We start from the raw sequence: 115,343 nt of genomic DNA, 5'->3' as shown, positions 1-115,343 counted from the left end.
CGAGAAATCGCCCGTGTCCTGACCACCGCCACCGAAACCGCCACGGCTTTGCCAGCCTGGTGGTCCCTGGAACGGTTGGCCGTGCTGACCATAGCGGCGCAGATCATCGTATTCGGCGCGCTTGTCGGCGCTTTTCAGCGCTTCATAGGCTTCCGAGGCGTCCTTGAACTTGGCCTCGGCGTCCTTTTCCTTGCTGACGTCGGGGTGGTATTTGCGCGCCAGCTTGCGATAGGCGGCCTTGATCGCCTTATCGTCTGCGGTCGGCTCCACACCGAGAATCTTGTAATAGTCTTTGAAGTCCATCGCGGGAATCACCATCCGTTATCAAATCGCGCCACGGGCCACAGCATGCGCTTGTTTGCAGCCGTTGGTTTGACCGATCTCAAATTTGTGACCGGGCGGCGCGGCAGAAGTTTATCGGCAGCCGGCGGGGCTTCTTGCGAGCACGCCCGCCGCTGTCCGGTTGATGCAGGGTAGTTTGGGGGGAATGCCCCATCTTTCAAGGCATTGTTTGCGAAGAATTAGCAGATAACCGGCCTTCGATTCTGGCGCGCACTGGCATACACTGCGCGGCCGTTTTTTAACCGGAACCTGAAAGTCATGAACAACGCATCTCCAGCCCGTGCCGTGGGTATCGATTTTGGCACGTCCAACTCCACCGTCGGCTGGCTGCGCCCCGGCGTGGAAACGCTGATCGCGCTGGAGGACGACAAGATCACCCTGCCGTCGGTGGTCTTCTTCAATATCGAAGAACGTCGCCCGGTGTACGGCCGGCTGGCGTTGCACGAGTACCTGGAAGGCTACGAAGGCCGCCTGATGCGCTCGCTCAAGAGCCTGCTGGGTTCCAAGCTGATCAAGCACGACACCAGCGTTCTGGGCACGGCCATGCCGTTCAAGGACCTGCTCGGGCTGTTCATTGGCCAGCTCAAGAGCCGTGCCGAAACCGCCGCCGGTCGGGAATTCGAAGAAGTGGTGCTGGGACGCCCGGTGTTCTTCGTCGATGACGACCCGATGGCCGACAAGGAAGCCGAAGACACCCTGGTCGACGTGGCGCGCAAGATCGGCTTCAAGGAAGTCTCGTTCCAGTTCGAACCGATTGCCGCGGCATTCGACTACGAGTCGACCATCGAGAAAGAAGAGCTGGTACTGATCGTCGACATCGGCGGGGGTACGTCCGACTTCTCCCTGGTGCGCCTGTCGCCAGAGCGGCGTGCTGTGGATAACCGCCAGGACGACATCCTCGCCACCGGCGGCGTGCACATCGGCGGGACCGACTTCGACAAACAACTCTCGCTGGCCGGCCTGATGCCACTGTTCGGCTACGGCAGCCGGATGAAGAGCGGCGCCTACATGCCCACCAGCCACCACATGAACCTGGCGACCTGGCACACGATCAACTCGGTGTACTCGCAGAAATCGCAACTGGCCCTGGGCAGCATGCGCTACGACATCGAGGACACCGGCGGCATCGATCGCCTGTTCAAACTGATCGAACAGCGCGCCGGCCACTGGCTGGCGATGGAAGTGGAAGAAACCAAGATCCAACTGACCCACGCCGACAAGCGCCACGTGCCGCTGGACCGCATTGAAGCGGGCCTGAGCGTGGACTTGAGCCGTGCGCTGTTCGAGTCGGCCATCGACAACCTGCTGGAGCGCGTACGCAACAGCGTCACCCAATTGCTGACAGACGCCGATGTCCGGGTCGATCAGGTCGACACGGTGTTCTTCACCGGCGGCTCGAGCGGTATCCCGGCGCTGCGCAACAGCGTCTCGGCGATGCTGCCGAAGGCGCGGCATGTGGAAGGGAACATCTTTGGCAGTATCGGTAGTGGTCTGGCGATCGAGGCTGCGAAACGCTACGGGTCTATGGACTGATCCGAAATCTGCGGTGCGCTCTTCGCGAGCAAGCCCGCTCCCACAGGTCATGCACAGTCCTTGTGGGAGCGGGCTTGCTCGCGAAGGGGCCAGCTCAGACAACAAAGATCCAGCAGATCAAACCATCCCCACCTGCTTCAACTCACTCTTCAGATACGCGTAGTAAATCGGCCCCGCCACCACCCCCGGCAGGCCGAACGCGGCCTCGAACACCAGCATCGCCAACAGCAACTCCCAGGACTTGGCACTGATCTGCCCGCCGACGATGCGCGCGTTGAGGAAGTATTCGAGCTTGTGGATAACAATCAGGTAACCCAGCGCCGCGACGGCGACCCAGATCGACAGCGACAGACCGACGATAGTGATCAGGGTGTTGGACATCAGGTTGCCGATCACCGGCAGCAAGCCGAGCAGGAACGTCAGTACGATCAAGGTTTTGGTCAGCGGCAGTTTGATGCCGAACATCGGCAGGATCACCGCCAGGAAAATACCGGTGAAAATGGTGTTGAGCAGGGAAATCTTGATCTGGGCGAACACGATGTTGCGAAACGCCTGGACCAGCAGGTGCAGACGATCAAACAGCGCCGCCGCCAGCGGTTTGCGCTTGGTCAGATCCGGTACACGCTGCAACGCAATGATCGCGCCCAGCACCATGCCGATCAGCAAGGTCACGAACATGTGTGCCGCATCCTTGCCCACCAGTTGCAATTCGCTCAGGTGCTTGCTTACCCACTCGCCAATGGCCACACGGAACTCGGCGGCACTGGCCGGCAAATAGGCGTCGATAAACGGCGGCAGTTGTCCGCGTGCGCGGTCGACCACCCCCATGAATTTGTCGAGGGAGGCGCCGGGGTTTTCCGCTTCGTGCAACAGGAAGCTGAATGCACCGGCAAAGATCAGCGACAGTACGCTGACAATCAGCGTCCCCAGCAATGCCACCGCCAGCCAGCGCGCACGCCGGCCTTCGATCAGCCGTTGCAGTTGCGGGGTGAGCATGTTGACCAGCTCGAACACCAGCAACCCGGCGAGCAGGCTCGGCAGCAACCGCAGCGGCAGGACCAGCAGCAGCCCGCCAAAAATGATGACCCAGCTGATGACCAGCAAAACTTGACGCTGAGAAAACGTTGGCATACAGCCTCAAAAACGAACGGCGTAAAAAGGATTGGCAGTCTGCCAGCGATCCGATGCGAGCACTAGGGATTGTGTGGCTCGACCTTAGTGGGGTGGCAGCTCGAGTGCGAGCCCCATCGCGGATCGTCGTACACATATCTGAAAATCGCCACCAATCAAATGTGGGAGCGGGCTTGCTCGCGAAGGCGTCGTGTCAGTCAACTTCAATGCTGTTTGAGGCACCGCTTTCGCGAGCAAGCCCGCTCCCACACTCGACTGAGTTGATCCCTGTGAATTATTTTTTCTTCAGGCAATCGCTCATGAACGCCTTGCGCTCATCACCCTTGAGGGCTTTGGTGGCGGCGTCGGCGTTGCAGGTTTTCATTTTCTCTTGCTGCGGCGTCAAGGCCTTGCCGGCATCGTTTGCCGCCGGTGCGGCCTTCAGGCAGGTACTCATGAAGGCTTTGCGCTCGTCGCCCTTGAGGCTTTTGGCCGTGGCGTCGGCATTGCAGGTAGTCATCTTTTCCTGTTGGGCTGTGGCGGCGAAACCCTGGGAGCAGAGCAGCAAACCGATCATCAACAACGGGACACGCAACATCTTCATGGAGTTCTCTCCTTGCTGCCACACCGAGGGGGGCGGCCTCGTACTGGAGTGTAGACAACCCCTGTTACACCTTCCTGCTCTCCAGATGGCTGCGCCGATACTGCTCCGGCGTACACCCGGCCTGGCGCTGGAACATCGCGATAAACGCCGAGCCGGTGCTGTAGCCCATGTCGAAAGCTATTTCCTGAATGCTGCGCTGGCTGTCCAGCGCTTCGATCGCCGCCAGAAAACGCAGGCGCTGGCGCCACTCACCGAAGCTCATGCCTAGCTCCCGCACGAACTGCCGCGCCAGGGTGCGTTCGCTGACATGGATGCGTGCGGCCCATACCGCCAGCGGCCGGTTATCCCCAGGCTCGGCCTGCAATGCTTCCAGAATCCCCAGCAATCCCGGGCTGCTGGCGTAGGGCAGATAGCACTCGTGCACCGGGGCCTGTTGCAGTTGATCCACCAATACCTGAGCCAGACGCTGGTCCGCATCGCGCTCGGGAATTTGCACGTCCCGGGCGGCGAAGTCCTTGAGGATCGCCTTGAGGATGTCGCTGATGGCCAGGGTACAGGCTCGCGACGGCAGTTCGGCGCACACCTTGGGCGCCAGGCACACGGCGCGGTAGTTGACCGGTTGATGGCTATAGAAACTGTGCTCGATCTGTGGCGGTACCCACACTGCGTATTGCGGCGGCGACATGAAGCGGCTGCCCTCGACGTCCATGTGCAGTACGCCGTGGGCTGCATATTCCAGCGTCCCCCAGGGATGCCGATGGGGGGCGGCGTATTCGTGGGCGTCAAAATCGGCGTAGCGGAAGTACACCGCCGACGGCAGTTCGCTGAAATCCAGCAGGTCGATGTGTTTACTGCTCATGCTGTCCGTCATCAAGGGCGAGTTGTCCGGATCGAAGTATAGGCTTGCATCCAGACAAGCGGATAATTGCTCTTCATTAACGTTCTGGTTTTTCCCGATGCAATACGCTTACCCCCTGCTGGCCATTTTCATCTGGGCCGGCAACACAGTGATCACCAAAATGTCGGCCGGGGCGATCTTCCCCGCCGAGATCGGTTTCTACCGCTGGCTGCTGGCCGGGTTGCTGTTCACGCCCTTCATGCTCAAACCGGTGCTCGCCCATTGGCCCCTGATCCGCCCGAAACTGGGCAAGATCTTTGTCCTCGGTGTTCTCGGCATGGCGGTCTATCAAAGCCTGGCGTACTTCGCCGCGAGCCTGACCTCGGCCACCAACATGGGCATCATCCTGTCGCTGATGCCGCTGATGTCGCTCGCCATGGCGATCATCAGCCTCGGCCAGCGCCTGACCATGGGGGCCCTGGCCGGAGCGGTGCTGTCGTTCGCCGGTGTCCTGGTGGTGGTGTCGTCCGGCAGCCTGGGCACATTGCTCGAACACGGAGTCAACCTGGGCGACGCGATGATGCTGATCGCCACCCTGGCCTATGCGGTCTACAGCACCCTGTTGAAAAAATGGCAGCTGAAACTGCCGCCGCTGGTGCTCTTGTATCTGCAGGTGCTGGTGGCCGTAGTAGTGCTGTTTCCGCTGTTCCTCGCCTCACCGAAAGTCGGCCCGACCCTGCAGAATATTCCACTGGTGCTGTACGCCTGCCTGCTGGCTTCGATGGTCGCGCCGTTGGCGTGGATGCAGGCGGTGGTACGTTTGGGTCCGAGCCGGACCACGCAGTTTTTCAATTTGCTGCCGTTGATTACCGCATTGATTGCAGCGGTGGTGCTGCATGAACAACTGGCGATGTACCACTTGGTGGGTGGGGTGTTGACGCTGGGCGGGGTGATTGTTTCCGAGCGTTGGACCACCGTGCTTGGTCGCAAGATAAGCGTTGCCTGATCCGGCGCTTTCGCGGGCAAGCCCGCTCCCACAGGGGATTGCATTCCATTGTGGGAGCGTGGCTTGGTCCGGGCGGCGTTCCGACGATGAACGATAACGCGGTCTAAAGCCCCGTCGCGCTTAGTCGCGCCGCATGTTCGACAAACAAACGGATCGGCTCTGCCCCCTTGCCCACCAGCCCCAGCGACTGATTGACGATATCGAAGTGATCCAGCGGATACTCATCGCCAATCACCGTGCCCAGGTGCGAGCTGTAGCGCCCGACCATGCCGTCGCAATGCCCGGCTTCACGGACGAAGGTTTTGGCGAATAACCGGCAACTGCGGTTGGTACCGTCCAGCAGATTGCGCCCACGATCGGTGATGCCCGGCTGCAAAGTGCCGGACCAGGAGTAATAGCGCACGCCGTTGACCTCTTCCGGCCCGTGACCGCCCCAGGTTTCAGGCAAGCCCTGTGGATAACGCTGGTTGAACAGCGCGACGCCAGCGGTGGTAAGGGCGTGATGGGAGGCATGGATATCCACCGGCAACTTCGGCCCGTGGTAACCGGTATCCAGCCACCCCATCAACATGTTGACCATTCGCAGCAAAAAGCACAGCAGATGACCACGCAGGCTGTCATGGGGATAGTGTTGATGCAGGTAATCGGCGAGCTCCGAACCGTGGTTCGGCCCCGCCACCGAGGTCACCGATGCCACCAGGTCCGGGCGTTTGGCCGCGGCGTAACGGGCGGTCAGCGAGCCCTGGCTATGGCCGATCAGGTTGACCTTGTCGGCCCCGGTTTCCCGCAGGATTTCGTCGATACGTGCCAGCAATTGCTCGCCGCGTACTTCGTTCGAATTAAGCGGCGAGACCTGCACGGCGAACACCACGGCCCCACCATGGCGCAGCGCCTCGACGATCCCGAACCAGTACGGATAAAGCACCAACCGGATGAACCCGAGCATTCCCGGGACCAGCACCAGCGGGTAACGCGGGGCAGAACCTTGCGACATGGGTGGACTTCCTTGTGGTCGGGTGGTGACGCAAGGCGGTAGACAAGACATCCGCCAAGCTACGCCTGCGAAGATGACAACTCGACGACAAGTCTATGTCATCCGCCCTACTTCAACCCTGCCACGCCCGCCACGATCAGGCCGACCGAGACCAGTTTGATCACGCTCAGGCTTTCCCCCAGCAGCGCGAACCCGAGAAACACCGTGCCCAGCGAACCGATGGCGGTCCAGATCGGGTACGCGATGCTCACAGGTAGCTCGCGCATGGCCAGGGTCAGGAAGTAGATCCCGCCCACAGCAGCTAACACCGTGATCAGCGAAGGCCAGAGCCGGGTGAAGCCCTCGGCGTACTTCATGCCCATGGCGAAGGTGACTTCGAACCCAGCGGCGACCAGCAGAAAAAGCCAGGCCATCTAGAACTCCCCGGCCAGCGCCAACAAGCGCTGCTCAGCCTCGGCGGCAGAGATTTCAAAACTGCGCTCGGCGGACTCCTCGCCCTCGGCAGCGACCACTGTGACATCGGTGATGCCGATGAATCCGAGCACCGTGCGCAGCAGCGTATCGGCATGGTTCATGGCTTCCAGCTCGCCGCCCGGACCAAAACCGAAGCCGCCACGGCTGGTGATGATCAGGGCTTTTTTGCCTTGCACCAACGGTTGGTACTGGGCCACGCCATTGTCCAGGGTGTGATCGAAGGTCACTCCCACCCGCACGATCTGATCGATCCAGGCCTTCAAGCCACTGGGAACGCTGAAATTGTGCATCGGTGTGGAAATCACCAGCACATCATGGCCAAGCAGTTCGCCGACCAGTTCATCGCTGAACGCCAGATCGGCCTGCATCGACAGCGGCCGAGCAGCGGGCTCGGGGTAAAACGCGGCGGCCACGAATGCCTCGTTGACCGGCGGGATCAGCGCCCGACCGACTTCGCGCCGGGTCAGTTGCGAGTATGGATGACGGGCTTGCCAGGCCGACAGAAACACTTCGGCCAAACGCCGGGAGTGCGAACGATCGCCACGGGGGCTGGCATGGACAGCAAGAATTTTACTCATCTGAATCTCCTCAGGGACTAAACTAAAACGGCTTGTGGCTTGCAGCTTGAAGCTCGCGGTTGCGCCCATTCAAATGAGTAAAAATCAGCCAAGATGAATCTATTTCATCTGTGGAGTGTTCAATGTTCGCCTCATTGCCCTTGACCGCCCTGCGCGCCTTCGAATCCGCCTCACGCCTGTTGAGTTTCAAGGCCGCCGCCGAAGAACTGTCTGTCACCCCGACGGCGGTGTCCCATCAGATCCGCTCCCTGGAAAGCTGGCTCGGCGTGCCGCTGTTCGAACGCCTGCCACGCCAGGTGCGCCTGACCGAGTGCGGCGAACGGCTGTTCCAGAGCCTGCACGGAGCATTCCTCGAAGTGGCGCAAAGTGTCGATACCCTGCGCCCGCAACGCAGCGGCGCCAACCTGACGGTCTCCACCACCGCGGCCTTCGCCGCGCTGTGGCTGGTGCCTCGACTGGGACGCTTCTACGCCCGGCACCCGAACATCAACGTTCGCCTCGACACCCACTGCGAAGTCATCGATTTGCATCAGGACGCCAGTGTCGATCTGGTACTGCGCTACAGCCTCGACGATTACCCCAACCTGTACGGCCAGTGCCTGTTCGATGAGTCCTTCGGTGTCTACGGTTCGCCCGAACAAGTGGCGCTGGCGATCAATCGTGCCCCGACGCTGATCAGCGTGCGTTGGCACAACTCGAAACTCTATGCCCACGGCTGGGAGGCCTGGTGCGCGCAATCGGGCGAAACCTGGCTGAGCGGTCGGCCAGCGGTGCGCGAATACGACGAAGAGCATTACGCCTTGTAAGCGGCCATTGCCGGGCAGGGTCTGGTGCTGGCGAGCAATATTCTGGTGTCGGAAAGCGTGGCCAGTGGATTACTGGCGCCTTATCGCGGGGACGTTCAGGTGGATGGCGCCGGATACAGTGCGCTGTGTGTTCCGGGACGCGAACGCCATCCACCGGTGCGGGCGTTTTTTGCCTGGCTGCAGGAGGAAGCAGCGTTGTCGGGACTTTTACCAAGATCGCAAACAAAGTAACAACGCAACTCCCTGCAGGAGTTGCCGCAGGCTGCGATCTTTGCTTTTACATGACCCGACAACTAACGCCACCCCCCCCAAAAAAAAAAAAAAAAAAAAACATACAACAACAAACAAGCCTGATGACAAACAAACCGCCATAACACTTTTTAATGCAAGCAACCAAAACTCAACCAACAAAGTTACAAACCCTCACTAGACTTGCAAACTCAATTCTTTATATTCGACCCACAGACAAGAATGTCCGATCACCAAAAATAAAGGACTTATTATGCACTTCGAACAACGCCTTGAGTTCATTGACTCATTACCCAGGCTACCCATCATCACCCCGAGAGTGGCAGCTTTTTCCTCGAACTCCGTCACACAGACACCTCCCCCAGAGCATGATATTGACAAACCCACAGCAAGTGTAATGCCGGATAACATCAATGCCTTTCTTCCGGGCGCCACAGAAGAAAACATTAGTGACGTCAACCTTTGCAAGTTGGTCATGCAGAATGCCGCCACCAAAATGTACCCAGAAGATTCGCAACTCTTTGAATGGTACAAATACTATGTCAACGGCCTGAGCCATCTTGGCTGGGTCACCCAGGGCCGGGACATCGAAGGGACCACCATCAGCAGAACCGGGTTGACCATGAATCAGGTTGCCGTAGAAATGGCCGCACGATTGATAGGAGCTAATGCAGCTGCCGTATTGGCAAAAGTTGCGGAGCAGGCAGTGGGCCATATACAAAAGAACTCCGACATCATCCGGGTTTATGAACACAACAAGAAACTCGGAACACAGGCCAAGTTCGATATTTCGCCGGTCTGGATTGATAACTACAAACAACCGAACATGATCCTCAACTGCATCTCTCTGGACGCTCGGGAAAGCTCGCGAGGCATCCTGTTCTGGAAATCCACCACCCAATCCACCACCTTAAAAACCGGTGCTGTGCGCTCTTACCTGGATACAAAGGTATTTTCCGGATTACGTGAAACTCTGTATGGCAAGTACTCCGAGAATGGCAAGAAATACATCATTGACTTGCCAGATCTTGATTGAGTCCATTCGTTGGATCGGCGAGATATCGCCTATCCAACCCCCAACCGCCAATAAAAAGCAACCCAATCATGAACGAAGAACTAGTTGATATTCATCTTGTCAGCGGAAACATCACAGTTTTCTGCGGGCCGCATACCCAACAGTTCAAAAGCGACGTTTTGAACTCCAGCTTGTATGTCGAACTTCTAGCTGCAAGAGCAAGCAACGACCGCGATATATCCTGGACAACTTATTCGAACACCCTGACGAAATTAGGATGGGTCATTAACAGTCGAGTCCCCGAGCGTTCTGAATTTAATAAATCAAGCCTGCTGGGGCTTGTAACAGAAAGCATCGACAGTTACTTGCCAGCCTATGACCATCAAGCCCTCGTCGACGCTTTTTCAAAACTGACGGCGCTTCCAGCTGACTCTTTGGCAGTTGAAACGCTCATCAATAAACTGAAGGTAAACGCCGCAGTCACGGATGATCAGAAAATCACATCGTTGACGAACACGGCGGTTCCTACCGCAATGCTGTTGACGATAGTCAGGCAGGACGAGGCCATCCTGACCCTGCAAATCGCCTTCACGACAACCGTCGGGATCGCAATCGATCTGCTCGATCAGCCCGTATTGAAAGCAACCAAGAGTACAAAAAACAACATACGGCTACTGCGCTGCTCGTTGGATAAAACCCGGTACGAGCAAATCAGAGACACCGTCATTACAAAACTCGGAAGCAAAATCAAAACCGAGTTGCTTCACGTAGAAGTACCGAGCGCTTGAAGCGAAAGTCCAACCGCACGTTGATGCCCAGGCACTGCGAACTCCGCCAGTGCCTGGGCATTTTTTACCGAGCCCCGTCAGTCTTTGACCGTTTTCGGCGCCTTGCCCGACTTCATCTGCTCCAGCAACGGCGCGCATTGATTCGGCTCACCACCACTTGGTGCCACCAGCGCCAGCAACCCTGCCGCCGGTGCGGCGATCACGCCCAGCGCCACCATCCCGGCGCCGCGCAGCATCAACGGCACGGCCTTGACCCCGGCATCGGGCTTGATGAACTTGCCGCGCACATACAGCGGCGAACGCAATGAAATCAGGCGCCAGCCCTTGGATTCCGGGGTGATGGTCAGGTCCAGTTGTTCCGTCGCCATGTTAGCGGTGCCGTCGATGTAGACGACGGCGTTCTCAGTGTCGAATACAAACAGCCGGGTGGTTGCCAGGCCGGACTGGATACCGAAGTCGGCGGCCGCGCAGTTGATCTTCACTTCCTTGTCGCCAAAGATCTTGCCAACCACGTAGTTGCCGACGTTCAGACCCGCCAACTCCATCAATTCGCGACTGATGGCACCATCGTTGATCAGCATTTTCAGATCGCCATTGGCGCTGCCCAGCAGCCTGGCCACCGAATTGCCGCGCCCGCTGATATCAGCGTCGCCATTGAGCTCGCCAAAACTGGTTTTCATCGGCTCAAAGCCGGGGAACAACTGTTTGAGCTTGAATCCCCGCGCCGTGAGCCTGGCGTGGCCTTCCAGGGGATCGGTGTGGCCGTTCAGGCGAATCTGTGCGTCCAGCTTGCCGCCGGCCACGCCGAAGCGCAGCGGTTCGAGGCTGAGCACACCATCGGTGAGCACCAGATGGGTATAGAGGTCGTTGAATGGCAGTTTTTCGCTGTGCACGATGCGCTTGCCGGTGAACTCGACATCGGCGTCCATATCGCGCCAGCGGTCTGTCTTGAACTCTTCGACCGGCAGCACTTTGTCCGCCGGTTGTTTGCTGTCACCGCCACGGGCCTTCTGTTTGGCGTTGGAATCGGCGCCGATCAGCGGCGCCAGGTCAGCGAACAGCAATTGATTGGACAACAGCGAGCCGCTGAGTTTTGGCCGTGGCTGGCTGGCCACATAGGTCAGACTGCCGTGGATGTCACTCTCGCCGATCTTGCCGTTGAATGCTTCATAGCGGAACACCGCGCCACCCGGCTCGTGCAACTTGGCGATCAGATGGCCGTCGGTGGCATAGGGTGGCGTATCCGGCAGGATCACGCCGGTCAGTGGGTAGAGGTTGCCCAGGCTGGTGCCGGCCAGTTTCAGGCGCAGGTCCAGGGCGCCGAGATTCAGCGGATCGGTCAGGGTGCCGGCCAGTTCGACGCTGGAATCGGCGATCTTCACCTGTGCCTGCAGCGGAAACGGGCGTGCTGCATCCTGCAACGCCAACAGCCCGCCAATCTTGCCCTGCCCCGCGAGTTTCTGGCCGTGGTACTGGCCGTTGACCTTGAGGGCGAACGCATAATCCTGGGGCGACGAGCCCTTTTCCTGCACGGCTTTCGCCGCTTTGTCTCCGACGATATCGCTGAACGGAATCGGCTTGCCCAACGGATCGATCAGCACGTCGAGCTGCGTCTTCAGGCTCTGGTCGTCGAGGGTGACGTGGCCCTTGTCGAAACCGATCGCACCGATATCCACCACCCAACTGGAGGGCTCGGCGTTCGGGTCTTTGGGGTCGAATTTGAACGTCCAGTTGGCGCGTCCGTCAGCCAGGCGTTGCAGCTGCGCATTCGGCTCGGCGAGGTCGATACGCGGGATCACCACCCGCCGCGCCAGCAAAGCCAGGGGTGAAATGCGTAACTCGACACGCTTGAGAGTGGCCATCTGCGGTTGCTTCGACCAGTCGGGGTTGCCCAGGCTGAGGTCCTCGGCCACCACATGGGGCCACGGCACCCAGGCGCGCCAGCCGCTTTCATCGGGCTCGGTCTGCCAGACCACCGACAGATTGCCGTTGATGGCAAAAGCGCGGTGCAGTTCTTCGGAAACCTTGGCATTGAGCGGCGGTTTGATCCGGTTCCAGTCGAAGAACACGATGATCAGCACCAGCAACGCCAACAAGGTAAGGAAGGTAGAAAGGGTCCAGACAAACGTCTTTTGGGTGCGCGTCATTGCACAGGGCTCCTGATACGACTGAGCGCCCCGACTGCGACGCACAGGTGAAACGGTGGGCCGGAAGCGGCTCGCCATGAAGTCTACGACTGATAAAGACCCGGCAGGTTTAATCGATAGACCGATTTCGCCGAATTCAGCCAGTCCAATACTGACCAATCAGTCATTCAGCGTTACCGACCCCGCACCTTTACACGTCACGAGTGGGTCGAAAATACCCAAACCAGTGCCAGATAACTCGCCGGAAACGCCCGACCTAGAGCCTCCCCAGCAAACAATCAATTCCGTTGATTATTACCATTGCGTTTATGAACTTTTATATCGACTTATCGAGAGTAGCATTGCCCTCGTACCCACTTTTTCGCACCCCCGAGGAGCACAACAATCATGAAACGCCAATTACTGCTTAGCCTTTCACTCTCGATGCTGGCCAGCACTGCTTTTGCCCTGCCAGCAGCTGACCAGGCCACTCCACAAGTGAAACAAGACCACTCGGTGTTCAGCCAGACCGTCGCCGCCGATGGCTCCGACCGCACGCCACAAGGCCAGACCCTTGCCGAAGGCGGTAATGATCGCCTGAAAGAAAAAGGCCTGATCACTCAGGATGGCTCGGACCGTACTCCACAAGGCCAGACCCTGGCTGCCGATGGTTCCGATCGCACCCCACAAGGCCAGACCCTCGCCGCTGACGGTTCGGATCGCACCCCACAAGGTCAAACCCTCGCTGCCGACGGCTCGGATCGCACCCCACAAGGTCAAACCCTCGCTGCCGACGGTTCGGATCGCACCCCACAAGGTCAAACCCTCGCTGCCGACGGTTCGGATCGCACTCCACAAGGTCAAACCCTCGCTGAAGGCGGTGGTGACCGAGTGATCGAACGCAACAGCACTCTGAGCTAAGCCCCATGGCCGCCCAGAAAAAAAGCCCAATCCCCGGATTGGGCTTTTGACTTTTCAGCACTGCGCTTTATAGATGCCGCACTTCCCCGCTTGATCCCTCACAGTCGTTCGACGCCGGCAAAGCCGATTTGCTAGAGTGCGCCGCGTCCTTGTCCAGAAAACGCCCTTGCGATGCTGCCCCGCGCCGAACAGAAACAACAGACCCGTAATGCCCTGATGGACGCTGCCCGGCGCCTCATGGATGGTGGCCGAGGATTCGGCAGCCTGAGCCTGCGTGAAGTCGCGAAAACCGCCGGCATCGTACCGACCGGTTTCTACCGCCATTTTGCCGATATGGATGAACTGGGCCTGGTGCTGGTCAGCGAAGTCGGCCAGACCTTCCGCGAAACCATTCGCCTGGTACGGCACAACGAATTCGTGATGGGGGGCATCATCGATGCCTCGGTGCGGATCTTTCTCGACGTGGTCAGTGCCAACCGCTCACAGTTCCTGTTTCTCGCCCGCGAGCAATACGGCGGTTCGCTGCCGGTGCGCCAGGCCATTGGCCGTCTGCGCGAAGGCATCAGTTCGGACCTGGCGGCGGATTTGTCACTGATGCCGAAACTGCAGCATCTGGACATCGCCGACCTGAGCGTCATGGCGGATCTGATCGTCAAAAGCGTGTTCGCCACCCTGCCGGACATCATCGATCCGCCCGCCGAGGCCTTGCCTGAGCACCTGACGCCCCAGGCCAAGATTACTCAGCAACTGCGCTTCATCTTTATCGGTCTCAAGCACTGGCAAGGGCTCGGCAGTACCGAGTAATGCCATCATCTACAGACTGCCCCTGAACCTTGTGGGAGCGAGCCTGCTCGCGATGGCGTCGACACATTCAACATCCATGTAACAGGCACACCGCTATCGCGAGCAGGCTCGCTCCCACAAAAATCAATTCCGCCTTAAATTGGTGCGCAGAAAAAAATCAGCGCACCAACTTCAACCAAAAAACTCACTCAATCGATAACCTTCCTACGCCTCCGTCAGCCATTTCCTACGCATCATGTCGATTGGCAAGCCCCTTGCTCTAGCCTGAGCATCGTCCATTGCTGGAAGCCTTCCGATGCTGGTGATTCATCGCAGAATCGACCCTCAACCCGTCTGGGCCGCTGAACTGCACCTGACGTTCGAAGCCCGCAGCAAAAGCCGTTTGCGCTGTTTCAGTGCCGAGGGCGAAGACGTCGGGTTGTTTTTGGAGCGCGGCCAACCGCCCCTGCATGACGGCGAATGCCTGCAAGCCGAAGACGGGCGAATCGTGCGTGTCTGCGCCCGCCCCGAACAACTGCTACACGTCACCTGCGCCAATGCCTTCGAACTGACCCGCGCGGCCTATCACTTGGGCAACCGCCATGTCGCCTTGCAAGTCGGCGACGGCTGGTTGCGCCTGCTCGACGATTACGTGCTCAAGGCCATGCTCGAACAACTCGGTGCCATTGCCTCGAACATCGAAGCGCCATTCCAGCCGGAACATGGCGCCTACGGCGGTGGCCATCATCATTCGCGCCACGGTGATGAAGACTTCAACTACGCGCCGAAACTGCACCAGTTCGGCGTACGCCCATGAACCCGGCCTGGGCGCTGCTGCGCCTGGCCAGTCCGCAATTGCCGATTGGCGGCTACAGCTACTCCCAAGGGCTGGAAATGGCTGTGGATAACGGCCGGGTAAACGACCCCGACAGTGCGCGTCGCTGGATCGGCGATCAGTTGCTGTTGAATCTGGCACGCTTCGAAGCACCCTTGCTGCTCGCCCATTGCGTGGCCGCCAGCGAGGACAACTGGGGCCAATTGTTGCAACGCTGCGAGGAACACCGCGCCAGTCGCGAAACTCGCGAGCTGCATCAGGAAAGCCGGCAGATGGGCTACTCGTTGCAGCAGTTGCTCAACGGCTTGCCGGAACTCGACACACCCGCCCGTGCCTTCCTCGAACAATGCTGCGAGCCACATCTGGCCCTGGGTTGGGCCCTGGCCGCGCGCGCCTGGCAGATCAGCCCGCAGGATGCATTGGCTGCGTGGCTATGGAGCTGGCTGGAAAACCAGTTGGCGGTGCTGATGAAGACCTTGCCACTGGGCCAGCAAGCCGCCCAACGCCTGACCAGCGAACTGTTGCCGCTGCTTCAACAGGCTCAACAGAACGCCACCCGAATCGATCCCGATCACTACGGCAGCGCCGCTTTCGGCCTGTCCCTGGCGTGTATGGCGCATGAGCGCCAGTACAGCCGTCTGTTCCGTTCCTAGGGCCTGTCATTTTGGAGAATCACATGAACACACAACCCCTGCGCGTCGGCATTGGCGGCCCGGTCGGCTCCGGCAAAACCGCCCTGACCCTGGCCCTGTGCCTGGCCCTGCGCGAGCGCTATAACCTGGCCGTGGTGACCAACGACATCTACACCCGCGAAGACGCCGACTTTCTGGTGCGCAACGAAGCCCTGGCGCCGGAACGCATCATCGGCGTGGAAACCGGCGGCTGCCCGCACACGGCCATCCGCGAAGACGCCTCGATCAACCTTGAAGCCGTGGATCAACTCAATCGCCGTTTTCCGGGGCTGGACCTGATTCTCGTGGAGTCCGGTGGCGACAACCTCTCCGCGACCTTCAGCCCGGAACTGTCCGACCTGACGATCTACGTGATCGACGTTTCGGCCGGCGACAAGCTGCCACGCAAGGGTGGGCCGGGGATCTGCAAATCCGACCTGCTGGTGATCAACAAGATCGACCTGGCGCCGCTGGTCGGTGCCTCGCTGGAGATGATGAACAGCGACACCCAGCGCATGCGCAACGGCAAGCCATTTGTCTTCAGCAACCAGAAAACCGGCCAGGGTCTGGAACAGATCATCGCCTTCATCGAACGCCAGGGCTTGCTGACCGCGGCCTGATCACCCCTTCAACAAGGAAGCTTTCCATGACACTGAAACGCATTCTGGGCGCCCTGGCCCTGCTGCTGACGCCAGCCCTTGCCCTCGCCCATCCGGGGCACGGCGACAATGGCTTGATCGCCGGTATCAGCCATCCGCTTGGCGGTCTCGATCACCTGCTGGCGATGCTCGCGGTCGGCCTGTGGGCTGCACAACAACACGGTACTGCGCGCTGGGCGCTGCCGTGTACCTTCGTTGGCACCATGCTGATTGGCGGGATGCTGGGTTTTGAAGGGTTGAACCTGCCTGCACTGGAGAGCGGGATTGCCGCTTCCGTTTTGGCCTTGGGGCTGGCGGTGGCGCTGGCTGTGCGTCCACCGTTGGTGATGGCGGTAGGTGCGACAGCCTTGTTTGCGCTGTTTCATGGTGTGGCGCATGGGCTGGAACTGCCGGACATGTCGAGTCCATGGACCTATGCCGCAGGCTTTGTCGCAGCGACGGCGGTGTTGCATGCGGCGGGTTATGCGCTGGTGCGGACCTTGCCGCTGGCGGCAGCACCGCTGGTTCGACTGGCGGGCGCGGCTTCGGCGGCGACCGGGGTGTGGTTGCTGGCGGGTTGATTCTCTAGCGCCTTCCACGGCCTCTTCGCGAGCAAGCCCGCTCCCACATTTGATCTTTGTTGTTCACAAGTACTGTGTTCACAGCAAATCCATTGTGGGAGCGGGCTTGCTCGCGAAGGCGGCCTGACAGACACAGCCTCTCTCAAGTCAGCCTCTCTGCTAACATGTCGCGCAATCGCCCTTGCCGTGACGACGCCAGCCAATGCCACCTGTTTCCCGCTCCGCCTCCCAGCCTGAATTGACCGCCCTGTTCGCCTCGGTGCAGCAGCATTTCCTGAACGTCATCGTGCCGCTCTGGCTAGGTCCTGGCTGGAATGCCGACATGGCGTTGCCTTATGAGGCGCTGGATGCCGGACACCACCCGCTGCCACCGCAACGCTACCGGGCCATGGCCTGTGCGCGGCAGTTGTATCTGTTTGCCAGCCTGATCGGTCAGGTGCCGGGCGCCGAAGAGCGTGCCGCCGCTTTGTTCCGCTCGTTGCAGCGGCACTTCCACGATGCAGAGCACGGCGGCTGGTTCTACAGCGTCGATGCACATGGTGCGCCGCTGGATCAGCGCAAGGACCTCTATACCCACGCGTTCATCCTGTTCGCCTGCGCCCATTACTGGGACAAGGTCCGCGAGCCGCTGGTCGAGTCGGTACTCAACGCCTCGCTGGAAGTGATCGCGCAGCGTTTCGCCACGGACGACGGTCTGTATGAAGCCACGCTCGACCGCGACTGGGCATCGCTGGGCAGCGGCCCCTTGCAAAACCCGCTGATGCACCTGGCCGAAGCATTCCTCGCCACCCTGTCGGTGCGTGAAGACCTCGACGTGCAACAAGCACTCACCGAGTTATGCACAGCCATGCACGCGCGCTTCATCGATCCGCAGCACGGCGTGTTGATGGAAAAGCCGCTGGGGTCTGTGGATAACTGGTTTGAACCGGGGCATCAGTTCGAGTGGTATTTCCTGCTGGAATCCTCGGCGCTGCTGCGCACTTCAACCCTGCATGCCGATCTGGAAAGGGCCTTCGCCTTTACCGAGCAATTGGGCGTCGATCAACAGACCGGTGCGGTACGGGCCATGCTCGATCTCGAACCAGGTGGCGGCGTCCGGGATGGCACACAGCGTATCTGGGCCCAGGCCGAGTACCTGCGCGCCCTGACGCTGCGACCCGATAGCGAGTCGGATGTTCTGCGCCAGTTGCAGGCGTTGCAGCAGCGCTCGCTACATACCGGCGGCTGGTATGAGTGTCGTGACGCCCACGGTGAAGTCAGCCGCCGCGATATGCCGTCGACCACGCCTTATCACCTGGCGACCTGTTATCGCGGGCTGGCGGAATATCTCGGCTGAGTGTTTGGTTGCTTTCGCGAGCAGGCTCGCTCCCACAGTTGATCGCATTTCAATGTGGGAGCGAGCCTGCTCGCGAATGACCTCAAAGAGGTCACCTGACTGTCACTCAATCCACTTGCGGTCCCCGGTAAAGCTGATGGTCAGCCATCGTGCGGCATCCGGCTCGCCAAGCTTCGCGGAAATTTCCTCGCGCAAACTGTCCAGTTGCCCCACACCGTCCAGCCAGTAATCCTTCGGCAATACGATGTGGATCTCGATAAAACACGCCCTGCCGTGCTTCTGCACGTAGGAAATGTAGTCGTCGAAACCATGCTCGACCTTCGCCACCTCCATCACCTGACGCACCTTGTCGTCCAGCTGATCCGGGACGATCCCCAACACATCGCGCAAGGCCGGTCCGAGGATTTTGAGCGCCGGGGGGAGCATGCCCAAGGCCAGCAGAATCAGGATCATCGGGTCGACATACACCGCCCACTTGTCGTAACCCTGAGTCTTGAGCAGCAGCGCGATGAGGAAACTCACCAGCAAACCCGCCGACAGCATCGCGTCCACCAGCCAACTGATGTTGTCGAACTGGATCAGCGATGAGTTGAGCGTGCGGTTGCGGTGGCGGACGTAGAAAAAATAAATGAGCTCGACGACGGTAAACACTGCCGCATAGACGATCACCAGTCCGAGCTCGACCTCGCGGCCACCATTGATGATGCCGAACACGCCGTTGAGAAAGGCGTAAATGGCGACCAGAAAAATGAAGCTACCCTCGATGACCAGCACCATGGGTTCCAGGTGCCAGGAACCGAACTGGAAGCGCTGGTTGCTTTCCTTGGCGATCAGCCGGGCGGTGATCAGCATCAGGACCTTGATGAAGGCCGCGATCAACGAAAAGAAGCCATCGAACAGGATGGATTGAGCGCCCGACACAAAACCGGTGATGATCCCGGCGAATGTCACGGCGAGCATCAGGAAGGTCGATTGTTTGAGCAGCGCCTGCTCGCCTCGATTACTCACTGGATCTCCTCTAAGACCTCTAGACCGCCGGGTGCGGCGGCGTTAGTAGGTGAGGAGTCTAGCCGATCTACAGCGGTGGCCGAACTGGCCTCATCGCGGGCAAGCCCGCACCCACAGGTTCAGCGCGATTCCTGTGGGAGCGGGCTTGCCCGCGATGAACGATGACTCGGTATTAAGCCTTGCCACCGCTTCGATCAATCGCAAACCCGGCCCAGGTCTGGCTCACTGGCATCAGCTCCAGGCTGTTGATGTTGATGTGCGCAGGCGCATTGAGCACCCAGAAAATAGTGTCGGCGATGTCCTGCGGCTGGATCGGCTCGGCGCCGGCGTAGGTGGCGTTGTAGCGCTCCTGGTCACCGGCAAAACGCACCAGCGAGAACTCGCTTTCGCACAGGCCCGGCTCGATGTTGCTGACCCGTACGCCTGTACCCTGCAGATCGCAGCGCAGGTTCAGGGAGAACTGTTTGACGAACGCCTTGGTCGCGCCATACACATGGCTGCCCGGGTACGGGTAGTTGCCGGCGATGGACCCCAGATTGACGATGCCGGCGCCACGACCGTGGGCAATCAGGCGTGGCAACAGCAGACGGGTGCTGTACATCAGGCCTTTGACGTTGGTGTCGACCATGGTGTCCCAATCGTCCAGGTCGCACTTGGGTGCCGGATCGACGCCCAGGGCCAGCCCGGCGTTGTTGATCAACCCACGCAGCTTGGCAAAGGACGGCGGCAGATTGGCAATCGCTTCCTCCATGGCCTTGCGATCACGCACATCGAGCACCAGGCCATGGACTTCGGTCTGCTTCGACAGCTCGGCGCACAGTGCATTGAGGCGCTCTTCACGACGACCTGTCAGCACCAATTTCCAGCCAGCGTCGGCAAAACGACGGGCACAGGCTTCACCAAAACCGGAGGTCGCGCCGGTAATAAACAGGGTGTTGGACATCGTGTTCTCCTTGCTTCGGCTGATCGCCAGCCATTGGAATGGTAAATCAGCAGGCAGAATGCCCGGCCTTGCCCATAGCGGCAACCGCACTTTCTGTACAAAAAACGATCAACCCTCGCAATCCCTTGGCCAGCCTGGCTTGCAGCCATGTGCGCGCACGTTATCCACAGGCCGGTCCACAGTCTTTGGGGGCAAGTGGAAAAGCTGCAAGCCGCTGTCCACAAGGCTTTGCGCGGTTTTTTGAAACTTTTTTGCTTGACCCTCAATAGCCCGCCGTGTAGCCCCTGGGGATTTTCATGACTGACGGGTCAAACCAGCGATGGCGCCAAGCCAGTAACCACGGCCTTCAGCCGGGTCTTTCCAGAGTTTAATCACAGACTTATCCACAGGCTTGTCCACGCTGATTCCACCCACTTTCATCTCGAACAAAAAGGTTGACAAAGCGCTCTTCAAGTTGCGCAAAAACACTTGATCAAAAACTGAACACGCCTCTGCAGGCCACGGTTTAAAAGGCCTGCAGCCAGCTACTCCCACGTTATTCACAGCCGGTTCCACAGCAAACGGGGACAAGTCAAAACCGTGACAAAACAACTATTTGCAGCGGCTTTATGTCGCGCTTCGGGAGCTCTTGAATATTGTTTTCCACAATTTCCCGGAGGCACGCCAAAAACCCTGTGGGAGCGAGCTTGCTCGCGATAGCGGTTTGTCAGTCAACATCAATATTGGCTGATAGATTGCTATCGCGAGCAAGCTCGCTCCCACAGGGTTTAGTGGTGTTTGGGAGATGTAAAAAAGCCCCGGCGATTGCGCGCCGGGGCTTGTGCATAACCCACTGAAACTCAGTGCCCGCCGAGATAAGCGTTACGCACATCCTCGTTGACCAGCAGCTCCTTGCCAGTGCCGGTCATGCGGATTTCGCCGTTGACCATCACGTACGCCCGGTCCGACAACCGCAGGGCGTGGTTGGCGTTCTGTTCCACCAGGAAGATGGTCATGCCGGTCTTGGCCAGTTCTCGCAGGGTCGCGAAGATCTGTTTCACCACGATCGGCGCCAGGCCCAGGCTCGGCTCATCCAGCAGCAACAACTTGGGCCGGCTCATCAGGGCGCGGGCGATGGCAAGCATCTGCTGCTCGCCACCGGACATGGTCATCGCCCGCTGGGTACGCCGCTCTTCGAGCCGCGGGAACAGCTCGAACATGCGTTGCATGTCTTCCTTGGCGTACTTGTCACCGATAGGGATGGTGCCCATCAGCAGGTTTTCCTCGACTGTCATGTCGGGGAACACCCGCCGCCCTTCCGGCGATTGCGCGATGCCGTTGGAGGCGATGTAGTGGGACGACTTGTGGGTAATGTCCACGCCCTGATAAAGGATCTGCCCATCGGCGGCCCGTGGCTGGCCGAAGATCGACATCAGCAGGGTTGACTTGCCGGCGCCGTTGGAGCCGATCAGGCTGACGGTCTCCCCTTCGTTGATGTGCAGCGAAACGCCTTTAAGGGCCTGGATCGGGCCGTAGAACACGTCCAGGTCCTTGAGTTCGAGGATGGGTTTGCTCATACCACCTCCTCTTCGTCGGCGCCCAGGTACGCGGCAATCACTTTCGGATCGTTGCGGATGTCATCGGGACCACCCTCGGCGATGACGACGCCGTGGTCCAGCACCACAATGTGGTCGGAAATGCTCATTACCATGCCCATGTCGTGTTCGATCAGCACCACGGTCAGATCGTGCTCATCGCGCAGCAGCCGGATCATCGCGCTCAGCGCTTCGGTTTCCTGAGGGTTGAGGCCGGCGGCCGGTTCGTCGAGGCAGATGATCTGCGGACGGGTGCACATGGCGCGGGCGATTTCCAGGCGGCGTTGCTGGCCGTAGGACAGTTCACCGGCCAGGCGGTTGGCGCAGTCCACCAGATCCACTACTTCCAGCCAGTAGAAGGCATGGTCCAGCGCATCGCTTTCAGCCTTGCGATAGCCCTTGGTGTTGAGGATGCCGGCCAGCATGTTGCGGTTGACCCACATGTGCTGGGCCACCAGCAGGTTTTCCAGCACCGACATTTCCTTGAACAGGCGAATGTTCTGGAACGTCCGCGCCAGGCCGGCACGGTTCACCAGGTGGGTGCCGCCGAACATCTTGTAGCGCAGCCGGGTGATGAAGCTTTTTGGCGAAACGAAATCGGTCGGCTTGAACGATTCGCCCAGCAACTTGATGACGTTGGTCTGTTTCCCGCGCACGTTCAGTTCGATCTTGCCGCCGGAGGCCTTGTAGAACCCGGTCAGGCAGTTGAACACCGTGGTCTTGCCGGCGCCGTTGGGGCCGATCAGGGCGAAGATCGAGTTGCGCTTGACCTTCAGGCTCACATCATTCAACGCCTTGATGCCGCCGAAGTGCATCATCAGCTTCTCTACGGAGAGTACGACTTCGCTCATGGCGCTACTCCTTTGCGCGGGGTCACACCGGTACGGCTGATCCGAATCAGGCCGCGCGGTCGCCAGATCATCATCAACACCATCAGGATGCCGAACAGCAGCACGCGGTACTCGGCGAAGCCACGCAGCAGTTCCGGGGCGACGGTCAGCACGAAGGCTGCAATCACTACGCCTATGGTCGAACCCATGCCGCCCAGTACCACGATGGCGAGGATCAACGCCGATTCGAAGAAGGTGAACGAGGTCGGGTTGACGAAGCCCTGGTAGGTGGCGAAGAACACCCCGGCCAGACCGGCCGTCGAGGCACCGATGGTGAATGCCGAGAGCTTGACCAATACGTGGTTCAGACCCATGGAGCGACAGGCGATTTCGTCTTCACGCAGGGCTTCCCAGGCGCGGCCGACCGGCATGCGGGTCAGGCGATGCTTGATGTACAGCACAGCCAGCACCACCAGGAACAGCACCGCGTAGATGAAGTAGTACTTCACGTCGGGGTTGTAGGCGATGCCGAAGAACTCATGGAACGGCACACCGCCGTCCTTGGCTCGCTTGCCGAACTCCAGGCCGAAGAAAGTCGGCAGCGGTGCCGGCATGCCGTTCGGGCCGCCAGTGAGCGACAACCAGTTGTTGAGGACCAGGCGGATGATTTCACCGAAGCCCAGGGTCACGATCGCCAGGTAGTCGCCGTGCAGGCGCAGCACCGGGAAACCGAGGATGCAACCGGCCAGGCCGGCGATGATCGCCGCCAGCGGCAACACCGTCCAGAAGCCCAGCCCGAGGTATTGGTAGCCGAGTGCCAGGCCGTAGGCGCCGATGGCGTAGAACGCCACGTAACCGAGGTCGAGCAGGCCGGCCAGGCCAACCACGATGTTCAGCCCCAGCCCCAGCAGTACGTAGATCAGCCCGAGGATAACCACGCCCAGCAGGTAGGAGTTGGAGAAAAACGGCAGCGCCACTGCAATCAAGATGACCAGCGGGATGATCCAGCGCAGCCGCGACTTGTAGTCAGGCGCCAGCACATGCACCCCGGAGCCTGTCGTTTCAAAGCCTTCGAGGATTTTCAGGCCCTGGGCTGTCTGCAGGAACATGCTCAGGGCAAAACGTCCGGCCATGACGATCGCCACAATCCACGCCACCCGGGTGGTTTCCAGGTTGAAGCCATAGCCATCGAGAACGACACCGACAATCGGCCCGAACACAATCAGGGCAATGAGGCCGGCAAGAATCGCGTCAACCAGGCTTTTTTTGATATCGATTGTTTTATGAGTGGTTGAAGACATCGCTTACACCTTCGACACAAGAGGACGGCCGAGCAGGCCTTGAGGCCGAAAGACCAGAACGAGGACCAACAGCGAGAAGCTGAAAACGTCTTTGTAGTCCGAGTTCACCAGACCGGAAAACAGCGACTCGGAAATCCCGAGAATGATCCCGCCGAGCATCGCGCCAGGCAGTGAGCCAATCCCGCCGAGCACCGCGGCGGTGAACGCCTTGATCCCGATGATGAAGCCGGCATAGAAGTCGAATGTGCCGTAGTTCATGGTGATCAGCACGCCGGCCAGGGCCGCCATCGCTGCACCGATGATGAACACGTAGGAAATCACCCGATCGGTGTTGATCCCCAGGATCGAAGCCATCTTGCGGTCTTGCTGGGTTGCACGGCACATGCGGCCGAGCTTGGTGTATTTGATGATGTAGGTCAGCGCGGCCATCCCGACAAACGCGGCGACCAGAATGAAGACCTTGGTGTAGGTCAACTGAACGAAACCGGTACCGATATCAACGCGCCAGGCACCCGACAGCAAAGTCGGAACGCCTTGTTGCTTCGCGCCTTGGGAGATCTGTGCGTAGTTTTGCAGGATCAGCGAGATACCGATCGCACTGATCAGCGGTGCGAGTCGAGTGGAGTTGCGCAGGGGTTTGTAGGCGACACGCTCGATGACCCAGCCATACACCGCCGTGACGACGATGGTGAAGATCAGCGTGCCAAGCATCAGCAGCGGAAAGGATTCGATACCGAAGTAAGCCAGCAGAGCCAGACTGATTGCCGCGAGGTAAGCGGAAATCATATAAACCTCGCCGTGGGCGAAGTTGATCATGCCGATGATGCCATAGACCATTGTGTAGCCGATGGCGATCAGGCCATAGACCGACCCGAGGGTCAGGCCGTTGACCAGTTGCTGCAGGAAAATACCATCCATAACGCAATCTCACGCAATGAGAACCTGCACATGTGGCTGTGCGGTTCTTCTAAGGAAAATACAGATATACGTCGGAGCAATGACAACCAGGATCAACCCGGCCACCACCGCCCCTGTAGGAGCGAGCCTGCTCGCGAAGAACCTGAGGACAACGCGTTGAACCAGCAAGCACGCGTTATCGTTGACATTTTTCGCGAGCGTGCTCGCTCCTACAGGGAATCAGTGGGGTTCAGGTGATCGAGTCAGCCCTTACTTCTGTTTTTCCAGCTGGTGGTATTTGCCGTCCTTGTCCCACTGGTAAACCACGTAGTCGGAGACTTTCAGGTCGCCCTTGCTGTCCCAGGTCTTCTCGCCCATGACGGTCTTGACCGGGTTCTTCTTCAGCCATGCGGCCGCTTCTTCACCCTTGTTGGACTTGGCGCCGTTGAAGGCTGCTGCCAGGGCCTGGACCGAAGCGTAGGCGTACAGGGTGTAGCCTTCAGGCTCGGTACCGGCCTTGCGGAAGGCGTCTACCACGGTCTTGCTGTCTGGCAGCAGGCGTGGGTCGGCGCCGAAGGTCATCAGTACGCCGTCAACGAATTGCGGACCGCCAGCGGTGGTCACCAGTTCGTCGGTCACGATGCCGTCGTCGGACATGAACTTGACGTCCTTCAGGCCTTGTTCACGCAGTTGACGCACCAGAGGACCGGCTTCCGGGTGCAGGCCACCGAAGTAGACGACGTCAGCGCCAGCGCCGCGGATCTTGGTCACGATGGTGCTGAAGTCTTTCTCGCCACGAGTCAGGCCTTCATACAGCACAGGCTTCACACCACGCTTCTCAAGCTGAGCCTTGGTGGCATCCGCCAGGCCCTGACCGTAGGTGTCCTTGTCGTGCAGCACGACCACTTTCTTGCCCTTGAGCACGTCGACGATGTAGTCGCCGGCCACGATGCCTTGCTGGTCGTCACGCCCGCACATACGGAACATGGCGCTCAGGCCGCGCTCGGTCACAGCCGGGTTGGTGGAACCAGGAGTGATTGCGATGATGCCTGCTTCGTCGTAGATCTCGGAGGCCGGGATGGTCGACGAGGAGCAGAAGTGACCGACCACGCCGGCGACTTTCTGATTGGTCAGGTCCTTGGCGACCGTCACAGCCTGTTTCGGTTCGCAGGCGTCATCACCCTTGACCAGTACGATTTTTTCCCCGTTGACCCCGCCCGACGCGTTGACCGCATCGGCCGCCGCTTGTGCACCCTTCATGTACTGTTCGCCAAATGCCGCGTTGGCGCCTGTCATTGGTCCCGCTACGCCGATCTTGATGTCAGCCTGAGCAAACGCAGAAACACCCAGCGCAGTTGCCACTGCGAGGGCCAGAAAGCCTTTCTTGTAAAACGTCTGGGACATGAGGTGGTGCTCCATGGTTTTTTTTAATTGGCACTGCGACTTCACTGAATGCTCAGAGCAAGGGCCGTGCCATCGGTTTTTTATTCTGAAAAAAGTCGCTGCTTTCTTGTTATTTCGACTGTTTCGATCCCATTTTCATTGGGCGTGCAACCGTCTAAACCGCGGAAGGTAAAACCATTATTTTTTTGAGGCGCAACCCGCCCGCGCCATCATTGCAACCGCGGCTTTAAACGACGTGCAACCAGCCTGTAACAACGTGCGTCACCGAAGTGCACACTGCTGGTGCGAGACTGCTACAACCCGCACCACTACAGGCTAGCTGCAGATCGAAAAAGCGCCGCTTGCGCCCTGCAAAAATCAACATTCAGATCACGATCCGCAGGCACTGGCCTGCGTGATACAGCGAGAACCCCGCCTCGTACAGACAGCTGCGCAACCCCACCCCGGCCAATGGCTGCATGGGCGCGAAAGGAATCGGTAGCGCTTGAGGATTTCCGTTACACAGGTAATCGGCAAAGGCCTTGCCGACCACCGTTCCCGTGGTCACGCCCCGACCGTTGTAACCGGTGACTGCCACCAAACCGGGCGCTGGCTCGAACAGGCGCATCAGATGATCGGGGGTGAAGGCGATGCGGCCGGTCCAGGTGCACTCCCATTCCACCGGTTTGAGGTACGGGAAATAGTGCTGCTGCACGCGGTCGGCCCAGGCCTTGAGGAACCAGGTCGGCTTCTGATTGCCATTGCCCAGGCTGCCAAGCAACAGGCGACCGTCTTTATCCCGGCGGATGCTGCTGAGCACCTGTCGGGTGTCCCAGGAACCCTGGCCACCGGGCAGAATTTGCCGGGCGGCTTCTTCGGTCAGCGGCACCGAGGCCACCTGATAGTAATAACCGGGGAAGAAATTGCGCCGCAGTTCCGTCCAGTCGCCTTCGGTGTAGGCATTGGAGGCAATCACCACCTTCTCGGCCATCACCGAACCCTGGGCGGTTTGCACCGACCAGCGCTGGCCTTGGCGTTCGAGGCGGGTGACCGGGGAATGATCGAACAATTGCCCGCCCAGGCCGATGGCCGCCTTGGCCAGCCCCGTGGTGTAAGCCATCGGGTTGAGCGTGCCGGCGCGGCGATCGAGCAATGCCGCGGCGATCTTTTTCGTGCCGGTGGCTTGCTCGCAGGCCTGACCGGTGAGCAGCTCTACCGGCGCACCGCGACGTTTCCATTGTTCTTCACGACTGCGCAAGTCGGCTTCGCCACGGGCGTTGTGCGCCATGTGCAGCGTGCCTTCGCGGCGCAACTGGCAATCGATGTTGTATTTGTCCACAAGGCTGAACACCAGGGATGGCGCCGCGCCCAGCATACGGTTGAGCTGGCTGCCGACCTCAGTGCCGAACCCGGCTTCGATCTCGTCCGGGGGAATCCACATCCCGGCATTGACCAGCCCGACGTTGCGCCCCGAGCCACCATGGCCGGCACGATGGGCCTCCAGCACACAAACGGTCTTGCCTTGCTCCAGCAGATGCACCGCCGCCGACAAACCGGTAAACCCGGCGCCGATGACACAGACATCCACCGTGACCTCACCCTTGAGGGCCGAATTGTCCGGCCTCTGTGGCGTCAGTTTTTCCCACAGACACTCTTCGCGTAACGGCATTGCCAGACTCCAACAGAAACCTAACAAACACATTCATTCAATGTGGGAGCGGGCTTGCTCGCGAAAGCGTCGGCACATCCAGCATCAATGTGACTGATAAACCGCTTTCGCGAGCAAGCCCGCTCCCACAGGGGATCACTGTCCGACCCAAGAATCAGTCAAACGTAATACCCTGCGCCAACGGCAACTCCAGCGAATAGTTCACGGTGTTGGTCTGGCGGCGCATGTAGCCGCGCCATGCATCGGAGCCGGACTCACGACCGCCGCCGGTTTCTTTTTCGCCACCAAACGCGCCACCGATTTCCGCACCGCTCGGGCCGATGTTGACGTTGGCGATGCCGCAATCGCTGCCCACCGCCGACATGAACTGCTCGGCTTCACGCACATCGGTGGTGAAGATGCACGAGGACAGGCCTTGTGGCACGGCGTTGTTCAGGCGCAGCGCTTCCTGGAAGTCGGTGTAGCCGACCACGTACAGGATCGGGGCGAAGGTTTCGTGGCAGACCACATCGCTCTGCTCCGGCATTTCGACGATGGCTGGCGACACGTAGTAAGCGTTCGGGAACTGGTCTTCCAGCTGACGCTTGCCGCCGAAGACCTTGCCGCCTTCGCTCAACGCCTGCTCCAGCGCATCCTGCATGTTGTCGAAGCTTTGCTTGTCGATCAGCGGGCCGACCAGGTTGCCTTCCAGCGGATGGCCGATACGTACTTTCGAGTACGCGGCTTTCAGGCGGGTGACGATTTCTTCTTTCACCGATTCATGAGCGATCAGTCGACGCAGGGTGGTGCAGCGCTGACCGGCGGTGCCGACGGCGCTGAACAGGATCGCGCGAACGGCCATGTCCAGGTCGGCGCTCGGGCCGAGGATCATTGCGTTGTTACCGCCCAGTTCGAGAATGCTGCGGGCAAAGCGCGCGGCCACTTTCGGTGCCACTTCGCGGCCCATGCGGGTGCTGCCGGTGGCGCTGATCAGGGCTACACGCGGGTCGTCCACCAAGGCTTCGCCGGCATCGCGACCACCGATCACTACCTGGCACAAATTCGCAGGCGCATCGCTGAAGTTCTTCACGACGCGGTCGAACAGCGCCTGGCAGGCCAGCGCGGTGAGCGGGGTCTTTTCCGACGGTTTCCACACCACAGGGTTGCCGCACACCAGTGCCAGTGTGGTGTTCCAGGCCCAGACCGCAACCGGGAAGTTGAAGGCGCTGATCACCCCGACAACGCCCAGCGGGTGCCAGGTTTCACGCATATGGTGGCCAGGGCGCTCGGAAGCGATGGTCAAGCCGTACAGTTGACGGGACAGGCCGACGGCGAAGTCGCAGATGTCGATCATTTCCTGAACTTCACCCAGGCCTTCCTGGGTGATCTTGCCGGCTTCCCAGGACACCAGCTCGCCGAGGTCGGCCTTGTATTCGCGCAGCACTTCACCGAATTGACGCACCAACTCACCACGGCGCGGTGCCGGAACCTTGCGCCACAGTTCGAACGCATGATCTGCGCGACTGATGTGCTGCTCGACCTCAGCGGCGCCTTCCCAGTTCACGGCGGCGATCCTGCTGCCATCGACCGGCGAATGCACCGGCACTTTGCCGTTCTGGTACAGGGCCGGGTTCACACCTAGACGATCAAGCAATGCGGCAACCATGGGTCACTCCTCAAGCAAAAGACAGAACACGTGCAGCCGGAAATTCACGGCTGATCAGACCTGTAGTTTTAGCTGCCCGGAGGTTACTCAACAAACGACCTTTAAGAGAGATATCATTCCGTTTATTCATGCTGTGCATTGCTGGCAATAAGAAACAAGAACCAAGGACCGCCCATGCTGAATAAACGCTACCTGCCATCGATCGCTGCGTTGCAGTGCTTCGAAGCCGTCACCCGGCACTTGAGCTTCACCCGGGCTGCCGAAGAGCTGAACCTGACCCAGAGCGCCGTGAGCAAACAGGTCGCGCAACTCGAGGAGCTGTTGCAGCACCTGCTGTTCCGCCGGGTGCGCCGCCGCCTGCAGATGACGCCGGCCGGCGATCTGTACCTGGTTGAAGTGCGAAAAATCCTCACTCAGGTCGAGATGTCGACCCATTACCTGCGTTCCTACGGTGGCGAAACCGAAGTCCTGCGGGTTTCGACGCCGCCCACCTTCGGCGCCCGCTGGCTGGTGCCGCGCCTCAAAGGCTGGCGTCTGCGCCATCCGTCGATCCATCTGGACCTGTGCAGCGAACAGGAAGCCGACGACCTGCTGCAAGGTCGCAGCGACCTGGCGTTCTACTTCGGCCAGGGCTCGCGGCCCGGTACCGAATGCCTGAAGCTGTTTGGCGAAGAGCTGGTGCCAGTGTGTGCCCCGGGCAGCCTGCCGGACACGCCGTTCACCGACCCGACGCAACTGACCGACCTGGTCCTGCTGCAAAACGCCTCCCGCCCCCAGGCCTGGCATGACTGGTTCGACCACCAGGGCTACCACACCGAGCACAGCTACCACGGCCCGCGTTTCGAAACTTTTTACATGTGCATCCGCGCCGCCCAGGTTGGCTGCGGCGTGGCGCTGCTACCGCGCTTTCTGGTGGAAGAGGAACTGGCCGACGGCAAGCTGGTCATTCCCTGGCAGCATGCAATGCCCAGCAGTGACGCCTATTACCTTGCGTACCCGGAACACTCGGCGGAAGTGCCCAAGGTGCGGGACTTTGTGAAATGGATGCTGGAGCAGATTGATAGCCCGGAGCTGTCGCAAATCTAGGGTTGCACGCCGTAACTGTGGGAGCGGGCTTGCCCGCGAAGAGGCCTGCACATTCAATATCAATGTTGACTGTACTTGCGCCTTCGCGGGCAAGCCCGCTCCCACAGGGATCTAAGGCGCTCTAAAAAATTGCTGGCAATCCCCATCACCGATATGCGCCACTAGCTCTATTCAATGTGGAGAACCCCCGTTATGAGCGAGAGTGTGTTTGCCGATCGCATCGTGCAGAACCTGCTCGACACCGACTTCTACAAGCTGACGATGATGCAGGCGGTGCTGCACAACTACCCCAACGTCGAAGTCGAATGGGAGTTTCGTTGCCGTAACGGCGAGGATTTGCGCCCGTACCTGGCGGAGATCCGTTTCCAGATCGAGCGTCTGGCCGAACTGAGCCTGAGCGCCGATCAATTGAGCTTTCTGGAACGCATCAGCTTCCTGAAGCCGGATTTCCTGCGCTTTCTCGGTTTGTTTCGCTTCAACCTGCGCTACCTCCACACCGGTATCGAAAACGGCGAGCTGGTCATCCGCCTGCGCGGCCCCTGGCTGCATGTGATCCTGTTCGAAGTGCCGCTGCTGGCGCTGGTCAGCGAGGTACGCAATCGCTATCGCTATCGCGAAGTCGTGCTGGAGCAGGCCCGCGAGCAGCTCTACCGCAAGTTCGACTGGCTGAGCGCCAACGCCAGCAGCGATGAATTGTCCGAGCTGCAGGTGGCCGATTTCGGCACGCGCCGCCGTTTTTCTTACCGCGTGCAGGAAGAAGTGGTGAATGTGCTCAAGCACGACTTCCCCGGACGTTTTGTTGGCACCAGCAACGTGCACCTGTCCCGGGAGCTGGACATGAAACCGCTGGGCACCATGGCCCACGAATGGATCATGGCGCACCAGCAGCTCGGCCCGCGGCTGATCGACAGCCAGATCGCCGCACTCGATTGCTGGGTCCGCGAATACCGTGGCCTGCTGGGGATTGCCCTGACCGACTGCATCACCATGGATGCCTTCCTCGGCGATTTCGATCTGTTTTTCGCCAAGCTTTTCGACGGTTTGCGCCACGACTCGGGCGATCCGGTGGTCTGGGCGGAAAAAGCCATCGCCCACTATCACAAGCTCGGCATCGACCCGATGAGCAAGACACTGACCTTCTCCGACAGCCTGACCCTGCCCAGGGCCCTGGAGATATTCCGGGCGCTGCGCGGTCGGATCAATGTCAGCTTCGGCATCGGCACCAACCTGACCTGTGATATTCCGGGTGTCGAACCGATGAGCATCGTGCTTAAAATGGCCGCCTGCAACGGCCAGCCGGTGGCGAAGATCTCGGACGAGCCCGGCAAGACGCACTGCAAAGACCCGAATTTCGTCGCGTACTTGCGACACGTTTTCCAAGTACCTGCCGCCCTTTCAAGTACATCAAGCAAGGAGTGAATTCATGCAAGCCGTACAGCGTGAGATTGCTGAACAGCTCAAGGTCCAGCCGCCATTCGCCGACGAAGCCGCCCTTGAGGCCGAAGTCGCCCGGCGGGTGACTTTCATTCAGGACTGCCTGGTCAATTCCGGGCTCAAGACCCTGGTCCTGGGCATCAGTGGCGGTGTCGACTCCCTGACCGCCGGCCTGCTGGCCCAACGGGCCGTGCGTGAACTGCGCCAGCGCAGCGGTGATGCCGCGTACAAATTCATTGCCGTGCGCCTGCCCTACGAAACCCAGTTCGATGAACACGACGCCCAGGCTTCGGTAGATTTCATCAAGCCGGACGAGCGTCACACCGTGAACATCGGTCCGGCGGTCAAGGCCCTGGCCAATGAAGTGGCGGCCTTCGAAGGCAAACATGCGGTGTCGGTGGACTTCGTGCTCGGCAACACCAAGGCGCGCATGCGCATGGTCGCCCAGTACACCATCGCCGGTGCGGCCCATGGCCTGGTGATCGGCACCGATCACGCGGCGGAAGCGGTGATGGGGTTCTTCACCAAGTTCGGTGACGGCGCCTGCGACCTGGCGCCACTGAGCGGCCTGGTGAAAAACCAGGTCCGCGCCATCGCCCGCAGCTTCGGCGCGCCGGAATCGCTGGTGGAAAAAGTCCCGACGGCGGACCTTGAAGACCTGTCGCCCGGCAAACCGGACGAAGCCTCCCACGGCGTGACCTATGCCGAGATCGACGCGTTCCTGCACGGCCATCCGGTGCGTGAGGAAGCGTTCAAGATCATTTGCGACACCTACAACAAGACCCATCACAAGCGTGTGATGCCATTTGCGCCTTGAAGCGTGAGTGAATGAAAAAGCCCGCTGAAGTGTTGAGCTTCATCGGGCTTTTTCTTTGGCCAAAACATATGTCGATGCTTCTGGCCCCTTCGCGGGCAAGCCCGCTCCCACATTTGATCGCGGTCTAAATGTGGGAGCGGGCTTGCTCGCGAAGAACGATGACGCGGTGTACCTGATTACTTCAGGGTCACGGTGCCTTTCATCATCGAGATGTGGCCCGGGAACGAGCAGAAGAACCCGTACTTTTCACCGGCCGCGAGCTTGGACACGTCGAAGGTCACCGAATCGGTTTCCTTGGCGCCGATGATCTTGGTGTGGGCGATCACACGGGCGTCACCTTCTTTCAGGTAGTTCTTGTCGATACCGGCGCTCAGGCCATCGGTGGCGATCGGCTGCATGTCGGCTTCTTTACTCAGCACCCAGTTATGGCCCATGACGTTCTTCGGCAAGCTGCCGGAGTGCTTGAGTTCCACGGTAAACGTCTTGCAGCTCTTGTCGATTTCAATGGCCTTCGTGTCGAAAGACATCTGGTCGGTGGAGTCGACAGTGACTTTGCACTCGGCAGCCATCAATTGGCTGCTGGCCAGTGTCAACAGGGATACCGCAACAAGTTTGGCAAACATGGTGAATCTCCAAGGCAGGGTTAACGAAATCGCGAATAAACAGAAGACTGCCTGAAAACTTCGCAAGTTCATATGACTTGAATCAAAAATTGTATACAACTTTCGAGCTATGGCACCGATGCGAAATATCTAACGGCCAAGTGTCTGGCCCGGGCCTATCATCAGGCCGTCCCCCTTCAAATGGAATACCTGTCATGTCGATCAACAGCCTGTTGTGCAGTTTGCTGGCCGCCTACGCCTGCGGCGCCAGCGGTACCTACGAAACGCCAAAACACCAAGTCTAGCCCTTGGAGTGCCGCGCGCCTGCCTTTACTCTGTGGCCCTGATCGACCATGGAGCAAGGCATGTCTTTAACATCCGTTTGTGTATTTTGTGGCGCCAGCACCGGCACCCACCCGGCTTACCGCGAAGCCGCCGTGGCCCTTGGCCGGGCTCTGGCCGAACGCAAGCTGACCCTGGTGTATGGCGGTGGCGCCGTGGGGCTGATGGGCATCGTCGCTGATGCAGCCCTGGCGGCCGGCGGAGAAGTGATCGGCATCATCCCGCAAAGCCTCAAGGACAAGGAAATCGGCCACAGCGGCCTGACCCGCCTGGAAGTTGTCGATGGCATGCACGCGCGCAAGGCGCGGATGGCCGAACTCAGCGATGCCTTTATCGCGCTGCCCGGTGGCCTTGGCACCCTCGAAGAACTGTTCGAAGTCTGGACCTGGGGCCAGCTCGGCTACCACGGAAAACCGCTGGGATTACTGGAAGTGAACGGTTTCTACAGCAAATTGACGTCTTTTCTTGATCACATCGTCGGCGAAGGCTTCGTTCGCGGGCAGCACCGTGACATGCTGCAGGTGAGCGAATCGCCGCAAAACCTGCTCGATGCTCTGGATGCCTGGCAACCGTCCGTAGCGCCAAAGTGGGCCGAGCAAAAACCCAGCTAACGGCTCGGCACCGATACAGGGCAGAATATGCGCCGCTCAACCTCACCTTCGACCCCAGAGGATCGCCCATGGCTAAACCTAATTATTCCTTCGCCAAACGTCAGAGAGACTTGGCCAAGGAGCAGAAGAAAGAGGAAAAGCTTCAGCGCAAGAAAGCTACAGCTGAAGAAGCGGCACTGAACCCTGAGGGTGAAGTGGCGGCAGAAGACGATGTTGATGCACCGAAAGACTCGGCGCCCGACGCCTGAGAACCTCCGGGCCGGTTGATCTGATCTGGCCCACCGGATCTGTTTAATGGATTGGCAGCTTGGCTGCCGATCCTCACAGGCCAATCGAATGACTCCCCACTCTCGAATCAAAATGCAGTTCCCTGTGGGAGCGGGCTTGCTCGCGAAAGCGGTTTCACATCCAAAAATGATGTTGCCTGATACTCCGTCTTCGCGAGCAAGCCCGCTCCCACATTTTGATCGTTGTTATTCCAGTGGCATCACGGTTACCCGAACTTCCGGGTCATGGTTACCGCCTCCCAGGATTACCCCCCGCAACGGCGACACATCGGAAAAATCCCGGCCCCAGGCCAGGGTGATGTGCTCCAGTGCCGGCTGCACATTGTTGGTCGGATCGAAATCCACCCACCCCGACACCGGGCAAAACACCGAAACCCAGGCGTGGGACGCATCGGCGCCGATCAGCCGTGGCTGACCCGGTGGTGGCTGGGTCAGCAGGTAGCCGCTGATATAGCGTGCCGCCAATCCACGGGAACGCACGCAAGCGAGCATCAGGTGAGCAAAGTCCTGACAGACCCCGCGTCGGCGCTCCAGCACTTCCACCAGCGGCGTCGCCACTTGGGTAGCTTCAGCATCGAAGGTGAATTCGCTGAAGATTTTCTCCATCAGCGCCTGCACGCCGAGCAACAACGGTCGACCGGGTGGAAAACAGCTTTGCGAGAACTCGACGAAGTTTTTCTTCAAATGCACATACGGCGATTCGAACCGGTATCGGCAGGCTTCGAGCAATTCTGGCGACAACGGTTGGCTGCTGTAGGTCAGTGCGCTTCGTGTGTGTTCCCACGCCGCAGACTTACTGAAGTCCAGCACAGGTCGGGGCAACACTTCGATCGTGAGACTGGCGTTGACCAGCAACTCATCGTGGGGACGCTCGAACGCCAGCCGGGTCAGCGGATTGCCGAATACATCGAGCTCATCGCGACGCGAGGTTGGCTGCGGACTGATCTGCAATTGCCGGTCGGTGCAACGCTGCCAGGCACAAGGGCGCGGCCACAAATGCGCCAGCTGCTGGGCCAGGGACACCGGGCTGTCGTAGTGATAATGGGTGTCGTGGAAAATCTGGTAACGGGCGCTCATCAGACGGACACCGTGCGCTGGCTGACATCGTCGACATGGGCGAAATGCCGCAGCGCCAGGCGATCGGAAACTTGCCCGCTGGCGTCGGCGATCTCCTGCAACAGTGCGGCCAGCCCTTCGATGGCGGCGCGAACACTGGCGTCGCCGAACAGCGGGTTTTCCAGGCAACCCAGATCGAATCGCGCCAGACGCTCGACCAATTGCGGCAGTACTGTTTCACGCGGTACGCCAAAGTCGTCGTTGAGACGCTTGAGGGTGCGTGTCACCAGTTTCAACTGGAACAACACGGCGTGAGGGTTCTGCTCATCGAGCAACAGCAGGTCGAGCACAGGGATCAGCTGCGCGACCGCCAGATAGCGCGAGCGGTAGGTGATGCTGCTGTTGCCCAGTTCCAGCAACCATTCCAGCCCGGCTTGATCGAAGACCCCGGCGCCCCGCAGGAACGCCGCCAGACTGCCGCTGAGAAACTGCAAGCGTTCGATCCGCCGGCCAATCATCAGGAAACGCCAGCCTTCGTCCCGGGTCATGTCGTCCAGGGCAAAACCGGACAGCGCCGCCAGGGACATCACCAGACGGTTGAGGAAATCCAGCAACTCGCCGAAATCCGGTTCTTCGGTTTCCAGCTCCATGGCTTCGCGCTGCAACTCCACCAGCGCCTGCCAGTTTTCCCGCGAGAGCTTGCCGCGCACTTGCGAAGCGGCCCACTGCAAGCGTTGCAGGTTGGAACGCAGGCTGAACGGCCAGTCGTCACCGAGCAATGCCGCCAACAGGCGTTCGGGTAATTCGCCCTCATCGGGCAGCAGCATCAACCGTTCGCCGAGATCGACTGCGGCCTGCAAGGCTTGCGGGTCGTCGCCGTCGACATAGCGCGCGAGCATGATGCGCAGCAAACGGGCACTGTCGTCGCAACGTTCGCAGTAACGACCAAACCAGAACAGGTTTTCCACCACCCGCGATGGCAGATACGGATCGCGCCGCACCAGATCATGCACGCCGATGTTGCGCTGGGCCTTCCATTGCTCGCCACTGGGCGCTCGATCGCCCAACACCCAGGTGTCCTTGCTGGCGCCGCCGCGTTGCATCGACACCACTTCGGCATCGGCTTGCGCGGCGACCCGGGTCAGGCCACCGGGCAACACCCGATATCCCTCGCGGCTGGCCACCGCATACACGCGCATGCCGATGGCCCGGGGTTGCAGTTGACCGTCTTCGGCTTGCCAGATCGGCGCCTGGGACAGTTGCGCAAGTTCTTGCGCCACATAAGCATATGGCCGTGCCTGCATGCGCTCGGCGAGCTCCTGGCGCTGTTTTTCACTCAAGTCGCGGCCAAATACCGGTGCAAAGCTCTGGGACGGAAACGCCGGTTTGATCAGCAGCTCCGGCAGTTTTTCCAAAGCCTGGGCCAATACCGGCGCTTCGCCGCACCACCAGGTGGCGATGGACGGCAGGATCAGCTCTTCGCCGAACAGGAACTGATTGATCTTCGGCAGGAAACCCAGCAAGCCCGGCGATTCCAGCACACCACTGCCAAGCGCGTTGGCTACCAGCACCCGCCCCTGCCGCACCGCTTCCAGCAGGCCCGGCACACCGAGGGCCGAATCAGTGCGCAGTTCCAGCGGGTCGCAGAAGTCATCGTCGAGCCGACGCATGATCGCGTGCACCCGGCGCAGTCCACTCAGGGTCTTCAGGTAGACCGTGGCGTCGCGCACCGTCAGGTCGCCGCCCTCCACCAGCGGATAACCGAGCTGACGCGCCAGGTACAGATGTTCGAAATAGCTTTCGTTAAACCGCCCGGGTGTCAGCAGCACCACCAAGGGTGCGTCCTCGTCACTCGGGGCCTGACGAGCCAGTGTTTCCTGCAAGGTACGGAAGAACCCGGCCAGGTGTTGCACCTTCAAATCACGGTACAACTCGGGAAAGGCCCGGGACACAATCGTGCGGTTTTCCAGCGCATACCCGGCCCCCGAAGGCGCCTGGGTACGGTCCGCCGTGACCCACCAGCGGCCATCGGGTGTGCGCGCCAGATCCACGGCATACAGATGCAGAAAGGCTCCGTCAGGCGTGTTGATCCCCTGACAGGGCCAAAGGAAGTTGTTGTGACCGAACACCAGCTCCGCGGGCAGCAGACCTTCGGCAATCAGCCGTTGCGGGCCGTAAAGGTCAGCCAGCACGGCATTGAGCAAACGCGCCCGCTGCGCGATGCCGGCCGACAACTGTTGCCACTCATCGGCAGCGATGACGTGGGGTAGCAGGTCCAGCTCCCACGGCCGGTCAGCGCCCTTGGGGTCGGCATAGACGTTATAGGTAACGCCGTTTTCCTGGATTTGCCGGGTCAGCAGAGCCTGACGCTGCACCAGTTGCGCCAGCGTGCTGCGTTGCAACTGCTCGAACAGCCGGCGCCAGTGCGGGCGCACGGCGCCACTGTCGTCGAGCAGTTCGTGATAGGTGCCCGCCGTCAGCGGGTAGCGGTCTAGCAGGTCAGGCATGGAAAGCTCGGCAGACAGCAATGATCGGTCAGACTAGCGCAGGCTCGTGACGCCCGGATATACGAAAAATCCGAGCGTCGCGGACGGTTTAGAAACGTCGCAAATCGAGCGTCATCGGTAGCTCATCGTTAATGTCCAGATGGGGTACAGGCAGTTTCCCCGGCGTGTGCCCGATGCGGAAGAAGCGCGCCATCCGCCGGCTCTCGGCCTCGTTGGCATTGACCGGCAAGCTGTCGTAATTGCGCCCGCCCGGGTGGGCGACGTGGTACTGGCAGCCGCCGAGCGAACGCTGCATCCAGGTATCGAGCAGGTCAAATACCAGCGGCGCGTGGACCGGGATGGTCGGCTGCAGGCAATTGGCCGGTTGCCAGGCACGAAAACGCACGCCCGCGATGAACTCGCCGACTCGCCCGGTGGGCTGCAATGGAACAGGAATGCCGTTGCAGGTCAGCAGATAACGCTGGGGCGGCAAGCCGCTGAGCTTGACCTGCAAACGCTCCAGCGACGAATCCACATAACGCACCGTGCCGCCCATGGCGCCCTCTTCACCCAGCACATGCCAGGGCTCGAGCGCCTGGCGCAGCTCCAGTGCAATACCGCTGACGGCGTAATCGCCCACCTTGGGAAAACGAAACTCCAGATGCGCGGCGAACCATTCGGCCCGCACCGGATAACCGGCGGCGTTGAGGTCGACGATGACATCGGCAAAATCCTGCTCGATAAAGTGCGGCAACAGGAAGCGATCGTGCAGCTCCGTGCCCCAGCGCGCGAGTTTTGGCGGTGCATAGGGCTCGCGCCAGAACCGCGCCACCAGCGCCCGCAGCAACAATTGTTGCGCCAGGCTCATGCGGGCATGGGGCGGCATCTCGAACGCACGCAGCTCCAGCAATCCGAGGCGTCCGGTGGCACCGTCCGGCGAATAGAGTTTGTCGATGCAAAACTCGGCGCGGTGGGTGTTGCCGGTAACATCGATCAGCAGATTGCGCAGCAGTCGATCCACCAACCATGGCGGACACTCCTCACCCGGTGAGGGCATTTGCGCAAAAGCGATTTCCAGTTCGTACAAGGCATCGTTGCGCGCTTCGTCGACGCGGGGCGCCTGGGACGTCGGGCCGATGAACAATCCGGAAAACAGATAGGACAGCGATGGATGGTTGTGCCAATAGCTGATCAGGCTGCGCAGCAGATCCGGGCGACGCAGAAACGGCGAGTCCCCCGGGGTCGCGCCACCCAACACGAAATGGTTACCACCGCCCGTCCCGGTGTGCCGGCCGTCGATCATGAATTTTTCGGTGGTCAGGCGGGTCTGGCGCGCTTCTTCGTAGAGGAACTCGGTGCGCTCGACCAATTCATCCCAGGTCGCGGACGGCTGCACGTTGACCTCGATCACCCCCGGGTCCGGGGTGATGCGGAAGTTGCTCAGGCGTGGATCGCTCGGCGGCTCATAGCCCTCCAGCAATACCGGGCACATCAGTTCTTCAGCGGTGGCTTCAATGGCAGCGACCAGCTCAAGGTAGTCCTCGACTCGCTCCAGCGGCGGCATGAACAGGTACAACCGGCCTTCCCGCACCTCGGCACAGAAGGCCGTACGGGTCAGCCAGTCGGCGGACTCATCGATTTTGGGCGCGCGGTCTTCTGTGACGGCTGCGCCCTGACTCTGAAGCTGACCGGTGTCAGGCAGCGGCGGGAACGCCTGATTCGGGTCTTGGGCATGAATGAATGGATATTCCGCCGCTTTCACCCAGGGTTGCGACCCCAGCGGCAAGCGATAGCCCAGCGGCGAGTCCCCCGGCACCAGACGGCAGTGCTCTTCGCGCAGATACCAGCGGCCGCTCTGCCACTGATCGCCCTTGGCGGTGCGCGCCAGCGGAAGGACCTGGCCAATCACCTTGTCCAACCCCTGGCTGAACACTTTGCGCAGACGCGCCCGCTCCAACGGCTCCTCCAGACGCGAATCTTCGGCGCTGACGTTTTGCGGCAGCATTCCTTCGCGCCAGAGGTAATAGAAATTGTCTTCGTAGGCTGGAAAAACGAAGCGGGTCGGAATTTTCAGGCGTTCGGCGACACTCGCCAGAAAACGTCCGGCCAGCGCGCCATCGGCGCCGTAGTCTTGTTGTTCGTCGGCGATCAGCGCGCTGTTGTGCCAGATCGGCACGCCGTCGCGGCGCCAATAACAATTGAGCGACCAGCGCGGCAGTTGCTCGCCGGGGTACCACTTGCCCTGCCCGAAATGCACCAGTCCATTGGGCGCGTAGTGTTTACGCATGCGCTGGAACAGTTCGGCGGACAATCGCCGCTTGTCCGGCCCCAGTGCCGCGGTATTCCACTCGGCACCGTCCGGGTCATCGATGGACACAAAGGTCGGCTCGCCGCCCATGGTCAGGCGCACATCGCCCTCCAGCAAGTCGGCATCGATCTGTCGGCCCAGGGCCTGGATCGCCAGCCACTGGTCGTCGGTGTAGGGCTTGGTGACCCGCGGCGCTTCCCAAATCCGCTCCACGGACATTTCGTGGCTGAATTCGCACTCGCAGGGTTCCACCAGGCCACTGATCGGCGCCGCAGAAGACGGATCGGGACTACAGGCCAACGGAATATGTCCTTCACCGGCAAACAGCCCGGAGGTTGCGTCCAGGCCGATCCAGCCGGCACCGGGCAAGTACACCTCGCACCAGGCGTGCAGATCGGTGAAATCCACTTCGGTGCCGGACGGACCGTCGAGACTTTTCACATCGGCGGTCAGCTGGATCAGGTAGCCCGACACGAAACGCGCCGCCAGTCCCAGGTTGCGCAGCAGTTGCACCAACAACCATGCCGAGTCGCGGCAGGAACCGGAGGCGTGGTCTAGGGTGTGTTCCGGCGTTTGTACGCCGGGCTCCATGCGAATCAGGTAGTCGATGTCTTCGCTCAGGCGCTGGTTGAGCGCGACGAGGAAGTCCACGGCAGGCAACGGTGTGCGATCGATGCCGTCCAGATAGGCCTTGAATTTCGGCGTCAGCGCCAGGGTTTCCAGATACGGCGCCAGTTCCTTGCGCTCATCTGCTGCATAGGTGAAGGGGATCTTTTGCGCGTAGGGTTCGAGGAAGAAGTCGAACGGATTGAAGATCGCCATCTCCGCCAGCAGATCGACCTCGATCCGCAGTTCTTCGGTTTTCTCCGGGAACACCAGCCGCGCCAGGTAATTGCCCTGGGGGTCCTGCTGCCAGTTGATGAAGTGCTGCTCGGGCGAGACTTTCAGCGCATAAGACAGAATCCGCGTGCGGCTGTGGGCGGCGGGACGCAGACGAACAATCTGCGGGCCGAGCTCGACAGCGCGGTCATAGCGGTAATGCGTGACATGGTGCAATGCGACATGAATCGACACGGCGTGCCTCCTGCGAGCCTTGAGCGTATTGGAAAGCGCGCAAGACTTATGCCATCGCGCATTGCTGGCGCTTTCTTTGGTTGCCTGAGGCAGTACAGCACCAAAACCGGGCGAGACGGAGAATTGGATTGCAAGAGTTGCACGTATTTGTGGCGTTCCGTTGCATAGTCGCCGCCAAAACCGGCCTCTTCGCGGGCAAGCCCGCTCCCACAGGTTTAGAGGCGTTCGCAAAATTTGTGTTTGACTCGGACACTGTGGGAGCGGGCTTGCCCGCGAAGAGGCCAGCAGCCCTGCACACCCTCCAAGCCCGGAATGCAAAACGCCAACCCGAAGGTTGGCGTTCTGTTCAGCGCAGTCGAGGCTTAGCGCGGTACGACGGGCTTGCGAGCCGGCTTCGGCCCCTTGCCCTTGGCCGCGTCCTTGCGCTCCTTGGCCGCCTGCTGGTTGCGGGCAAAAGCCGCCGCCTTGGCCTGTTCGCGCTTGTCCCACGGGTTGCCGCCATCGCTGGCACGCGGTGGCAGGCCGGTGTGCTGGGTAAGGATCTTGGTGGTCTTTTCCTTGGCCACCTTATGGCTACCGGCCGGCGTCGAGTTCTTGCGACGGGCGCTCTGGTAGCTGTCGGTCGACGGCTGGTGCAAAGGAATCAACTGATTCTTGCCCGGCCCGATCAGGTCGGCGCGGCCCATGCGGGTCAGTGCCTCACGCAGCATCGGCCAGCCTTTCGGGTCGTGATAACGCAAGAACGCCTTGTGCAGACGACGCTGCTCCTCGCTCTTGACGATGGTCACCGCGTCACTCTTGTAGGTGACCTTGCGCAGCGGGTTCTTGCCCGAGTGGTACATCGCGGTGGCGGTGGCCATCGGCGACGGGTAGAACGCCTGCACCTGGTCGGCACGGAAACCGTTGCCCTTGAGCCACAGGGCCAGGTTCATCATGTCTTCATCGGTGGTGCCCGGGTGGGCAGCGATGAAGTACGGAATCAGGTACTGCTCCTTGCCCGCTTCCTTGGAGTACTTCTCGAACATGCGCTTGAACTTGTCATAGCTGCCGATGCCCGGTTTCATCATCTGGTTGAGCGGACCTTCCTCGGTGTGTTCCGGGGCGATCTTCAGGTAACCACCGACGTGGTGGGTCACCAGCTCTTTAACGTATTCCGGCGACTCGACCGCGAGGTCATAACGCAGGCCGGAAGCGATCAGGATCTTCTTCACACCCGGCAATTCACGGGCACTGCGATACAGCTTGATCAGCGCCGAGTGGTCGGTGTTCAGGTTCGGGCAGATACCCGGGAACACGCAGGATGGCTTGCGGCACGCGGATTCGATTTCCGGGCTCTTGCAGGCGATGCGGTACATGTTCGCGGTCGGGCCACCGAGGTCGGAGATCACGCCGGTAAAGCCAGGAACCTTGTCGCGAATTTCTTCGATTTCGCGAATGATCGACTCGTGAGAACGGTTCTGGATGATCCGCCCTTCGTGCTCGGTGATCGAGCAGAAGGTGCAGCCGCCGAAGCAGCCACGCATGATGTTTACCGAGAAACGGATCATCTCGTAGGCCGGGATCTTTTCCTTGCCGTACGCCGGGTGCGGAATGCGCTGATAAGGCATGCCGAACACGTAGTCCATTTCTTCGGTGGTCATGGGAATCGGTGGTGGGTTGAACCAGACATCGACTTCGCCATGCTTCTGCACCAGCGCGCGGGCGTTGCCCGGGTTGGTTTCCAGGTGCAACACACGGTTGGCATGGGCGTAGAGCACCGCGTCGTTGCGGACCTTTTCCACCGACGGCAGACGGATCACGGTCTTGTCGCGGGTCATGCGCGGGCTGGCCAGGATCTGCACGACCTTGGCTTCCTGCGGATCCTCGACCGGCCCCTTCTCCTGCTCGATGGCGCAGGCCTGGGTGTCCTGGGTGTTCACGTACGGGTTGATGATCTTGTCGATCTTGCCCGGACGGTCGATGCGCGTGGAGTCGACTTCGTACCAGCCTTGCGGCGTATCACGACGGATGAACGCGGTCCCGCGCACGTCGGTAATGTCTTCGATCTTGTGACCGTAGGACAGACGCTGGGCGACCTCGACGATCGCGCGCTCGGCGTTGCCATAGAGCAGGATGTCGGCGCTGGCGTCGATCAGGATCGAGTTGCGCACGCGGTCTTGCCAGTAGTCGTAATGCGCGATGCGGCGCAGCGACGCTTCGATGCCGCCGAGCACGATTGGCACGTGCTTGTAGGCCTCCTTGCAGCGCTGGCTGTAAACCAGGCTGGCGCGGTCCGGACGCTTGCCGGCCAGGCCACCCGGGGTGTAGGCATCGTCGGAGCGGATTTTCTTGTCCGCGGTGTAGCGGTTGATCATCGAGTCCATGTTGCCGGCCGCGACACCGAAGAACAGGTTCGGCTCGCCGAGCTTCATGAAGTCGTCTTTGGACTGCCAGTTCGGCTGGGCAATGATCCCGACGCGGAAGCCCTGGGACTCCAGCAGCCGGCCGATGATCGCCATGCCGAACGACGGGTGATCGACGTAGGCATCACCGGTGACGATGATGATGTCGCAGGAATCCCAGCCGAGCTGATCCATCTCCTCCCTGCTCATGGGCAGGAACGGCGCTGGCCCGAAACATTCGGCCCAGTACTTGGGATAGTCAAATAACGGCTTGGCTGCTTGCATGTCGATAACCGGTGTTGGCTTTCATTGAATTTCGCGGGCGCGGAATATAGCACAAATTTTGACCAATTCCGACGACTGTGGTCGGAAATTGCGGCGACCCCATCGCTGGCAAGCCATCTCCCACAGGATCCTTGTCGAACACAACATCAGCATCCGGCGCAAATCCTGTGGGAGCGGGCTTGCCCGCGATGAGGCCCGCTCAGACAACGAAAATTTATTCGTCGTCGTCGAAGTTATAGCTACCCGGCGCCAGGTTTTCGAAGCGAGTGTACTTACCGATAAAGGCCAGGCGGATAAAGCCGATCGGCCCGTTCCGCTGCTTGCCGATGATGATCTCGGCAATGCCCTTGTGCTCGGTTTCCGGGTGATACACCTCGTCGCGATACACGAACATGATCACGTCGGCGTCCTGCTCGATCGCTCCGGATTCCCGCAAGTCGGAGTTCACCGGGCGCTTGTTCGGCCGCTGTTCCAGGGAACGGTTGAGCTGCGAGAGCGCCACCACCGGGCAGTTGAATTCCTTGGCCAGGGCTTTCAGGGATCGGGAGATCTCGGAAATCTCGTTGGTCCGGTTGTCACCGCTGGAACCCGGGATCTGCATCAGCTGCAGGTAGTCGATCATGATCAGGCCGACATCGCCGTGCTCGCGCACCAGACGGCGGGTCCGGGCGCGCATTTCCGACGGGCTGATGCCCGCGGTATCGTCGATGAACAGCTTGCGGTCGTTGAGCAGGTTGACCGCCGAGGTCAGGCGCGGCCAGTCGTCGTCTTCCAACTGACCGGAACGCACCTTGGTCTGGTCGATGCGGCCGAGGGAAGACAGCATACGCATGATCAGCGATTCGCCAGGCATCTCGAGGGAGTACACCAGGACAGCCTTCTCGCTGCGCAGCACGGCGTTTTCCACCAGGTTCATCGCAAAGGTGGTTTTACCCATGGACGGACGGCCGGCGACAATGATCAGGTCGGCCGGTTGCAGGCCGCTGGTTTTCTCGTCGAGGTCGGTGTAGCCAGTGGACAGGCCGGTGATGGCGTTGTCGGTGTTGAACAGGGTGTCGATGCGGTCGATGGCCTTGGTCAGCAACTCGTTCACACCCACCGGGCCGCCGGTTTTTGGCCGGGCCTCGGCGATCTGGAAGATCTGCCGTTCAGCTTCATCGAGGATTTCTTCTGCCGTGCGCCCTTCAGGGTTGAAGGCGCTGTCGGCGATTTCGGTGCTGATGCCGATCAATTGACGCAGGGTCGCGCGCTGGCGAACGATCTGCGCATAGGCCTTGATGTTGGCGACGGACGGCGTGTTTTTCGCCAGCTCGCCGAGGTATCCGAGGCCACCGACTTGCGAAGTCTGACCTTCCTTGTCCAATTGCTCGGCAAGGGTCACAACGTCGATCGGCGAGTTCTGATCGGCCAGTTTGGCGATCGCACGGAAAATCAGGCGGTGGTCATGTCGATAGAAATCGCCGTCGGAGACTTGATCGAGCACACGCTCCCAGGCGTTGTTGTCCAGCATCAGACCACCGAGCACGGCCTGTTCGGCCTCGATGGAATGCGGCGGCACCTTCAGCGCGGCGGTTTGCAGGTCGTATTGCTCGGGAGCTAAGATTTCGTTCATGGCCACTTGGTTTTTTTTTGGAAAGCAGGAATGTAAAAACTGGGATGCCAGAAAGACAAAGGGCACGACCTGTAAACAGGATCGTGCCCGATGTTACCGGCAAGCACCCGAGGGTGCCAGCCGACAAGTGCTGCTTAAGCTGCTACCACGACAACGCGTACGGTGGCTTCAACTTCGGCGTGCAGGTGCACGGCTACGTCGAATTCGCCTACGTTGCGGATGGTGCCGTTCGGCAGACGAACTTCGCTCTTCTGCACTTCAACGCCGGAGGCGGTCAGTGCGTCAGCGATGTCGTGAGTACCGATCGAACCGAACAGCTTGCCTTCGTCGCCAGCGGTGGCAGTGATGGTCACTTCCAGCTCGGCCAGTTGGGCAGCGCGGCTTTCAGCCGATGCTTTGCGATCTGCTGCAGCTTTTTCCAGCTCAGCGCGACGCTCTTCGAACGCAGCCAGGTTGGCTGGGGTCGCAGCGGTAGCTTTGCCGTAAGGCAGCAGGTAGTTACGACCGTAACCAGCCTTAACGTTCACTTTGTCACCCAGGTTGCCCAGGTTGGTGACTTTTTCCAGAAGGATCAGTTGCATGTGAAAATCCTCTTAACTTTTAACCTTCACCGTTCGCGTTATCGGCATCTTTCGGTGCCGAACGACCGCGAAAATCAATCAGGCTGTCGACGATGGCCAGGACCACCAGCAACGGATAGATCAGTTGCATGAACAGCAACAGCGTCACGTACAACCCCACCAGCCAAAACCTGGCCAGTCGCTTCTGCGCCACCAGCCCGTGAATCAGGGCCAGCCCGGCGAACACCAGCGGTACGCTGCACAACGGCGTCAACATGGCCAACTGCGGACCGATGTTCGGCCCCAGAAGCATGCACGCCAGCAGCAACATCGCCGGCAACAGCGGGATGCGGATGGCGCGAAACTCGCGACCAAAACCGCCCGGGTTGTACAACAACGCCTGCCAGTAGCGCCCGACAAGCAGGCTCAGCAAGCTGACGATTTGCAACAAAGCCGCAATCAGGCCGGTCAGGACCGGTGCAATCAGGGACGCGAAACGCGCTTGTTCGTCTACCGACAACTTCTGGTAGACATCACCGAGTAGCGACGGCATGACTTTGATCAATGCCTGCGCCAGCATCTCGATCTGGGGAGCAAAAGCTGTCCCCAACACCACTGAAAACACCACTCCCATCGCTATGCTGACCAGCAGCACGCGGTTCCAGGACTCGCTTGCGCGCAAAACCAACGCAAGGCTCGCAGACCCCAGCAGCACCAGAAGTGCCCGTGGGTCGTCGGAGTAAAGCCACCAGGCCAATGCCGGCAGCAGTCCCAGAGCAAGAACGCCCAGGGCGTCCCTCAATCCGCGCCGCAGGAGCACAAGGCATCCGGCGGCAGCACCCAACCAATACAACAACGGCATCGCCGCGCATCCAGCCACTACCAGAGTGGCCTGCATACGGCCGCGCATGATGAACTCAGCTATGGCCCGCATGCATTCAATCCTTTGCTACGTGTCGACTGCCCGGTCTCAGCGGCCGTGGCTGTCGGTGTAGGCCAGCAGGGCCAGGAAGCGGGCGCGCTTGATAGCGGTGGCCAGCTGACGCTGATAACGAGCTTTGGTACCGGTGATGCGGCTTGGAACAATTTTGCCGGTCTCGGATACGTAGGCTTTCAGAGTGTTGAGATCTTTGTAATCGATCTCTTTCACGTCTTCAGCGGTGAAGCGGCAGAATTTACGACGACGGAAGAAACGTGCCATTTGATAGGCTCCTTAAAAGGTCCGTGGATTACTCGTCAGCGTTATCGCTGTTGTCGCTGTCATCACTGTCAGCGCTTTCAACGCCTTCGTGCTCAGGACGGTCGCGACGCTCACGGCGCTCACTGCGGTTTTCTTCAGCCTTGAGCATCTCGGACTGGCCGGTAACGGCTTCGTCGCGACGGATGACCAGGTTACGGATCACTGCATCGTTGTAGCGGAAGTTGTCTTCCAGCTCGGCCAGGGCCTTGCCAGTGCACTCAACGTTCAGCATCACGTAGTGAGCCTTGTGAACATTGTTGATTGCGTAGGCCAGTTGACGACGGCCCCAATCTTCCAGACGGTGGATTTTGCCGCCGTCTTCTTCGATCAGCTTGGTGTAACGCTCAACCATGCCGCCGACTTGCTCGCTTTGATCCGGGTGGACCAAAAAGATGATTTCGTAATGACGCATGAATGCTCCTTACGGGTTGTAGCCTGCCGCTCAAAAGCGGTCAGACAAGGAGTGAATGACACTTATGGACTTGCGTGGGTAAGGCACATGCGTGCCTGCCGTCACAGCAAGGGGCGCAATTGTAGAGAAGGGGCGAGGGAGGCGCAAGGTAATTGGTGATTATTTGAACAGCCACCAAATTCATGCCACACCGCAAAACACTGTGGGAGCGGGCTTGCTCGCGAATGCGGTACGACATTCAACATCTTTGCTGAATGTTACTCCGCTTTCGCGAGCAAGCCCGCTCCCACAGGGACTGCAACCGGATCAGGATTTCTTGGCGGCGGCCTTGGCTTTGACACTGCGCTGGCGCTGCGCTTCGAACAGGCAAACGCCGGTGGCCACGGAAACGTTGAGACTGCTGACGCTACCGGCCATCGGCAGGTTCACCAGATAATCGCAATGCTCACGGGTCAGACGACGCATGCCCTTGCCTTCGGCGCCCATGATGAGGATGGTCGGGCCGGTGAGATCCTGGTCATACAGACTGACCTCAGCCTCGCCGGCCGTACCGACAACCCACAAGCCGCGCTGCTGGAGCTTTTCCAGGGTACGCGCCAGGTTGGTCACGGCAACCAGCGGAATCACTTCCGCCGCGCCGCAAGCGATTTTTCGTACAACCGGAGTCAGCGTGGCCGACTTGTCCTTCGGTACGATCACTGCCAGCGCGCCCGCCGCATCGGCGGAGCGCAGGCAGGCGCCGAGGTTGTGCGGATCGGTCACACCGTCAAGCACCAGCAACAACGGTGCGCCGTCGGTGCGATCGAGCAGCTCATCAAGCATTGCCTCGCCCCAGACCTGGCTCGGACTCACGTCCGCGACCACGCCCTGGTGCACGCCTTCAACCCAGGCGTCCATTTCGCGGCGCTCGGCCTGGCCGACCTGGACCCGGTTTTCGTTGGCCAGCTCAATCAGCGTCTGGACCCGAGGATCATTGCGGCCTTCGGCCAGCCAGATCTGCTTGACGCGTTTCGGGTGGTGACGCAACAACGCTTCTACAGCATGGACGCCGTAGATCTTTTCCAACTGACTCATGGCTTGGCCTTAGGTTTACGCGCCCCGCCACTCTTGGCTGGAGCCGAGCCCGCTTTTGGCGGGCCTTTACGATGTTTGCTCGGTTTGGCTGGCTTGCCGCCGACGGCCTTGTCAGGCGCCGACCGGCTGGTCTTTCCCCCAGACGCCGCTTTACCGCCGCTTTTCGCACCGGCCAGCAACGCCTGTTTCATTTCACGACTTTTGCGCACTTCGGCGTTTTTCGCCGCTGCATCGCTCGGGCGATAGGCCTCGACAGCCTTTTCCTTGGCAGGACGACGGCCGGTTTTCGCCGGGGTAGGTTCTGCTTCAACTTTCGCTGCAGGCGCTGCACTTTCGGTACCGCGTTTTTTACGGCCGATCGGTGCACTGATGGTTTTTTCAGCCATCTCGAAGTCGATCTTGCGCTCGTCGAGGTCGACGCGCATGACCCGCACTTCCACGGTGTCGCCCAGGCGGAAGCTGCGACCGGTGCGCTCACCGGCCAGGCGGTGGTGCACAGGATCGAAGTGGTAGTAATCGCCCGGCAGCGCAGTGACGTGCACCAGGCCTTCGACGTAGATGTCGGTCAGCTCGACGAACAGACCAAAACCGGTCACGGCCGTGATCACACCCGGGAACGACTCGCCCACGCGATCTTTCATGAACTCGCACTTGAGCCAGTTCACGACATCGCGGGTCGCTTCGTCGGCACGGCGCTCACTCATCGAGCACTGCTCGCCGAGTTGCTCCAGGGCCGCTTCGTCGTACGGATAGATGCGTGCCTTTGGAATGGTCATCGCACCGGCACGGCGAACGTGCGGGGTGTTCTGCTTCGAATGGATCACGCTGCGGATTGCGCGATGCGTGAGCAAGTCCGGATAGCGGCGGATCGGCGAGGTGAAGTGGGTATAGGCTTCGTAATTCAGGCCGAAGTGGCCCTGGTTATCAGCGCTGTACACCGCCTGGCTCAACGAACGCAGCATGACGGTCTGGATCAGGTGGAAATCCGGACGATCCTTGATACCGGCCAGCAATGCCTGGTAATCCTTCGGCGACGGACCGTCCTTGCCTTTGTGCAGGGACAAACCAAGTTCACCGAGGAAGGCGCGCAGTTTTTCCAGACGCTCCGGCGGCGGACCATCGTGAACGCGGTACAGCGCAGGAATTTCGTGCTTTTTCAGGAATTCGGCAGTGGCCACGTTGGCCGCCAGCATGCATTCCTCGATCAGCTTGTGTGCGTCGTTGCGTACGGTCGGACGGATTTCGGCAATCTTGCGCTCGGAACCGAAGATGATCCGGGTTTCCTGGGTCTCGAAATCGATCGCGCCACGAACGTGACGGGCCGCCAGCAATACCTTGTACAGCGAGTACAGCTGCTTGAGGTGCGGTACGACGTCGGTGTATTCGCCGCGAAGCTTGCGCGCCTCGGTGGCTTTCGGCGTTTCCAGCATGGCGCTGACTTTGTTGTAGGTCAGGCGCGCATGGGAGTGGATCACCGCTTCGTAGAAGCAGTAGTCGGTCATTTCGCCGGACTTGGAGATGGTCATCTCGCAAACCATGGCCAGACGATCGACTTGCGGGTTCAGCGAGCACAAACCGTTGGACAGCTGCTCAGGCAGCATCGGAATCACGCGCTCGGGGAAGTACACCGAGTTGCCGCGAACCTGCGCTTCGGCATCCAGCGCCGAACCGAGCTTCACGTAGCTGGATACGTCGGCAATCGCCACGTACAGCTTCCAGCCGCCGGAGAACAGACGCAGCTTGCCCGGACGGGCTTCGCAATAGACCGCATCGTCGAAGTCGCGGGCATCTTCGCCGTCGATGGTGACGAACGGCAGATGGCGCAGGTCGATGCGCTTCTCTTTGTCTTTCTCTTCGACTTCCGGCTTGAGCTTGGCGGCTTCCTTGAGCACGGCGTCAGGCCAGACGTGAGGAATGTCATAGGTACGCAGGGCGACGTCGATTTCCATGCCCGGCGCCATGTAGTTGCCCACGACTTCAACCACGTCGCCTTGCGGCTGGAAGCGTGGCGTCGGCCAGTGAGTGATCTTCACTTCGACGAACTGACCGATCTGCGCGTTGGCATTACGGCCCGGCGTCACCAGCACTTCCTGCTGGATCTTCGGGTTATCCGCAACGACGAAACCGATACCGCCCTCTTCGAAGTAGCGACCGACGATGGTCTCGTGAGCGCGGGACACCACCTCGACGATCATGCCCTCTCGGCGACCACGACGATCCAGACCGGAAACACGCGCCAGGGCACGGTCACCGTCGAACACCAGACGCATCTGCGCCGGGCTCATGAACAGATCGTCACTGCCGTCGTCCGGCACCAGGAAGCCGAAACCATCGCGGTGACCGCTGATGCGGCCCAGGATCAGGTCAAGCTTGTCCACCGGCGCATAAGTACCGCGACGGGTATAGATGAGTTGAGCATCGCGCTCCATGGCGCGCAGGCGGCGGCGCAGGGCTTCGATCTGGTCTTCTGTGGTCAGACCAAACTCTTCGACCAGTTGCTCGCGGTTAGCAGGCGAACCCCTATCAGCAAGGTGCTGAAGGATCAGTTCGCGGCTAGGAATAGGGTTTTCATATTTTTCCGCTTCACGAGCGGCCTCGGGATCGAGGGACTGCCAATCGGCCATTAGAGAGTTTTCACCTTGTCTATATGCGGGTTAGTTTGGCATAGGCGTAATGAAACGGGAAATTTCAGGCTAAGACGACCCATCTAAAGCCCTGTATCGACACCGCAAAGCTGTTTTGAAGACCGCTGGCGAAATTTTCCAAGTTTTTTTGATTCCGGGGGTTTACAGTTAAAAAGACGCTCCGTATAGTGCGCGCCATCGACGACGGAGACGTTGCCGATACTGCCCAGATGGTGAAATTGGTAGACACGCCAGCTTCAGGTGCTGGTGACCGCAAGGTCGTGGAAGTTCGAGTCTTCTTCTGGGCACCAATTTCGAGCTTGAGATTAGATCAATTTCAAGGCTCACACAAAAACCCGCGAAAGCGGGTTTTTGCATTCTAGGCCCCTGGTTTATTAATTTTTAAAATCAGGGGTTTACAGATCAAAACGCTCTCCGTATAGTGCGCCACATCAACAGCGGCAACGCTGAAGATGAATGCCCAGATGGTGAAATTGGTAGACACGCCAGCTTCAGGTGCTGGTGACCTTACGGTCGTGGAAGTTCGAGTCTTCTTCTGGGCACCAATTCAAGTTCAAGGTTACGGCCTTGAATTTCACAAAAACCCGCGAAAGCGGGTTTTTGCGTTTCTGGCATCCAGAAATGTTCTCTACCGCCCTTTTGTAGGAGCGAGCCTGCTCGCGATGCACGCCCAGACAACATTTGCATGCAGGCACCCCGCGTTATCGTTGGAGACCATCGCGAGCAGGCTCGCTCCTACAGGGTCATCGGCAGCCCGTACCAAAAGCAAATCCAACCCGCAAGGCGCATTTGAGAAGCAATATCGTTTATCATTGTTACAAGTTTTTGCAATGCGACAGTGAGGAACCCTGCGAATGATGTTTCGAAATACCCTGCGCCGCGGCTTGACCATTACCCTGCTCGGCCTGGCTCTCGCCACTCCCCTCACCCAAGCCGCCGACCCGGTTTCCCTGACGCTCTACAACGGCCAACACAAAGAAGTCGGCGACGCGGTCGCCAAAGCCTTCGAAGCCAAGACCGGGATCCACGTCAATGTACGCAAAGGCAGCAGCAACCAGCTCGCCAGCCAGGTCGTCGAAGAAGGCGATCGCTCCCCTGCCGACGTGATCTACACCGAAGAATCGCCGCCACTGAACAAACTTGGCGAACAAGGCCTGCTGGCCAGGGCGGATGACGCCACGCTGGCCGTTCTGCCCAAGGAATACGTCGCCAGCAATGGCACCTGGATTGGCGTGACTGCCCGGGTGCGCGTCGTCGCCTACAACCCCAAGCTGATTGATGAAAAAGACCTGCCGACCTCGGTGATGGAATTCTCCGATCCAAAATGGCAAGGCAAGGTCGGCTTCGTGCCCACCAGCGGCGCCTTCCAGGAACAAGCCGTCGCCATCATCAAAGTGCACGGCATGGACGCTGCCGAAGAATGGCTGACCGGGCTGCGCGCATTCGGCAAGACCTACAGCAACAATATGGTCGCGCTCAAAGCCGTGGAAAATGGCGAAGTGGCCACCGTGCTGGTCAACAACTACTACTGGTTCGCCTTGCAGCGTGAAAAGGGCCAGCTCGATTCGAAACTGCACTACTTCACCGGCGGCGACGTTGGCGGGCTGATCACCGTGTCCAGCGCAGCAGTGCTGAAATCCAGCAAACACCCAACAGAAGCACAGCAATTGCTCGCCTACATGGCCAGCGAGGAAGGCCAGCGCGTGATCACCCAGACCACCGCCGAATACCCGCTGCACAAAGGCATGGAGTCTGATCGCGGACTCAAGCCATTCAGCGAGCTGCAAGCACCGAAAGTCACGCCAGCCGACCTGGGCAATGCCGAAGAAGCCCTGGACCTGGAACGTGACGTTGGCCTGAACTGATGAGCGCATCGCTTTCCGCACATGGCGGGTACATGCCACGACGCAAGCGGCCGTCAATCTGGCTGGTCCTGCCGGTTTTGCTACTGGTGGTGCTCAGCCTGCTGCCGTTGGCCTATGTCGGGCTCAAGGCCTGGCAAGCAGGCTGGGCCGAGGCGCTGCATTTGCTGTGGCGCCCCTATGTGTTCGGACTGCTGCGCAACACTCTGGCGTTGATGGTCGGCGTGACGCTGGCCTGCGGCGTGATCGGCCTGTCGCTGGCGTGGTTGCTGGAGCGCAGCAGTCTGCCGGGGCGACGCCTGTGGGGTGTGATCCTGTGCCTGCCCTTCGCCGTACCGGCGTTTGTCAGCAGCTTCACCTGGGTTTCATTGAGCGCTCATTTCGAGGGACTCGGCGGGGCGATTCTGGTGATGACGCTCTCTAAATACCCGCTGATTTTCCTGCCGGTGGCGGCGACCCTGCGCAATCTCGACCCTTCACTGGAAGAATCGGCGCGCACCTTGGGACAGAACCGCTGGGGCGTGTTCTTCAAGGTCACCCTGCCCCTGCTCTGGCCGTCGCTGCTCGCCGGTTCCTTGCTGATTGCCCTGCACATGCTGGTGGAATTCGGCGCGCTGTCGATCATCGGCCTGCAAACCTTCACCACCGCGATCTATCAGCAGTTCGAGCTGGAATTCAGCAATGCCAATGCGGCGATGCTCTCCGCCGTACTGCTGATGCTGTGCCTGGCGTTGTTGTGGCTGGAGCTGCGCGTGCGCGGCAAGGGGCGACACGTGCGCACCGGCCAGGGTGCGGCGCGGCAGGCGGAGCAGGTTCAACTGGGGCCTTGGGCAGTGGCGGGACAGCTTTATTGCCTGCTGCTGGCAATCATCGGCAGCGGGATTCCGTTGGGCATGCTGGCTTACTGGCTGGCAGTCGGATCATCGGCGGCCTTTCCAATGGCTGCCATTGGCGAAGCATTGCTGTCATCCCTCGCGCTGTCGCTGGGTGGCGCTGCGGTGTGCCTGATGCTGGCGGTGCCGGTCGGCCTGCTGGTCGTGCGCTACAAGGGCCAATTGGCGATCTGGGCCGAGCGTTTGCCGTATCTGCTGCACGCCCTGCCGGGACTGGTCATTGCCCTGACCCTGGTGTATTTCGCCCTGCACTACGTGCCGATGCTGTACCAGACTTCGGCATTGCTGCTGATCGCGTACGCCCTGCTGTTTCTGCCGCTGGCCCAGGCGCCGATCCGCACCGCCCTGAACAAGGCGGCACCGCAGCTTGAAGAAGCGGCACGTACACTGGGCGCCTCGTCTTTCAGCGCTTTCTGCCGAGTGACACTGCCGATCATTTTCCCGGCACTGGGCGCGGCTTTTGCCTTGGTATTCCTGGATGCGATGAAGGAACTGACGGCGACCTTGCTGTTGAGTCCGACGGGGCTGAATACACTGGCGACGGAAGTCTGGGCGCATACCGCGAATGTGGAATTTGCCGCTGCGGCGCCTTATGCGGCGTTATTGATATTAGTGTCGGGGTTGCCGGTCTATTTGCTGACGACCCGGATGTATCTGAGCCGCTAAAACCGTATTCGCGAGCAAGCCCGCTCCCACATTGGCCCTTTGTGAACATCATATTTGTGTTCGACAGAGGACCACTGTGGGAGCGGGCTTGCTCGCGAAGGGGCCGGCACCAACAACCAATCAAGCCCTGAACTGCCCCAGGCTCGCCTTCAACTGCGCCGCCAGGCCATCCAGCACCTTGCCGCTGGCCGTGGTCTCCACCACAGCTTGCGCGGCTTTCTCGGCCTGGGCATGAATGGTCTGGACCCGCCCTCGCACCGCTTGCGCTCCTTGCGCCTGATGCGCCGCGGCCTGGGTCGCCAGACCGATCGCCGCATGCACCTGCTCAACCGACGCCTGCACCGACTGCTGCAATCGCGCACTGTCACGCAGCACCACCAAACCTTCGTTGGCCTGGCGTCCGGCCTGACCGATTGCCGCGACCGCCTCGCGCGCGCCCTGCTGCAACGCCACGATGTGCGCCTGGATATCGCCAGTGGAGCTCTGCGTCTTGCTCGCCAGCGCCCGCACCTCATCTGCAACCACCGCAAATCCGCGCCCGGTCTCGCCGGCGCGCGCCGCTTCAATAGCCGCATTCAGCGCCAGCAGGTTGGTCTGCTCGGCGATGCCGTGAATCACCGTCAACACCACTTCAATCTGCTCGCTTTGCTGCGCCAGGCGCTCGATCACCTGGGCGCCGGTATTGACCTGCCCCGCCAGCTCCTCGATCAGGCTGCCGACTTTCGCCGAGGTCCGGGTGTTTTCATCGGTGGCCTGACGAATCTCCACCACCTGTTTCAGCGCCGCCTGCATGGCGTGGCTTTCCGACTGCGCCTCATCCGCCATTTGCGACAGGGCACGCAAACTCTCCGCCACTTCGTCGCGCTGCATGCCAGCCGCTGCGTCCGCACCCGCGTTGCGCAGGGTCATGGCACCAATCTCGACGCCGGTACGCTGAGCCACATCGCCCGCCTCGCGCACGATCGGCTGCAACTTATCCACAAAGCGATTGACCGCCGAGGCCATGTCGCCGATTTCGTCCTTGCTGTTGATCTGCACACGCTTGGTCAGATCGCCTTCGCCTGCTGCCAGGTCATCCATGGCAACGATCAGCATTTTCAGGCGATTGACCACTCGACGACCGAGCACCACCGCCAGCAACATCAGGACACCAAAACCCACCACCGCCAGACACACGCCGATGCGCCAACGCAATGTTGCAGCGGCTTCCTGTACGGTGCTGGTGGTGTTGGCTTTCATTTCAGCCGCTGTGGACTGCGCGGACTGCAGACGCGCGCGCATCGCCGTTGCGCTGTCGGCAGCCGCGCCTTTGAGGCTGTCGCCGACCAGTTGGTCGCTGCTGGCGATCAAGGCCGAGAAGCGCTTGTCGAGGGCCGCAAGGTCCGTCTCCACGGAAGCCGTCGAGACCCCCATCAGGACCTTGCCGATTTCCACGCCATTGGGGTTGATCGAAGCCTCGATGTAGAAGACCGAAGGATCATTCTTCGCTGCATCCAGCACCTTGTCGAGCGCCCGCTCGCCCTGGCCTTTTTCCAGCAGCGCCTTGTTGATCGGGTTTTCCCGGTTGAGGTAGCGCGTCAGGTGCTGACCGGTAGCGTCGTCATACACCACGAACAGCACATTGGGATTGCGCTGGGCCCGGCGGGCGAATTCGGACAGTGTCGGAATGTCGTTGTCCCACATGGCGCGGGGCGCGACCGAAGCCAGAAGCTGCGCCATATCGTTGGCGGAGTCCTTCAGGTCCTTTTCCAGGGTCGAACGCAATTGCGCCTGCTCTTCCTCAAGACGCGAGGACAAACCGGCCGTGAGGCGCTGACGCGTACTGGTAGAAAGGCTGTCCAGACTGGACGTGACTTCACGCCCGGCCTGCTCGAGCTCGGCGGAAAGTTTTTGACTGTCCGCACCCAGGCGCGTGCCCAGATCGGCTTCGAGCGCGGTCACCGTGCTCCGGGTCAGAGCAACAGCCACCAGCACCTGCACCAAAAGGGCGATACCCAGGGTAACGAACACGGGCCGCAACAAACGGCTTTGTAACAGTGAGAGAACGGCCGACACTGTGAATCCCTCTACTTGGACGCCATTAATTTGATGGCATTCTTTTGAGGATATTTACAGCAAAGGTCATGCCGTCCTGCAGACAAATACGACAAAGGCCCCGATTAAGGAGCCTTTGTGTTTTACATCAACGACTTATCAAGCAAACGGATGACGCAGAACGATGGTTTCGTTGCGGTCCGGGCCCGTCGAAATAATGTCGATCGGCGCACCGATCAGCTCTTCAACGCGCTTGATGTAAGCACGGGCGTTAGCTGGGAGCTCTTCCAGGGTTTTGGCACCCACGGTCGACTCGGTCCAGCCCGGCACTTCTTCGTACACAGGCTGCAGGCCCACGTAGCTGTCAGCATCAGTCGGGGCAACGGCCTTGCCTTCTGCGTCTTTGTAGCCGACGCAGATGTTGATGGTTTCCAGACCGTCGAGCACGTCCAGCTTGGTCAGGCAGATGCCCGAGATGCTGTTCACATCGATAGCGCGACGCAGGATAACAGCGTCGAACCAGCCACAACGACGAGCACGGCCGGTAGTCGCGCCGAACTCGTGACCTTGTTTGGCCAGGTGCGCACCGACTTCGTCGAACAGCTCCGTCGGGAATGGACCCGAACCTACACGCGTGGTGTAAGCCTTGGTGATGCCCAGGATGTAGTCCAGGAACATGGGGCCAACACCCGAACCGGTAGCAACGCCGCCAGCGGTGGTGTTGGAGCTGGTCACGTACGGGTAGGTACCGTGGTCGATGTCCAGCAGGGAGCCTTGGGCGCCCTCGAACATGATGTCTTTGCCAGCGCGACGCAGGTCGTGCAGTTCGGCAGTCACGTCCAGCATCAGCGGCTTGAGCAGCTCAGCGTATTCCTTACACTCGGCCAGGGTCTTGTCGAAGTCGATGGCCGGCTCCTTGTAGTAACCCACCAGCATGAAGTTGTGGTAGTCCACCAGTTCACGCAGCTTGTCTTCAAAGCGCGGCATGTTGAGCAGGTCGCCCACACGCAGGCCACGACGTGCAACCTTGTCTTCGTAGGCCGGGCCGATGCCGCGACCGGTGGTACCGATCTTCAGCTCGCCACGGGCCTTTTCACGGGCCTGGTCCAGCGCAACGTGGAAGGACAGGATCAGCGGGCAGGACGGGCTGATACGCAGGCGCTCGCGCACCGGCACACCTTTTTCTTCCAGCTTGGTGATCTCGCGCAGCAGGGCGTCAGGTGCTACCACCACGCCGTTGCCGATCAGGCACTGTACGCCTTCGCGCAGCACGCCCGACGGGATCAGGTGCAAGACGGTTTTTTCGCCATCGATCACCAGAGTGTGACCCGCGTTGTGGCCACCCTGGTAGCGCACTACGGCGGCAGCATGTTCGGTCAGCAGATCAACGATCTTGCCTTTGCCCTCATCACCCCACTGGGTGCCCAGGACTACGACATTCTTACCCATAACACTTGTCCTCATTCGCGCAAACTTGGTGCCGGCGGCAGCCGGCGGGAAAACTCAAGAAGCCAGTGGCGATACTTGCCAAAGCCCGTTCTGCTGAATCAATTGCCGGTCGCAGTCCGCTTCACGGGCGGCGGCCAAAGGTTGTCCAGGCAAGGCCTGAACGACACGCTGACCCTCACTGCGCAACTGGCAAACCTGCTGCCAGAGTGCCGCATCCGTACTGTCAGGCATCCAGATACCGCCAGACGGTAGCTCGATCTCAGCACGCCCCAGGGTCACCAGGGTTTTCAAATCGGTGGAAAAACCGGTCGCCGGACGGGCACGACCGAAGTCGGCGCCGATGTCGTCGTAACGACCGCCCTGGGCAATGGACTGGCCAACACCCGGCACGAACACGGCGAACACCACACCGGTGTGGTAGTGGTAGCCACGCAGCTCGCCCAGGTCGAAATACAGCGGCAGTTCAGGGAAACGCACGGACAACCGCTCGGCAATTGCCAGCAAGTCGTCCAGCGCCGCCAGAACCGGGGCAGGCGCCTTGGCCAGACGCTCACGGGCCGCAGCCAGCACTTCACGGCCGCCACACAGGTCGACCAACGCCCGCAGCATGCCCGACAGATCGGCAGGCAAGCCTTCGGTCAAGGTAATGACCTCATCGATGGCCTTGCGTTGCAAGGCATCGAACAACTGCTGCTCGACTTCACCGGATAAACCGGCGGCGCGGGCCAGGCCGCGATAGATGCCGACATGACCGAGGTCCATGTGCACATCCGGCACATCGGCCAGTTGCAGCATGGCCAGCATCAGGCTGATGACTTCGACGTCGCTGCTCGGACTGCCGTCGCCGTACAACTCGGCACCCAGTTGAATCGGGCTGCGCGAGGACGACAAGGCACGCGGCTGAGCATGCAGCACGCTGCCGGCATAGCACAGGCGGCTTGGGCCTTCACGACGCAGGGTATGCGCATCGATGCGCGCCACTTGCGGCGTGATGTCGGCACGGAAACCCATCTGGCGGCCCGATTGCGGGTCGATGACCTTGAAGGTGCGCAGATCCAGGTCCTGGCCCGCGCCGGTCAGCAGGGATTCCAGGTACTCGATATGGGGAGTCACGACAAACTCGTAACCCCAGCTCTGGAACAGATCCAACACCTGACGACGCGCGACTTCAATACGCGCAGCTTCCGGTGGCAGTACTTCTTCGATGCCATCTGGCAGAAGCCAGCGGTCTACCGTTGCCATTACGCCTTCCCCTATCTCCGGGCGACCAGCCTGTCGGCGAGCCTTGAGTGAAGCAGAAAATGATCGGCTTGCGCACAAACCACGCGCATGAGCGACGGAGCGAAAAGCCCTTCTACCGGCTTCGCCAACCACTTTCCTCGAAAAACTGTCGAGCCAATCGGCCCGGCATCTGCTTTAAAACAGCAATCAAACATGCAGACGCAAAAAAGCCGGGAATTTCCCGGCTGCCGCATCATACACACGTTTTCCCAAAGGATCACCCCGCCAGAGGTTTTAGCCGCCCGGCGGGGGGATAAATCAGGTCAACGCCGTATCAAGGCTTGGCTTTTTCCAGGTAGTGGAAGAAGTCGCTGCTTGGGTCGAGGACCATGACGTCGGATTTGTTCGCGAAGCTTTCACGGTAGGCACGCAGGCTGCGGTAGAACGCGTAGAACTCCTGATCCTGGCCGTAGGCCTTGGAGTAGATCGCAGCGGCCTGGGCATCGCCGTCACCGCGAACCTCTTCGGATTCACGATAGGCTTCAGCCAGCAGCACGCGGCGTTGACGATCGGCGTCGGCACGGATGCCTTCGGCCAGTTCGTTACCCTTGGCGCGGTGCTCGCGAGCTTCACGCTCACGCTCGGTGCTCATACGTTCGAACACGCTGCGGTTTACTTCTTTCGGCAGGTCGATGGTCTTGACCCGGACATCGACCACTTCGATGCCCAGTTCTTTTTCAGCCATCTTGTTCAGCGAAGCAGTAATGTCCGCCATCAACGCATCGCGCTCACCGGAGACCACTTCGTGCAAGGTGCGCTTACCGAACTGGTCACGCAGGCCCGATTCCAGACGACGGGACAGGCGTTCGTCGGCGATCTGCTTGAGGCCGGAAGTCGCGGTGTAGTAACGCTCTGCGTCCTTCACGCGCCATTTGGCGTAGGCATCGACCATCACGGCTTTCTTTTCCAGCGTCAGGAAGCGTTGTGTCGGTGCATCCAGCGTCATCAGGCGTGCGTCGAATTTACGCACCTGGTTAACGTAAGGCACTTTCACATGCAGGCCTGGCTGAACATCGGTCTGGACCACGCGACCGAACTGCAGCAACACCGCACGCTCGGTCTGAGCCACGATGTAGAAGCAGTTCCAGGCAGCGATCGCCAAGACGACGCCGACAATAAGGGCGATCAGCGATTTATTGCTCATCAGCGACTCTCCCTGGTACGTGCTTGCTGTTGCTGCAGATCAGCTGCCGCACGCGCATTCGCTTCATTGCTGGTGGCTGCCGCACTGGTCACCGGAGTGCCGGTGTTGCGACCACTTTCGACCATCTTGTCCAGCGGCAAGTACAACAGGTTGCTCTGGCCGTTCTTGTTGCCGGTCACGAGAACCTTGCTGGTGTTGCTGAAGACTTCCTGCATGGTGTCCAGGTACAGACGCTGGCGGGTGACTTCAGGCGCCTTGCGGTACTCGGCAACCAGCTTGGTGAAGCGATCGGCCTCACCCTTGGCGCGCGAGACGGTCTCGTCACGGTAACCATTGGCATCCTCAAGAATGCGCTGGGCCTGACCACGGGCTTCCGGCACGACGCCGTTGGCATAGGTTTCGGCCTGGTTGCGCGAACGCTGCTCGTCTTCCCGGGCACGGATCACGTCATCGAAGGCTTCCTGGACTTCGCGCGGTGCCGCTGCGCTCTGAACGTTGACCTGGGTAACGGTGATACCGGTGCGATAGGTGTCCATGAAGCGTTGCAGACGCTCCTTGATCTCGCTGGCCATCAACTCACGACCTTCGGTCAGTACCTGGTCCATTGCGGTGGAACCCACCACATGGCGCAAGGCGCTGTCGGTCGCGTGCTGCAGGCTGATTTCCGGCTGATCGACGCTCAGCACGAAATCCTGCAGGTTGCTGATCTTGTACTGCACGGTCAGCGGCACTTCGACGATGTTCTCGTCTTCGGTCAGCATCTGGCCCTGCTTGGTGTAGGCACGCTCTCGCGTGACGTTTTCCATGTACTTCTTGTCGATCGGCGGGAAATAGATATTCAGGCCCGGCCCCACGGTTTCGTAGTACTTGCCGAAGCGCAGCACCACGGCTTGCTCCTGCTCGTCGACGACATAAACCGCGCTGTACAGCCAAACGGCGGCCAACACGACCAGGCCGATGCCGAGCAGGCCGCCAAAGCCGCCACTCTTGCCCGGACCACCGCCGTCGTCACCACCACGTTTCTTACCACCACCGAACAAACCGTTCAGGCTTTCCTGCAGCTTTCGGAAGGCCTCGTCGAGATCCGGTGGCCCCTTGCGGTCGCCGTTGTTACGACGCTTGCCACCCCAAGGATCCTGATTATTCGAGTTGCCACCCGGCTCATTCCAAGCCATAGCGCTCTCCATCTGATAAAGCAAAGACGCACCCACGGCGCGCCGACCAATGCTACAGAATGCCTGTCACCACGGCACAACCGCTTTCTCAGGCTTTTATTGCAAAGTGTGTTGCTCGATAAACTCCGTCGGCACAACGCCTTCACGGCTGACCAGCCGATTGAGCTCCGAGCGCGGCAATCGAACGGCCAGCAAGCTGACTCCTTCTTCGTCGTATTCTTCTTTCTGTACCGCGCCCAACTCGAAAAACTGTGCACGCAGGCGCGCAAAGCGCTGAGGCAAGCGCAAGGTACCGACAAACAAATCACTGCCCAACAACTCGGCAATGGCTTGCTCAAGCAATTCCAGACCTGTGCCATCACGTGCCGAGAGCCAGACCCGTTGGGGCCTGCCGTTTTCGTCGCGCTGGATTTGTGGCTCAACGCCTTCAAGCAAATCGAGTTTGTTATAGACCTCGAGGATCGGCAAGTCCTGGGCACCAATCTCGCCCAGCACCACCATCACCTGCTCGATCTGCAACATGCGATCCGGTTCGGCCGCATCGATCACGTGCAGCAACAGGTCGGAGTTGCTCGACTCTTCGAGCGTAGACCGAAATGCCTCGACCAGCTTGTGGGGCAAGTGGCGAATGAAACCCACAGTGTCGGCCAGGACAATCGGCCCCAGGTCGTCCAGTTCCAGACGGCGCAAGGTCGGGTCCAGCGTGGCAAACAACTGGTCAGCCGCGTACACGTCGGATTTCGTCACGTTATTGAAGAGCGTGGATTTACCGGCGTTGGTATAGCCCACCAGGGACACGGTAGGTATATCCGCACGGGAACGGCCGCGTCGCGACTGTTCGCGCTGACTGCGCACTTTTTCCAGCCGGCCCTTGATCTGCCGCAGGCGAACCCGGAGCAAACGGCGGTCGGTTTCCAGTTGGGTTTCACCCGGGCCACGCATGCCGATACCGCCACCCTGGCGCTCAAGGTGGGTCCAGCCACGAACCAGCCGGGTGCTCATGTGGTCAAGCTGGGCCAGTTCTACCTGGAGCTTGCCTTCATGGGTGCGGGCGCGTTGGGCGAAAATATCGAGAATCAGACCGGTGCGGTCGATCACGCGACACTCGAAGACACGTTCGAGGTTACGTTCCTGACTGGGTGTGAGGACGTGATTGAAGATTACCAGGTCTGCTTCTTCGGCATGGACCAGATCGCGTAGCTCCTCGACCTTGCCGCTGCCAATCAGAAATTTGGCGGTTGGCCGATGACGCGGCACGTTAAAAAACGCAACGGTCTCGGCGCCGGCCGAATTAGCCAATTCCTGAAACTCCTGCGGATCTTCGCGCGCCTCAGGGTCCTGTCCATCCAAGTGAACGAGGATCACTCGCTCACCACCACCGTGGCGCTCAAAGAACAAAGGAGACTCCTATCAGGCGTTACCTGGCTCAGCGTCACCTGCATCGGATTCGGTTGCGCTAGGCAGACGAATTGGACGCACCGGTACCACTGTAGAGATAGCGTGCTTGTAGACCATCTGGCTTACGGTGTTTTTCAGCAGGATGACGAACTGGTCGAACGACTCGATCGTTCCTTGCAGTTTGATACCGTTGACCAGGTAGATGGACACCCCAACTTTCTCTTTACGTAAAGTATTCAAGTAAGGGTCTTGTAGCGAATGCCCTTTTGACATGTGCCGCACTCCTTTAAGGATTCAATATAAAAAATAGGTAAACAGATGGCTTTAGCCGCCACACCCCCAAGGATAGACGGCAATTGCAAGGACTCAGCTCAATATGGAGATGGTCCCCAGGTATTTCAAGGCGCGCGGCAGATTGTCGCAATCCAGACTGTCCAGCCAATGCAGGTCAGTCCAACTGCGCAGCCAGGTGAACTGGCGTTTCGCCAATTGGCGCGTGGCAATGATTCCACGCTCCTGCATCTCGGCTGACGTCAGCTTGCCATCCAGGTAGTCCCAGACTTGGCGGTAGCCTACTGCACGTATAGACGGCATCCCGGCATGCAGGTCACCTCTATTACGCAGGGCTACGACCTCGTCAATGAATCCCTGTTCCAACATTAAAGTGAATCTTTGTTTAATTCGCTCGTGCAGTACCTGACGATTTGCCGGGGCAATAGCCAAGTTCGCGACAGTATAGGGCAATTGTTGCTGTCCCGAAGCGGCTGCTTCGGTACTTTGCGCAGATTGTTGCAAGCGTAGCGCAGTCATGCTCTGACCGCTTACCCGATAAACTTCCAGTGCTCGACTCAGACGCTGCGGATCGTTCGGATGAATACGCGCGGCAGAAACCGGGTCGATCACTGCCAACTGGTCGTGCAGGGCTTGCCAGCCAAGGCGTGCAGCCTCTTCCTCGATCTGTGCGCGCACTTGCGGGTCGGCGGCCGGCATCTGCGCCAGGCCTTCAACCAAAGCCTTGTAATAGAGCATCGTACCGCCTACCAGCAGCGGAATTTTTCCGCGCGCGGTGATCTCGGCCATGGCTTGCAGGGCGTCACGGCGGAAATCCGCAGCCGAATAGCTCTCGGCCGGGTCGAGAATATCGATCAGACGGTGCGGATATTGTGCCAGCAGCTCTTTGGAAGGCTTGGCGGTGCCGATGTCCATGCCACGGTAGACCAGCGCCGAATCGACGCTGATCAACTCGCAAGGCAGGACCTTGGTGAGTTCAATGGCCAGGTCGGTCTTGCCGGCGGCGGTCGGGCCCATCAGGAAAATCGCAGGTGGGAGCTGGCTCATCAACGACCGCGCAAGAACAGTTTGTCCAGATCGTCCAGGCCCAGTTGGGTCCAAGTCGGTCGGCCATGGTTGCATTGACCGCTGCGCTCGGTGTTTTCCATGTCACGCAGCAGGGCATTCATTTCCGGCAGGGCCAGACGCCGGTTCGCCCGAACCGCACCGTGGCAGGCCATGGTCCCGAGCAACTCGTTCAGGTGCGCCTGAATGCGGTCGCTGGTGCCGAACTCCATCAGATCCGCCAGGACGTCCGCGACCAGCCGGTTGGCTTCGGCCTGCTTGAGCAGTGCCGGAATCTGCCGGATGGCCAGGGTTTCCGGGCCCAGGCGCTGCAACTCAAAGCCCAGGCGCTGGAACCAGGCGACATGCTCCTCGGCGCAATCGGCTTCACGCTGACTGACGGCCAGGGACTCCGGCACCAGCAACGGCTGACCACTCAGGCCCTCGCTGGCCATCGCCACCTTCAGTCGCTCATACATGATCCGCTCGTGGGCAGCGTGCATGTCCACCAGCACCAGGCCCTGGGCGTTTTCCGAAAGGATGTAGATGCCCTTGAGTTGGGCCAACGCATAACCCAGCGGCGGGATGTCGTCCTGCCCGGCCGGTAGCGCGACGGCATTGGCCTCGGGCAGCGGCGCAAAAAACTCGCGGTAGGCGGCCTGCGCTTCAGCGACAGGAACACCGGACTGCGGGCGCGGCGTGTATTGATACTGATAACCCGCGCCAGCACCCGAACCTGCCGGTGCATTGAGCGACGGCTGGGCCTGAGGCTGTTCCAGCAGGGCATTGGCGGCCAGGCGCATTTCGCCCTGGGGCCCGAATTCACCGGCTTCGAGGCCGGTAGGCCGGACGATGGCCGTGGCAACCGGTGCCACCAGATGATCATCGGGGCGCACATCGCCCAAGGCACGGTGCAAGGTACCGTAGAGGAAATCGTGAACCATGCGCCCTTCACGGAAGCGCACTTCGTGTTTGGTCGGGTGCACATTGACGTCGACCCCGGTCGGATCGACTTCGAAAAACAGCACGAAGGTCGGGTGCCGACCGTTGAACAGCACGTCGCGATAGGCCTGGCGTACCGCGTGGGCCACCAGCTTGTCGCGCACGGCACGGCCATTGACGAAGAAATACTGCAAGTCGGCCTGGCTGCGGTTGAAGGTCGGCAGACCGACCCAGCCCCATAGATGCAGGCCGTTGCGCTCGATTTCGATCGGCAGGGCCTGTTCCAGGAAGCCCGGCCCGCAAATCGCCGCCACGCGCCGGGCACGGGCCGCATCATCATGGGCCTCGTGCAGGCTGAGGATGGTCTTGCCGTTGTGGCGTAGATGGAACGCCACATCGAAGCGCGCCAGGGCCAGACGCCTGATGACTTCCTGCAGGTGATCGAATTCGGTTTTTTCGGTCTTGAGAAACTTGCGTCGTGCCGGCGTGTTGAAGAACAGGTCGCGCACTTCAACCGAGGTGCCCACCGGATGCGCCGCAGGCTGCACGCGGGGTGCCATGTCACGGCCTTCGGTCTCGACCTGCCAGGCCTGATCGGCGTCGCGGGTGCGGGAGGTCAGGGTCAGGCGCGCGACGGAGCTGATCGATGCCAGGGCCTCACCGCGAAAGCCCAGGCTCATGACCTGCTCGAGGTCTTCCAAGTTGCGAATCTTGCTGGTGGCGTGACGGGCCAGCGCCAGCGGCAGGTCATCGGCGGAAATGCCGCTACCGTCGTCGCGCACCCGCAGCAATTTGACGCCGCCCTGCTCCACATCGACGTCGATGCGCCTGGCACCGGAGTCGAGGCTGTTTTCCAGCAGCTCCTTGATCACCGAAGCCGGGCGTTCGACCACCTCACCGGCGGCAATCTGGTTCGCCAGTCGCGGGCTGAGCAGCTCGATGCGAGCGCCGCTGTTCACGACCTGATTCATTCTTTGGCCGCCAGTTCAGTGCCCGGAATGGTCAGGTGCTGACCGACCTTGAGCTCATCGCTCGACAGGTTGTTGGCACTGCGCAGGGCCGCGGGCGACACCTGATAACGCACGGCGATCATCGCCAGGGTCTCGCCCGGGTTGACGCGGTGGTCACGTGGCCCCTGCACGATCTTGCCGGAGTCGCGCAGCCAGGCAATGTAAGTGCCCGGCGGCGGGTTCTGCTGGAAGAACTGGCGCACGCCACTGCTGATAGAACGCGCCAGCGCCTGCTGGTGGCCAGACGCGGCCAGTTTCGAGGCTTCGTTGGCGTTGGAGATAAATCCGGTTTCCACCAGGATCGACGGAATATCCGGCGACTTCAGCACCATGAACCCGGCCTGCTCGACCCGCTGCTTGTGCAGAGGCGTGACCCGGCCAATGTTGCTCAGCACCTTCTGGCCAACGTTCAGGCTGGACGTCAGGGATGCCGTCATCGACAGGTCGAGCAGCACGCCGGCGAGCATGCGGTCCTTGTCATCGAGGCTGACGTTGCCCGCACCACCGATCAGGTCGGAACGGTTTTCGCTGTCAGCCAGCCAGCGGGCCGTCTCCGAGGTCGCACCACGATCAGACAGGGCAAATACCGAGGCACCGAAAGCGGCGGTAGAAGGCGCGGCGTCGGCATGGATCGAGACGAACAGGTCGGCGCCTTTCTTGCGGGCAATTTCGGTACGGCCGCGCAAAGGAATGAAGTAATCGCCGGTACGGGTCAGTTCGGCGCGGAAACCTTTCATGCCGTTGATCTGGCGTTGCAATTCGCGGGCGATCTGCAACACCACGTCTTTCTCTCGCTGACCGCGAGAACCCGATGCGCCCGGGTCTTCGCCACCGTGTCCGGCGTCGATCACCACGATGATGTCGCGTTTGCCGGCCGGGGCCGGCGGCAGTTTGATTGCAGGCTCCACAGGCGTGACCGGCACGGCGGGCATCGTGGCCACAGTTGGTGTCGGCGCTGGGGGAGGCGCGGCATCCGCGGCGTTATCGAACAGATCGACCACCAAGCGGTTGCCGTACTGGGCGTTCGGCGCCAGGGAAAAGCTTTTTGGTGTCACCGCCTTTTTCAGATCGATGACCACCCGCAGGTCGGTCGGCGTGCGTTGAGCCGAGCGCATGGCGGTAATCGGAGTATTCGACGTGTTGACGTTGAGTGGCGCACCGAGGGTCGCACCATTGATGTCGATGACCAGGCGATCCGGCGCGGTCAGGGTGAAGACGCTGTGTTGCACCGGGCCGGTCAGGTCAAAAACCAGACGTGTGTTGTCCGGTGCCCGCCACAGACGAACACTGTTGACCTTCGAATCGGCCACAGCGTCGACGGTCACCGCCAGAAACAACACCCCTACGGCAGCAACCAACGCGCGAAAGCGCATACCTAACCCCATCATTTATTTGGATTCCAATGCCAAAGCGGCACACCAGGCCTCGCCACGCGAACCCTGGGATAAAATTTTCAGCGAACGCCCGCTGTCTTGCGGGCTAATGGTAATGGTCAGGTCCGGCTTTGGCAAAAAGCCTGCACCTTTGTCGGGCCACTCGATCAGACACAGGGCATCGTCTTCGAAATAGTCGCGGATACCGAGGAACTCCAGCTCTTCCGGATCGACCAGACGGTACAAATCGAAATGGAAGGCGCGAATGTCGCCAATCTCGTAGGGCTCAACCAGGGTGAAGGTCGGACTTTTTACTGCCCCGACATGCCCCAGGCCGCGGATAATGCCTCGGGACAACGTGGTTTTGCCCATCCCCAGGTTGCCCTCGAGGAAGATCAGGCCATGGCCTTGGGTGATTCGGGCAATGCGTGCGCCAAAGTCGCTCATGGCCTGCTCATCGGCCAGGTACAGGGTTACTTCAGACACGGTGCTTGCTCCTCCAACAACTGACGAATGGCTGGAATCAGATCACTGGCCGCCAGCCCACGGCCGAATTTTCCTTGTTGCTCGCCGGCATTGGCGTGCAGCCAGACCGCCAGGCAGGCCGCGTCGAAGGGTTCCATGCCCTGGGCCAGCAATGCACCGAGCAAACCGGCCAGTACATCGCCCAGACCGGCAGTAGCCATCGCCGGGTGGCCCTGATGACAGACGGCCAGCCGTCCGTCGGGACTGGCGATCAGGCTCCCGGCCCCCTTGAGCACCGCGACCGCCGAATATTTCTTGCTCAATGCATGGGCCGCTGCCGGCCGGTCGGCTTGAACCTGCGCCGTACTCATTCCGAGCAAACGCGCCGCTTCGCCCGGATGCGGAGTGATCACGCAATCCCTGGGCAAACTCACACGCTCCTCGGCCAGCAGGTTCAGCGCATCGGCGTCCCAGACTTGCGGCAACGGTGCATTAGCGGCGGCCGACAACAAGCTGCGCCCCCAACCCGCTTGCCCCAGCCCCGGACCGACAACCAGCACGGAAACCTTTTGCAGCAAATTCATCAGCTGATTGGCCGAGGAAGTGCCCAGCACCATCGCCTCGGGGATCCGCGCCAGTGCGGCCGCGACATGTTCGCTGCGGGTCGCCACCGACACCATGCCCGCACCGCTGCGCAGCGCACTTTGCGCGCTCAGTAGAATCGCGCCACCCAACCCGCGATCGCCGCCGATCAGCAACACATGGCCGAATCTGCCTTTGTGGGAAGCCGGCGCCCGCGCTGCTGGACGCGGCAGATTAGCTGCGCTCAGGCGACGGGCAGTGAAAGCAGCGCCGTCTATCAACTGTGGGTCTGCGTGCAAGTCGTTGAACAGCAGTTCGCCGACCACATCGGCCGCCTCCCCGGTGAACAATCCCAATTTCAAGCCGATGAAGGTCACTGTCAGGTCGGCCTGCACCGCCACGCCGAGGATACGACCGGTATCGGCGCACAGCCCTGAAGGAATATCCACCGCCGCGACCGGCAGCCCGCTCATATTGATCGCGGCGACGGCACCGGCATACGGCTCACGCACCTCGCCGCTCAGTCCGGTGCCAAGCAAAGCATCCAGGACGATGCCGCGCAATCCGGATTGTGCGGTCCAGGGCTCGATGAGCACTTTTTCAGACACCGCCTCGGCATGTGCCAAGGCCGCGTCCCCCTGCAGGCGCTGCGGGTCTCCCACCGCCAATACCCGGACAGACCAGCCTGCGCGCAGGGCCAACACGGCCACCAGATACCCGTCCCCGGCGTTGTTGCCATGGCCGGTGAGTACGGTCAGTTCATTCGCTGTCGGCCATTGCCGCACCAGCGCGCGCCACGTCGCCCGCGCCGCGCGCTGCATCAATTCGAAGCCCGGTGTGCCGGCGGCGATCAGGCTCGCGTCGAGTGCTCGCACTTGCGCGGCACTGTACAGCGCGTCGGGTAATTCATCTTTAGTGTGCGGCATGCGTCTTCGGGCTCCGATGTCTGGCAGAATTATACGCACCTCAGCTCCGGTTTCTCTCGCCTCATGCCTGCTATTACCACAGACCTGCCTGCCCTCGCCCAATCCATCAAGGACTGGGGCCGCGAGCTGGGCTTTCAACAAGTCGGCATCAGCGGGCTCGACCTGGGCGAGCACGAGCAACACCTGGAGCGCTGGCTCGCCGCCGGCTACCACGGCGAAATGGACTACATGGGCGCCCACGGCAGCAAACGCTCACACCCGGAGGAGCTGGTGCCCGGCACTTTGCGCGTGGTTTCGCTGCGCATGGACTACCTGGCGGGCGACACCCACATGGCGAAAATGCTCGCCCAGCCGGAAAAAGCCTACGTCTCGCGTTATGCCCTGGGTCGCGACTACCACAAATTGATCCGCAAACGCGTGCAACAACTGGCGGACAAGATTCAGGCAGAAATCGGCCCGTTTGGTTTCCGTGCCTTTGTCGACAGTGCACCTGTGCTGGAAAAAGCCATCGCCGAACAGGCCGGCCTGGGCTGGATTGGCAAAAACACCCTGGTGTTGAATCGCAAGGCAGGCAGTTATTTCTTCCTCGCCGAGCTGTTCGTTGACTTGCCGCTGCCGGTAGACCCGCCCCACGCCACCGAACACTGCGGTCGCTGCAGTGCCTGCCTCGACATCTGTCCGACCAATGCCTTCGTCGGCCCTTACGTGCTGGATGCCCGGCGCTGCATTTCCTACCTGACCATCGAACTCAAAGGCGCGATCCCGCAAGACCTGCGGCCGCTGATCGGCAATCGGGTGTTCGGTTGCGATGATTGCCAGATTGTCTGCCCCTGGAACCGCTTCGCCCGCCCGTCCGGTGAAAGCGACTTCAAGCCGCGGCACAACCTGGATAACGCCGAACTGGCGGAACTGTTCATGTGGGATGAGGAGAAATTCCTGAGCAGCACCGAAGGCTCGCCGCTGCGTCGGACCGGTTACGAAAACTGGTTGCGCAACCTGGCGGTAGGCCTGGGCAATGCGCCTTCGACGATCCCGGTGCTGGAGGCGTTGAAAGCGCGGCGCGAGCATCCGTCCGAACTGGTCCGCGAACACGTCGAGTGGGCCCTGAAACAACACGGCCTCGTGTAGGAGCTGCCGCAGGCTGCGATCTTTTGATCTTGATCTTTAAGATCAAAAGATCGCAGCCTGCGGCAGCTCCTACAGGGGATCGGGGCGTCAAGCCTCGTCGTTGTAGACGAACTTGGGCATTTCCCAGTGAAAACGGATCGCCAACAAGCGCAACAGGAAACCGCCGAACAAGGTGATCAGAATCGCCTGCTCCCCAGGCAAGTTCAGGTATAGACAAAGCATGTAGCACCACGCCGCCGCAAACGAGACGCTGGCATACAGCTCACGCCGGAAGATCAGCGGAATATCGTTGCAGAAAATGTCCCGCAGGATGCCGCCAAATACTCCGGTGATCACGCCGCTGACCGACGCGACCAACATGCCATGGCCCATTTCCAGGGCGGTGATGCAGCCGATCAGGGTAAAGGCCACCAGTCCCATGGCATCGAGCACCAGAAACAGTGAACGCAAATGCCGCATCCAGCGTGCCGTGAACACGGTAATCATTGCCGCAGCCGTGGTCAGCACCAGGTATTCCGGGTGTTTGACCCACGTCAGCGGGTAATGCCCGAGCAGCACATCGCGCACCGAGCCGCCTCCCAACGCCGTGACGCAAGCGATCAGCACCACGCCAAACCAGTCCATGCCACGACGCCCGGCAGACAGGGCGCCGGTCATGGCTTCGGCGATGATGGCGATCAGGTAGAGCATCAGCAACATGGTGGCGGTCCTTGCGAAAAGGCGCGCAGTCTACCCACTTCGCCCAAGCACCAAAAGAGGGCGCTACCAGACCACTGGTGGCGACTGTGCCTACGCCATCGCGAGCAAGCTCGCTCCCAAAGGGGCGGCGATGTACCTGTGGGAGCGAGCTTGCTCGCGATGGGGCCGGAGCGGACGACCGTGAACTAGAACTTGATGAAATGCTTGCGGTAGTGCTGCAACTCGGCGATGGATTCGCGGATGTCGTCCAGCGCCAGGTGGGTGCTGCCCTTCTTGAAGCTGTCACGCACGTCCGGTGCCCAGCGCGCCGCCAGCTCTTTGAGCGTGGACACGTCGAGGTTGCGGTAGTGGAAATAGCTTTCCAGGGATTTCATGTGGGTATAAAGGAAGCGACGGTCCTGGCAAATGCTGTTGCCGCAGATCGGCGATTTGCCCTTCGGCACCCACTTCTCCAGGAAGGCGATGGTTTCGGCTTCGGCTTCGGCCATGCTGATACGGCTATCGCGAACCCGCTGGGTCAGCCCGGAACCACCATGCTGACGGGTGTTCCACTCGTCCATGCCGGCGAGGATTTCGTCGCTGTGGTGAATGGCGATCACCGGGCCTTCGGCCAGGGTGTTCAGGTCACTGTCGGTGACGATGGTGGCCATTTCGATAATGACGTCGGTATCAGGGTTCAGACCGGTCATTTCCAGGTCGATCCAGATCAGGTTCTGCGGATTTTGCATGTTCGGCTCCTAAGCAATGCTGCGCAGTTTAGCCTAGGCCGGTGGCCGGGCGTGCTAAACTCGCGGCCGTTTTACCTAATCGCTGCATTCTTTATACGGAACACCCATGGCCAAACGCCAACTCAATCGCCGCCAAAACTGGCGCATCGAAAAGATTCAGGGCGAACGCGCTGCCCGCGCCGCCAAACGCGAGTCCTCGGCTGTCGAGGCACTTGAGGGCGGCGATCTGGGCCCGGAACAGCACGGCCTGGTGATCGCGCACTTCGGTGTGCAGGTCGAGGTCGAGGCCCGCGACGGCGAACTGGCCGGCCAGGTGTTCCGTTGCCACCTGCGCGCGAACCTGCCGGCGCTGGTGACCGGTGATCAGGTGGTGTGGCGCGCCGGCAACCAGGGCATCGGTGTGATCGTGGCGCAACTGCCGCGCAACACCGAGCTGTGCCGCCCGGACAGCCGTGGTCAGCTCAAGCCGGTGGCGGCCAACGTCGACATGATCGTCATCGTGTTTGCACCGCTGCCCGAGCCCCACGCCAACCTGATCGACCGCTACCTGGTGGCGGCCGAACATGCGGGCATCAAGCCGCTGCTGCTGCTGAACAAATTCGACTTGATCGACGAAAACAACGCCCCTGCGCTGAATGCCTTGCTCGCCGTATACCGCACCCTCGGTTACCCGGTGCTGGAAGTGTCGGCGCATCACGGTAATGGTATGGAGCAGTTGCAGGCGCAACTGGACGGACGCATCAGCGTGTTCGTCGGCCAGTCCGGTGTCGGCAAGTCGTCGCTGGTCAACAGCCTGCTGCCGGATGTCGAAACCCGCGTCGGCCCGCTGTCCGAGCTGTCCGGCCAGGGCACCCACACCACCACCACCGCGCGGTTGTTCCACTTCCCCGGCGGCGGTGAATTGATTGACTCCCCGGGAATCCGCGAATTCGGCCTGGGTCACGTCAGCCGTGCCGACGTCGAAGCCGGCTTCATCGAGTTCAACGACCTGCTGGGCACCTGCCGCTTCCGCGACTGCAAGCATGACCGCGAACCCGGTTGCGCCCTGCTCAAGGCCCTTGAAGATGGCCGCGTGCAGCAGCAACGGATGAACAGCTACCGCTCGATCATCGCCAGCCTGCCGGAAAACGGCTACTAAACAGACGTGCCGACCGCCCGGCTTACGCGGGGTGGTCGGCGGCTGGATCTTCCCCCGCTTAAACGTCAGACCTTTCTGTAAGACGTGCGCACGCTCGCTTGTAGGGCATTTCTCTTTCCGCGCCGACCTCTTGTAGCCGCCCTGTAATCGCCTAGTTTCAAACCCTCTTCGCACTCCAGCGACACCGAGGGACACCCATGCAAACCTACCATCTGTTCATCAGCCACTCATGGAACTACTCCGACGCCCACGACAATCTCGTGCGCCTGCTCAACGCCAAGCCCGGTTTCACCTACAAGAATTTTTCGGTGCCACCGGACAACCCGATTGTCGGCGCGAAAACCGACAAACAGCTTGAGGAGGCCATCGAAAACAAGATCCGTCCGTGTTCGGCGGTATTGATCATGGCCGGGATGTACTCCACCTACAGCAAGTGGATCAACAAGGAAATCGAGATCGCCAAGCGCATGGGCAAGGTGATCATTGCGATCAAACCGTTCGGCGCCGAGCGGATTTCCACGGTAGTACGTGAGGCGGCACATGCCGAGTGTGCCTGGAACACCAACAGCATCATCAGCGCAATTCGCCAGCATACGGCGGTGTAACCATGCGCAAGGGACTGTTTATCGGCATCAACGACTACACCCACGTTTCGCGACTGAGCGGTTGCAGCAATGACGCCATGGCCATGGCTTCCGTGCTGAAGACCGACGCCAATGGCGATCCGAACTTCAAGAACATCGTGCTGACCTCCGCCGAGGACTACCTGAGCCGGGAAAAGCTCGAAGACCAGATCCGCGAACTGTTTTCCGGGGACTGCAATGTCGCGCTGCTGTATTTCGCCGGCCACGGCAGCTTCGACACCGACACCGACGAAGGCATGTTGATCCCGCAGGATTACAAGAGCGCCAAGGACGGGATTCGCCTCAGTGACATTCTCAACTGGGCGAGCAAGGCCACGAAGATCAAAAACAAAGTGATCATCCTCGATTGTTGCCAGAGCGGCTCGGCCGGCGAACTGCGCGCCTTGCGCAGTGAGGGCAGCGTGGTCGGCGAGGGCATGACCATTCTGACTGCCTGCAAAAAGGAAGAGCCGGCGATGGAGGGCGGGCAACACGGCGTGTTCACCGGACTATTGCTCCAGGCCCTGCACGGCGGAGCAGCGAACATCCTGGGCAAGATCACACCCGGCAGCCTCTATTCGTTTGTCGACAATGCCCTCGACGCCTGGGAACAGCGCCCGGTGTTCAAGACCAACGTCTCGCAGTTCATTTCCCTGCGCGAAGTGTCGCCGCTGATCTCCAAGGAGATCCTGCGCAAACTCCCCGAATGGTTTGCCGAAGCGGAGTCGGTGTACCCCCTCGCCCCCAGCTTTGAGCCCACCGAACCTGAATTCAACCCGGAGCACGGCGACGTCTTCGCCCAGTTGCAAAAGTGCAACCGTCACAGCCTCATCGAACCGGTGGACGCCGAGCATATGTACTACGCCGCCATCCACTCCACCGGCTGCCGCCTCACCGCCCTCGGCGCCTATTACCGCGAACTCGCGATCAAGGGACATTTCTGATGCCAGTGTTTATCAGCTACCGCCACATGGACCGCGCCCACGCGGTCAAAATCAACGGGCGCCTGATCCAGGCCAATATCAAGACCTACCTCGATGTGCTGGATGCCGAATCCCAGACCACCGACGACATCACCGGGGTGATTACCCGCAACATCAGCGAATGCACGCACCTGCTGGCAGTAGTCTCGGAGAAAACCGCGCTGTCCTGGTGGGTGCCGTTCGAAATCGGCGAGGCAACCATCACCAACCGACGCATCTGCTCGTTCAAGACCGGCCCGACCGAGCTGCCGCTGTACCTGGACAAATGGCCGAAGCTGACCAGCGACCGGGACATCGACTTCTTTATCGATGCCTATCGCAACGAAGCGACGCTCAAGCGCTCGATGGCACTGGATTCGGTGACCGGTAGCGAGTCGGTGCGCAGCGTCAACAAGTCCAATGCGGATCGCTTCCACTCCGACCTTAAGTCCCGAATCATCCGCGGCTTCTGAGTCACTCTGCTCCCCGATCCGTCCTCTTGACCGGTCGGGATTTCTCTCACCCATCATCTGTAGGAGCCAGCTTGCTGGCGATGGACTCCAGTACGCCGAGTGGATTCAGACAGCACGCGTTATCGTTGACGACCATCGCCAGCAAGCGGGCTCCTACAGGGGATCGTGCCCCCTGGCGGCCTCCAAACCAGTGAAAGCCGCACAAAAAAGCCGACATCACTGTCGGCTTTTTTGTCGGTCACTGCTTGGGCGGTTCAGCCGGTTTGGCTGGCTCACCCGGTTTCGGCGCCGGATCATCAAACAGATTCAGACGCTCGCGCAGTTCGTGGGCCGGCAGTGGTTCCTTGTCCGCCGGCAACGCGTTCGGGTCGACCGGTGCGGTCGGTGCTGCGCCTGGTGCAGCCGAACCTTGCGGCGCATCGGGAGCAGGCTCCGCGCCTTGCGAGCCTTCGATGGCCCGCTGGGCTTTCTTGGTCAGCACCACGATGTCGATACGGCGGTTGACCGGGTTGAAAGGATGCTCGCGATCGAACAACGCCGACGAGGCATAACCGACCACGCGCGCCACCTGTGCATCCGGATAGCTGCCCGCTACCAGCGCACGCCGTGCGGCGTTGGCACGGTTGGCCGAGAGTTCCCAGTTACCGAAATCACCGGTGCCGGTGTATGGCTTGGCATCGGTGTGGCCGCTGATGCTGATCTTGTTCGGCACCGCCTTGATGGTGTCGGCCATGGCCAACAGGATGTCTTCGAAATACGGTTTCAAGCGAGCTGAGCCCGAGTCGAACATCGGGCGATTTTCCGCGTCCATGATCTGGATACGCAGGCCGTCCTGAGTGATTTCGAACAGGATCTGGTCCTTGAACTTCTGCATCTGCGGGTTTTCTTCGACCTTGTTCTGCAGTTCCTGCAGCAACAACTCGAGGCGCTCTTTTTCGACCTGCTCGGCCATGCCTTCGACCTGGTCGGTATCGATGGTGACCTTGTCCGGCTGCGGCTGGGACTTCACCTCGGGGTTGAGGGTGTTTTCCGGCGCCAGGGTCGGCGTGCCGCCCAGATCGATGATGTACGGCGTGCCGCTTTCGGAAAAGCCGATCGGGTCCTTGAAGTAACCGGCGATGGCGATCTTCTGTTCCGGCGTGGCGGTGGACAGCAGCCACAACACCAGGAAGAACGCCATCATCGCCGTGGCGAAGTCGGCGAAGGCGATTTTCCACGCGCCCCCGTGATGCCCGCCAGCGATGCGCTTGACGCGCTTGATGATTATCGGCTGATTATTTTCCATAACTTAACGACCGCGAACCGCTTGTTCCAGCTCGGCGAAGCTTGGACGGTGCGCCGGGTACAGGACCTTGCGCCCGAACTCTACGGCCAGCGATGGCGGCATGCCGGAAGCCGAAGCCACCAGCGAGGCCTTGATGGCTTCGTAGACGTTCAGCTCTTCCTTGGCATCGTGGGCCAGGGAATGGGCCAGCGGGCCAAAGAAACCGTAGGCGGCGAGAATACCGAAGAAGGTACCGACCAGTGCCGCACCGACGTGCAGGCCGATGGACTTCTGGTCGCCCTCACCCAGCGAGGCCATGGTCACCACGATACCCAGTACCGCCGCGACGATACCGAAACCGGGCATGGCGTCGGCGATGCCGTTGACCGCGTGGGATGGGTGCTCCAGGTCTTCCTTTAGGCTGAACAGCTCCATGTCGAACAGGCCTTCAAGCTCGTGCGGGGCCATGTTGCCGGAGGACATGATGCGCAGGTAATCACAGATGAACGCGGTCATGCGTTCGTCCTTGAGGACCGTCGGGTACTTGGCGAAGATCGGGCTCGCGGCGGCATCTTCGATGTCGCCTTCGATGGCCATCATGCCTTCGCGGCGGCTCTTGTTGAGGATCTCGTAGATCAGGCCCAGCACTTCAAGGTAAAAGGCGTGGTTGAAACGCGAACTGAACATGCTCAGGGACTTCTTGAGCACGTGCATCGTCATGTAGCCGGGGTTGGCCTGCAAGAAGGCGCCGAGGGCTGCACCACCGATGATCATGACCTCGAAAGGCTGGATCAGGGCGGCAATCTTGCCGTGGGAAAGCACGTATCCGCCGAGCACGCTCGCGAATACGACGATGATGCCGATAATTTTAGCCATAGGTTAGGAGAGCACTTACTGAGTCGGGTTCAAGGTCATATTCGGAAGTTAAAAAATCTCTTCTTCTACTTATCGGCAAAACTGCGCCAGACTATAGCCAGTTCAGGCGAAAAGCTAATTTGACCCCTTCCGGGCACAGGTATTGTTGACGATGATCGCCTCCCACCATGGTTAACGAAACGAACGTTCCAACACCAAAACCGACGACGCTCGAAGGCTGGGTCAAGCTGCTAGATGGCGTGCGCCTGCCGGTTCCGCAAGCCAGCTACGACCGGGTCTGCAAGGCCATCCGCGACAATCGCAGCTCGCTGCGCGATATCGCCGACCTCATGCAAGGCAGCCCCGCCCTGGCCTTGAGCGTGATTCGCGAAGCCAACCGGCACACCCACGGCGGCATGGTCGAGCCGGCGGAAAACCTCGAGATCGCGATCAATCGCCTCGGCTTGAAGCGCGCCGAAGAGCTGCTCGCTCGCCTGCCCGCCGAACCCCAGTCCGAAATCCCCAAAGCCTTGCGTCAGCTGCAGATGATCAGCCAGCACGCCACGCAACAGGCCAATGGTTTTTTTGCCAGTCGCCTGGCGCGCCTGTGGCAGGACATCCACTGGGGTAGCCTGCTGTTTCTTTCGCCCCTGTGGCCTTTGGCGCTGACCCATCCAAAACTGCTCGAAGACTGGGAACTGCGGGTCATCCATAAAGGTGAGTCGGCACGTAAAGTCGAAATGCAACTGTTTGGCGTACGCCTGCTGGACATCGGCCAGGCGCTGGTGGAGGTCTGGCGCTTGCCGATCTGGGTGCAACAGGGCTATCGACTATTGCTCACCGAGCAGCGGGAGCTGGTGAAAGTCCTGCGCATCGCCCGAGACAGCAAGCACCCGTTGCGCCAGCAGAACCGCCTCGATGACGATCCGACCCTGCGCCGCTGGCTCAATCAACCGGCCAATACGGTGCTGCTGGCCAACGGTCTGGCGCTGTCGGCACAACACGCCTGGGACAGCCCGCACAGTGAACGCTGGCAGTACCTGACCAGCCTTTACCTGCAAATGCCAATGGATGAGGTGCAACAACAACTGCACCAGCAAGCCGCCAACAGCGCGCGCCATCACGCCATGCCCGACCTCTGGCACCCCGCCGAATCGCTGATCTGGCCGTGGGGCATGAACCGTGTCCACGCAGGTTTGCTACCAGCCGCGGCACCCACTGCCGAAGATCTGGCGAAATGGCGCAAGCAATGCGCCGAATTGCTGGTCGAGCCGAGTCGCTTCACCAACGCCATGCACTTGACCATCGCCGCCCGGGACGCCCTCGTGGCCTGCGGCATGCGTAGGGTGATGATCCTGATGGCCGACCGTACCCATGCCAACCTTCGTGTGCACCAGACGGCCGGCCTGGCGAAGGAGGCAGCCGGGCTGAACTTCGTGGTCAGCCAGAGCAACGTGTTGCAACGCCTGCTCGCGCAACAGGCCCAGGTCCGCCTGACGCCGACCAACAACGCGCAATTCTCGGCCCTGCTGCCCAACAGCCTGCGTTCGCAGTTCAGCGGCGAACACCTGCTGCTGCGCTCGCTGGTCAATAATGGCCGGGTGATCATGATCGTCGTGGCGGACCAGGGCGGCGGGCCGTTTTCGGAAATTTCCGTACAGGCCTTCGGCAAAACCGCGCAGTGCATCGAAAAAGCCCTGCACAGCTTTAGCCACCGCGGCCAATAAGGCTGCGCTACAATCCTCCCTTTTGTGCTCTGGAGACCTCACATGTCTGACTTCTCTGGCTTGCCGCTGGTGATCGAGCCGAGCGACTTGCTCCCTCGCCTCGACGCCCGCGAACTGATTCTGGTGGACTTGACCAGTCCCGCCCGCTACGCCGAGGGACACATTCCCGGCGCGCGCTTTGTCGATCCGAAACGCACGCAACTGGGGCAGGCCCCCGCCCCGGGATTGATGCCCCCGCAGGCAGCGCTCGAAACGCTGTTTGGCGAGTTGGGACACAATCCCGATGCGGTATACGTGGTGTATGACGACGAAGGCGGCGGTTGGGCTGGACGCTTCATCTGGCTGCTGGATGTCATCGGCCACAGCAAGTACCACTATGTCGACGGCGGCCTGACGGCCTGGCTGGCAGAAGGTTTGCCCATGTCGATCCAGATCCCCCCAGCCGTGGGTGGCCCGGTTTCTCTGACCTTGCACGATGAACCTACCGCCACCCGCGAATACCTGCAAAGCCGGCTCGGCGCTGCCGACCTGGCCATCTGGGACGCACGCGGGCCGCTGGAGTATTCCGGCGAGAAAGTCCTGGCGGCCAAGGGCGGGCACATTCCCGGCGCGGTCAATTTCGAATGGACCTCCGGCATGGATCGGGCACGCCAGCTGCGCATCCGCACCGACATGCCGCAGATCCTCGAAAAACTCGGGATCAGCAAAGACAAAGAAGTGATTACCCACTGCCAGACCCACCACCGTTCTGGCTTCACCTATCTGGTGGCCAAGTCCCTCGGTTATCCGCGGGTCAAGGGCTACGCCGGCTCTTGGGGCGAATGGGGCAACCATCCCGATACCCCGGTAGAAATTTAAGATTTTTAAGGACTGTTAATGAACAAGCGTCTGTTTCTCCTCGGCCAGTACCTGCTGCCCCACAACTTGCTCTCGCGACTGGCCGGCTGCATCGCCGAATGCCGCGTGCGCTGGTTCAAGAATGCCTTTACCGCCTGGTTCGCCAAGCGCTATCAGGTGGACATGTCCCAGGCGCTGGTCGAAGACCTGACTGCCTACGAGCACTTCAACGCGTTCTTCACCCGCGCACTGAAAGACGGTGCCCGTCCGTTGGACGAAACTCCGGGCGCGATCCTCTGCCCGGCCGACGGCGCGATCAGCCAGCTCGGCCCGATCGAGCACGGCCGTGTATTCCAGGCCAAGGGCCACAGTTTCAGCGTGCTGGAACTGTTGGGTGGCGATGCGGCGAATGCTGCGCCGTTCATGGGCGGTGACTTCGCGACCATCTACCTGTCGCCGAAGGACTACCACCGCGTGCACATGCCGCTGGCCGGCACCCTGCGCGAGATGGTCTACATCCCGGGCCGTCTGTTCTCGGTCAACCAGACCACCGCTGAAAACGTTCCGGAACTGTTCGCCCGCAACGAGCGCGTGGCGTGCATTTTCGACACCGAGCGCGGGCCGATGGCCGTGGTGCTGGTGGGCGCGATGATCGTGGCTTCGATTGAAACCGTCTGGGCCGGCCTGGTCACGCCGCCGAAACGCGAGCTGAAAACCTTCCGCTACGACGAAGCCGCTCGCGCGCCGATCCATCTGGAAAAAGGTGCGGAACTGGGACGCTTCAAGCTGGGTTCGACCGCCGTCGTGCTGTTCGGGCCGGATCAGGTGAAGTGGGCTGAAGAAATGACTGCCGGCACAGCGGTGCAGATGGGTCAGGGCATGGGTTCGCCAAAGGCCTGATCAACGCACATACCTGTAGGAGCGAGCTTGCTCGCGATGGGCGTTAACGATGACGCGGGCATTCTGAATGCCCGCGTCGCTCTCAGGTTCATCGCGAGCAGGCTCGCTCCTACAGTGGGTTTGCGCGTTACAGCTGTCCGTCGCGATCGCGGAAGCCCAGCAGGTACAGCACGCCATCCAGGCCCAGCGTCGAAATGGCCTGCTTGGCCGACTGCTTGACCAGCGGCTTGGCGCGGAACGCTACGCCCAACCCGGCAATCGCCAGCATCGGCAAGTCATTGGCACCGTCACCGACCGCAATGGTCTGCTCCAGGCGCAAGCCTTCCTTGTGTGCCAGTTCCTTCAGCAGATCCGCCTTGCGCTGCGCATCGACAATCGGCTCGACCGCTACGCCGGTGACTTTGCCGTCGACCACTTCCAGTTCGTTGGCAAACACGTAGTCGATCCCCAGCTTGGCCTGCAGTTGCTTGGCGAAGTAGGTGAAGCCGCCCGACAGGATCGCGGTCTTGTAGCCCAGGCGCTTGAGTTCGGCGAACAGGGTTTCCGCGCCTTCGGTCAGGCGCAACGAAGCACCGATGGAATCCAGCACATTGACGTCCAGACCTTTGAGCAAGGCCAGGCGCTCCTTGAAGCTGGCGCGAAAATCCAGTTCGCCGGCCATTGCCCGCTCGGTAATTTCCGAAACCTTGTCACCCACGCCAGCCGCCTTGGCCAGTTCGTCGATCACTTCGGCTTCGATCAGGGTCGAGTCCATGTCGAACACCGCCAGGCGACGGTTGCGACGGAACAGCGAATCTTCCTGGAAGGCGATGTCGACGTTCAGTTCCTGGGCGACGCTGAGGAATTCGGCCCGCAGCGCCTGCGGATCAGCCGCCTCGCCACGCACGGAAAACTCGATGCAGCCCTTGCCCTTGTCGGCCGGAGTGTCCAGTGGCATGCGCCCGGACAGACGATCGATGTGGTCAATGTTCAGGCCATATTTGGCGGTGATCGAACTCACGGCCTGCAACTGCCCGGCTGTCACCTTGCGGGTCAACAGGGTCACGATGTGGCGCTTTTTGCCCTGGTTGCCGACCCACTGCTGGTAATCCTGTTCGGACACCGGTGTGAAACGCACCTGTTGATCGAGCTCGTAGCCCTTGAACAAGATGTCCTTGAGCACGGACTTGCCTTGCTCGGTGTCGGGAATTTCAACCAGGATGCCGAACGACAAGGTGTCGTGGATCACCGCCTGACCGATGTCGAGAATGTTCACACCACCCTGGGCCAGAACGCCGGTAATGGCCGCAGTCAGACCCGGACGGTCGACTCCCGTGATGTTTATCAGGACGATTTCGCGCAAGGCGCACCCCCGCAGGTGGAAAAAAACCGCATTCTACCCACTTTCAGTGACCATCGGGCACCGTGAGCGCTTTGACGGTCTAGGGCCTGTCGCTATACTGCGCGTCAACTTCACGGACAAAAGAGCCGAGCTCAAGTGAACCGGCCTACGCCAGTAAAAACCGATAACTTCTTCCTGCTGATCTTCCGGGCACTGCGCCACCGCCGTGTACCGATTGCATTGCGCATCGCCAGCCATAACGTGATCCTGGTCGCCCTGGCCCTGGTCATCTATGCCGGCGTGATGGGCCTGCAATTCAAGCAGGCCATGCATGAGCAGGCGGATGCGCTGGGCGAAAGCCTGACGACGCAGACGGCCACTTCGGCCACGGAGCTGTTGGTGTCCAACGACATCCTCAGCCTCAATGTGCTGCTCAATAACCTGACCAAGAACAAGCTGGTGGCCCACGCCGCCATCTACAGTCCGGACAACCGCATCCTTGCCGAATCCGGCCAGCGTCCCAAGCATGGCCTGCTGGGCGAAGCCGAAGGCATGTACCAGAGCAAGATCACCTTCCAGGACGTGACCGCCGGGCAATTGCGCATCAGTCTGGACATGGACCAATTCCAGCAGCCGATGACCATCAGCCTGCAAAGCATGGGCATCCTCAGCGCCATCCTGCTGGCCCTGTCCCTGGCCCTGAGCCTGCGCATGGGGCGGTATCTCTCAACGCCCCTGCTGCAATTGCGGGTGTGGCTGCGCAATATCGATGAATACACCCCGGCCACCGACCGCCAGGACGAAATCGGCGACCTGGCGCGTCAGCTGCACGCCAACTTCGCCCCGGAGCCCGCCCCTGTGCCGGAACCGGAGCCGGAATTCGACGAGGCCGATGACGAGGCCGACCCGGCCTTCGAAGTCCGTAACCTGCGCGATCCGAGTTTCGACGAGAGCCGCCCGGTAGCGGCGCTCAAGCCAGCGCCACGGCAGATCGTCAGCACCGTCGAAGACGACGATGACGAAGACCCGTTCGCCGACCTGCGCGACGAGTCGCTGGACAGCACCCCGCAACCGGTGATTCGCAAGGCTACGCCGAGCGTGCCGCAACACAGCGCGGTACTGGCGGTGCAACTGGGTTCCCAGGAGCAACTGCGCCGCCTGCCGCGGGCGCGTCTTGAAGAACTGCTGGAGCGTTATCGCGATTGCCTCGACCAGGCCGCATCGCTGTATCAAGGCGAAGTGGAGACCTTGAACGATGGCAGCACGCTGATGCTGTTCCACACTGAAGACAGCGGCGACGATTACCTGACCAACGCCATTTGCTGTGGCGAGCTGCTGCGGGCCCTGGGCCACCAGTTGCAGATCGAAGTCGCGGACAGCGGCATCACCCTGCAATTGCAGCTGGGCCTGACCCTGGGCGACGAACTGTTTGGCCTGAGCCAGATCGACCTGCTGCTGACCGACCCTGCCCAGGACGCCCTGGCCCTGTCGCAACACAGTCGCAACCTGCTGCTGGTGGAACGCAAGATCAGTGACGACGCCTTGATCCGTCAGCGCGCACGGATCCGCCCGATTGCCAGCCCTGAAGGTGCATGCTGCGTGGAACGGTTGATGGAGCCGTATCCATCGATGCTTGAGCGGCAACTGGCGCGAATGCACGAGCGCCGGGCTTAAACCTTAGGCCCGGCCACGATGAAGCCCGCAGATGAGTGATCGTCTGCGGGCTTTTTTGTTGTCTGCACCTACGCCTTCGCGAGCAGGCTCGCTCCCACAATTGATCCGGGTTTACCACAACGGAGTGCTCACTGAAGATCCCCTGTGGGAGCGAGCCTGCTCGCGATGAGGCCACCAGCCACACTAGAGATCGCCAGCCGGCAGAAACAATAAAGCCCGCACAAGGCGGGCTTTATTGAGGGAACAGCTTCAGCTCTGGCTTAGAAGCGGAACACTTCCATATCCGTACGAATAGGCGCGGCCATCGGGATCTTCGGCTGCTTTTCCTGTTCTACCGCAGGTGCAGCCGCCTTGGCTGGCGCTTTACGCGGGACTTCGGCGATTGGTGGCTGATTGGCCAGCGGCTTGAGCGCCACCGACAGTTGCTCGGCCAGGCGTTGCAACAACACGCCCTGTGCCTGGACCTGAGCCGCCGTACTACCGGCATGCTGTTCCTGCAAATGGATGATGCGGTTGTCGCGGACCTGCCCGCGACGGTCGATCAGGCGCCATTGCGCATCGAGGATCGCCGGTTGTTTTGCACCCGAATCCAGTCGCGTGATGGTCAGCAGCACCTGAACGTCCGGGGTGAACCCCAATGTTGCCGGGGCGAGCACTACGCGCTGGCTGTCCAGGTGACCTGCGACCTGACGCAGCAGCAATTGATCGATATCCGACGAAAGGCTGCCGGCCCAACGACCGTCGGTCGATGCTTGCAAGCTGCCATCCGGCTGACGCTGCAACAGGGTTTCGCGCTGCAGGTAGTCGGCCACGGTGACCGGACCCAACAATACCGCCATGCCCGCGTTCTGTGCAGGCTGAACAGGGTTTCCAGCGTCCAGCTGATACAACGACACCGGTTGGTGAACGCTGCAACCCGCCAGGCCAAGAATGCCGGCGAGCATAAGAATAAAAGGAAGGCGCAGAGCAGTCATCGTCCCATCCAGGTGATCAATAAAAGGCTGATCACAGTGAAAATACTCAATAAATATGAATAACGCGCGGCAGTGCCGGCGCTTGAAAGGCCATATCATCCGTGAATATGCGTTCCGACTCCAGCGCAAAGCGCCGAACTACGGGTTAATTCGTAGTTCGGCGCTTCTATGTCGCCTAATTGAGGTTTTCGACGAGCAGCGCATCTACCCGCTGGAAGCCACGCGGCAGTTTGTTGCCACGACGGCCACGTTCACCCTTGTAGTGTTCGAGGTCGTCCGCTTTCAGTGACAAGGTACGTTTCCCGGCCTGCAACACCAATGTTGCACCGTCCGGCAATACGGCGATGTCCGTCACATACTCTTCGCGACTGGCCACTCGCTCACCGGGAATCCCGATGATCTTGTTGCCTTTGCCTTTACCTAATTGTGGCAGGTCGCTGATCTTGAAGATCAACAGGCGACCTTCGGTCGTCACCGATGCCAGCCAGTTCTGCTCACGATCGGCCACAGGGCGCGGCAGCATGACCTTGGCGTTGTTCGGCAGGCTCAACAGGGCCTTGCCCGCCTTGTTCTTGGCTTGCAGGTCCTCGCCCTTGACCACGAAACCGTAGCCGGCGTCGGAGGCGATCACGTACAGCGCGTCGTCCTCGGGCATCAGCACGCATTCGAAACTCGCTCCCGGCGGCGGCGTCAGGCGACCGGTCAGCGGTTCGCCCTGGCCACGGGCCGACGGCAAGGTATGGGCCGCTACCGAATAACTGCGACCGGTGGAGTCGATAAACACGGCAAACTGGTTGGAGCGCCCGGCGGCCAGCGCCTTGAAACCGTCCCCGGCCTTGTAGGAAAGCCCGGTGGCATCGATCTCGTGGCCTTTGGCGGAACGAATCCAGCCCTTTTCCGACAGTACGACCGTCACTTTCTCGTTCGGCAGCAGATCATGTTCGGTCAGGGCCTTGGCCTCGGCGCGCTCGACAATCGGCGAACGACGGTCGTCGCCGTAGGTTTCGGCGTCCTTGATCAGCTCGGTGCGCACCAGTTTCTTCAACTTGGCTTCGCTGCTCAGCAGGGCTTGCAGCTTGGCTTGTTCCTTGAGCAGTTCATCCTGCTCGGCACGCAGCTTCATCTCTTCCAGTCGCGCCAGCTGACGCAAACGGGTGTCGAGGATGTAGTCGGCCTGGATCTCGCTCAGGGCGAAGCGTTCGATCAGTTTGGCCCGTGGCTGTTCCTCGGTACGGATGATGTGGATCACTTCATCCAGGTTGAGGTAGGCAATCAGCAAACCGTCCAACAGGTGCAGGCGACGCTCAACCTTGTCGAGGCGGAATTGCAGGCGACGACGCACGGTCTGCACCCGGAACTCCAGCCATTCGACCAGCAGCGCGCGCAGATTTTTCAGCTGCGGCTTGCCGTCCAGACCGATGATGTTGATGTTGACCCGGTAGCTCGACTCCAGCTCGGTGCTGGCGAACAGGTGTTGCATCAAGGCATCGTGGTCGAAGTTTTTGCGCGCCCCCGGAATGATCACGATCCGGCACGGGTTTTCGTGATCGGATTCGTCGCGCAGGTCGGCGATTTGCGGGGCCTTGGACGGCTTGGCCTGCATCATCGCGGCGATCTGCTCCAGCACCTTGGCGCCCGAGACCTGATGTGGCAACGCGGTGACGATGATGTCGCCGTCTTCGATGTGATACACGGCGCGCATGCGCACCGAGCCGCGACCGGTTTCGTAGATTTTCAGCAGGTCGGCGCGCGGGGTGATGATTTCCGCTTCGGTCGGGTAATCCGGGCCCTGGATGTGTTCGCAGAGCTGTTCGACCGTGGCCTTGGGCTCATCGAGCAAACGCACGCACGCCGTGGCGACTTCGCGCAGGTTGTGCGGCGGCACGTCGGTGGCCATGCCCACGGCGATGCCGGTGGTGCCGTTGAGCAGGATGTTCGGCAAACGGGCCGGCAGGACCAGCGGCTCGTCCAGCGTGCCGTCGAAGTTCGGCCCCCAGTCCGCCGTGCCCTGGCCCAGCTCGCTGAGCAGCACCTCGGAATAACGCGACAGCCGCGCTTCGGTGTAACGCATGGCGGCGAAGGACTTGGGATCATCCGGCGCACCCCAGTTGCCCTGGCCGTCGACCAGCGTGTAGCGGTAGCTGAACGGCTGGGCCATCAGCACCATGGCTTCGTAGCAGGCCGAGTCGCCGTGGGGGTGGAATTTACCGAGCACGTCACCGACGGTACGCGCCGATTTCTTATGCTTGGAATCGGCGTCCAGCCCCAGCTCGCTCATGGCGTAGACGATACGCCGCTGTACCGGTTTCAGACCGTCGCCGATATGCGGCAAGGCACGGTCCATGATCACGTACATGGAGTAGTTGAGGTAGGCATTTTCGGTGAAGTCAGCCAGTGACCGGCGTTCTACACCGTCCAGGCTGAGATCAAGGGAGTCGCTCATGCGGGCCTCATCGGTTCGTTGTCTGGCGCAGCAGCATGGTGCCACCGCGCTGGGTAAATTCAAGTTTGTTCAGTGCGCTCATGCCGAGCAACACCTGATCGCCATGCAGCCCCGGGGCCACCAGTGCGCGCACATCCAGCAGCACGATGTCGCCCAGTTGCAGGCGTTCAATACGGGTGCGATAGCCCTGGCTCAGGCCATTGGCCGTGCTCAGGGTCACGCCGAATCCTTCTTCGAGCTTCAAACGCCTGGCCAGGTCCGCCGGAATCGACACATCGGTCGCCCCGGTATCAAGCATGAAGTCCACCGGCTGGCCATTGATCTGGCCGCTGGCAACGAAATGCCCCTGCACATTGCTGACCAGTTTCACCTCGATGAAACCTTCGCCCTGCTCCGAGCTGACCACCACGTTTGGATTTTGCTGCCGAGCTTCCCACTGGGCGAAAAACCTTGTGGCCAGAAACAGCGCTGCGCACCAGGCCAGCACCATAAACACCCGGCCGATGCGCTGCCCCGGCGTTTGCTGCCTCACAGCCTGGCACTCCAGCCACCGTCCGGTACCGCGAAGCGCCAGACCACCGGACGCACTTCACCATCGGCGCGCGCACCGAAGTTATTGTCGACACCGATCCACGCGCCATCAGCATCCACGATCAACGCTTCTTCCAACCCGTAGTCCTGTGGATAACGACGGTTTTCCTGCAACAACTCGGCGGCGTACGACCAGCAGCGCTCGACCCTGGCCGTCTGCGGGTCCCGGCGACAAATCTGATAGGCGTTGCGTTCAAGGGTGAACAGCTTGCCGTTGAACAGCGACAGGTCAGAGAAATCCCGCGAGACAGCTCTGGCGCGGGGAAACTGCTCGGGTTGCATTTCCATGCCCGCCTCGCTCAGCAGCACGCAGCCACCGTCGCAATCCCACAACGTCTGCTTGCGTTTGATCATCAGCAGTCCGCGGCCTTTACGCTCGGCGGCGAGCCACATCTGATCGCCCGCCGGATTGACCGCCAGCCCTTCGAACAGCGCATTGAATTGCAACAGCAAACCTCTGGCCCGCGCCTCGCGAACCATCATCGGCGAAATTTTCAGCCAGGTAGCAGGCCCCGTTGGCGGCACTTGCAAGACAGCGGCATGGCCTTCGCTGACGATGTAGCGATTGCCGGCGCTGTCGCAAGTGATGCCTTCGAAGTCCAGATCGCCGCCACGCACGAACGAAGCCCCCCAGACACGAGACTTCAGCCCCCAGGGCAAACCGCTGTCAGGCACCGGTGGTACATCAATGTGCACCGTTTGTGCCTGCCACACGGATTCGCGGGTATCGAGGCGGTAGATCTGATCATCGTCGCGGTCGGAAACTGCCCACAAGTCATTGCCGCACTGCGCCAGCCCGGACAGGTTGCCACCGGGCATGCCATCGATGACATGCCCGGACAACACGCGCAGCTGTGGCGCCGGCTCGGCAGATACCGTAATCGACGTCAGCAGCAACGCACAGGCCAGGGCAAAGCCCAGACGCATCAGCCCAGCACCTCGGCCAGGTTGCCCTTGGACTCCAGCCAGGTCTTGCGGTCACCGGCGCGTTTCTTCGCCAGCAGCATGTCCATCATTTCCGAGGTAGCCTCGAAATCTTCCAGCGTCAGTTGCACCAGACGCCGAGTGTTCGGGTCCATGGTGGTTTCACGCAGCTGCGGCGGGTTCATTTCACCCAGCCCCTTGAATCGGGTGACCTGTGGTTTGCCGCGTTTCTTCTCGGCTACCAGACGATCGAGGATGCCGTCGCGTTCGGCTTCATCCAGGGCGTAGTAGATTTCCTTGCCCAGGTCGATGCGGTACAGCGGCGGCATGGCCACGTAGACGTGACCGGCATCCACCAGCGGGCGGAAGTGCTGGACGAACAAGGCGCACAGCAAGGTCGCGATGTGCAGACCGTCGGAGTCGGCGTCGGCGAGGATGCAGATCTTGCCGTAGCGCAGTTGGCTCATGTCGGCCGCACCCGGATCGACACCGATCGCCACGGCGATGTTGTGCACCTCCTGGCTAGCCAGCACTTCGCTGCCGTCGACTTCCCAGGTGTTGAGGATCTTGCCGCGCAACGGCAGGATCGCCTGGAATTCTTTGTCCCGCGCCTGCTTGGCCGAGCCGCCGGCGGAATCACCTTCCACCAGGAACAGCTCGGAACGCATCGGGTCCTGCCCGGCACAGTCGGCCAGCTTGCCCGGCAGCGCCGGGCCTTGGGTAATGCGTTTGCGCTCGACCTTCTTGCTGGCCTTGAGGCGACGGCCGGCGTTGTTGATCGCCAGTTCCGCCAGCAGCATGCCGGTTTCCGGGTGGGCGTTGAGCCACAGGCTGAACGCATCCTTGACCACACCGGAAACAAACGCCGCCGCTTCACGGGACGACAGGCGCTCCTTGGTCTGGCCGGAGAACTGCGGCTCCTGCATTTTCATCGACAGTACGAAGGCAATGCGCTCCCAGACGTCTTCCGGCGCCAGCTTCACGCCGCGCGGCAACAGGCTGCGGAATTCGCAGAACTCGCGCATGGCGTCGAGCAGGCCTTGGCGCAAACCGTTGACGTGGGTACCGCCCTGGGCAGTCGGGATCAGGTTGACGTAGCTTTCCTGTACCGCGTCGCCACCTTCTGGCAGCCACAGCAGCGCCCAATCCACCGCTTCCTTATTACCGGCCAGGCTGCCGCAGAACGGCTCGTCCGGCAGGCGCTCGAATTCGCTGACCGCATCCACCAGGTAGGAACGCAGGCCGTCTTCGTAATGCCATTCGACTTTCTCGCCGGTGGCCTTGTCTTCAAAGCTGACCAGCAGCCCCGGGCACAACACGGCCTTGGCCTTGAGCACGTGCTTGAGGCGGCTGATGGAGAATTTCGGGGAGTCGAAGTATTTCGGATCCGGTGCGAAGAACACACTGGTGCCGGTGTTGCGTTTGCCAACAGTGCCAACGATCTCCAGTTCGGTGGCCTTGTAGCCATCCTTGAAGGTCATCTGGTACTCGTTGCCGTCACGCTTGACCCGCACCCGCACTTCGGTGGACAAGGCGTTGACCACGGAAATACCCACCCCGTGCAAACCGCCGGAGAACTGGTAGTTCTTGTTGGAAAACTTGCCACCGGCATGAAGCTTGGTGAGGATCAACTCGACGCCCGAAACACCTTCCTCGGGGTGAATGTCCACCGGCATGCCACGGCCGTCATCGCTGACTTCCAGCGAATGGTCGGCATGCAGGATCACCTGTACCGATGAGGCATGCCCGGCCAGGGCTTCGTCGACGCTGTTGTCGATGACTTCCTGGGCAAGGTGGTTCGGCCGACTGGTGTCGGTGTACATGCCGGGGCGTTTGCGCACCGGGTCGAGGCCCGAGAGGACTTCGATGGCGTCGGCGTTATAAGAGCTAGCGCTGGGAGTGGCCATGGGGTCTCGTCGTCAGTGTTCGGTGAAAAAAGAATTCATGGGGCTATCGCTCACAATGCGGTGAAATCGATTGCCTGATACAAATCGGCGCCGATGCCGGCAAAACTCAACATGGCCGGCAATCGCGCGGCAAAACCCTGGAAACTGTGGTCGCCACCGGCCTGGATACGCAAGGCGCATGCCCGGTAATACTGCTGGGCGAGACGATAGTCCAACGTTTCGTCAGCTGTCTGCAACCATACCTGATAACGCTGCGGATCCCGGGGTGCCGGCACTTCCAGTTCGGCCAGGGCCGTCACGTGGTCGTGGGTCAATTCCCAGGCCTCTTCGGTATACAGGTTTTTCTGCGTCCCCAGATAGCCGTCGAACATCCGGTGCGGGCTGACGGCAGGGTTGATCAACAGGGCTTTCAAGCCATGGCGCTCGGCCAGGTGAGTGGCATAGTAGCCGCCGAGGGAGCTGCCGACCAGCAGTGGCCGTCCCAGTTCGGCGATCGCCTGCTCCAGCTGCTCGATAGCCTGGCGCGGGTGGTGGTGCAATGCCGGAACGCGCAACTGTTCGCTCAGGCCCAGACGCTCCATCACCTCGACCAACTGGCAGGCCTTCTTCGACAACGGCGAGCTGTTGAAGCCGTGGATATAAAGGATCGAACCGGACATTTGAGTTCCCTGTGCGTCGGCTAAAGAGGCGGAGTTTACAGGGACTCTGGGGAATCGGGGATATCCGCGAAATTCGAGGTGTCTTTGAAGACGTCATCGCGAGCAAGCTCGCTCCCACAGGGGATTTGTGAATGACGCAGATCCAATGTGGGAGCGGGCTTGCTCGCGAAGGCCGCGCCCCGGTTTTCCAGAAAAATGAAAAATCAGTAGCCGCTGGAACCGTAATCCACAGTGAAATCGAACCCGGTGACCCGCTCTACCCCGGTTTCAAGCCCCCCATCGGGCAGCAGTCGCAACCAGCGATAGCCCGGTGCCTGTTCCCCGACCTTGAAATCCTCGCTGCCCGGCTCGAACTGGATGCAGGTCGAGGGTGAGGCGATCAAACGTACGCCGTTGCGCATCTGATCGATTTCCTGGTGCACATGCCCCCACAAAACCGCGCGCACCTGTTCGAAACGGTCCAGCACGGCAAACAGCGCCTCGGGATTGCGCAAGCCAATCGGTTCCATCCAGGCACAACCGATGGGCACCGGGTGATGGTGGAAGCACACCAGATGATGGCGTTCCGGTGCTTCGCTCAATGAACGCGCGAGCAACTGCAGCTGTTCATCCTGCAAATACCCCGGCACCGAGCCCGGCACCGCCGAATCGAGCATCGTGACCCGCCAGTTGCCGATATCCACCACCGGTTCGAGCAAAGCGCTCTGCACCGCCGCCTCGGCCATGATCTGCGGCTCATCGTGATTGCCGGGAATCCAGCGCGCCGGCGCATCCAACTGGCTCGTCATCTCGCGAAATTGCCGGTAGGACGCCAGCGTCCCATCCTGGGACAGATCACCCGTGGCCAGGATCAAATCGATCTGCGGCTGTTGCGCGCGCACCAGTTCGATGACCTTTTGCAGGCTATCGCGGGTGTTCATGCCCAGCAGCGTACCGTCCGCTTCGGCAAACAGATGGCTGTCGGAGAGTTGCACCAGCAACGCCGGATCGGCGGTGGTCAATGTGGATACGCTCGGCAAGGCGTTCTCCCAGGGCGTTTTCACGGGGATGGGTAAGTGCCGCAATTATGCTGGGGGACGATCGAAAGGGGAAATCCGTGAACCTGACACAGTTCACAACTGCGCTTCGCAGTTAACGTACTACTTCGTACTCATGCCCCAGCGCCAGGCAATGGCTCAGCCATTCGCCCAGAAACATGTTCAGCTGGGCCTTTTCGTCCGGCTGGTGCATCGAGGCGTTCGGGTAAGGATAGATGCCGCGAAAGCGTCGTGCATGTTCGGCGCTGACCACTTCGGCCATGCGTGCATCGTGATAGACCTGCACTTCCAGTTGCGGCACCGGCAGCCACGGCAGGCTGTGTTCCTGGCGCACTTGCAGGGTCGTGGTGTAAGGACAGGTCAGCAATACCTCCAGGGCCAGCACGCCGAGCATCTGGTCGCCATGGGTCACGGCGATGCGTCGCGCGGCAGGCTCGCTGCGCATGTCCGGCAGCAGTCGCATCAGGCGCGCGTAGTTCGCCTCGCAGGACGCTTGCAGCCCCACCAGATCTACCCGATAGCGATCGCGCAGCTTGTTTACGACCATAACCCCCTCACTTCAACGCGGTTCAAAGCCAGCCATTGCAAGGCAATGATGCTCGCCGCGTTGGCAATACGCCCGTCGCGCACGGCTTGCAGGGCATCTTCGAAAGCCCAGACCGTGACGCGGATGTCTTCTGCCTCTTCCTCCAGCCCATGCAGGCCGCCAACCCCGGTAGTGTCACAACGCCCCAGGTACAAATGCACGAACTCGTTACTGCCGCCCGGCGATGGAAAATATTTGAGCATCGGCCAGAGCGCCCCGATTTCCAGCCCAGCTTCCTCCTGCGCTTCGCGGTGAGCAACTGCTTCCGGCACTTCATCCTTGTCGATCAGACCAGCGACCAGTTCGATCAGCCACGGGTTGTCGGTCTTGCCCATGGCGCCGACGCGAAACTGCTCGATCAGCACCACTTCATCGCGCTGCGGATCGTAAGGCAGCATGCAGACCGCATCATGGCGCACGAACACTTCACGATTGATCTCACGGCTCATGCCCCCGGCGAACAATTCGTGGCGCAAGTGCACGCGTTCGAGTTTGTAGAAACCCTCGTAGCATTTTTCGCGCCGCACGATATCAACGGCGGTCGGAATGGCGTTGGCAAAATCCGTCATGACAATCCTCGTTACTGCGAATCCTGTTCGAGGTTCCTTTTTTCCTGGGCCTCGACTTCGCGCCATCCTAACGCGCCCGTGATGTTTGATGCAGCCCCTTTCCCGTCAGCGGGATGGACGGTGAAGGCGAAACCCTCTCTAATTAGCTTAGTGGCGAACTGATTGCTTTGTTGAGAGTCGAAGCCGGTAACTTTTTGCCTTCCCCTGTTTCAGAAAGGACGCCCATGTCGCTTTTCAAAATCGCCTCCGTGGCCGCCATCGCCCTGACCCTGGGCGCTTGCGCGAGCCTGTTCCAGCCCAACTACCGGACGCCGCTGGAAACCACCCGCGACGCTTCCGAGCAACTCAAGCCCGGTTGCAGCAACCCGGAATGCCCGCTGGTCAACATCGACACCCTGCACTTTCCGGACGAGCCTGCACTGGACGGCATCATCGAAAAGCGCCTGCTGCAAATGACCCGCACCACGCCCGACGCGCCGGTGGCACCGACCCTGGCGGCCTATCGCGAAGAGTTTTTGCGCACCGCCGGCCCGCGCAACAGCAGCTATCTGCAGGCCAAGGTACGTGAGCAGCATGACGGCTTGGTGATCATCGAATTGTCCAGCTACCTGGACACCGGCGGCGCCCATGGCACGCCGGGGAGAGGTTTCATCAACTACTCGCGCCAGCAGCATAAAGTGCTGACGTTGTCCGACATGTTGGTGCCGGGGCAGGAAGAAGCATTCTGGAAAGCCGCGCAAGTGGCGCACAACAGCTGGCTGATCAGCACCAAGCTCGATCAGGAGCCGGAGTTCGTCAAGAGCTGGCCGTTCCAGAAAACCCAGAACGTGGCGCTGACCTACGGCGGGGTGATCCTCAAGTACGAAACCAGCACCATTGCGCCTTACGCGTTGGGCCATGTCGAACTGAAGATCCCCTACCCTCGCCTGAACGGCATCATCAAACCCGAGCTGTTTCCCGGCCGTAACTGAAAGCCCGGCCCAGCACCAGCTGCAGCAACCCTGCCAGGACCAGCGCCGGCAGGGTGGCACCCACATCCGGATACAGATTGGCCAGCAGATGGTAGGTGCTGACCCCGCCCAGCCAGGCGAGCAGCGCCGGCCAGCGCAAAGCGGTTGAAGCCACCTGGCCACTGCGCTTGCGCAGGATGAAGTGGTCCACCAGCACCACGCCGAACAACGGCGCAAACACCGATCCGATCAGCAGCAGGAAGTTCTGGTACTGGGCCACTGGCGCCAGGAAGGCGATCAGGGTGCAGATTACACCGATGGCAAGCGCCAGATGCTCGACCTTCAAGCGCAACAGAATCCCGCTGGAAACGGCCGCCGAGTGAATATCGGCGAAGGCTTTTTCCGACTCGTCCAGCAGGATCAGCAGCAGCGGAATCCCCAGGCCGGCGCCGGCCAGCGCCAACAGCAAGGCATTGACTTCACCGCTCGGCGCGAATGCCAGGGTGTAGGCCACGCCCAGGCTCATCAGCCAGAAGTTACCGATAAAGAATCCGATGGCCGTGCCACCAAAGACGCTTTTCGCACGCTTGCCGAAACGCGAGTAGTCGGCAATCAGCGGCAGCCAGGAGAGCGGCATGGCAATGGCGATGTCGAACCCCACGGCAAACGGCATCGAACCGTCACCGGCCTTGGCCCACAGCGCGGCCAGGTCAGCCTTGGCGAACAGGTTCCAGGTCAGCCAGATGCACGCGGCCAGCAGCAGCCAGATACCCCACTTGCGCAGGATCTGCCGGACGAAGGTCAACGGGCCGCTGACCGCCAACAGGGTCGCCAGGGCGCCGAAGAACAGGGTCCAGAGCAGCGGATTCGACAGCAGGCTGCCTTCGTTGAAGGCCTTCGCGCCCAACAGGCTGGCGGCATCGCGCATGACAATGATTTCGAACGAACCCCAGCCGATCAGCTGCAGCAGGTTCAGCACCGCCGGCAGGCTCGCGCCTTTGGCACCGAGGCTGAGCTTGAGGGCGGCCATCGACGACAGGCCGGTGTCACTGCCAATCACCCCGACCGCCGCCAGCAGCAGAACGCCGACCAGGGTGCCGAGGAAAATCGCCAGCAACGAACCCGACAGGCCCAGGCCCGGCGCGAGCAATGCACCGGTCTGCAACACCATCAGGCCGATGCCGAGGGAGAACCACAGGGAAAACAGATCGCGACCGCCGAACACACGCTTGTCGGTCGGCACCACGATGTCGGGTGAATAAGTGCTGGGTTGAATGCTCAAGGGTGTTATCTCAGAGGGACATTTGTTGTTGTGTTGATCGCTTTCGCGGGCAAGCCCGCTCCCACACTGGATCTGCGTCTTGCACAAATCCCTGTGGGAGCGGGCTTGCCCGCGATGAGGCCCTTTCAGGCCCCACCTTATTCAGGTCAGATCAAACCTTCTTGTACAACTGACTGCCTTCCTGCTTGAAGCGCTCAGCCTGTTCGGCCATGCCTTGGGCGACGTCCACGTCGACCGCTTCGATCCGTTGGTTGGCCGCATACTCGCGGACTTCCTGGGTGATTTTCATCGAGCAGAACTTCGGCCCGCACATCGAGCAGAAGTGCGCGACCTTGGCCGAATCCTTCGGCAGGGTTTCGTCGTGATACGAACGCGCGGTGTCCGGATCGAGGCCCAGGTTGAACTGGTCTTCCCAGCGGAACTCGAAACGCGCCTTGCTCAAGGCATTGTCGCGGATCTGTGCGCCCGGATGCCCCTTCGCCAGATCGGCGGCGTGCGCGGCGATCTTGTAGGTGATGATCCCGGTCTTCACGTCATCCTTGTTCGGCAGGCCCAGGTGCTCCTTCGGCGTCACGTAGCAGAGCATGGCGCAACCGAACCAGCCGATCATCGCCGCGCCGATGCCCGAGGTGATGTGGTCGTAGCCCGGCGCGATGTCGGTGGTCAGCGGACCGAGGGTGTAGAACGGCGCCTCGTCGCAGCACTCCAGCTGCTTGTCCATGTTCTCCTTGATCAACTGCATCGGCACGTGCCCCGGACCTTCGATCATGCACTGCACGTCGTGTTTCCAGGCAATCTTGGTCAGCTCGCCGAGGGTTTCCAGTTCGCCGAACTGCGCTTCGTCGTTGGCGTCGGCAATCGAACCCGGACGCAGGCCGTCGCCCAGCGAAAAGCTGACGTCGTAGGCCTTCATGATTTCGCAGATTTCGTCGAAATGGGTGTAGAGGAAGTTCTCTTTGTGGTGCGCCAGGCACCACTTGGCCATGATCGAGCCGCCACGGGACACGATGCCGGTCACGCGCTTGGCGGTCATCGGTACGTAGCGCAGCAACACACCGGCGTGGATAGTGAAGTAGTCGACACCCTGCTCGGCCTGTTCGATCAGCGTGTCGCGGAACAGCTCCCAGGTCAGGTCTTCGGCCACGCCGTTGACCTTCTCCAGCGCCTGGTAGATCGGCACCGTACCGATCGGCACCGGTGAGTTGCGGATGATCCACTCACGGGTTTCGTGGATGTGCTTGCCGGTGGACAGGTCCATGACCGTGTCCGACCCCCAGCGAATGCCCCAGGTCAGTTTCGCCACTTCTTCTTCGATGGACGAACCCAGGGCGCTGTTGCCGATGTTGCCGTTGATCTTCACCAGGAAGTTACGGCCGATGATCATCGGTTCCAGTTCGGTGTGGTTGATGTTGGCCGGGATGATCGCGCGACCGCGGGCGATCTCTTCGCGGACGAATTCAGGGGTGATTTCTTTCGGGATGCTCGCGCCGAAACTGTGGCCGGCGTGCTGTTGCTTCAACAGGCCGGCGGCGCGGGCCTCTTGCAGCTTCATGTTTTCGCGGATGGCGACGTATTCCATCTCGGCGGTGATGATGCCTTTGCGCGCGTAGTGCATCTGGCTGACGTTGGCCCCGGCCTTGGCGCGGCGCGGGTTGTTCACGTGGGCAAAGCGCAGTTTGGTCAGCTCTGGATCGGCAAGGCGCTCCTGACCGAAGTTCGAGCTCAGGCCACTCAGGCGCTCGGTGTCACCACGGTCGTCGATCCACGCCGAACGCACGTCACCCAGGCCTTTACGCACGTCAATCACCACGTTGGGATCGGTGTAGGGACCCGAGGTATCGTAGACAGTCACCGGGGCGTTGATTTCGCCGCCGAAGTCAGTCGGCGTCACGTCCAGGGTGATTTCGCGCATCGGCACGCGGATGTCCGGGCGAGAGCCCTGGACGTAGATTTTTTGCGAACGGGTAAAGGGTTGAACCGACTGCTCATCGACCTTGGCCGACTCACTGAGGTTGATCGCGTTTTTTGCTTTTATGGTCATCACGGGCTCTCCAGACAGCATCCAGGCAGTGGATTGTCGGAGCAGAACCTGAAAGGCACGGACGCACCAGGACTGGTGCTGTGCGTCGTCACACGGGGAGCGTTTGATTGTCGAACAATTTCCCGGACGAAGCACAAGAGGACTCGCCGGGTGACGAGAAATCTTGTTCCCTACGCAGGCGCTAACCTGATCAGGTTCAACGGGATCCGAAATTATTCGATCTCAGCCTCATAGCAAGGCACCCCGACAAGAACCCGGCCAGTCTAGACACAACTGGCAGAGAACGCCAACCCTCCGGCAAATACCATGATGAATGGCGTAATAACACGCAGTATCAGGATTGTTGCCCCCCCAATGCGCAACTACACTCGCTACGCTGAGCCGCGCATTGACGCTGTCGAAGCAGAGCCTTAGCCTTGGCGCTCAAATTACCTTTGTAATATCAATTCTAGGGATCGTCTATGCTGCGCAAACTCTCACTGGCCCTTGCCGTGTCTTGTGCGTCCAACGGATTGGCCTGGGCAGCAGATGCGCCCTTATCGAACAAGAACGACCTCGTCAGCGTTTATCAGGAAGCCGTCAACAACAACGCCGATCTGGCGGCGGCCATCGCCCAATACGGCGCGCAGAAGGAAGTCGTGCCCCAGGCCCGCGCCGGACTGCTGCCGAACCTCTCCGGTGGCGCGAATGTTTCCGAGGTGCGTACGTCCCTCGATCAACCTTCGGGCACGTCCAACCGCGATGCCCATTCCTACCAGGCCACTTTGGCGCAGCCGCTGTTCCGGGCAGACCGCTGGTTCCAGTTCCAGGCCGCCAAGGAAGTCAACGAACAGGCCGCCCTGCAACTCTCGGCGACCGAGCAGAACCTGATCCTGCAAACCGCCGACAGCTATTTCAACGTGCTGCGCACCCAGGACAACCTGGCCTCGACCAAGGCCGAAGAAGCGGCGTTCAAACGCCAGCTCGATCAATCCAACGAGCGTTTCGATGTCGGCCTCTCGGACAAGACCGACGTATTGAACTCGCAGGCCAGCTACGACACCGCACGCGCCAACCGCATCGTTGCGCAGCGTCAGGTGGACGACGCCTTTGAAGCATTGATCACCCTGACCAACCGTCAGTACAACTCGATCTGGGGCATCAGCCATAACCTGCCGATCCTGCCGCCAGTACCGAACGACGCCAAGGCCTGGGTCGAAACCGCGGGCAGGCAGAACCTCAATCTGTTGGCCAGCAACTATGCCGTCAGCGCCGCCGAGCAAACCCTCAAGCAACGCAAGTCCGGGCACTTGCCAACGGTTGACGCGATCGCCAAGTACGAGAAAGGCGACAACGATGCACTGGGCTTCAGCAACCCGAACAACCTGCCCCAGGCGTACGGTGGCGACGTCGATCAAACCACTGTCGGCCTGCAACTGAACATCCCGATCTACAGCGGTGGCCTGATCAACTCCCAGGTGCGCCAGTCGTATGCACAACTGGACCAGACCGAGCAGCAACGCGAAGCGCTGCGCCGCAGCATCGTGGAAAACACCCGCGACCTGCACCGCGCGGTGAACACCGATGTCGAGCAGGTACAGGCGCGCAAGCAATCGATCATCTCCAACCAGAGTGCGGTGGAAGCGACTGAAATCGGCTATCAGGTGGGGACGCGAAACATCGTCGACGTGCTGGATGCGCAGCGCTCGCTCTACAACTCGGTGCGCGACTACAACAACACCCGCTACGACTACATCCTCGACAACCTGCGCCTGAAGCAACAGGCCGGCACGTTGAATCCGGGGGACCTGCAAAACCTGGCACGCTGGCTCAATCCCAACTACAACCCGGACAAGGATTTCCTGCCACCGGATCTGGCCAAGGCGGCAGAGGAACAGTTGAAAGCGCGACCGGAGCAGTAAAAGCAAAAGCTTCGCGAGCAAGCCCGCTCCCACATTGGATCTTCTGCGAGCACAGGTTTTGTGTACGACAGTAGCCCAATGTGGGAGCGGCGGTGCGACGATTCGACTTGCTCGCGAATGAAGGCAGCGCGGTCTACCGCTCGATCAACCGCCCCAATCCATCCAGCAAGCGCTGCAACGCCCCCTGGTTGGCGCGCATCACCCTCAACCCGGCCTCTGCCATGCGCTGTGCATCACGCGGCAGTTCGAACAGCCGCTGCACCGCCACCGCCAGCCCTTCGGCATCTTCCACCTCCTGCAACGCCCCGGCACTGCGCAACTGCGCAGCGATTTCGAGGAAGTTGAAAAGATGCGGCCCGCTCAGCACCGGTTTGGCGAGGGCTGCCGGCTCCAGCAGATTATGCCCGCCGTTCGGCACCAGGCTGCCGCCGACGAAAGCGCTGTCAGCCAGGGCGTAGAGAAACAGCAACTCGCCCATGGTGTCGCCCAGCAACACTGAAGTATCGGCACAGACCGCGTCGCCACTGGAGCGCCGGACGGTGGCAAACCCTTGTTGCTGGCACAGCCCGTACACCGAATTGAAGCGTTCCGGATGACGCGGTACCAGAATCAGCAACGCATCGGGGTGACTGACCAGCAACTGACGATGAGCCGCCAGCACGACTTCGTCTTCGCCGTCATGGGTACTGGCTGCGATCCACACCGGTCGCTCCAGCGCCTGCCATTGCCCGCGCAGCTGACTGGCGCGCTCGAGCAGCTGCGGGTCGATGGTCAGGTCGAACTTGATCGAACCGGTGACCTCGACGGTTTCCGGCCGCGCGCCCAGATCACGCAAGCGCTGGGCTTCGGCCTCGGTCTGCACCGCGAACAGGCTCATCTCGGCCAGCATCGGCTGGGTCAGCTTACGGAAGCGGCCATAGCCCCTGGCCGAACGCTCGGACAGTCGTGCATTGGCCAGCGCCACGGGAATCCCGCGTTTGGCACATTGATGGATATGGTTGGGCCACAGCTCGGTTTCCATGATCACCGCCAGTTTCGGCCGGACCCGATCGAGGAAGCGCCGGGCGGCGCACGGCAAATCGTAAGGCAGATAGCAGTGCTGGACGCGCGGCTCATTGGCAAACAGGGCCAGGATACGTTCCGAACCGGTCGGCGTCATGCAGGTTACGGTGATCGGCAGATTCGGGTAACGCGCCAGCAAGGCGCGGATCATCGGCGCGGCAGCAATGCTTTCGCCCACCGACACGGCATGCACCCAGATGCCGCCCGGTTTCATCGCCGGCATCCCGTAGGAGAAGCGCTCGCCGATGCGCCTGGCATACGCCGGCGCCTTGCGCGCGCGCAGCCAAAGCCGAATCGCTACCAGTGGCAGCCCCAGATAAAACAGCGCGGTGTAGAAAGTTCTATTCATGGCGGCGGAGTTTATCGGCTTTTTTCGCCAATCGTCTGCAAGTGCACGGCAAAACGTTCGGCGAGCCAGCGCGCGGCCGGACCAAGCGGCTCGTCCCGGCGCCATACCAGCTCCACCACCAGCGCTGGCGGGGTCCATTCGCTGACCAGTTCGACCATCTGGTTCTGATAAGTCGGGTATTGCACCACGTGGCGCGGCAACCACGCCCAGCCGAGGCCACGCACCAGCCATTCGGCCATCACATAGAAACTGTCGGCGCGCCAGACTTGCGGACTGGCGGGATCACTGCCGGGATAAATGCTCGACTCCGTGGACATCAGCAACTGCCGATGCTGCGCCAACTGCTGGCCGTCCACCGTGCCTTTGCCCGCCAACGGATGGTCCTTGCCGCACACCGTGACCATTTCCACGCTGCCCAGCACACGACGCTCAAGCGCCTCGGGAATCTGATCGTGAAAGAACAGCAACCCCAGATCGGCGCGCCGCTCCACCAGCTTGCGCGCGACATCGCCTTGGGCGGCGCTGGTCAGTTGCACTTCAAGGCTGGGGAATTTTTCCGCCAGGGCCTCGAAGCTTTCGATGATCGGCTGATAAGGCATCGCTTCATCCTGCGCCACGCGCAGTCGTGCCTCCTGGCCGCGCATCATCGCCAATGCCCGGCCATTGAGTCGTTCACACTGACGCAACACTTCCCGTGCTTCGTCCAGCAACGCGGTACCGGCTTCAGTGAGCTTCGGCTGACGGCCGCTGCTGCGGTCGAACAGGCTGACGCCGAGGTCTTCCTCCAGCAACGCTATCGAACTGCTGACCGCCGACTGCGCCTTGCGCTGATCCCGCGCCACGGCAGAAAACGATCGCTGCTCCGCTACGCTGACAAACAACCGCAACTGCTCCAGATTCCATTGCATGCTCATGGCTCAACCCATCTTCAAAACAGATAGGTAATGACTTTACCGCATCTGGCGAATCACTAGAATGCCGACCTCAGAGAGCAACACTTCACACGAGGATTGACCCATGACCGCTTACTACTACCTGGCCATTGCCATCTGCGCCGAAGTGATTGCCACTGTTTCGATGAAAGCCGTCAAGGGCCTCAGCACCCCGCTGCCACTGGTGCTGGTCATCGTCGGCTACGGCATTGCCTTCTGGATGCTGACCCTGGTGGTGCGCAGCGTTCCCGTGGGTGTGGCGTATGCCGTGTGGGCCGGCATGGGGATCGTGATGGTCAGCGTCGCGGCGCTGTTTATCTACGGGCAGAAGCTGGACGTGCCGGCGATGCTGGGGATGGCGTTGATTGTGCTGGGGGTTGTGGTCATCCAGCTCTTCTCCAAAACTGCAGGGCATTAGAACTCGAAACGCGACCCCCTGTGGGAGCGAGCTTGCTCGCGATGACGGCATGGAATTCAACATCAATGTTGACTGACCCACCGCTATCGCGAGCAAGCTCGCTCCCACAGGGTTACTCGTTGGCTCGAGAGTACTGGCGTCAGCCCCTCCAATCTTCGAGTCTGTATACTGCGCCCTCGTCTTGAACACAGAGGTCGCTGCATGCCATCCGTTATTTCCACCGACATTCTGATTGTCGGCGCTGGTGTCGCCGGCCTCTGGCTGAACGCGCGCCTGCGCCGCCAGGGTTTTTCGACCGTGCTGGTGGAAAGCGCCAGCCTCGGCGGCGGGCAGACCGTGAAGTCCCAGGGCATTATCCACGGTGGTGCCAAGTATGCATTGCACGGTGCCCTGACCGGCGCTTCGGAAGCCATCGCCGATATGCCGCGCCGCTGGCGTGCAGCCTTGGCCGGTGAGGGTGAACTGGACCTGTCTGGTGTGCGCCTGCTCTCCGAAGCCCATTACCTGTGGTCCCCTGGCACCCTCGCCGGCAACCTGACCAGTTTCTTCGCCAGCAAGGCCGTGCGCGGTCGCGTCGATCAGGTCAAGGGCGACCAGTTGCCGCCTGCGCTGCAAGACAAGCGCTTCAAGGGCAAGGTCTATCGCCTGGCGGAACTGGTGATCGATGTGCCGAGCCTGATCCAGCGCCTCGCCGACCTCGCCGGTGACGGCTTGCTCGCCGGGCAGAAAATCGAACCGCTGCTGGAAGGTGGCAAGCTGGTCGGCCTGATCGTCGATGAGCGCGAGATCCGCGCCCAGCGCATCGTCTTGAGCGCCGGCGCAGGCACGGCGCAACTGCTCGAAGCATTGGGCCTCAGCGAGCCGGCGATGCAGCGTCGACCGCTGCACATGATCATCGCCAAGGGGCCAAGCCTCAAACCGCTGTACGCCCACTGTCTGGGCGGCGGCACCAAACCGCGCATTACCGTCACCACCCACCCGGCCGCCGACGGTCAATGGGTCTGGTACATGGGTGGCGACATCGCCGAAAGCGAAGGCGTGCTCCGTGAGCCTGCGGAACAAATCGCCACCGCACAGAAAGAACTCGGCCAGTTGCTGCCGTGGATCGACCTGAGCACAGTGCAATGGGCCACCCTGCGCGTGGATCGCGCCGAACCTCTGCAATCGGGCCTGACCCGCCCCGACAATGCGTTTCTCGCAGAAGAAGGCCGGCTGCTGGTGGGCTGGCCAACCAAACTCGCCCTGGCGCCGGACTTCGCTGACCGGGTCATCGCCAGCCTGACCCGCGACGGTATCCAGCCAGGCCACCCGGCAGCGCTGCCTGAACTGCCGAAGCCACCGATGGGCGTACCGGCCTGGGAGCAACTGCTGCCATGAGCCAACCGACCCTGCATGACTTGCATCGCCCGCTGGGCAGCAGCGGCCTGCTGGTTTCACCCTTGGGCCTGGGTACGGTGAAACTGGGCCGCGACCAAGGCGTGAAATACCCCAGCGGCTTCCGGATTCCCAATGACGATGAAGCGCGCATGCTGCTCAAGCTCGCCCGCGACCTGGGCATCAACCTGATCGACACGGCCCCGGCCTATGGCCGCAGCGAAGAACGCCTCGGCCCATTGCTGCGCGGTCAGCGCCAGGATTGGGTGATTGTCAGCAAGGTGGGTGAAGAATTTGCCGACGGCCAGTCACGTCACGACTTCAGCGCGGCACACACGCGCATGTCCGTAGAGCGCAGCCTGCAACGCCTGGAAACGGACTTCATCGACCTGGTGCTGGTGCACTCCGATGGCAACGACCTGGCGATCCTCAATGACTGCGAAGTCTACGAAACCCTCGCCGAACTCAAGGCCGAAGGCAAGATTGGCGGCTTCGGGTTTTCCGGCAAGACCGTCGAAGGCGGATTGAAGGCGCTGGAGCAAGGCGACTGCGCGATGGTCACCTACAATCTGAACGAACAAAACGAGAAGGCCGTCATTGACTATGCTGCTGCACACGGCAAAGCCATTCTGGTCAAGAAAGCCCTCGCCAGCGGTCACGTATGCCTGAGTCCGGGCGTGGACCCGGTGCGCGCCAGTTTCGAGTTGCTGTTTGAACATCCGGGTGTTGCCAGTGCTATTGTCGGGACCATCAATCCGCTGCACCTCGCCCACAATGTCGCGACCGTTGCCCAGGTCCTACGTAGCCACTGACGCCGCCCACGCGGCCTTAAGCAGGAGCCGACATGTCGCGCACGCTCATCAGAAAGAACCCGAGCAACTTCAAGACCCTGCCGTTATTCGTCGAAGCGACTCCTGAAGGCCTGAGTTACCAGAGCGTCGGCAGGCCACTGAATTTCTCCCAGACCCTGCAACGTCGTCGGCCAGTCACGGTCGGCGACAGCGAACGATTTGCCCTGGAACTGGCCAATCTCGGGGTCTCGGTGCGCCTGACCCTGCATTGGCAGAATCGCGACTACTGGGTGCTGGTGCGTCAGCGTCGGCAGGACCGTGGCGACGTAGTGCTCAAGCTGATCTCCGGCTACGTGCCAGCCCACGAACTGAACCTCCCCCTGCACACGGCGATCCAGGAGATTGCCGAAGAATGCCTGCTGGAAACCCCGGAGGGCTGGCTCGGTGGCCGATTCAATGACACCTGGCTGCCGGCGCCCTACTCGGCCGCCCTGCATTACCGCGAAGCCCTGCCGTTTCGCTTGTCGCCACTGTCCGGCTCGGCGCGGCCGGTGCGTTGCGCCAACCTGACGCTGATGGAGCGTCCGCGGGCTTACGTGCATTTGCCGACGGCGTCGCTGCAACTGATTTACGACCTGCGCCTGGACGTTCCCAAGGAAGCCAAGTCCCTGAGTCTGTTCCATGTCGATGAAAGGCTGGAAGGCGATCAACTCGTCGCCCGTCTCGACCGCAAGCGCCCCGACCTGTATTTGATGCCCTTGCAGGACGGCCACCCGATGGCTGAGCTCTACACCCTGAAAAAGGATCAGCTGCACCCGGCCAGCACGCGCGGCCTGTACCTGGCCGAGAGTTTTGCCCGACAGGAAGGCTGGCTGGTGCGCGATGAACGAATTCGCTGGAAGGACTGGGTGAGGCAGCAGGGTTTGACCCCGCCGGGGAAGGATTCTGGTTTGGCGCGGTTGCGTGGGAAGGCAAAGCTGCTGCTGAAGAAAATCGTGCCGCGCAAGGCTGCACGATAGAAAAGACTGGCGGGCTTTTGTGGCGAGGGGGCTTGCCCCCGTTCGACTGCGAAGCAGTCGTAGAACCAGTGCATGCGGTGTACCTGATACCCCGCAGTTGCAGATTTTAGGGCCGCTTCGCGACCCAACGGGGGCAAGCCCCCTCGCCACAGCAAGCCCGAGCCTTATTCAGACTTGCGGATCTTCTCGACAATCGCCGTGGTCGAGCTGTTTTCCACCAGCCCCAGCACTTTCACGGTACCGCCGTAGGCGGTCACGATGTCCGCGCCGACCACCTGGTCGATCCCGTAGTCGCCCCCCTTGACCAGCACGTCCGGCTTGATCGCGCTCAGCAGGTTTTCCGGGGTGCCTTCCGGGAAACTGATGACCCAGTCCACCGCGCCCAGGCCGGCCAGCACCGCCATGCGCCGGTCGACACTGTTGATCGGACGGCCCGGCCCTTTCAGGCGGCTGACCGATGCATCGTCGTTGATCGCGACGATCAGGCGATCGCCCTGGGCCCGAGCCTGCTCCAGATAGGTCACGTGACCGGCATGCAGGATGTCGAAGCAACCGTTGGTGAACACGATCCGCTCGTTGTGCGCGCGGGCATCATCGACCGCCAGCAACAGCTGCTCAAGACCCAGCACACCGCGCTCGGAACCCTCAGCGCGCTGGATCGCACGACGCAGTTCCGGCGCACTGATGGCCGCCGTACCGAGCTTGCCGACCACGATACCGGCCGCCAGGTTGGCCAGGGCCACGGCGTGAGGCAGTTCTTCACCGGCGGCAATCGCCGCTGCCAGGGTGGAAATCACTGTATCGCCGGCACCGGTCACGTCGAACACTTCGCGGGCACGGGCCGGCAGGTGCAGCGCCGGATGATCCGGACGCAGCAAGGTCATGCCGTGCTCGCCACGGGTCACCAGCAAGGCACCGAGGTCCAGGTCGTGCATCAGTTGCGCGCCCTTGTTGACCAGATCGTGTTCATCGGCGCAACCACCGACGATGGTTTCGAATTCGTTGAGGTTCGGCGTGATCAGGCTGGCGCCACGATAGATCGAAAAATCCTTGCCCTTGGGATCGGCAAGCACCGGAATGCCGCGGGCCCGGGCGGCCTGGATCAGCGCCTGATGATTTTTCAATGCGCCTTTGCCGTAGTCGGACAGCACCAGCACCTTGATGCCTTCGAGCAACTCGTCGACCTGCGCGGCCAGCGCCAGCGCGTCGGTGGCGAAGGGTTCTTCGAAGTCGATACGCAGCAGTTGCTGGTGACGACTCATGACCCGCAGCTTGACGATGGTCGGCTGGTGCGCAATGCGCTGGAAGATGGCGCGCACGCCAGCGCCCTTGAGGCTGTTGACCAGGCTATTGGCGGCTTCATCGTCGCCGGTTACACCGACCAGCGAGGCGGGCGCCCCCAGGGCGGCAATGTTCAAGGCAACGTTGGCAGCGCCACCCGGACGGTCCTCGATGTGATCGACCTTGACCACCGGCACCGGCGCCTCAGGGGAAATCCGTGAGGTACCACCATGCCAGTAACGGTCGAGCATGACATCGCCGACCACCAAGACAGGGGCTTGATCGAATCGCGGCATGGACAACTTCATGGTGCAACCCACATACAGAATGAACAGGGGCGCGATATTAACACAGGGTTGGCGTCGGCTTGTGCGGTGGCTGCAACGGGATGAGTTGCCGGGCATTTTTGCTCATTTTTTGAGCAAAAATACCGTCAGGCGACGGCACCGGTATGAAAGGGCGAGCCAGGCTCGCCCTTTCGGGGTCAGGCGATGTCTTCGGCCGGGGCGTCGAGGCCCATCGCGTTGAGGCGTGAGTAGTAGCCGTTTTGCGCCAGCAGTTGCTCGTGGGTGCCGCGCTCGACGATTTTCCCCTGATCCATGACCAGGATCAGGTCGGCCTTCTCGATGGTCGACAAGCGGTGAGCGATCACCAGCGTGGTGCGACCTTTCATGACCTGATCCAGGGCCGCCTGGATATGCCGCTCGGACTCGGTGTCGAGTGCCGAAGTCGCCTCGTCGAGAATCAGCAGCGGGGCATTCTTCAACAGCGCCCGGGCAATCGCCAGGCGCTGACGCTGGCCACCGGACAGCAACACGCCGTTTTCCCCGACCTGGGTGTCCAGGCCTTCGGGCAATTGAGCAATGAAGTCCATCGCGTAGGCATCTTTGGCCGCTTTTTCGATATCTTCACGGGGTGCGCCGGCCAGGTCGCCATAGGCGATGTTGTTGGCCACGGTGTCGCTGAACAGGGTCACGTGCTGAGTCACCTGGGCGATATGCCGACGCAGGTTCAACAGCTTGTACTGTTCCACCTCGACGCCGTCGATGAGGATTTCGCCCTTGTCGTGGTGATAGAAACGCGGAATCAGGTTGGCCAGGGTCGACTTGCCGCTGCCCGAACGGCCCACCAGCGCCACCATTTGCCCGGGCTCGACCGAGAAGCTGATGTCATTGAGCACCTGACGCTCGGTGTCAGGGTAGGTAAAGCTGAGGTTGCGCACTTCCAGGCGACCGCTGACGACATCACGCTCGACGGTACCGGTATCGACTTCAGGCTCGACATCCAGTTGCTCGAAGATACTTTCGGCACCGGCCACACCTTTCTGGATGGTCGAGCTGACTTCGGACAGCTGGCGAATCGGCTTGGGCAGCAGGCCGGCCAGGGTGATGTAGGCCACCATGTCGCCGGCAGACGCATCGCCACGCAGGAACAGCACCAGGAACATCAGCACGGCCATGGCGGTGTAGATCACCAGTTGCAGCAGCGGCGTATAGATGGCGCCGGTGCGGGTCATGCGCAATTGCTTGTCGGTATTGCCCTGGCTGGCGTCGAAGAAGCGTTTCTCTTCGTACTTTTCACCGCCGAAGCTGCGCACCACGCGATAGCCCTGGATCGTTTCGGACGCCACGTGCGTCACGTCTCCCATGGCCAGCTGGATTTTCTTGCTCTGCTTGCGGAATTTCTTGCTGGCCGTGCGCACCATGAGGGCAATCAGCGGCAGGATGGCGACCATCACCAGCGTCAGGCGCCAGTTCATGAACAACAGCGAGGCAAACAGGAAGACCACCGTCATGCCTTCACGAATTACGACCTTGATCGCATCTGTTGCCGCCCCCGTGACCATGGTCACGTTGAAGGTGATACGTGAAATCAGGTGCCCCGAGTTATGCTTGTCGAAATACCGGTTCGGCAACACCAGCAGGTTGTTGAACAGCTGGACCCGCAAGTCATGGACCAGGCCCAGGGAAACCTTGGCCAGGAAGTAGTTGCCCAGGTACGACCCCAGCCCCTGCCATGCGGCGATCAGGATGATCAGCAATGGCACCGCCTGCAGCAGTTGCAGGTCGCGCAGGTAGGGTACGGTTGGAAACAGCGCCGCTTCAGGATTGGATAGACCGTCGACGAAGTACTTGAGGATGTAGCCCAGCATTGGCTGCGTCGAAGCGAAAATCAGAAAACCGACGATGCTGATCAGGAACAGGCTGATATACGGCCGGACATAGCCGAGCAGACGGAAGTAGATTTTCAAGCTCGATGGGCTTGCGCAGAGACTGGAGTCGGTCATATCACGCGAATGTCGATGAAAAGGACGCTGACTTTAGCACAGCTTCCCCAGGGTTCTGGCAATCGCATACAGTCTGTGTATTGTGGCGCGTCAAATAGCCACCCGCTGTCCCTGCCTTGGTACGGTCGCTCATTTCAGGAATAAGTTACTCAGCATGCAATTAAACGCTTTGAACAGCACGCCCAATAGAATCTTCGATTTCATTTGTTTGTGGATCCTTCCACTCGGTTATTTATTGCTGCTTTGTGCACTGTTTTTCCTGCCGGGGCGCAGTGAGCATCACAAGCTCTACTATGGCCTGTTCAGCATTCCGGCGCTGATTGCACTGTGCTTGCGACCGCGGCTCGCCAAGGAGCTGCTGCACGAACCAATCGTCGTTGCTGTCCTGCTGTTTGTGGCGTGGGCATTGCTCAGCCTGAACTGGGGGCCGGAAAATGACGTCCCGGCCGGTCAGATCAAACCGTCACTGCATACCCTGATGCTGTTCGTTGGCTGCTACCTGCTGGTGCGATATCGCAGCGAAATCATTCAGCCCCTGCTGTTCTGCGCCGCGACGCTGGCGCTGATCATCTCTGCCTACAACCTGTACAGGTTCGGCCTGATCTACCAACCGGAAATGCGCCTGATCGGTGTCGGCGCGTTCGACAATCCACTGCTCAGCTCCCACGTCTTCGGCTTTTTCTGTACCTACTGGCTAAGCCTGAGCATGACCTGCAAGCGCCCCCGAATACTTTGGTTGAGCTTGCCAGCGATGGCGATCATGTTCGCCGCCGTGCTGGCCACCGGTTCCAGGACGCCACTGGTTGCACTGACAATCGCTGCGCTGTGGCTGTGTTACATCTGCTGGAATCGACGCTCGGTCCTCTTGCTTGCCTCCATGTTCATCGCCGGAACGGCGACTTTCGCGCTATTTTCCGACAAAATCATCGCAAGGGGCAGCTCCTTCCGCATCGAGCTCTGGCAATTGACCCTGGGCAAGATCGCTGAGCATCCGTGGATCGGACATGGCTACAACGCCAAGTTGAGCCTGGACCCGGGCGTCGGCTACACCCTGCAAGAACCCCATAGCTTTGCCTTGGGCGTACTCTACTACGTCGGCATTATCGGCCTGCTGCCATGGCTGTTCTTTCTCGCATGGGGCCTCATCAGTAGCCAGCGCCATCGCGTGCAACCGCTGTTCATCATTGCCTCCGCCTGGCTGGCCTTCGGCATCGGCGCGGGCCTGACTGAAGGTGGCGGAATTATCTCGCGCCCCAAGGAGCACTGGTTCCTGCTGTGGATCCCCCTGGCGCTGGTTGCCGCATTGAGCATCAATCAACGGGCCAGACGCCTGCTGGACTTGCCGATCAAGACCGCGACGCCAAGCGCCCTGCAGCAGCTGACAGCCGATGCCCGGGTCATCGAAGAAGACGGCTTGGGCCCCAAAGTCCTGCGCCTGACCGACGGCAGCTTTCTCAAGCTGTTCCGCCGTCGCCGCTGGTATACCTCGGGCAGTTTCACGCCCTATTCCGATCGCTTTGCCGTCAACAGTATGCAACTGCGCGGCCTGGGCATCCCGACCCCGCAAATCCTCGATCTCTACCGCTTCGAAGACGGCAGCACCGCGGTGCACTACTCGCCGTTGCCGGGCAACACGCTACGCCAGATCCTGCAAGGCATCACCGCCCCGGCAGTGCGCCAGGCACTGGTGGAGCGCTTCGGCAAGTTCATGGCTCAACTGCATCAGAAAGGGATCTACTTCCGCTCCCTGCACCTGGGCAATGTGCTGGTGCTGGAGGACGGCGAGTTCGGCCTGATCGACCTGGCCGACCTGCGAAGCTACCCGTCATCACTGAGCCCTTCCCTGCGTCGACGCAATCTGCGCCACATGCAGCGCTACGCAGAGGATCGGCGTTGGCTGTTCGAGGACCACTTCGAAGCGCTGCTGCAGGGATACGCCGCGGTGGCCTCGAAAGCCGACGTGGATAATTTGCACAGGCAAGTGCTGGCCGGGAGCCCTTCGGCCCAGGCTCACTGATGACGTAAACCAGCCCGATGATCGCGATGACGGCCTATCGGCTGGTTATCGCGACCGCGCCGGGCAAAGCTTCCAACCCCTGGCTCAGTCTTTCTCCAGCCGTGAGAAATACATCCGGCCCAACCCGCGCCAGGTTTTCTTGTTCCAGGCCTTGAAGGGAATCTGCGCCAGCAACTCACGCGCCAGCTTGCGATCACGGTTGGCGGTCTTGAGGAACATGGAATTGAGAAACTTGTAGCGCACTTCGTCATACAGCGGGTGATCGCTGAAGAGCGCGTAGGTGCGCAGGATGCTGTCGATCATGAAGCGGTGGTTCTTGTAGGAGTTGGTGGCGTGCTTGCGATAGCGCGCCATCAACACGTTCAGACCATCGATGAAGTAACCGGCATGGGTCACCTTCAACTCGATCAGCAAATCTTCCAGGCGAATGGTCGGGTCGAAACCGCCCACCTTCTCCAGCGCTTCGCGCCGGATCATCAGGGTGGGTGCCGGAGGATAAGGCTTGCGCTCCAGGAACATGTCATCGAAGTCCAGGCGACGGAACGGCACATCCCGGCGCTGGCGCTTCTCCGGGTAGAGGTTGCCGTCGGCATCGATCAACTCGATGTTGCCGGCGCAAATGCCGACCTCGGGCTTGCCGTCCATATGCGCGACCTGGATGGCGATTCGCTCCGGCAACATGATGTCATCCGAACCGAACGGCACGATCAGGCTGCCCTTTGCCCGGGCAATCGCCCCATTGAGGGTGTTGGTCAGCCCCTGGTTTTCCTGGACCCGGAAATCGAAACCATGGGTGGCCTGTAACGCCTTGATCCGCTCGACGCTGTCATCCTTCGAGCCATCGTCGATCACCAGCAACTCAATGTTCCGATAGGTCTGGTTGAGGACGCTGAGAATGCTCTGCTCGATGTAGGGGCCGTGGTTATACGACGCGATAATGACCGTGACGATGGGTTGCGCGTCGTTCATGGCAGTTCCTTGCGGGCCTGTTCCAGGCCGGAGTCGATCAGATTGAGGTATTCGCGACGGAACTCCTCGATGTCATGGTGTTGTTGCAGATAACGGAAAGCCTGCTCGCCCTTGGCCTTGAGCTCGTCATCCGACAGCCCGAGGTAAGTGTCCAGCGCAGCCTGCAGCGTCGGCACATCCTTGGGCGTAATCGCCAAGCCACCGGCCCCCTCGATGAGCGGCAGCATGGCCGGCACGTTCGAGGCAATCACCGGCAAATGCCCGCTCATGCCTTCAAGCAGCGCCAACCCGAGGCCCTCGGCCAGGGACGGCATGGTCCAGATGTCGAACGCGCGAATGTACTGCAGGGCAATTTCCTTGAACCCCAGCAAATGGGCGCGACCGCCGAGGCCGAGTCGGTCGATTTCCGCAGCCAGGCGCGACTCTTCGCGGCCGGCACCGATGATCGCCAGCTGAGTATTCGGGTACTTGTCCTTGAGCGCGGCAAAGGCCTGCAGCAAATAGATGTGGCCCTTGACCGGCACCAGCCGCCCCAGTGCACCGATCAGCCGTACCGACGGATCGATGCCGAGCATTTCACGGGCCCTTTCACGACTGTGCTGCAGACCTTCGGCTTGCTCGATGTCGATGGCATTGGTGATGGCGTAGGTATTCTGGTCGGTGAAACCACAGTCACAGTCCAGCAGATACTGTTTCACCGCAGGCGACACGCCGACGAAGCGCCAGTGACGATCGATCAGGCGCTGAGTCTGGCGGCGCCGGTAAAAGCGGTCGTACTCGCCAAAGCCGTGGGAAATGCCGATGCACAGCGGCACTTTCAACCAGCGGTTGAGCGCCAGCATCATGTTCACCGGCTTGAAGCGGTTGCAGATCACCACATCGAATTTTTCCCGGCGGCAGAACTTGTACAACTGCCACATCGCCCGCAGGCGCATGCCCTTGAGGGACTTGTCGGAAAATTCGAAGTACACCGAACGATCGGCCCGGCTCACTGCTTCGCCCGGCCCGGGCTTGCCCCGCAGAAACGCGGCGGTCACTTCATATCGATCGGTGGGCAGGGCCTTGACGATTTGCTCCGCGAGGTCGGCGAAATCATGGGCTTTGACGTTGTAGTCAGGCTGCAGCTGCAGGACCTTTGACCGCTGACTCATAACTCTCCCCGCTGAGAAACATTACCTGGTGTGTGCTTGATGGACCACAAAAACTCGTGACGCCGGACAGCCTTGCGAAAGAATTCGTTCTCGCCATAGGTGGACGGCACCCGGCCGGCCAACAACCGCTGGATCAAGCGACGCAAGCGGCGCTTGAACGGCATCGGCGGCTGCAGGTCGTGCATCATGCCCAACGCCATGGCCTTGTCCCGCTGTTGCTCCAGCGGCATCGGCAGGCAATAAGGCTGCATCGGCTGGACGGAATCGAAGGCCGGCGGCAAGGCGATGCCGTCACCGCTATCGCCCATCGGCCAACGGTCGTTGTCGTGCAGGTGGTTGGCGTAGCCCAACAGCGTGGTCGGTTGCCAGTCCAGGCCTTGCAAGGCCTCGAGGACTGCCGCCTGGGCGCAGATATGATCGGGATGCGGATCCAGGGTCGGATGCGGCAGCACGATGACCTCGGGTCGGGCCCGCAGCAGCAACTCACGCAGATCGGCCAGCAGATTGTTCCAGGTCGGCGCGCCATCGGCATCGCCCGGCAGCGCGAACGGATTCAGCTGGCGAAATAGTCGGGTATCACTCAGGTCGGCTTCCCGCGACCCCGCCGGCACACCAGGCGCGGCCTGCATGCTCGCCAGTTGCAGGCAGAAATAACCCAGCTGTACGCAGCGGGCCTCGGGCACACCGGCCCAACGCGGCACGGCAATGCTGTCCCAGGCGCGCAGGCGGCCTTTCAAGCGGGCCGCATCGACCTTGTTCAGGCCCATCTGCCGGTAGTGTTCGGCTTCGATTTCGCCTGCTGTCAGCGTGACAATCCAGGTTTCGTCGGCCTGGCTGTACAAACCGTAGGCTGCCAGCTCGGCGTCATCGGCGTGGGGCGCGATGACCATCACCCGCTGACGCCGGTAATCCGGATGTTCCAGTGCCCACAGCACAGGCTCACCGAACACCCGACAGAAACGCCCGCGCAAGCGCAGGTCACCACGGGACAGCGCCTGAGCCTGACCACTGAGATTGAGGTAACGCAGGCCGTTTACGCCCCGTTCGAAGGTTTGTCGGTCAGGGTTTTCGCCCCCCGCCAACTCGACCACCGGATCGAAAAAACGACCCAACCAGGTGCTTTTTACCCGCAGGGCCAGCACCAGCGTCGCGTCGTCGACCAGCATCACGCCCTC

Annotated in this window: 99 protein-coding genes, 2 tRNA genes, 1 pseudogene and 1 riboswitch (2 of these 103 cut by a window edge); of the genes and pseudogenes, 37 read left to right on the top strand and 65 right to left on the bottom strand. The window is 60.7% G+C overall.

What is annotated here, in order from left to right; translation table 11 throughout:
- Positions 1-303 carry the start of a DnaJ C-terminal domain-containing protein gene (locus tag KSS91_RS03415; RefSeq protein WP_015093265.1) on the bottom strand. 645 nt of this gene lie to the left of the window's left edge, so the window shows 303 of its 948 coding nt (coding positions 1-303); its start codon is at positions 301-303; the stop codon falls past the left edge of the window.
- Between the two features lie 297 nt (positions 304-600).
- Here KSS91_RS03415 and KSS91_RS03410 point away from each other — a divergent pair, with 297 nt between their 5' ends.
- Positions 601-1,875 (top strand): Hsp70 family protein, encoded by a 1,275-nt coding sequence (locus tag KSS91_RS03410; protein ID WP_015093264.1) that lies wholly within the window; start codon positions 601-603, stop codon positions 1,873-1,875.
- Positions 1,876-1,992: 117 nt separating this feature from the next.
- On the opposite strand, the gene KSS91_RS03405 is transcribed toward KSS91_RS03410, so the two are convergent.
- From KSS91_RS03405 to KSS91_RS03395, 3 genes are all read right to left on the bottom strand, one after another.
- Positions 1,993-3,006 carry an AI-2E family transporter gene (locus KSS91_RS03405; RefSeq protein ID WP_015093263.1) on the bottom strand — a complete coding sequence of 338 codons (1,014 nt, stop codon included), beginning with the start codon at positions 3,004-3,006 and terminating at the stop codon, positions 1,993-1,995.
- A gap of 274 nt (positions 3,007-3,280) precedes the next feature.
- Positions 3,281-3,589, bottom strand: a complete 309-nt coding sequence (locus KSS91_RS03400) for a PsiF family protein (protein WP_111284342.1) — start codon at positions 3,587-3,589, stop codon at positions 3,281-3,283.
- 64 nt (positions 3,590-3,653) lie between these two features.
- Positions 3,654-4,448 carry an AraC family transcriptional regulator gene (locus KSS91_RS03395; RefSeq protein WP_217837051.1) on the bottom strand — a complete coding sequence of 265 codons (795 nt, stop codon included), beginning with the start codon at positions 4,446-4,448 and terminating at the stop codon, positions 3,654-3,656.
- Positions 4,449-4,545: 97 nt separating this feature from the next.
- Here KSS91_RS03395 and KSS91_RS03390 point away from each other — a divergent pair, with 97 nt between their 5' ends.
- Positions 4,546-5,433 carry a DMT family transporter gene (locus tag KSS91_RS03390; RefSeq protein ID WP_015093260.1) on the top strand — a complete coding sequence of 296 codons (888 nt, stop codon included), beginning with the start codon at positions 4,546-4,548 and terminating at the stop codon, positions 5,431-5,433.
- Between the two features lie 103 nt (positions 5,434-5,536).
- Here the strand turns inward: KSS91_RS03390 and KSS91_RS03385 are convergent, their stop codons facing one another.
- From KSS91_RS03385 to KSS91_RS03375, 3 genes are all read right to left on the bottom strand, one after another.
- Positions 5,537-6,427, bottom strand: a complete 891-nt coding sequence (locus KSS91_RS03385; RefSeq protein ID WP_217837050.1) for an esterase/lipase family protein — start codon at positions 6,425-6,427, stop codon at positions 5,537-5,539.
- Positions 6,428-6,534: 107 nt separating this feature from the next.
- Complete coding sequence (locus KSS91_RS03380) at positions 6,535-6,840, bottom strand: DMT family transporter (RefSeq protein WP_217837049.1); 306 nt, start codon at positions 6,838-6,840, stop codon at positions 6,535-6,537.
- Positions 6,841-7,479: an FMN-dependent NADH-azoreductase gene (locus KSS91_RS03375; RefSeq protein ID WP_217837048.1), complete on the bottom strand. Its 639-nt coding sequence runs from the start codon at positions 7,477-7,479 to the stop codon at positions 6,841-6,843.
- Between the two features lie 110 nt (positions 7,480-7,589).
- On the opposite strand from KSS91_RS03375, the pseudogene KSS91_RS03370 reads away from it, so the two are divergent.
- The 3 genes and pseudogenes from KSS91_RS03370 (at position 7,590) to KSS91_RS03360 (ending at position 10,337) form a co-directional block, all read left to right on the top strand.
- Positions 7,590-8,516, top strand: a pseudogene (locus tag KSS91_RS03370) (LysR substrate-binding domain-containing protein).
- Between the two features lie 271 nt (positions 8,517-8,787).
- Complete coding sequence (locus KSS91_RS03365; RefSeq protein WP_217837047.1) at positions 8,788-9,570, top strand: hypothetical protein; 783 nt, start codon at positions 8,788-8,790, stop codon at positions 9,568-9,570.
- 68 nt (positions 9,571-9,638) lie between these two features.
- Positions 9,639-10,337: a hypothetical protein gene (locus KSS91_RS03360; protein WP_217837046.1), complete on the top strand. Its 699-nt coding sequence runs from the start codon at positions 9,639-9,641 to the stop codon at positions 10,335-10,337.
- Positions 10,338-10,414: 77 nt separating this feature from the next.
- Here the strand turns inward: KSS91_RS03360 and KSS91_RS03355 are convergent, their stop codons facing one another.
- The gene (locus KSS91_RS03355; protein ID WP_217837045.1) at positions 10,415-12,484 is read right to left on the bottom strand and encodes an AsmA family protein; all 2,070 of its coding nucleotides are present in this window, start codon (positions 12,482-12,484) and stop codon (positions 10,415-10,417) included.
- A 387-nt stretch (positions 12,485-12,871) separates the two neighbouring features.
- Here KSS91_RS03355 and KSS91_RS03350 point away from each other — a divergent pair, with 387 nt between their 5' ends.
- From KSS91_RS03350 to KSS91_RS03320, 7 genes are all read left to right on the top strand, one after another.
- Positions 12,872-13,384: a hypothetical protein gene (locus tag KSS91_RS03350; protein WP_126048950.1), complete on the top strand. Its 513-nt coding sequence runs from the start codon at positions 12,872-12,874 to the stop codon at positions 13,382-13,384.
- Between the two features lie 171 nt (positions 13,385-13,555).
- The gene (locus KSS91_RS03345) at positions 13,556-14,188 is read left to right on the top strand and encodes a TetR family transcriptional regulator (protein WP_007979686.1); all 633 of its coding nucleotides are present in this window, start codon (positions 13,556-13,558) and stop codon (positions 14,186-14,188) included.
- A 295-nt stretch (positions 14,189-14,483) separates the two neighbouring features.
- Complete coding sequence (ureE, locus tag KSS91_RS03340) at positions 14,484-14,984, top strand: urease accessory protein UreE (RefSeq protein WP_015093252.1); 501 nt, start codon at positions 14,484-14,486, stop codon at positions 14,982-14,984.
- Positions 14,981-15,655 carry an urease accessory protein UreF gene (locus KSS91_RS03335; RefSeq protein ID WP_217837044.1) on the top strand — a complete coding sequence of 225 codons (675 nt, stop codon included), beginning with the start codon at positions 14,981-14,983 and terminating at the stop codon, positions 15,653-15,655. The genes ureE and KSS91_RS03335 overlap by 4 nt, the downstream gene beginning before the upstream one ends.
- 23 nt (positions 15,656-15,678) lie before the next feature.
- Positions 15,679-16,293 (top strand): urease accessory protein UreG, encoded by a 615-nt coding sequence (gene ureG, locus KSS91_RS03330; protein WP_007979691.1) that lies wholly within the window; start codon positions 15,679-15,681, stop codon positions 16,291-16,293.
- 26 nt (positions 16,294-16,319) lie between these two features.
- Positions 16,320-16,892 (top strand): HupE/UreJ family protein, encoded by a 573-nt coding sequence (locus tag KSS91_RS03325; protein WP_217837043.1) that lies wholly within the window; start codon positions 16,320-16,322, stop codon positions 16,890-16,892.
- A 202-nt stretch (positions 16,893-17,094) separates the two neighbouring features.
- Positions 17,095-18,228, top strand: a complete 1,134-nt coding sequence (locus KSS91_RS03320; protein WP_217837042.1) for an AGE family epimerase/isomerase — start codon at positions 17,095-17,097, stop codon at positions 18,226-18,228.
- A gap of 102 nt (positions 18,229-18,330) precedes the next feature.
- On the opposite strand, the gene KSS91_RS03315 is transcribed toward KSS91_RS03320, so the two are convergent.
- From KSS91_RS03315 to amaB, 10 genes are all read right to left on the bottom strand, one after another.
- The gene (locus tag KSS91_RS03315; protein WP_095964717.1) at positions 18,331-19,236 is read right to left on the bottom strand and encodes a cation diffusion facilitator family transporter; all 906 of its coding nucleotides are present in this window, start codon (positions 19,234-19,236) and stop codon (positions 18,331-18,333) included.
- A 172-nt stretch (positions 19,237-19,408) separates the two neighbouring features.
- On the bottom strand, positions 19,409-20,179 hold the full coding sequence (locus KSS91_RS03310) for an SDR family oxidoreductase (protein WP_217837041.1): 771 nt from the start codon (positions 20,177-20,179) through the stop codon (positions 19,409-19,411).
- Between the two features lie 294 nt (positions 20,180-20,473).
- Positions 20,474-20,722 (bottom strand): hypothetical protein, encoded by a 249-nt coding sequence (locus KSS91_RS03305; RefSeq protein ID WP_083884527.1) that lies wholly within the window; start codon positions 20,720-20,722, stop codon positions 20,474-20,476.
- A gap of 296 nt (positions 20,723-21,018) precedes the next feature.
- The gene (locus KSS91_RS03300; RefSeq protein WP_007979701.1) at positions 21,019-21,735 is read right to left on the bottom strand and encodes an ABC transporter ATP-binding protein; all 717 of its coding nucleotides are present in this window, start codon (positions 21,733-21,735) and stop codon (positions 21,019-21,021) included.
- A complete protein-coding gene (locus KSS91_RS03295) occupies positions 21,732-22,604 on the bottom strand; it encodes an ABC transporter ATP-binding protein (protein WP_217837040.1) in 873 nt (290 codons plus the stop codon). The genes KSS91_RS03300 and KSS91_RS03295 overlap by 4 nt, the downstream gene beginning before the upstream one ends.
- The gene (gene livM, locus KSS91_RS03290) at positions 22,601-23,884 is read right to left on the bottom strand and encodes a high-affinity branched-chain amino acid ABC transporter permease LivM (protein ID WP_217837039.1); all 1,284 of its coding nucleotides are present in this window, start codon (positions 23,882-23,884) and stop codon (positions 22,601-22,603) included. The genes KSS91_RS03295 and livM overlap by 4 nt, the downstream gene beginning before the upstream one ends.
- 3 nt (positions 23,885-23,887) lie before the next feature.
- Positions 23,888-24,802, bottom strand: coding sequence for an ABC transporter permease subunit (locus KSS91_RS03285; protein ID WP_008048116.1), 915 nt, complete (start codon positions 24,800-24,802; stop codon positions 23,888-23,890).
- Positions 24,803-25,051: 249 nt separating this feature from the next.
- Positions 25,052-26,185: an ABC transporter substrate-binding protein gene (locus KSS91_RS03280; protein WP_007979707.1), complete on the bottom strand. Its 1,134-nt coding sequence runs from the start codon at positions 26,183-26,185 to the stop codon at positions 25,052-25,054.
- A gap of 364 nt (positions 26,186-26,549) precedes the next feature.
- Positions 26,550-27,833 carry an L-pipecolate oxidase gene (amaA, locus tag KSS91_RS03275; RefSeq protein WP_015093244.1) on the bottom strand — a complete coding sequence of 428 codons (1,284 nt, stop codon included), beginning with the start codon at positions 27,831-27,833 and terminating at the stop codon, positions 26,550-26,552.
- A 154-nt stretch (positions 27,834-27,987) separates the two neighbouring features.
- The gene (amaB, locus tag KSS91_RS03270) at positions 27,988-29,478 is read right to left on the bottom strand and encodes an L-piperidine-6-carboxylate dehydrogenase (protein WP_007973303.1); all 1,491 of its coding nucleotides are present in this window, start codon (positions 29,476-29,478) and stop codon (positions 27,988-27,990) included.
- Positions 29,479-29,652: 174 nt separating this feature from the next.
- Here amaB and KSS91_RS03265 point away from each other — a divergent pair, with 174 nt between their 5' ends.
- The 3 genes from KSS91_RS03265 (at position 29,653) to nadE (ending at position 32,815) form a co-directional block, all read left to right on the top strand.
- Entirely contained in the window at positions 29,653-30,564 is a 912-nt protein-coding gene (locus tag KSS91_RS03265) for a LysR family transcriptional regulator (protein WP_217837038.1), read from the top strand.
- Positions 30,565-30,756: 192 nt separating this feature from the next.
- A complete protein-coding gene (gene pncB / locus KSS91_RS03260; protein WP_126048937.1) occupies positions 30,757-31,983 on the top strand; it encodes a nicotinate phosphoribosyltransferase in 1,227 nt (408 codons plus the stop codon).
- A 4-nt stretch (positions 31,984-31,987) separates the two neighbouring features.
- Positions 31,988-32,815 carry an NAD(+) synthase gene (nadE, locus tag KSS91_RS03255; protein ID WP_126048935.1) on the top strand — a complete coding sequence of 276 codons (828 nt, stop codon included), beginning with the start codon at positions 31,988-31,990 and terminating at the stop codon, positions 32,813-32,815.
- A gap of 176 nt (positions 32,816-32,991) precedes the next feature.
- Here the strand turns inward: nadE and azu are convergent, their stop codons facing one another.
- Positions 32,992-33,438 carry an azurin gene (azu, locus tag KSS91_RS03250; protein WP_015093240.1) on the bottom strand — a complete coding sequence of 149 codons (447 nt, stop codon included), beginning with the start codon at positions 33,436-33,438 and terminating at the stop codon, positions 32,992-32,994.
- A 344-nt stretch (positions 33,439-33,782) separates the two neighbouring features.
- Between azu and KSS91_RS03245 the strand changes: the two genes are divergently transcribed.
- Complete coding sequence (locus KSS91_RS03245) at positions 33,783-34,370, top strand: cytokinin riboside 5'-monophosphate phosphoribohydrolase (RefSeq protein ID WP_007973290.1); 588 nt, start codon at positions 33,783-33,785, stop codon at positions 34,368-34,370.
- A gap of 68 nt (positions 34,371-34,438) precedes the next feature.
- Positions 34,439-34,618, top strand: a complete 180-nt coding sequence (locus KSS91_RS03240) for a hypothetical protein (protein WP_007973286.1) — start codon at positions 34,439-34,441, stop codon at positions 34,616-34,618.
- Between the two features lie 225 nt (positions 34,619-34,843).
- On the opposite strand, the gene KSS91_RS03235 is transcribed toward KSS91_RS03240, so the two are convergent.
- The 11 genes from KSS91_RS03235 to rnr form a co-directional block, all read right to left on the bottom strand.
- Complete coding sequence (locus tag KSS91_RS03235) at positions 34,844-35,734, bottom strand: transglutaminase family protein (protein WP_095964708.1); 891 nt, start codon at positions 35,732-35,734, stop codon at positions 34,844-34,846.
- A complete protein-coding gene (locus tag KSS91_RS03230) occupies positions 35,734-38,220 on the bottom strand; it encodes a circularly permuted type 2 ATP-grasp protein (protein WP_217837037.1) in 2,487 nt (828 codons plus the stop codon). Before KSS91_RS03230 ends, KSS91_RS03235 begins: the two co-directional genes overlap by 1 nt.
- Before the next feature lie 88 nt (positions 38,221-38,308).
- Positions 38,309-41,581, bottom strand: a complete 3,273-nt coding sequence (locus KSS91_RS03225; RefSeq protein ID WP_217837036.1) for a transglutaminase family protein — start codon at positions 41,579-41,581, stop codon at positions 38,309-38,311.
- A gap of 362 nt (positions 41,582-41,943) precedes the next feature.
- Complete coding sequence (locus tag KSS91_RS03220; RefSeq protein ID WP_217837035.1) at positions 41,944-44,247, bottom strand: YgiQ family radical SAM protein; 2,304 nt, start codon at positions 44,245-44,247, stop codon at positions 41,944-41,946.
- Positions 44,248-44,461: 214 nt separating this feature from the next.
- Positions 44,462-45,859, bottom strand: a complete 1,398-nt coding sequence (gene dnaB, locus KSS91_RS03215) for a replicative DNA helicase (protein ID WP_007973277.1) — start codon at positions 45,857-45,859, stop codon at positions 44,462-44,464.
- Positions 45,860-45,993: 134 nt separating this feature from the next.
- Entirely contained in the window at positions 45,994-46,440 is a 447-nt protein-coding gene (gene rplI, locus KSS91_RS03210; RefSeq protein ID WP_007973276.1) for a 50S ribosomal protein L9, read from the bottom strand.
- A 19-nt stretch (positions 46,441-46,459) separates the two neighbouring features.
- Positions 46,460-47,353, bottom strand: coding sequence for a YybS family protein (locus KSS91_RS03205; RefSeq protein ID WP_015093234.1), 894 nt, complete (start codon positions 47,351-47,353; stop codon positions 46,460-46,462).
- A 36-nt stretch (positions 47,354-47,389) separates the two neighbouring features.
- A complete protein-coding gene (rpsR, locus tag KSS91_RS03200; protein ID WP_002551829.1) occupies positions 47,390-47,620 on the bottom strand; it encodes a 30S ribosomal protein S18 in 231 nt (76 codons plus the stop codon).
- A 28-nt stretch (positions 47,621-47,648) separates the two neighbouring features.
- Positions 47,649-48,071, bottom strand: a complete 423-nt coding sequence (gene rpsF / locus KSS91_RS03195; RefSeq protein ID WP_007973274.1) for a 30S ribosomal protein S6 — start codon at positions 48,069-48,071, stop codon at positions 47,649-47,651.
- A gap of 306 nt (positions 48,072-48,377) precedes the next feature.
- Complete coding sequence (gene rlmB / locus KSS91_RS03190) at positions 48,378-49,145, bottom strand: 23S rRNA (guanosine(2251)-2'-O)-methyltransferase RlmB (RefSeq protein ID WP_007973273.1); 768 nt, start codon at positions 49,143-49,145, stop codon at positions 48,378-48,380.
- Positions 49,142-51,769 (bottom strand): ribonuclease R, encoded by a 2,628-nt coding sequence (rnr, locus tag KSS91_RS03185; RefSeq protein WP_217837034.1) that lies wholly within the window; start codon positions 51,767-51,769, stop codon positions 49,142-49,144. The genes rlmB and rnr overlap by 4 nt, the downstream gene beginning before the upstream one ends.
- A 224-nt stretch (positions 51,770-51,993) precedes the next feature.
- Between rnr and KSS91_RS03180 the strand changes: the two genes are divergently transcribed.
- From KSS91_RS03180 to KSS91_RS03165, 4 genes are all read left to right on the top strand, one after another.
- Positions 51,994-52,080 (top strand) — tRNA-Leu (locus tag KSS91_RS03180).
- A 168-nt stretch (positions 52,081-52,248) separates the two neighbouring features.
- Positions 52,249-52,335, top strand: a tRNA-Leu gene (locus KSS91_RS03175).
- A 309-nt stretch (positions 52,336-52,644) separates the two neighbouring features.
- Complete coding sequence (locus KSS91_RS03170) at positions 52,645-53,655, top strand: extracellular solute-binding protein (protein ID WP_217837033.1); 1,011 nt, start codon at positions 52,645-52,647, stop codon at positions 53,653-53,655.
- On the top strand, positions 53,655-55,211 hold the full coding sequence (locus tag KSS91_RS03165; protein WP_217837032.1) for an ABC transporter permease: 1,557 nt from the start codon (positions 53,655-53,657) through the stop codon (positions 55,209-55,211). Before KSS91_RS03170 ends, KSS91_RS03165 begins: the two co-directional genes overlap by 1 nt.
- A 120-nt stretch (positions 55,212-55,331) precedes the next feature.
- Here the strand turns inward: KSS91_RS03165 and KSS91_RS03160 are convergent, their stop codons facing one another.
- The 12 genes from KSS91_RS03160 to KSS91_RS03105 form a co-directional block, all read right to left on the bottom strand.
- Positions 55,332-57,266 (bottom strand): methyl-accepting chemotaxis protein, encoded by a 1,935-nt coding sequence (locus KSS91_RS03160; protein WP_217837031.1) that lies wholly within the window; start codon positions 57,264-57,266, stop codon positions 55,332-55,334.
- A 138-nt stretch (positions 57,267-57,404) separates the two neighbouring features.
- A complete protein-coding gene (locus KSS91_RS03155; protein WP_007973267.1) occupies positions 57,405-58,694 on the bottom strand; it encodes an adenylosuccinate synthase in 1,290 nt (429 codons plus the stop codon).
- A 54-nt stretch (positions 58,695-58,748) separates the two neighbouring features.
- A complete protein-coding gene (locus KSS91_RS03150) occupies positions 58,749-59,936 on the bottom strand; it encodes an ATP phosphoribosyltransferase regulatory subunit (RefSeq protein ID WP_007973265.1) in 1,188 nt (395 codons plus the stop codon).
- Between the two features lie 313 nt (positions 59,937-60,249).
- Positions 60,250-61,119: a protease modulator HflC gene (gene hflC / locus KSS91_RS03145; protein WP_102673159.1), complete on the bottom strand. Its 870-nt coding sequence runs from the start codon at positions 61,117-61,119 to the stop codon at positions 60,250-60,252.
- Positions 61,119-62,294, bottom strand: a complete 1,176-nt coding sequence (gene hflK / locus KSS91_RS03140; protein WP_007973262.1) for an FtsH protease activity modulator HflK — start codon at positions 62,292-62,294, stop codon at positions 61,119-61,121. Before hflK ends, hflC begins: the two co-directional genes overlap by 1 nt.
- Positions 62,295-62,390: 96 nt before the next feature.
- Positions 62,391-63,692: a ribosome rescue GTPase HflX gene (gene hflX / locus KSS91_RS03135; RefSeq protein ID WP_007973259.1), complete on the bottom strand. Its 1,302-nt coding sequence runs from the start codon at positions 63,690-63,692 to the stop codon at positions 62,391-62,393.
- A 12-nt stretch (positions 63,693-63,704) separates the two neighbouring features.
- On the bottom strand, positions 63,705-63,965 hold the full coding sequence (hfq, locus tag KSS91_RS03130; RefSeq protein WP_003221112.1) for an RNA chaperone Hfq: 261 nt from the start codon (positions 63,963-63,965) through the stop codon (positions 63,705-63,707).
- Positions 63,966-64,058: 93 nt separating this feature from the next.
- Positions 64,059-65,030 (bottom strand): tRNA (adenosine(37)-N6)-dimethylallyltransferase MiaA, encoded by a 972-nt coding sequence (miaA, locus tag KSS91_RS03125; RefSeq protein WP_015093229.1) that lies wholly within the window; start codon positions 65,028-65,030, stop codon positions 64,059-64,061.
- Positions 65,030-66,940: a DNA mismatch repair endonuclease MutL gene (mutL, locus tag KSS91_RS03120; protein WP_437179726.1), complete on the bottom strand. Its 1,911-nt coding sequence runs from the start codon at positions 66,938-66,940 to the stop codon at positions 65,030-65,032. Before mutL ends, miaA begins: the two co-directional genes overlap by 1 nt.
- Entirely contained in the window at positions 66,937-68,367 is a 1,431-nt protein-coding gene (locus KSS91_RS03115) for an N-acetylmuramoyl-L-alanine amidase (RefSeq protein ID WP_041474769.1), read from the bottom strand. The genes mutL and KSS91_RS03115 overlap by 4 nt, the downstream gene beginning before the upstream one ends.
- Complete coding sequence (gene tsaE, locus KSS91_RS03110) at positions 68,368-68,838, bottom strand: tRNA (adenosine(37)-N6)-threonylcarbamoyltransferase complex ATPase subunit type 1 TsaE (RefSeq protein ID WP_007973252.1); 471 nt, start codon at positions 68,836-68,838, stop codon at positions 68,368-68,370.
- On the bottom strand, positions 68,826-70,325 hold the full coding sequence (locus KSS91_RS03105; RefSeq protein ID WP_217837030.1) for an NAD(P)H-hydrate dehydratase: 1,500 nt from the start codon (positions 70,323-70,325) through the stop codon (positions 68,826-68,828). Before KSS91_RS03105 ends, tsaE begins: the two co-directional genes overlap by 13 nt.
- Positions 70,326-70,388: 63 nt before the next feature.
- Here KSS91_RS03105 and queG point away from each other — a divergent pair, with 63 nt between their 5' ends.
- Complete coding sequence (gene queG, locus KSS91_RS03100; RefSeq protein ID WP_217837029.1) at positions 70,389-71,453, top strand: tRNA epoxyqueuosine(34) reductase QueG; 1,065 nt, start codon at positions 70,389-70,391, stop codon at positions 71,451-71,453.
- An 87-nt stretch (positions 71,454-71,540) separates the two neighbouring features.
- Here the strand turns inward: queG and KSS91_RS03095 are convergent, their stop codons facing one another.
- Together KSS91_RS03095 and orn are read right to left on the bottom strand one after the other, a co-directional pair.
- Positions 71,541-72,152 (bottom strand): trimeric intracellular cation channel family protein, encoded by a 612-nt coding sequence (locus tag KSS91_RS03095; RefSeq protein WP_217837028.1) that lies wholly within the window; start codon positions 72,150-72,152, stop codon positions 71,541-71,543.
- Positions 72,153-72,337: 185 nt separating this feature from the next.
- A complete protein-coding gene (orn, locus tag KSS91_RS03090) occupies positions 72,338-72,880 on the bottom strand; it encodes an oligoribonuclease (protein WP_007995036.1) in 543 nt (180 codons plus the stop codon).
- A gap of 106 nt (positions 72,881-72,986) precedes the next feature.
- On the opposite strand from orn, the gene rsgA reads away from it, so the two are divergent.
- The 4 genes from rsgA (at position 72,987) to KSS91_RS03070 (ending at position 76,076) form a co-directional block, all read left to right on the top strand.
- Positions 72,987-74,018, top strand: a complete 1,032-nt coding sequence (rsgA, locus tag KSS91_RS03085) for a small ribosomal subunit biogenesis GTPase RsgA (protein ID WP_015093224.1) — start codon at positions 72,987-72,989, stop codon at positions 74,016-74,018.
- Positions 74,019-74,215: 197 nt separating this feature from the next.
- Positions 74,216-74,623, top strand: coding sequence for a TIR domain-containing protein (locus KSS91_RS03080; RefSeq protein ID WP_007978807.1), 408 nt, complete (start codon positions 74,216-74,218; stop codon positions 74,621-74,623).
- A gap of 2 nt (positions 74,624-74,625) precedes the next feature.
- Positions 74,626-75,585, top strand: a complete 960-nt coding sequence (locus KSS91_RS03075; protein WP_217837027.1) for a caspase family protein — start codon at positions 74,626-74,628, stop codon at positions 75,583-75,585.
- On the top strand, positions 75,585-76,076 hold the full coding sequence (locus tag KSS91_RS03070) for a toll/interleukin-1 receptor domain-containing protein (RefSeq protein ID WP_015093222.1): 492 nt from the start codon (positions 75,585-75,587) through the stop codon (positions 76,074-76,076). The genes KSS91_RS03075 and KSS91_RS03070 overlap by 1 nt, the downstream gene beginning before the upstream one ends.
- A 238-nt stretch (positions 76,077-76,314) precedes the next feature.
- Here the strand turns inward: KSS91_RS03070 and motB are convergent, their stop codons facing one another.
- The gene (motB, locus tag KSS91_RS03065) at positions 76,315-77,361 is read right to left on the bottom strand and encodes a flagellar motor protein MotB (protein ID WP_217837026.1); all 1,047 of its coding nucleotides are present in this window, start codon (positions 77,359-77,361) and stop codon (positions 76,315-76,317) included.
- Between the two features lie 3 nt (positions 77,362-77,364).
- Entirely contained in the window at positions 77,365-78,216 is an 852-nt protein-coding gene (motA, locus tag KSS91_RS03060; protein ID WP_015093220.1) for a flagellar motor stator protein MotA, read from the bottom strand.
- 167 nt (positions 78,217-78,383) lie between these two features.
- Between motA and KSS91_RS03055 the strand changes: the two genes are divergently transcribed.
- The 3 genes from KSS91_RS03055 to asd are packed head-to-tail and all read left to right on the top strand — an operon-like array spanning position 78,384 to position 81,659.
- Positions 78,384-79,922, top strand: coding sequence for an HDOD domain-containing protein (locus KSS91_RS03055; RefSeq protein WP_217837025.1), 1,539 nt, complete (start codon positions 78,384-78,386; stop codon positions 79,920-79,922).
- A 42-nt stretch (positions 79,923-79,964) separates the two neighbouring features.
- Complete coding sequence (locus tag KSS91_RS03050; protein WP_217837024.1) at positions 79,965-80,780, top strand: rhodanese-like domain-containing protein; 816 nt, start codon at positions 79,965-79,967, stop codon at positions 80,778-80,780.
- Between the two features lie 18 nt (positions 80,781-80,798).
- Positions 80,799-81,659 (top strand): archaetidylserine decarboxylase, encoded by an 861-nt coding sequence (asd, locus tag KSS91_RS03045; protein WP_015093217.1) that lies wholly within the window; start codon positions 80,799-80,801, stop codon positions 81,657-81,659.
- Between the two features lie 127 nt (positions 81,660-81,786).
- Here the strand turns inward: asd and serB are convergent, their stop codons facing one another.
- A complete protein-coding gene (gene serB / locus KSS91_RS03040; protein WP_057395688.1) occupies positions 81,787-83,001 on the bottom strand; it encodes a phosphoserine phosphatase SerB in 1,215 nt (404 codons plus the stop codon).
- Between the two features lie 135 nt (positions 83,002-83,136).
- On the opposite strand from serB, the gene KSS91_RS03035 reads away from it, so the two are divergent.
- Positions 83,137-84,654 carry an AhpA/YtjB family protein gene (locus KSS91_RS03035; RefSeq protein ID WP_217837023.1) on the top strand — a complete coding sequence of 506 codons (1,518 nt, stop codon included), beginning with the start codon at positions 83,137-83,139 and terminating at the stop codon, positions 84,652-84,654.
- Positions 84,655-84,914: 260 nt separating this feature from the next.
- On the opposite strand, the gene KSS91_RS03030 is transcribed toward KSS91_RS03035, so the two are convergent.
- The 9 genes from KSS91_RS03030 to KSS91_RS02990 form a co-directional block, all read right to left on the bottom strand.
- Positions 84,915-85,628: a PqiC family protein gene (locus KSS91_RS03030; protein ID WP_217837022.1), complete on the bottom strand. Its 714-nt coding sequence runs from the start codon at positions 85,626-85,628 to the stop codon at positions 84,915-84,917.
- Positions 85,629-85,803: 175 nt separating this feature from the next.
- Complete coding sequence (parC, locus tag KSS91_RS03025) at positions 85,804-88,071, bottom strand: DNA topoisomerase IV subunit A (RefSeq protein WP_015093214.1); 2,268 nt, start codon at positions 88,069-88,071, stop codon at positions 85,804-85,806.
- Positions 88,072-88,078: 7 nt separating this feature from the next.
- Positions 88,079-88,603 carry a retropepsin-like aspartic protease family protein gene (locus KSS91_RS03020; protein ID WP_217837021.1) on the bottom strand — a complete coding sequence of 175 codons (525 nt, stop codon included), beginning with the start codon at positions 88,601-88,603 and terminating at the stop codon, positions 88,079-88,081.
- The gene (locus KSS91_RS03015) at positions 88,600-89,589 is read right to left on the bottom strand and encodes an esterase-like activity of phytase family protein (RefSeq protein WP_217837020.1); all 990 of its coding nucleotides are present in this window, start codon (positions 89,587-89,589) and stop codon (positions 88,600-88,602) included. The genes KSS91_RS03020 and KSS91_RS03015 overlap by 4 nt, the downstream gene beginning before the upstream one ends.
- Positions 89,589-91,493 (bottom strand): DNA topoisomerase IV subunit B, encoded by a 1,905-nt coding sequence (parE, locus tag KSS91_RS03010; protein ID WP_007977465.1) that lies wholly within the window; start codon positions 91,491-91,493, stop codon positions 89,589-89,591. The genes KSS91_RS03015 and parE overlap by 1 nt, the downstream gene beginning before the upstream one ends.
- Positions 91,494-91,543: 50 nt before the next feature.
- Entirely contained in the window at positions 91,544-92,152 is a 609-nt protein-coding gene (locus KSS91_RS03005) for a YqiA/YcfP family alpha/beta fold hydrolase (RefSeq protein WP_126048889.1), read from the bottom strand.
- A 203-nt stretch (positions 92,153-92,355) separates the two neighbouring features.
- Positions 92,356-93,171, bottom strand: a complete 816-nt coding sequence (gene cpdA, locus KSS91_RS03000; RefSeq protein WP_217837019.1) for a 3',5'-cyclic-AMP phosphodiesterase — start codon at positions 93,169-93,171, stop codon at positions 92,356-92,358.
- Positions 93,172-93,283: 112 nt separating this feature from the next.
- Entirely contained in the window at positions 93,284-93,736 is a 453-nt protein-coding gene (locus tag KSS91_RS02995) for a DUF1249 domain-containing protein (RefSeq protein WP_007977461.1), read from the bottom strand.
- Entirely contained in the window at positions 93,727-94,344 is a 618-nt protein-coding gene (locus tag KSS91_RS02990) for an NUDIX domain-containing protein (protein WP_015093209.1), read from the bottom strand. Before KSS91_RS02990 ends, KSS91_RS02995 begins: the two co-directional genes overlap by 10 nt.
- Positions 94,345-94,568: 224 nt before the next feature.
- Here KSS91_RS02990 and KSS91_RS02985 point away from each other — a divergent pair, with 224 nt between their 5' ends.
- On the top strand, positions 94,569-95,315 hold the full coding sequence (locus tag KSS91_RS02985) for an RsiV family protein (protein ID WP_217837018.1): 747 nt from the start codon (positions 94,569-94,571) through the stop codon (positions 95,313-95,315).
- Here the strand turns inward: KSS91_RS02985 and cytX are convergent.
- Both cytX and thiC read right to left on the bottom strand, forming a co-directional pair.
- Positions 95,284-96,576 (bottom strand): putative hydroxymethylpyrimidine transporter CytX, encoded by a 1,293-nt coding sequence (cytX, locus tag KSS91_RS02980; RefSeq protein ID WP_217837017.1) that lies wholly within the window; start codon positions 96,574-96,576, stop codon positions 95,284-95,286. The genes KSS91_RS02985 and cytX overlap by 32 nt on opposite strands.
- 151 nt (positions 96,577-96,727) lie before the next feature.
- Entirely contained in the window at positions 96,728-98,617 is a 1,890-nt protein-coding gene (gene thiC, locus KSS91_RS02975) for a phosphomethylpyrimidine synthase ThiC (protein ID WP_015093206.1), read from the bottom strand.
- A gap of 150 nt (positions 98,618-98,767) precedes the next feature.
- Positions 98,768-98,873, bottom strand: a riboswitch (TPP riboswitch).
- A 205-nt stretch (positions 98,874-99,078) separates the two neighbouring features.
- Between thiC and KSS91_RS02970 the strand changes: the two genes are divergently transcribed.
- Positions 99,079-100,518, top strand: a complete 1,440-nt coding sequence (locus KSS91_RS02970) for a TolC family outer membrane protein (protein ID WP_015093205.1) — start codon at positions 99,079-99,081, stop codon at positions 100,516-100,518.
- 133 nt (positions 100,519-100,651) lie between these two features.
- Here the strand turns inward: KSS91_RS02970 and waaA are convergent, their stop codons facing one another.
- Together waaA and KSS91_RS02960 are read right to left on the bottom strand one after the other, a co-directional pair.
- On the bottom strand, positions 100,652-101,929 hold the full coding sequence (waaA, locus tag KSS91_RS02965) for a lipid IV(A) 3-deoxy-D-manno-octulosonic acid transferase (protein WP_217837016.1): 1,278 nt from the start codon (positions 101,927-101,929) through the stop codon (positions 100,652-100,654).
- 11 nt (positions 101,930-101,940) lie between these two features.
- Complete coding sequence (locus KSS91_RS02960; protein ID WP_193601750.1) at positions 101,941-102,843, bottom strand: LysR family transcriptional regulator; 903 nt, start codon at positions 102,841-102,843, stop codon at positions 101,941-101,943.
- A gap of 103 nt (positions 102,844-102,946) precedes the next feature.
- Here KSS91_RS02960 and KSS91_RS02955 point away from each other — a divergent pair, with 103 nt between their 5' ends.
- The 4 genes from KSS91_RS02955 to KSS91_RS02940 all read left to right on the top strand — a co-directional run bounded on the left by KSS91_RS02955 (position 102,947) and on the right by KSS91_RS02940 (position 106,463).
- A complete protein-coding gene (locus KSS91_RS02955; protein WP_126048879.1) occupies positions 102,947-103,279 on the top strand; it encodes a DMT family transporter in 333 nt (110 codons plus the stop codon).
- Between the two features lie 201 nt (positions 103,280-103,480).
- On the top strand, positions 103,481-104,656 hold the full coding sequence (locus KSS91_RS02950; RefSeq protein WP_217837015.1) for an NAD(P)/FAD-dependent oxidoreductase: 1,176 nt from the start codon (positions 103,481-103,483) through the stop codon (positions 104,654-104,656).
- Entirely contained in the window at positions 104,653-105,465 is an 813-nt protein-coding gene (locus tag KSS91_RS02945; RefSeq protein WP_217837014.1) for an aldo/keto reductase, read from the top strand. The genes KSS91_RS02950 and KSS91_RS02945 overlap by 4 nt, the downstream gene beginning before the upstream one ends.
- Before the next feature lie 32 nt (positions 105,466-105,497).
- Positions 105,498-106,463 carry a metal ABC transporter ATPase gene (locus KSS91_RS02940; RefSeq protein ID WP_217837013.1) on the top strand — a complete coding sequence of 322 codons (966 nt, stop codon included), beginning with the start codon at positions 105,498-105,500 and terminating at the stop codon, positions 106,461-106,463.
- Positions 106,464-106,627: 164 nt separating this feature from the next.
- Here the strand turns inward: KSS91_RS02940 and hldE are convergent, their stop codons facing one another.
- On the bottom strand, positions 106,628-108,052 hold the full coding sequence (hldE, locus tag KSS91_RS02935) for a bifunctional D-glycero-beta-D-manno-heptose-7-phosphate kinase/D-glycero-beta-D-manno-heptose 1-phosphate adenylyltransferase HldE (protein WP_015093200.1): 1,425 nt from the start codon (positions 108,050-108,052) through the stop codon (positions 106,628-106,630).
- Between the two features lie 176 nt (positions 108,053-108,228).
- Entirely contained in the window at positions 108,229-110,031 is a 1,803-nt protein-coding gene (gene msbA, locus KSS91_RS02930) for a lipid A export permease/ATP-binding protein MsbA (protein ID WP_217837012.1), read from the bottom strand.
- Positions 110,032-110,185: 154 nt separating this feature from the next.
- Here msbA and KSS91_RS02925 point away from each other — a divergent pair, with 154 nt between their 5' ends.
- On the top strand, positions 110,186-112,048 hold the full coding sequence (locus KSS91_RS02925; protein ID WP_217837011.1) for a bifunctional O-antigen ligase/aminoglycoside phosphotransferase family protein: 1,863 nt from the start codon (positions 110,186-110,188) through the stop codon (positions 112,046-112,048).
- Between the two features lie 84 nt (positions 112,049-112,132).
- Here KSS91_RS02925 and KSS91_RS02920 read toward each other — a convergent pair whose 3' ends face one another.
- The 3 genes in view from KSS91_RS02920 to KSS91_RS02910 are tightly spaced (each overlapping or abutting the next) and all read right to left on the bottom strand, a layout consistent with a single transcriptional unit that may run on beyond the window.
- Positions 112,133-113,017 (bottom strand): glycosyltransferase, encoded by an 885-nt coding sequence (locus KSS91_RS02920; RefSeq protein ID WP_015093197.1) that lies wholly within the window; start codon positions 113,015-113,017, stop codon positions 112,133-112,135.
- On the bottom strand, positions 113,014-114,168 hold the full coding sequence (locus KSS91_RS02915; protein WP_217837010.1) for a glycosyltransferase family 4 protein: 1,155 nt from the start codon (positions 114,166-114,168) through the stop codon (positions 113,014-113,016). The genes KSS91_RS02920 and KSS91_RS02915 overlap by 4 nt, the downstream gene beginning before the upstream one ends.
- A protein-coding gene (locus KSS91_RS02910) for a PIG-L deacetylase family protein (protein ID WP_217837009.1) crosses the window boundary here: on the bottom strand, positions 114,165-115,343 show its 3' portion. 264 nt of this gene lie beyond the right edge of the window; only the last 1,179 of its 1,443 coding nucleotides appear in the window; the start codon falls outside the window, past its right edge — the gene reads right to left on this strand; the stop codon is at positions 114,165-114,167. The genes KSS91_RS02915 and KSS91_RS02910 overlap by 4 nt, the downstream gene beginning before the upstream one ends.

Origin of the sequence: Pseudomonas azerbaijanorientalis (assembly GCF_019139795.1) — a bacterium.
GTDB lineage: Bacteria > Pseudomonadota > Gammaproteobacteria > Pseudomonadales > Pseudomonadaceae > Aquipseudomonas > Aquipseudomonas laurylsulfatiphila.
Note: the sequence above shows the minus strand (reverse complement) of the source record. Positions and strands in the feature narration are given on the sequence as shown.

Excerpts from the sequence above, each read along its gene's own strand:
- KSS91_RS03325 (WP_217837043.1), top strand. The coding sequence starts at position 16,320 with ATGACACTGAAACGCATTCTGGGCGCCCTGGCCCTGCTGCTGACGCCA.
- KSS91_RS03295 (WP_217837040.1), bottom strand. The coding sequence starts at position 22,604 with ATGAGCGAAGTCGTACTCTCCGTAGAGAAGCTGATGATGCACTTCGGC.
- KSS91_RS03095 (WP_217837028.1), bottom strand. The coding sequence starts at position 72,152 with ATGTTGCTGATGCTCTACCTGATCGCCATCATCGCCGAAGCCATGACC.
- KSS91_RS03395 (WP_217837051.1), bottom strand. The coding sequence starts at position 4,448 with ATGAGCAGTAAACACATCGACCTGCTGGATTTCAGCGAACTGCCGTCG.
- KSS91_RS02925 (WP_217837011.1), top strand. The coding sequence starts at position 110,186 with ATGCAATTAAACGCTTTGAACAGCACGCCCAATAGAATCTTCGATTTC.
- KSS91_RS03375 (WP_217837048.1), bottom strand. The coding sequence starts at position 7,479 with ATGAGTAAAATTCTTGCTGTCCATGCCAGCCCCCGTGGCGATCGTTCG.
- KSS91_RS03385 (WP_217837050.1), bottom strand. The coding sequence starts at position 6,427 with ATGTCGCAAGGTTCTGCCCCGCGTTACCCGCTGGTGCTGGTCCCGGGA.
- KSS91_RS03080 (WP_007978807.1), top strand. The coding sequence starts at position 74,216 with ATGCAAACCTACCATCTGTTCATCAGCCACTCATGGAACTACTCCGAC.
- asd (WP_015093217.1), top strand. The coding sequence starts at position 80,799 with ATGAACAAGCGTCTGTTTCTCCTCGGCCAGTACCTGCTGCCCCACAAC.
- KSS91_RS03220 (WP_217837035.1), bottom strand. The coding sequence starts at position 44,247 with ATGCAAGCAGCCAAGCCGTTATTTGACTATCCCAAGTACTGGGCCGAA.
- KSS91_RS03400 (WP_111284342.1), bottom strand. The coding sequence starts at position 3,589 with ATGAAGATGTTGCGTGTCCCGTTGTTGATGATCGGTTTGCTGCTCTGC.
- KSS91_RS03360 (WP_217837046.1), top strand. The coding sequence starts at position 9,639 with ATGAACGAAGAACTAGTTGATATTCATCTTGTCAGCGGAAACATCACA.
- KSS91_RS03235 (WP_095964708.1), bottom strand. The coding sequence starts at position 35,734 with ATGAGCGCCCGTTACCAGATTTTCCACGACACCCATTATCACTACGAC.
- parC (WP_015093214.1), bottom strand. The coding sequence starts at position 88,071 with ATGAGCGACTCCCTTGATCTCAGCCTGGACGGTGTAGAACGCCGGTCA.
- livM (WP_217837039.1), bottom strand. The coding sequence starts at position 23,884 with ATGTCTTCAACCACTCATAAAACAATCGATATCAAAAAAAGCCTGGTT.
- KSS91_RS03105 (WP_217837030.1), bottom strand. The coding sequence starts at position 70,325 with ATGCCGCACACTAAAGATGAATTACCCGACGCGCTGTACAGTGCCGCG.
- pncB (WP_126048937.1), top strand. The coding sequence starts at position 30,757 with ATGAGCGAGAGTGTGTTTGCCGATCGCATCGTGCAGAACCTGCTCGAC.
- KSS91_RS03240 (WP_007973286.1), top strand. The coding sequence starts at position 34,439 with ATGGCTAAACCTAATTATTCCTTCGCCAAACGTCAGAGAGACTTGGCC.
- KSS91_RS03405 (WP_015093263.1), bottom strand. The coding sequence starts at position 3,006 with ATGCCAACGTTTTCTCAGCGTCAAGTTTTGCTGGTCATCAGCTGGGTC.
- KSS91_RS03070 (WP_015093222.1), top strand. The coding sequence starts at position 75,585 with ATGCCAGTGTTTATCAGCTACCGCCACATGGACCGCGCCCACGCGGTC.
- nadE (WP_126048935.1), top strand. The coding sequence starts at position 31,988 with ATGCAAGCCGTACAGCGTGAGATTGCTGAACAGCTCAAGGTCCAGCCG.
- rpsR (WP_002551829.1), bottom strand. The coding sequence starts at position 47,620 with ATGGCACGTTTCTTCCGTCGTCGTAAATTCTGCCGCTTCACCGCTGAA.
- hfq (WP_003221112.1), bottom strand. The coding sequence starts at position 63,965 with ATGTCAAAAGGGCATTCGCTACAAGACCCTTACTTGAATACTTTACGT.
- thiC (WP_015093206.1), bottom strand. The coding sequence starts at position 98,617 with ATGACCATAAAAGCAAAAAACGCGATCAACCTCAGTGAGTCGGCCAAG.
- parE (WP_007977465.1), bottom strand. The coding sequence starts at position 91,493 with ATGGCCACTCCCAGCGCTAGCTCTTATAACGCCGACGCCATCGAAGTC.
- KSS91_RS03005 (WP_126048889.1), bottom strand. The coding sequence starts at position 92,152 with ATGTCCGGTTCGATCCTTTATATCCACGGCTTCAACAGCTCGCCGTTG.
- KSS91_RS03015 (WP_217837020.1), bottom strand. The coding sequence starts at position 89,589 with ATGCGTCTGGGCTTTGCCCTGGCCTGTGCGTTGCTGCTGACGTCGATT.
- KSS91_RS03265 (WP_217837038.1), top strand. The coding sequence starts at position 29,653 with ATGCTGAATAAACGCTACCTGCCATCGATCGCTGCGTTGCAGTGCTTC.
- rplI (WP_007973276.1), bottom strand. The coding sequence starts at position 46,440 with ATGCAACTGATCCTTCTGGAAAAAGTCACCAACCTGGGCAACCTGGGT.
- waaA (WP_217837016.1), bottom strand. The coding sequence starts at position 101,929 with ATGAATAGAACTTTCTACACCGCGCTGTTTTATCTGGGGCTGCCACTG.
- KSS91_RS02960 (WP_193601750.1), bottom strand. The coding sequence starts at position 102,843 with ATGAGCATGCAATGGAATCTGGAGCAGTTGCGGTTGTTTGTCAGCGTA.
- KSS91_RS02970 (WP_015093205.1), top strand. The coding sequence starts at position 99,079 with ATGCTGCGCAAACTCTCACTGGCCCTTGCCGTGTCTTGTGCGTCCAAC.
- KSS91_RS03150 (WP_007973265.1), bottom strand. The coding sequence starts at position 59,936 with ATGGCAACGGTAGACCGCTGGCTTCTGCCAGATGGCATCGAAGAAGTA.
- KSS91_RS03300 (WP_007979701.1), bottom strand. The coding sequence starts at position 21,735 with ATGAGCAAACCCATCCTCGAACTCAAGGACCTGGACGTGTTCTACGGC.
- KSS91_RS03390 (WP_015093260.1), top strand. The coding sequence starts at position 4,546 with ATGCAATACGCTTACCCCCTGCTGGCCATTTTCATCTGGGCCGGCAAC.
- KSS91_RS02990 (WP_015093209.1), bottom strand. The coding sequence starts at position 94,344 with ATGACGGATTTTGCCAACGCCATTCCGACCGCCGTTGATATCGTGCGG.
- rnr (WP_217837034.1), bottom strand. The coding sequence starts at position 51,769 with ATGGCCGATTGGCAGTCCCTCGATCCCGAGGCCGCTCGTGAAGCGGAA.
- KSS91_RS02950 (WP_217837015.1), top strand. The coding sequence starts at position 103,481 with ATGCCATCCGTTATTTCCACCGACATTCTGATTGTCGGCGCTGGTGTC.
- KSS91_RS03170 (WP_217837033.1), top strand. The coding sequence starts at position 52,645 with ATGATGTTTCGAAATACCCTGCGCCGCGGCTTGACCATTACCCTGCTC.
- KSS91_RS03355 (WP_217837045.1), bottom strand. The coding sequence starts at position 12,484 with ATGACGCGCACCCAAAAGACGTTTGTCTGGACCCTTTCTACCTTCCTT.
- KSS91_RS03365 (WP_217837047.1), top strand. The coding sequence starts at position 8,788 with ATGCACTTCGAACAACGCCTTGAGTTCATTGACTCATTACCCAGGCTA.
- KSS91_RS03345 (WP_007979686.1), top strand. The coding sequence starts at position 13,556 with ATGCTGCCCCGCGCCGAACAGAAACAACAGACCCGTAATGCCCTGATG.
- ureG (WP_007979691.1), top strand. The coding sequence starts at position 15,679 with ATGAACACACAACCCCTGCGCGTCGGCATTGGCGGCCCGGTCGGCTCC.
- KSS91_RS03155 (WP_007973267.1), bottom strand. The coding sequence starts at position 58,694 with ATGGGTAAGAATGTCGTAGTCCTGGGCACCCAGTGGGGTGATGAGGGC.
- motA (WP_015093220.1), bottom strand. The coding sequence starts at position 78,216 with ATGGCTAAAATTATCGGCATCATCGTCGTATTCGCGAGCGTGCTCGGC.
- KSS91_RS02915 (WP_217837010.1), bottom strand. The coding sequence starts at position 114,168 with ATGAGTCAGCGGTCAAAGGTCCTGCAGCTGCAGCCTGACTACAACGTC.
- azu (WP_015093240.1), bottom strand. The coding sequence starts at position 33,438 with ATGTTTGCCAAACTTGTTGCGGTATCCCTGTTGACACTGGCCAGCAGC.
- KSS91_RS03245 (WP_007973290.1), top strand. The coding sequence starts at position 33,783 with ATGTCTTTAACATCCGTTTGTGTATTTTGTGGCGCCAGCACCGGCACC.
- KSS91_RS03030 (WP_217837022.1), bottom strand. The coding sequence starts at position 85,628 with ATGACTGCTCTGCGCCTTCCTTTTATTCTTATGCTCGCCGGCATTCTT.
- rsgA (WP_015093224.1), top strand. The coding sequence starts at position 72,987 with ATGGCCAAACGCCAACTCAATCGCCGCCAAAACTGGCGCATCGAAAAG.
- KSS91_RS02920 (WP_015093197.1), bottom strand. The coding sequence starts at position 113,017 with ATGAACGACGCGCAACCCATCGTCACGGTCATTATCGCGTCGTATAAC.
- KSS91_RS03380 (WP_217837049.1), bottom strand. The coding sequence starts at position 6,840 with ATGGCCTGGCTTTTTCTGCTGGTCGCCGCTGGGTTCGAAGTCACCTTC.
- KSS91_RS03075 (WP_217837027.1), top strand. The coding sequence starts at position 74,626 with ATGCGCAAGGGACTGTTTATCGGCATCAACGACTACACCCACGTTTCG.
- rpsF (WP_007973274.1), bottom strand. The coding sequence starts at position 48,071 with ATGCGTCATTACGAAATCATCTTTTTGGTCCACCCGGATCAAAGCGAG.
- KSS91_RS03280 (WP_007979707.1), bottom strand. The coding sequence starts at position 26,185 with ATGTCCCAGACGTTTTACAAGAAAGGCTTTCTGGCCCTCGCAGTGGCA.
- KSS91_RS03285 (WP_008048116.1), bottom strand. The coding sequence starts at position 24,802 with ATGGATGGTATTTTCCTGCAGCAACTGGTCAACGGCCTGACCCTCGGG.
- KSS91_RS03320 (WP_217837042.1), top strand. The coding sequence starts at position 17,095 with ATGCCACCTGTTTCCCGCTCCGCCTCCCAGCCTGAATTGACCGCCCTG.
- hldE (WP_015093200.1), bottom strand. The coding sequence starts at position 108,052 with ATGAAGTTGTCCATGCCGCGATTCGATCAAGCCCCTGTCTTGGTGGTC.
- KSS91_RS03055 (WP_217837025.1), top strand. The coding sequence starts at position 78,384 with ATGGTTAACGAAACGAACGTTCCAACACCAAAACCGACGACGCTCGAA.
- KSS91_RS03205 (WP_015093234.1), bottom strand. The coding sequence starts at position 47,353 with ATGCGGGCCATAGCTGAGTTCATCATGCGCGGCCGTATGCAGGCCACT.
- KSS91_RS03230 (WP_217837037.1), bottom strand. The coding sequence starts at position 38,220 with ATGCCTGACCTGCTAGACCGCTACCCGCTGACGGCGGGCACCTATCAC.
- amaB (WP_007973303.1), bottom strand. The coding sequence starts at position 29,478 with ATGGTTGCCGCATTGCTTGATCGTCTAGGTGTGAACCCGGCCCTGTAC.
- dnaB (WP_007973277.1), bottom strand. The coding sequence starts at position 45,859 with ATGAACGAAATCTTAGCTCCCGAGCAATACGACCTGCAAACCGCCGCG.
- KSS91_RS03050 (WP_217837024.1), top strand. The coding sequence starts at position 79,965 with ATGTCTGACTTCTCTGGCTTGCCGCTGGTGATCGAGCCGAGCGACTTG.
- KSS91_RS02940 (WP_217837013.1), top strand. The coding sequence starts at position 105,498 with ATGTCGCGCACGCTCATCAGAAAGAACCCGAGCAACTTCAAGACCCTG.
- hflK (WP_007973262.1), bottom strand. The coding sequence starts at position 62,294 with ATGGCTTGGAATGAGCCGGGTGGCAACTCGAATAATCAGGATCCTTGG.
- KSS91_RS03335 (WP_217837044.1), top strand. The coding sequence starts at position 14,981 with ATGAACCCGGCCTGGGCGCTGCTGCGCCTGGCCAGTCCGCAATTGCCG.
- KSS91_RS03165 (WP_217837032.1), top strand. The coding sequence starts at position 53,655 with ATGAGCGCATCGCTTTCCGCACATGGCGGGTACATGCCACGACGCAAG.
- rlmB (WP_007973273.1), bottom strand. The coding sequence starts at position 49,145 with ATGAGTCAGTTGGAAAAGATCTACGGCGTCCATGCTGTAGAAGCGTTG.
- KSS91_RS03410 (WP_015093264.1), top strand. The coding sequence starts at position 601 with ATGAACAACGCATCTCCAGCCCGTGCCGTGGGTATCGATTTTGGCACG.
- KSS91_RS02995 (WP_007977461.1), bottom strand. The coding sequence starts at position 93,736 with ATGGTCGTAAACAAGCTGCGCGATCGCTATCGGGTAGATCTGGTGGGG.
- mutL (WP_437179726.1), bottom strand. The coding sequence starts at position 66,940 with ATGAATCAGGTCGTGAACAGCGGCGCTCGCATCGAGCTGCTCAGCCCG.
- motB (WP_217837026.1), bottom strand. The coding sequence starts at position 77,361 with ATGGAAAATAATCAGCCGATAATCATCAAGCGCGTCAAGCGCATCGCT.
- KSS91_RS02985 (WP_217837018.1), top strand. The coding sequence starts at position 94,569 with ATGTCGCTTTTCAAAATCGCCTCCGTGGCCGCCATCGCCCTGACCCTG.
- KSS91_RS02945 (WP_217837014.1), top strand. The coding sequence starts at position 104,653 with ATGAGCCAACCGACCCTGCATGACTTGCATCGCCCGCTGGGCAGCAGC.
- orn (WP_007995036.1), bottom strand. The coding sequence starts at position 72,880 with ATGCAAAATCCGCAGAACCTGATCTGGATCGACCTGGAAATGACCGGT.
- miaA (WP_015093229.1), bottom strand. The coding sequence starts at position 65,030 with ATGAGCCAGCTCCCACCTGCGATTTTCCTGATGGGCCCGACCGCCGCC.
- KSS91_RS03115 (WP_041474769.1), bottom strand. The coding sequence starts at position 68,367 with ATGATGGGGTTAGGTATGCGCTTTCGCGCGTTGGTTGCTGCCGTAGGG.
- msbA (WP_217837012.1), bottom strand. The coding sequence starts at position 110,031 with ATGACCGACTCCAGTCTCTGCGCAAGCCCATCGAGCTTGAAAATCTAC.
- KSS91_RS03310 (WP_217837041.1), bottom strand. The coding sequence starts at position 20,179 with ATGTCCAACACCCTGTTTATTACCGGCGCGACCTCCGGTTTTGGTGAA.
- KSS91_RS03350 (WP_126048950.1), top strand. The coding sequence starts at position 12,872 with ATGAAACGCCAATTACTGCTTAGCCTTTCACTCTCGATGCTGGCCAGC.
- hflC (WP_102673159.1), bottom strand. The coding sequence starts at position 61,119 with ATGAGCAATAAATCGCTGATCGCCCTTATTGTCGGCGTCGTCTTGGCG.
- KSS91_RS02955 (WP_126048879.1), top strand. The coding sequence starts at position 102,947 with ATGACCGCTTACTACTACCTGGCCATTGCCATCTGCGCCGAAGTGATT.
- ureE (WP_015093252.1), top strand. The coding sequence starts at position 14,484 with ATGCTGGTGATTCATCGCAGAATCGACCCTCAACCCGTCTGGGCCGCT.
- amaA (WP_015093244.1), bottom strand. The coding sequence starts at position 27,833 with ATGCCGTTACGCGAAGAGTGTCTGTGGGAAAAACTGACGCCACAGAGG.
- queG (WP_217837029.1), top strand. The coding sequence starts at position 70,389 with ATGCCTGCTATTACCACAGACCTGCCTGCCCTCGCCCAATCCATCAAG.